This is a genomic window from Sulfitobacter sp. OXR-159, assembly GCF_034377145.1.
Lineage (GTDB): Bacteria > Pseudomonadota > Alphaproteobacteria > Rhodobacterales > Rhodobacteraceae > Sulfitobacter.
Genome location: NZ_CP139708.1, coordinates 115,344 through 230,686 on the forward strand (window position 1 = coordinate 115,344; position 115,343 = coordinate 230,686).

General features: G+C 61.2%; 103 protein-coding genes, 5 pseudogenes and 1 other annotated feature (1 of these 109 only partly in view). Of the genes and pseudogenes, 57 read left to right on the forward strand and 51 right to left on the reverse strand.

Annotated elements, in window-relative coordinates:
• Positions 1-18: 18 nt before the first annotated feature.
• Positions 19-1,464: a xylulokinase gene (gene xylB / locus T8A63_RS18480; RefSeq protein WP_322346083.1), complete on the forward strand. Its 1,446-nt coding sequence runs from the start codon at positions 19-21 to the stop codon at positions 1,462-1,464.
• A gap of 59 nt (positions 1,465-1,523) precedes the next feature.
• On the opposite strand, the gene T8A63_RS18485 is transcribed toward xylB, so the two are convergent.
• From T8A63_RS18485 to T8A63_RS18495, 3 genes are read right to left on the reverse strand one after another with little or no spacing between them, the layout of a single operon-like run.
• Complete coding sequence (locus tag T8A63_RS18485) at positions 1,524-3,713, reverse strand: xanthine dehydrogenase family protein molybdopterin-binding subunit (RefSeq protein WP_322346084.1); 2,190 nt, start codon at positions 3,711-3,713, stop codon at positions 1,524-1,526.
• Complete coding sequence (locus tag T8A63_RS18490) at positions 3,710-4,696, reverse strand: xanthine dehydrogenase family protein subunit M (protein ID WP_322345831.1); 987 nt, start codon at positions 4,694-4,696, stop codon at positions 3,710-3,712. Before T8A63_RS18490 ends, T8A63_RS18485 begins: the two co-directional genes overlap by 4 nt.
• Positions 4,693-5,199, reverse strand: coding sequence for a 2Fe-2S iron-sulfur cluster-binding protein (locus tag T8A63_RS18495; protein WP_120352391.1), 507 nt, complete (start codon positions 5,197-5,199; stop codon positions 4,693-4,695). Before T8A63_RS18495 ends, T8A63_RS18490 begins: the two co-directional genes overlap by 4 nt.
• Positions 5,200-5,437: 238 nt before the next feature.
• On the opposite strand from T8A63_RS18495, the gene T8A63_RS18500 reads away from it, so the two are divergent.
• The 14 genes and pseudogenes from T8A63_RS18500 to T8A63_RS18570 form a co-directional block, all read left to right on the forward strand.
• Complete coding sequence (locus T8A63_RS18500) at positions 5,438-5,722, forward strand: helix-turn-helix domain-containing protein (RefSeq protein WP_322345834.1); 285 nt, start codon at positions 5,438-5,440, stop codon at positions 5,720-5,722.
• A 224-nt stretch (positions 5,723-5,946) separates the two neighbouring features.
• Positions 5,947-6,873, forward strand: a complete 927-nt coding sequence (locus T8A63_RS18505) for a LysR family transcriptional regulator (RefSeq protein ID WP_322345836.1) — start codon at positions 5,947-5,949, stop codon at positions 6,871-6,873.
• Entirely contained in the window at positions 6,870-7,454 is a 585-nt protein-coding gene (locus T8A63_RS18510) for an ANTAR domain-containing response regulator (RefSeq protein WP_120352694.1), read from the forward strand. The genes T8A63_RS18505 and T8A63_RS18510 overlap by 4 nt, the downstream gene beginning before the upstream one ends.
• Positions 7,451-8,620 carry an ABC transporter substrate-binding protein gene (locus T8A63_RS18515; protein WP_322345838.1) on the forward strand — a complete coding sequence of 390 codons (1,170 nt, stop codon included), beginning with the start codon at positions 7,451-7,453 and terminating at the stop codon, positions 8,618-8,620. Before T8A63_RS18510 ends, T8A63_RS18515 begins: the two co-directional genes overlap by 4 nt.
• Before the next feature lie 262 nt (positions 8,621-8,882).
• Positions 8,883-10,250 carry a CmpA/NrtA family ABC transporter substrate-binding protein gene (locus T8A63_RS18520; RefSeq protein WP_322345840.1) on the forward strand — a complete coding sequence of 456 codons (1,368 nt, stop codon included), beginning with the start codon at positions 8,883-8,885 and terminating at the stop codon, positions 10,248-10,250.
• Positions 10,251-10,313: 63 nt separating this feature from the next.
• Positions 10,314-11,390 carry an ABC transporter permease gene (locus T8A63_RS18525; RefSeq protein ID WP_322345841.1) on the forward strand — a complete coding sequence of 359 codons (1,077 nt, stop codon included), beginning with the start codon at positions 10,314-10,316 and terminating at the stop codon, positions 11,388-11,390.
• A gap of 35 nt (positions 11,391-11,425) precedes the next feature.
• Complete coding sequence (locus T8A63_RS18530; RefSeq protein WP_322345843.1) at positions 11,426-13,105, forward strand: ABC transporter ATP-binding protein; 1,680 nt, start codon at positions 11,426-11,428, stop codon at positions 13,103-13,105.
• Between the two features lie 4 nt (positions 13,106-13,109).
• On the forward strand, positions 13,110-15,539 hold the full coding sequence (gene nirB, locus T8A63_RS18535; protein ID WP_322345845.1) for a nitrite reductase large subunit NirB: 2,430 nt from the start codon (positions 13,110-13,112) through the stop codon (positions 15,537-15,539).
• A complete protein-coding gene (nirD, locus tag T8A63_RS18540; RefSeq protein ID WP_322345847.1) occupies positions 15,536-15,865 on the forward strand; it encodes a nitrite reductase small subunit NirD in 330 nt (109 codons plus the stop codon). The genes nirB and nirD overlap by 4 nt, the downstream gene beginning before the upstream one ends.
• Entirely contained in the window at positions 15,865-18,495 is a 2,631-nt protein-coding gene (locus T8A63_RS18545) for a molybdopterin-dependent oxidoreductase (protein WP_322346092.1), read from the forward strand. Before nirD ends, T8A63_RS18545 begins: the two co-directional genes overlap by 1 nt.
• A complete protein-coding gene (locus tag T8A63_RS18550) occupies positions 18,492-19,394 on the forward strand; it encodes a glycosyl transferase family protein (RefSeq protein WP_322345849.1) in 903 nt (300 codons plus the stop codon). Before T8A63_RS18545 ends, T8A63_RS18550 begins: the two co-directional genes overlap by 4 nt.
• 12 nt (positions 19,395-19,406) lie before the next feature.
• On the forward strand, positions 19,407-20,831 hold the full coding sequence (gene cysG / locus T8A63_RS18555; RefSeq protein WP_322345850.1) for a siroheme synthase CysG: 1,425 nt from the start codon (positions 19,407-19,409) through the stop codon (positions 20,829-20,831).
• 58 nt (positions 20,832-20,889) lie between these two features.
• Positions 20,890-21,547: pseudogene (locus T8A63_RS22430) on the forward strand (transposase); the annotation flags it as partial.
• Positions 21,220-21,331, forward strand: a sequence feature (AL1L pseudoknot). (Overlaps the previous pseudogene by 112 nt.)
• A gap of 6 nt (positions 21,548-21,553) precedes the next feature.
• Positions 21,554-21,757: pseudogene (locus T8A63_RS18570) on the forward strand (IS66 family transposase); the annotation flags it as partial.
• 289 nt (positions 21,758-22,046) lie between these two features.
• Here T8A63_RS18570 and T8A63_RS18575 read toward each other — a convergent pair.
• Positions 22,047-23,168: an IS110 family transposase gene (locus T8A63_RS18575; protein ID WP_322343897.1), complete on the reverse strand. Its 1,122-nt coding sequence runs from the start codon at positions 23,166-23,168 to the stop codon at positions 22,047-22,049.
• Between the two features lie 63 nt (positions 23,169-23,231).
• On the opposite strand from T8A63_RS18575, the pseudogene T8A63_RS18580 reads away from it, so the two are divergent.
• Positions 23,232-23,438: pseudogene (locus tag T8A63_RS18580) on the forward strand (transposase domain-containing protein); the annotation flags it as partial.
• Positions 23,439-23,465: 27 nt separating this feature from the next.
• On the opposite strand, the pseudogene T8A63_RS18585 reads toward T8A63_RS18580, so the two are convergent.
• A pseudogene (locus T8A63_RS18585) lies at positions 23,466-24,045 on the reverse strand (transposase); the annotation flags it as partial.
• A 109-nt stretch (positions 24,046-24,154) separates the two neighbouring features.
• Positions 24,155-25,387 (reverse strand): urate hydroxylase PuuD, encoded by a 1,233-nt coding sequence (locus T8A63_RS18590; protein ID WP_269343438.1) that lies wholly within the window; start codon positions 25,385-25,387, stop codon positions 24,155-24,157.
• Between the two features lie 100 nt (positions 25,388-25,487).
• On the opposite strand from T8A63_RS18590, the gene T8A63_RS18595 reads away from it, so the two are divergent.
• Positions 25,488-26,387: a LysR family transcriptional regulator gene (locus T8A63_RS18595; RefSeq protein WP_322346095.1), complete on the forward strand. Its 900-nt coding sequence runs from the start codon at positions 25,488-25,490 to the stop codon at positions 26,385-26,387.
• A 24-nt stretch (positions 26,388-26,411) separates the two neighbouring features.
• Here the strand turns inward: T8A63_RS18595 and uraH are convergent, their stop codons facing one another.
• Positions 26,412-26,765: a hydroxyisourate hydrolase gene (gene uraH / locus T8A63_RS18600; protein WP_322345853.1), complete on the reverse strand. Its 354-nt coding sequence runs from the start codon at positions 26,763-26,765 to the stop codon at positions 26,412-26,414.
• A 149-nt stretch (positions 26,766-26,914) separates the two neighbouring features.
• On the opposite strand from uraH, the gene puuE reads away from it, so the two are divergent.
• The 3 genes from puuE to T8A63_RS18615 are packed head-to-tail and all read left to right on the forward strand — an operon-like array spanning position 26,915 to position 30,289.
• The gene (puuE, locus tag T8A63_RS18605; RefSeq protein ID WP_322345856.1) at positions 26,915-28,327 is read left to right on the forward strand and encodes an allantoinase PuuE; all 1,413 of its coding nucleotides are present in this window, start codon (positions 26,915-26,917) and stop codon (positions 28,325-28,327) included.
• A complete protein-coding gene (locus T8A63_RS18610; RefSeq protein WP_322345858.1) occupies positions 28,324-28,809 on the forward strand; it encodes an ureidoglycolate lyase in 486 nt (161 codons plus the stop codon). Before puuE ends, T8A63_RS18610 begins: the two co-directional genes overlap by 4 nt.
• Before the next feature lie 55 nt (positions 28,810-28,864).
• Positions 28,865-30,289, forward strand: coding sequence for a nucleobase:cation symporter-2 family protein (locus T8A63_RS18615; RefSeq protein ID WP_322345860.1), 1,425 nt, complete (start codon positions 28,865-28,867; stop codon positions 30,287-30,289).
• 373 nt (positions 30,290-30,662) lie between these two features.
• On the opposite strand, the gene T8A63_RS18620 is transcribed toward T8A63_RS18615, so the two are convergent.
• The 6 genes from T8A63_RS18620 to bhcA form a co-directional block, all read right to left on the reverse strand.
• Complete coding sequence (locus tag T8A63_RS18620; protein WP_322345862.1) at positions 30,663-31,664, reverse strand: type I glyceraldehyde-3-phosphate dehydrogenase; 1,002 nt, start codon at positions 31,662-31,664, stop codon at positions 30,663-30,665.
• 2 nt (positions 31,665-31,666) lie between these two features.
• A complete protein-coding gene (locus T8A63_RS18625) occupies positions 31,667-32,113 on the reverse strand; it encodes an AmiS/UreI family transporter (protein ID WP_322345863.1) in 447 nt (148 codons plus the stop codon).
• A gap of 126 nt (positions 32,114-32,239) precedes the next feature.
• Complete coding sequence (gene bhcD / locus T8A63_RS18630; protein WP_067937142.1) at positions 32,240-33,205, reverse strand: iminosuccinate reductase BhcD; 966 nt, start codon at positions 33,203-33,205, stop codon at positions 32,240-32,242.
• Positions 33,206-33,374: 169 nt separating this feature from the next.
• The gene (bhcC, locus tag T8A63_RS18635; RefSeq protein ID WP_322345865.1) at positions 33,375-34,538 is read right to left on the reverse strand and encodes a 3-hydroxy-D-aspartate aldolase BhcC; all 1,164 of its coding nucleotides are present in this window, start codon (positions 34,536-34,538) and stop codon (positions 33,375-33,377) included.
• Positions 34,539-34,574: 36 nt separating this feature from the next.
• Entirely contained in the window at positions 34,575-35,546 is a 972-nt protein-coding gene (bhcB, locus tag T8A63_RS18640; RefSeq protein ID WP_300056591.1) for a beta-hydroxyaspartate dehydratase BhcB, read from the reverse strand.
• Entirely contained in the window at positions 35,546-36,736 is a 1,191-nt protein-coding gene (gene bhcA, locus T8A63_RS18645) for an L-aspartate--glyoxylate aminotransferase BhcA (RefSeq protein ID WP_322345867.1), read from the reverse strand. Before bhcA ends, bhcB begins: the two co-directional genes overlap by 1 nt.
• A 169-nt stretch (positions 36,737-36,905) precedes the next feature.
• On the opposite strand from bhcA, the pseudogene T8A63_RS18650 reads away from it, so the two are divergent.
• The 3 genes and pseudogenes from T8A63_RS18650 to T8A63_RS18660 form a co-directional block, all read left to right on the forward strand.
• Positions 36,906-37,181, forward strand: a pseudogene (locus T8A63_RS18650) (helix-turn-helix domain-containing protein); the annotation flags it as partial.
• Positions 37,182-37,304: 123 nt separating this feature from the next.
• A complete protein-coding gene (locus T8A63_RS18655) occupies positions 37,305-38,660 on the forward strand; it encodes an IS1380-like element IS1247 family transposase (protein ID WP_006473457.1) in 1,356 nt (451 codons plus the stop codon).
• 221 nt (positions 38,661-38,881) lie between these two features.
• Positions 38,882-39,478 (forward strand): L,D-transpeptidase, encoded by a 597-nt coding sequence (locus tag T8A63_RS18660; protein ID WP_416153252.1) that lies wholly within the window; start codon positions 38,882-38,884, stop codon positions 39,476-39,478.
• A gap of 380 nt (positions 39,479-39,858) precedes the next feature.
• Here the strand turns inward: T8A63_RS18660 and T8A63_RS18665 are convergent, their stop codons facing one another.
• Positions 39,859-40,410: a recombinase family protein gene (locus T8A63_RS18665; protein ID WP_067629846.1), complete on the reverse strand. Its 552-nt coding sequence runs from the start codon at positions 40,408-40,410 to the stop codon at positions 39,859-39,861.
• 124 nt (positions 40,411-40,534) lie between these two features.
• Between T8A63_RS18665 and T8A63_RS18670 the strand changes: the two genes are divergently transcribed.
• Positions 40,535-43,435, forward strand: coding sequence for a Tn3 family transposase (locus tag T8A63_RS18670; protein WP_067629843.1), 2,901 nt, complete (start codon positions 40,535-40,537; stop codon positions 43,433-43,435).
• Between the two features lie 121 nt (positions 43,436-43,556).
• Positions 43,557-44,054 (forward strand): IclR family transcriptional regulator, encoded by a 498-nt coding sequence (locus T8A63_RS18675; protein WP_322345871.1) that lies wholly within the window; start codon positions 43,557-43,559, stop codon positions 44,052-44,054.
• Here the strand turns inward: T8A63_RS18675 and T8A63_RS18680 are convergent.
• Entirely contained in the window at positions 44,035-44,904 is an 870-nt protein-coding gene (locus tag T8A63_RS18680) for a bifunctional allantoicase/(S)-ureidoglycine aminohydrolase (protein WP_322345873.1), read from the reverse strand. The two genes, T8A63_RS18675 and T8A63_RS18680, sit on opposite strands and share 20 nt — an antisense overlap.
• Positions 44,905-45,585: 681 nt before the next feature.
• Between T8A63_RS18680 and T8A63_RS18685 the strand changes: the two genes are divergently transcribed.
• The 3 genes from T8A63_RS18685 (at position 45,586) to T8A63_RS18695 (ending at position 48,561) form a co-directional block, all read left to right on the forward strand.
• On the forward strand, positions 45,586-46,587 hold the full coding sequence (locus T8A63_RS18685) for an IS30 family transposase (RefSeq protein ID WP_322345875.1): 1,002 nt from the start codon (positions 45,586-45,588) through the stop codon (positions 46,585-46,587).
• 129 nt (positions 46,588-46,716) lie between these two features.
• Entirely contained in the window at positions 46,717-47,943 is a 1,227-nt protein-coding gene (locus T8A63_RS18690; RefSeq protein WP_322345877.1) for a glutathionylspermidine synthase family protein, read from the forward strand.
• Between the two features lie 39 nt (positions 47,944-47,982).
• Positions 47,983-48,561 (forward strand): DUF1190 domain-containing protein, encoded by a 579-nt coding sequence (locus T8A63_RS18695; RefSeq protein WP_067941094.1) that lies wholly within the window; start codon positions 47,983-47,985, stop codon positions 48,559-48,561.
• 23 nt (positions 48,562-48,584) lie between these two features.
• Here the strand turns inward: T8A63_RS18695 and T8A63_RS18700 are convergent, their stop codons facing one another.
• The 3 genes from T8A63_RS18700 to T8A63_RS18710 are packed head-to-tail and all read right to left on the reverse strand — an operon-like array spanning position 48,585 to position 50,500.
• Positions 48,585-48,743, reverse strand: a complete 159-nt coding sequence (locus T8A63_RS18700; RefSeq protein WP_067941096.1) for a peptidase M23 — start codon at positions 48,741-48,743, stop codon at positions 48,585-48,587.
• Positions 48,744-48,781: 38 nt separating this feature from the next.
• Positions 48,782-49,609, reverse strand: a complete 828-nt coding sequence (locus tag T8A63_RS18705; protein WP_322345881.1) for a 3-keto-5-aminohexanoate cleavage protein — start codon at positions 49,607-49,609, stop codon at positions 48,782-48,784.
• A gap of 27 nt (positions 49,610-49,636) precedes the next feature.
• Positions 49,637-50,500, reverse strand: coding sequence for a 3-hydroxyacyl-CoA dehydrogenase NAD-binding domain-containing protein (locus tag T8A63_RS18710; protein ID WP_322345883.1), 864 nt, complete (start codon positions 50,498-50,500; stop codon positions 49,637-49,639).
• Between the two features lie 84 nt (positions 50,501-50,584).
• Here T8A63_RS18710 and T8A63_RS18715 point away from each other — a divergent pair, with 84 nt between their 5' ends.
• A complete protein-coding gene (locus T8A63_RS18715; RefSeq protein ID WP_322345885.1) occupies positions 50,585-51,310 on the forward strand; it encodes an SDR family NAD(P)-dependent oxidoreductase in 726 nt (241 codons plus the stop codon).
• On the opposite strand, the gene T8A63_RS18720 is transcribed toward T8A63_RS18715, so the two are convergent.
• The 4 genes from T8A63_RS18720 to T8A63_RS18735 form a co-directional block, all read right to left on the reverse strand.
• Positions 51,311-52,219 carry a LysR family transcriptional regulator gene (locus T8A63_RS18720; protein WP_322345886.1) on the reverse strand — a complete coding sequence of 303 codons (909 nt, stop codon included), beginning with the start codon at positions 52,217-52,219 and terminating at the stop codon, positions 51,311-51,313.
• 78 nt (positions 52,220-52,297) lie between these two features.
• The gene (locus tag T8A63_RS18725; protein WP_322345887.1) at positions 52,298-53,479 is read right to left on the reverse strand and encodes a LarC family nickel insertion protein; all 1,182 of its coding nucleotides are present in this window, start codon (positions 53,477-53,479) and stop codon (positions 52,298-52,300) included.
• On the reverse strand, positions 53,479-54,792 hold the full coding sequence (locus tag T8A63_RS18730; protein WP_322345889.1) for a lactate racemase domain-containing protein: 1,314 nt from the start codon (positions 54,790-54,792) through the stop codon (positions 53,479-53,481). Before T8A63_RS18730 ends, T8A63_RS18725 begins: the two co-directional genes overlap by 1 nt.
• Positions 54,793-54,815: 23 nt before the next feature.
• A complete protein-coding gene (locus T8A63_RS18735; protein ID WP_322345891.1) occupies positions 54,816-56,363 on the reverse strand; it encodes an altronate dehydratase family protein in 1,548 nt (515 codons plus the stop codon).
• 89 nt (positions 56,364-56,452) lie between these two features.
• Between T8A63_RS18735 and T8A63_RS18740 the strand changes: the two genes are divergently transcribed.
• On the forward strand, positions 56,453-57,229 hold the full coding sequence (locus T8A63_RS18740; protein WP_082849367.1) for a GntR family transcriptional regulator: 777 nt from the start codon (positions 56,453-56,455) through the stop codon (positions 57,227-57,229).
• A 1-nt stretch (position 57,230) separates the two neighbouring features.
• On the opposite strand, the gene T8A63_RS18745 is transcribed toward T8A63_RS18740, so the two are convergent.
• From T8A63_RS18745 to araD, 4 genes are all read right to left on the reverse strand, one after another.
• Complete coding sequence (locus T8A63_RS18745; RefSeq protein WP_120352400.1) at positions 57,231-57,941, reverse strand: ribonuclease activity regulator RraA; 711 nt, start codon at positions 57,939-57,941, stop codon at positions 57,231-57,233.
• A gap of 154 nt (positions 57,942-58,095) precedes the next feature.
• Positions 58,096-59,322 carry an IS256 family transposase gene (locus T8A63_RS18750; protein ID WP_322345894.1) on the reverse strand — a complete coding sequence of 409 codons (1,227 nt, stop codon included), beginning with the start codon at positions 59,320-59,322 and terminating at the stop codon, positions 58,096-58,098.
• Between the two features lie 42 nt (positions 59,323-59,364).
• A complete protein-coding gene (locus T8A63_RS18755) occupies positions 59,365-60,249 on the reverse strand; it encodes a dihydrodipicolinate synthase family protein (protein ID WP_322345896.1) in 885 nt (294 codons plus the stop codon).
• 11 nt (positions 60,250-60,260) lie between these two features.
• Complete coding sequence (gene araD, locus T8A63_RS18760; protein ID WP_322345897.1) at positions 60,261-62,003, reverse strand: L-arabinonate dehydratase; 1,743 nt, start codon at positions 62,001-62,003, stop codon at positions 60,261-60,263.
• Between the two features lie 117 nt (positions 62,004-62,120).
• Here araD and T8A63_RS18765 point away from each other — a divergent pair, with 117 nt between their 5' ends.
• Genes T8A63_RS18765 through T8A63_RS18775 form a run of 3 tightly spaced genes read left to right on the forward strand, consistent with a single transcriptional unit; the run spans position 62,121 to position 65,424 of the window.
• Positions 62,121-62,921: an HpcH/HpaI aldolase/citrate lyase family protein gene (locus tag T8A63_RS18765; protein ID WP_322345899.1), complete on the forward strand. Its 801-nt coding sequence runs from the start codon at positions 62,121-62,123 to the stop codon at positions 62,919-62,921.
• Between the two features lie 2 nt (positions 62,922-62,923).
• A complete protein-coding gene (locus T8A63_RS18770) occupies positions 62,924-64,465 on the forward strand; it encodes an aldehyde dehydrogenase (NADP(+)) (protein ID WP_322345900.1) in 1,542 nt (513 codons plus the stop codon).
• Complete coding sequence (locus T8A63_RS18775) at positions 64,462-65,424, forward strand: 2-hydroxyacid dehydrogenase (RefSeq protein WP_322345902.1); 963 nt, start codon at positions 64,462-64,464, stop codon at positions 65,422-65,424. Before T8A63_RS18770 ends, T8A63_RS18775 begins: the two co-directional genes overlap by 4 nt.
• Before the next feature lie 39 nt (positions 65,425-65,463).
• Here T8A63_RS18775 and T8A63_RS18780 read toward each other — a convergent pair whose 3' ends face one another.
• The 5 genes from T8A63_RS18780 to T8A63_RS18800 are packed head-to-tail and all read right to left on the reverse strand — an operon-like array spanning position 65,464 to position 68,749.
• Positions 65,464-65,778 (reverse strand): NIPSNAP family protein, encoded by a 315-nt coding sequence (locus T8A63_RS18780; RefSeq protein WP_317389086.1) that lies wholly within the window; start codon positions 65,776-65,778, stop codon positions 65,464-65,466.
• 25 nt (positions 65,779-65,803) lie between these two features.
• Complete coding sequence (locus T8A63_RS18785; protein WP_067630745.1) at positions 65,804-66,520, reverse strand: FadR/GntR family transcriptional regulator; 717 nt, start codon at positions 66,518-66,520, stop codon at positions 65,804-65,806.
• Between the two features lie 3 nt (positions 66,521-66,523).
• Positions 66,524-67,225, reverse strand: coding sequence for a nickel pincer cofactor biosynthesis protein LarB (gene larB, locus T8A63_RS18790; protein WP_416153253.1), 702 nt, complete (start codon positions 67,223-67,225; stop codon positions 66,524-66,526).
• On the reverse strand, positions 67,212-67,997 hold the full coding sequence (locus tag T8A63_RS18795; RefSeq protein WP_322345906.1) for an adenine nucleotide alpha hydrolase: 786 nt from the start codon (positions 67,995-67,997) through the stop codon (positions 67,212-67,214). The genes larB and T8A63_RS18795 overlap by 14 nt, the downstream gene beginning before the upstream one ends.
• Positions 67,994-68,749, reverse strand: coding sequence for a FadR/GntR family transcriptional regulator (locus T8A63_RS18800; protein WP_067940831.1), 756 nt, complete (start codon positions 68,747-68,749; stop codon positions 67,994-67,996). Before T8A63_RS18800 ends, T8A63_RS18795 begins: the two co-directional genes overlap by 4 nt.
• Positions 68,750-69,003: 254 nt before the next feature.
• On the opposite strand from T8A63_RS18800, the gene T8A63_RS18805 reads away from it, so the two are divergent.
• The 4 genes from T8A63_RS18805 to T8A63_RS18820 all read left to right on the forward strand — a co-directional run bounded on the left by T8A63_RS18805 (position 69,004) and on the right by T8A63_RS18820 (position 75,169).
• Complete coding sequence (locus T8A63_RS18805; RefSeq protein ID WP_322345907.1) at positions 69,004-69,963, forward strand: TAXI family TRAP transporter solute-binding subunit; 960 nt, start codon at positions 69,004-69,006, stop codon at positions 69,961-69,963.
• Positions 69,964-70,095: 132 nt separating this feature from the next.
• A complete protein-coding gene (locus T8A63_RS18810; RefSeq protein WP_322345908.1) occupies positions 70,096-71,970 on the forward strand; it encodes a TRAP transporter permease in 1,875 nt (624 codons plus the stop codon).
• A gap of 31 nt (positions 71,971-72,001) precedes the next feature.
• Entirely contained in the window at positions 72,002-73,687 is a 1,686-nt protein-coding gene (locus tag T8A63_RS18815; protein ID WP_322345909.1) for a thiamine pyrophosphate-binding protein, read from the forward strand.
• A 33-nt stretch (positions 73,688-73,720) separates the two neighbouring features.
• Positions 73,721-75,169, forward strand: a complete 1,449-nt coding sequence (locus T8A63_RS18820; RefSeq protein ID WP_322345911.1) for an FAD-binding oxidoreductase — start codon at positions 73,721-73,723, stop codon at positions 75,167-75,169.
• 4 nt (positions 75,170-75,173) lie between these two features.
• On the opposite strand, the gene T8A63_RS18825 is transcribed toward T8A63_RS18820, so the two are convergent.
• Positions 75,174-75,920 (reverse strand): SDR family oxidoreductase, encoded by a 747-nt coding sequence (locus tag T8A63_RS18825; RefSeq protein ID WP_322345913.1) that lies wholly within the window; start codon positions 75,918-75,920, stop codon positions 75,174-75,176.
• A 169-nt stretch (positions 75,921-76,089) separates the two neighbouring features.
• On the opposite strand from T8A63_RS18825, the gene T8A63_RS18830 reads away from it, so the two are divergent.
• From T8A63_RS18830 to ureG, 10 genes are all read left to right on the forward strand, one after another.
• A complete protein-coding gene (locus T8A63_RS18830; protein ID WP_067940640.1) occupies positions 76,090-76,701 on the forward strand; it encodes a TetR/AcrR family transcriptional regulator in 612 nt (203 codons plus the stop codon).
• An 11-nt stretch (positions 76,702-76,712) separates the two neighbouring features.
• Complete coding sequence (locus T8A63_RS18835) at positions 76,713-77,693, forward strand: zinc-binding dehydrogenase (protein WP_322345915.1); 981 nt, start codon at positions 76,713-76,715, stop codon at positions 77,691-77,693.
• Between the two features lie 248 nt (positions 77,694-77,941).
• Positions 77,942-78,739 carry an urease accessory protein UreD gene (locus tag T8A63_RS18840; protein WP_416153254.1) on the forward strand — a complete coding sequence of 266 codons (798 nt, stop codon included), beginning with the start codon at positions 77,942-77,944 and terminating at the stop codon, positions 78,737-78,739.
• 1 nt (position 78,740) lies between these two features.
• Entirely contained in the window at positions 78,741-79,043 is a 303-nt protein-coding gene (locus tag T8A63_RS18845; protein WP_300053231.1) for an urease subunit gamma, read from the forward strand.
• A 9-nt stretch (positions 79,044-79,052) separates the two neighbouring features.
• Entirely contained in the window at positions 79,053-79,250 is a 198-nt protein-coding gene (locus tag T8A63_RS18850) for a hypothetical protein (RefSeq protein ID WP_067941446.1), read from the forward strand.
• Positions 79,247-79,552, forward strand: a complete 306-nt coding sequence (locus T8A63_RS18855) for an urease subunit beta (protein ID WP_067630724.1) — start codon at positions 79,247-79,249, stop codon at positions 79,550-79,552. Before T8A63_RS18850 ends, T8A63_RS18855 begins: the two co-directional genes overlap by 4 nt.
• Positions 79,552-81,288, forward strand: a complete 1,737-nt coding sequence (ureC, locus tag T8A63_RS18860) for an urease subunit alpha (protein ID WP_322345918.1) — start codon at positions 79,552-79,554, stop codon at positions 81,286-81,288. Before T8A63_RS18855 ends, ureC begins: the two co-directional genes overlap by 1 nt.
• 10 nt (positions 81,289-81,298) lie before the next feature.
• Positions 81,299-81,829, forward strand: a complete 531-nt coding sequence (gene ureE, locus T8A63_RS18865) for an urease accessory protein UreE (protein WP_322345920.1) — start codon at positions 81,299-81,301, stop codon at positions 81,827-81,829.
• Entirely contained in the window at positions 81,822-82,469 is a 648-nt protein-coding gene (locus tag T8A63_RS18870; protein WP_322346103.1) for an urease accessory protein UreF, read from the forward strand. The genes ureE and T8A63_RS18870 overlap by 8 nt, the downstream gene beginning before the upstream one ends.
• Complete coding sequence (gene ureG, locus T8A63_RS18875) at positions 82,466-83,110, forward strand: urease accessory protein UreG (RefSeq protein WP_322345921.1); 645 nt, start codon at positions 82,466-82,468, stop codon at positions 83,108-83,110. The genes T8A63_RS18870 and ureG overlap by 4 nt, the downstream gene beginning before the upstream one ends.
• A 107-nt stretch (positions 83,111-83,217) precedes the next feature.
• On the opposite strand, the gene T8A63_RS18880 is transcribed toward ureG, so the two are convergent.
• Positions 83,218-84,393 carry a nucleotide sugar dehydrogenase gene (locus T8A63_RS18880; RefSeq protein WP_322345923.1) on the reverse strand — a complete coding sequence of 392 codons (1,176 nt, stop codon included), beginning with the start codon at positions 84,391-84,393 and terminating at the stop codon, positions 83,218-83,220.
• Between the two features lie 247 nt (positions 84,394-84,640).
• Here T8A63_RS18880 and T8A63_RS18885 point away from each other — a divergent pair, with 247 nt between their 5' ends.
• On the forward strand, positions 84,641-85,975 hold the full coding sequence (locus tag T8A63_RS18885; RefSeq protein ID WP_322345925.1) for a DUF2793 domain-containing protein: 1,335 nt from the start codon (positions 84,641-84,643) through the stop codon (positions 85,973-85,975).
• Positions 85,976-86,023: 48 nt separating this feature from the next.
• On the opposite strand, the gene T8A63_RS18890 is transcribed toward T8A63_RS18885, so the two are convergent.
• From T8A63_RS18890 to T8A63_RS18905, 4 genes are all read right to left on the reverse strand, one after another.
• The gene (locus T8A63_RS18890; protein WP_322345926.1) at positions 86,024-86,986 is read right to left on the reverse strand and encodes a pyridoxal-phosphate dependent enzyme; all 963 of its coding nucleotides are present in this window, start codon (positions 86,984-86,986) and stop codon (positions 86,024-86,026) included.
• Positions 86,987-87,073: 87 nt separating this feature from the next.
• Positions 87,074-88,219 (reverse strand): aminotransferase, encoded by a 1,146-nt coding sequence (locus T8A63_RS18895; RefSeq protein WP_322345928.1) that lies wholly within the window; start codon positions 88,217-88,219, stop codon positions 87,074-87,076.
• A gap of 19 nt (positions 88,220-88,238) precedes the next feature.
• On the reverse strand, positions 88,239-89,312 hold the full coding sequence (locus T8A63_RS18900; protein ID WP_322345930.1) for a serine hydrolase: 1,074 nt from the start codon (positions 89,310-89,312) through the stop codon (positions 88,239-88,241).
• A 91-nt stretch (positions 89,313-89,403) separates the two neighbouring features.
• Positions 89,404-89,883 carry an Lrp/AsnC family transcriptional regulator gene (locus T8A63_RS18905; RefSeq protein ID WP_120352424.1) on the reverse strand — a complete coding sequence of 160 codons (480 nt, stop codon included), beginning with the start codon at positions 89,881-89,883 and terminating at the stop codon, positions 89,404-89,406.
• Between the two features lie 95 nt (positions 89,884-89,978).
• On the opposite strand from T8A63_RS18905, the gene T8A63_RS18910 reads away from it, so the two are divergent.
• The 5 genes from T8A63_RS18910 to T8A63_RS18930 all read left to right on the forward strand — a co-directional run bounded on the left by T8A63_RS18910 (position 89,979) and on the right by T8A63_RS18930 (position 96,705).
• Positions 89,979-91,181, forward strand: a complete 1,203-nt coding sequence (locus T8A63_RS18910; RefSeq protein ID WP_132445454.1) for a methionine gamma-lyase — start codon at positions 89,979-89,981, stop codon at positions 91,179-91,181.
• Between the two features lie 78 nt (positions 91,182-91,259).
• Complete coding sequence (locus tag T8A63_RS18915) at positions 91,260-93,644, forward strand: transketolase-like TK C-terminal-containing protein (RefSeq protein WP_322345931.1); 2,385 nt, start codon at positions 91,260-91,262, stop codon at positions 93,642-93,644.
• A gap of 27 nt (positions 93,645-93,671) precedes the next feature.
• Positions 93,672-94,592: an isoaspartyl peptidase/L-asparaginase gene (locus T8A63_RS18920; RefSeq protein WP_322345933.1), complete on the forward strand. Its 921-nt coding sequence runs from the start codon at positions 93,672-93,674 to the stop codon at positions 94,590-94,592.
• Positions 94,593-94,735: 143 nt separating this feature from the next.
• Positions 94,736-95,314: a TRAP transporter small permease subunit gene (locus T8A63_RS18925; protein ID WP_067622577.1), complete on the forward strand. Its 579-nt coding sequence runs from the start codon at positions 94,736-94,738 to the stop codon at positions 95,312-95,314.
• Complete coding sequence (locus T8A63_RS18930; RefSeq protein WP_067622574.1) at positions 95,314-96,705, forward strand: TRAP transporter large permease; 1,392 nt, start codon at positions 95,314-95,316, stop codon at positions 96,703-96,705. The genes T8A63_RS18925 and T8A63_RS18930 overlap by 1 nt, the downstream gene beginning before the upstream one ends.
• 284 nt (positions 96,706-96,989) lie before the next feature.
• On the opposite strand, the gene T8A63_RS18935 is transcribed toward T8A63_RS18930, so the two are convergent.
• Positions 96,990-98,084: a TRAP transporter substrate-binding protein gene (locus T8A63_RS18935; protein WP_067622572.1), complete on the reverse strand. Its 1,095-nt coding sequence runs from the start codon at positions 98,082-98,084 to the stop codon at positions 96,990-96,992.
• Positions 98,085-98,326: 242 nt separating this feature from the next.
• Here T8A63_RS18935 and T8A63_RS18940 point away from each other — a divergent pair, with 242 nt between their 5' ends.
• The 3 genes from T8A63_RS18940 to dctP are packed head-to-tail and all read left to right on the forward strand — an operon-like array spanning position 98,327 to position 101,249.
• The gene (locus T8A63_RS18940) at positions 98,327-98,827 is read left to right on the forward strand and encodes a TRAP transporter small permease subunit (RefSeq protein ID WP_067936149.1); all 501 of its coding nucleotides are present in this window, start codon (positions 98,327-98,329) and stop codon (positions 98,825-98,827) included.
• Complete coding sequence (locus T8A63_RS18945; protein ID WP_201722070.1) at positions 98,817-100,139, forward strand: TRAP transporter large permease; 1,323 nt, start codon at positions 98,817-98,819, stop codon at positions 100,137-100,139. Before T8A63_RS18940 ends, T8A63_RS18945 begins: the two co-directional genes overlap by 11 nt.
• A 21-nt stretch (positions 100,140-100,160) precedes the next feature.
• Complete coding sequence (dctP, locus tag T8A63_RS18950; RefSeq protein WP_067941242.1) at positions 100,161-101,249, forward strand: TRAP transporter substrate-binding protein DctP; 1,089 nt, start codon at positions 100,161-100,163, stop codon at positions 101,247-101,249.
• A 106-nt stretch (positions 101,250-101,355) separates the two neighbouring features.
• Here dctP and parA read toward each other — a convergent pair whose 3' ends face one another.
• From parA to T8A63_RS19015, 13 genes are all read right to left on the reverse strand, one after another.
• A complete protein-coding gene (gene parA / locus T8A63_RS18955; RefSeq protein ID WP_322345937.1) occupies positions 101,356-101,994 on the reverse strand; it encodes a ParA family partition ATPase in 639 nt (212 codons plus the stop codon).
• Positions 101,995-102,087: 93 nt separating this feature from the next.
• Positions 102,088-102,822, reverse strand: a complete 735-nt coding sequence (locus T8A63_RS18960; RefSeq protein ID WP_322345938.1) for an amino acid ABC transporter ATP-binding protein — start codon at positions 102,820-102,822, stop codon at positions 102,088-102,090.
• Positions 102,819-103,493 carry an amino acid ABC transporter permease gene (locus T8A63_RS18965; protein ID WP_067627432.1) on the reverse strand — a complete coding sequence of 225 codons (675 nt, stop codon included), beginning with the start codon at positions 103,491-103,493 and terminating at the stop codon, positions 102,819-102,821. Before T8A63_RS18965 ends, T8A63_RS18960 begins: the two co-directional genes overlap by 4 nt.
• A 3-nt stretch (positions 103,494-103,496) precedes the next feature.
• Positions 103,497-104,255: an amino acid ABC transporter substrate-binding protein gene (locus tag T8A63_RS18970; RefSeq protein WP_067627431.1), complete on the reverse strand. Its 759-nt coding sequence runs from the start codon at positions 104,253-104,255 to the stop codon at positions 103,497-103,499.
• Between the two features lie 244 nt (positions 104,256-104,499).
• Positions 104,500-105,855 carry a sigma-54 dependent transcriptional regulator gene (locus tag T8A63_RS18975; protein WP_322345942.1) on the reverse strand — a complete coding sequence of 452 codons (1,356 nt, stop codon included), beginning with the start codon at positions 105,853-105,855 and terminating at the stop codon, positions 104,500-104,502.
• Positions 105,856-105,872: 17 nt separating this feature from the next.
• Positions 105,873-105,998 (reverse strand): hypothetical protein, encoded by a 126-nt coding sequence (locus T8A63_RS18980; RefSeq protein WP_259950196.1) that lies wholly within the window; start codon positions 105,996-105,998, stop codon positions 105,873-105,875.
• A gap of 31 nt (positions 105,999-106,029) precedes the next feature.
• Complete coding sequence (locus tag T8A63_RS18985; protein WP_322345944.1) at positions 106,030-107,229, reverse strand: formate dehydrogenase subunit gamma; 1,200 nt, start codon at positions 107,227-107,229, stop codon at positions 106,030-106,032.
• Positions 107,230-107,295: 66 nt separating this feature from the next.
• A complete protein-coding gene (gene fdh3B / locus T8A63_RS18990) occupies positions 107,296-107,889 on the reverse strand; it encodes a formate dehydrogenase FDH3 subunit beta (protein WP_067266580.1) in 594 nt (197 codons plus the stop codon).
• Positions 107,890-107,901: 12 nt separating this feature from the next.
• Complete coding sequence (locus T8A63_RS18995; RefSeq protein WP_322345946.1) at positions 107,902-110,889, reverse strand: formate dehydrogenase subunit alpha; 2,988 nt, start codon at positions 110,887-110,889, stop codon at positions 107,902-107,904.
• Between the two features lie 102 nt (positions 110,890-110,991).
• Positions 110,992-111,204 (reverse strand): twin-arginine translocation pathway signal protein, encoded by a 213-nt coding sequence (locus tag T8A63_RS19000; RefSeq protein ID WP_067935401.1) that lies wholly within the window; start codon positions 111,202-111,204, stop codon positions 110,992-110,994.
• Between the two features lie 65 nt (positions 111,205-111,269).
• Complete coding sequence (locus T8A63_RS19005; protein WP_300053161.1) at positions 111,270-111,878, reverse strand: TorD/DmsD family molecular chaperone; 609 nt, start codon at positions 111,876-111,878, stop codon at positions 111,270-111,272.
• Positions 111,875-112,516 (reverse strand): DUF3306 domain-containing protein, encoded by a 642-nt coding sequence (locus T8A63_RS19010; RefSeq protein WP_067628695.1) that lies wholly within the window; start codon positions 112,514-112,516, stop codon positions 111,875-111,877. Before T8A63_RS19010 ends, T8A63_RS19005 begins: the two co-directional genes overlap by 4 nt.
• Entirely contained in the window at positions 112,513-113,052 is a 540-nt protein-coding gene (locus tag T8A63_RS19015) for a DUF3305 domain-containing protein (RefSeq protein ID WP_322345949.1), read from the reverse strand. Before T8A63_RS19015 ends, T8A63_RS19010 begins: the two co-directional genes overlap by 4 nt.
• Before the next feature lie 381 nt (positions 113,053-113,433).
• On the opposite strand from T8A63_RS19015, the gene T8A63_RS19020 reads away from it, so the two are divergent.
• Positions 113,434-115,343, forward strand: partial view of a 4Fe-4S binding protein gene (locus tag T8A63_RS19020; protein WP_322345951.1) — the 5' portion only. It continues 55 nt past the right edge of the window; the window shows 1,910 of its 1,965 coding nt (coding positions 1-1,910); its start codon is at positions 113,434-113,436; its stop codon lies beyond the right edge, outside the window.

Sequence of the window (115,343 nt, forward strand, 5' to 3'; positions counted from 1 at the left end):
TGAAGTAATGAGTACCGCATGACCTATCTCGGCTTGGACCTAGGCACCTCGGGCGTCAAAGCGCTTTTGATCGACGAAGGCCGAAAAGCCTTGGCCGAGGGTCATGCCCCGTTGGAGGTTCAGCGCCCGCACCCGATGTGGAGCGAGCAGGACCCTCAATCATGGATCACCGCCTGCGAGGCCGCGATTGCGCAGGTCCGCGCTGCGGCCCCTGTGCACTTTGCAGCGCTGCGCGGCATTGCCGTGTCGGGCCAGATGCACGGTGCCACGCTATTGGATGCCAACGACCGGCCCCTGCGCCCGGCGATCCTGTGGAACGACGGCCGCGCCCACGCCGAATGCGCGGAGTTGGAAGCGCGCGCCGATTTTCGCGGGCTAGGCGGCAATCTCGTCATGGCAGGTTTCACCGCGCCCAAGTTGCGGTGGGTGCAAAAGCATGAGCCTGAGGTTTTCGCACAGGTCCGCAAAGTTCTGTTGCCCAAGGATTATGTCGGCCTTTGGCTGACGGGTGAACACGTCTCGGAAATGTCCGACGCGGCGGGCACGCTTTGGCTGGATGTGGCCAAACGCGATTGGTCGGATGAATTGCTCGCCGCGACGGACTTGACCCGCGATCACATGCCTCGCTTGGTTGAGGGCAGTGCGCGCGCGGGTGGGCTGCGGGCCGCGCTTGCCGCCGACTGGGGCGTCAGCAACGTCGCCGTTGCGGGGGGCGCGGGCGACAACGCGGCCACCGCCGTCGGGCTGGGGCTGGTGCAACCGGGGCAGGGGTTTTTGTCACTCGGCACGTCGGGCGTGCTTTTCACCGTGACCGACCGTTTCGCCAGCAACACCGAAAGCGCGGTGCATAGTTTCTGCCACGCCGTGCCCGAGACATGGCATCAGATGGGCGTGATCTTATCTGCCACGGATGCTTTGGCATGGCTGGGGCAGATCACGGGACAAAGTCCCGCAGCCTTGGCGGGCATGGTTAGGGATGCGACCGAACCCTCTCCCATCACTTTCCTGCCCTATCTTTCTGGCGAACGCACGCCGCATAACGCGCCTGACGCCACCGGAGCCTTCCACGGGCTGCGCCGGGGGCATGGGCTGCCCGACATGGTGCAGGCCGTGATGGAGGGGGTCGGCTTTGCCTTTGCCGATTGCTGTCGCGCACTGGAGCAAAGTGGCTCCCTGCCAGAGCGTGTTTGCGTGGCGGGCGGGGGCAGCCAGTCAGAGACTTGGTTGCAGATGATCGCCGACATCACCGGGATGACCCTCGACGTGCCGGAAAGCGGTGCGCAGGGGGCGGCGCTTGGCGCGGCACGGCTGGCCATGCTGGGCTGCGGGGAGGCACGCCAGGCCGAGGTGATACACCCTCCAAAGATCCGCAAAAGCATCGCCCCGAACCCCTCGCTTGAAGGGGCCTATGCGCAAAGCTACGCGGCCTACCGACAGGCGTGGACGGGGCGCCAGACGCGCTAACCACCAGATCATAATGATAGACAGAGCAAGGGGCGACCAATGGGCCGCCCCGTCGCCGATCACATCCCCGCAATCACCTTGTCCAAGGTGGCGGGGTAGTCGCGCACCCGCACCCCGGTGGCGTTGTAGATCGCATTGGTGATCGCCGCAGCCGCGCCGCAGATGCCCAACTCACCGATCCCTTTCGCCTGCAGCGGGTTGGCCCAATCGTCCCGCTCTTCCAGCAGATCGACGGTCAACTGCGGCACGTCGGCGTTAACCGGAATGTGGTATTCCGCAAGGTTGTGGTTGGCCACATGCCCGTCGCGCGGGTCAAAGGCCAACTCCTCGGTCAGCGCGATGCCGATGCCAAAGGTCATCCCGCCCAGACATTGCGAGCGCGCCGTCTTGGCATTCAGGATCCGCCCTGCGGCGAAAGTGCCGTGCATCCGCCGCACCCGCGTCTCGCCCGAGGCGGCATGCACCGCGACTTCGGCGAAATAGGCACCGAATGTCGCCTGCCGCACCGCCTCGGAAGTGTCGCCGGGCAGCACATGGCCAAGCTTCGCGATCTCATCGCCGTTCAGGATCTCGCTCAGGCTTCGGGTCTGATTGTCGAATGTGGCCATTCCGTCTTTCAGCGTCAGGTCATTTTCGTCCACTTCCAGCCGCTCGGCCAATTGTTTGCGGATCGCCTCACAGGCCAGATAGACAGAGGTGCCGCTCGACGACGCGCCCCACGACCCGCCAGAGCCAGAGGCCGGAGGTAGGGTGGTATCGCCCAAGACCACATCCACGGCATCTCGCGGCAGGCCCATCATATCGCCCGCGATTTGCCCCAAGATCGCATAGGTGCCGGTGCCGATGTCGGTCATATCCGTCTCGACCCGCAGGCGGCCATCGGGCATCAGCGTCACGCGGGCTTGGCTCTCCATCAGCACGTTGATCCGCGCCGCCGAGGCCATGCCGTATCCGATCAGCCATTCGCCCTCACGCCGTTCCTTGATGCCGGGGCGGTCGGCCCAGCCAAAGGTCTCGGCCCCGCTGTCAAGCGCCTCACGGAAACGACGGGAAGAGAAGTCTTTGCCGCTTTCGGGGTCTTTTTCGGGGATGTTGCGGCGGCGCAGTTCGACCGGGTCCATGCCGATCTTGTCGGCCAGCTCATCCATCGCGCCCTCGAAAACGGTGACCCCCACCGCTTCGCCCGGCGCGCGGACAGAGCCTGCGCAGAGGCGGTGCACCCGTGCCAGATCCATCGACATCTTGCGGTTCGCCCCGGCATAGAGGAAATGCGAGGCTTGCAAAACCGGCTCGGCAAAGGTCTCTCCGGGCAGGTTGGACACGCGCGCGTCATGGCCCAGACCGGTCAACTTCCCCTCGGCATCGGCGGCAAGCCGCACACGCTGCGTGGTCTCTGACCTGCGCATCGTCGCCTCATAGACCTGTGGCCGTTGGAGGGCGACAGAAACCGGGCGGCCCACCTCTTTTGCCGCAATCGCCGCCGCGACCGCCTCGGGCGCGATCCCGAGTTTCGAGCCAAAGCCGCCGCCGACGTAAGGAGACAGGATGCGCAGCCGGTCGGGGTGAATGCCAAGCGCGTCCGACAGCTCATTGCGGTTGTATTTCAGCATCTGATAGCTGCCGCGCAGGGTCAGGTCATCGCCGTCCCACGACGCGATAGAGGCATGCGGCTCCATCGGGGAGCTGGAGTGCGACGGGGTGGTATAGGTCACATCGACCGAAAACGCGGCCTCCTGCATCGCCCCATCCAGATCGCCCTGATCCAGCGTTTTCGCCTCTTGCGGTTCAACCGCCGCCGTTGCGGGATCGACCGGCATGACCTCGCCGTTTTCAAGTTCCACCTTCAGCGACTGCGCCGCATGGCGGGCCTGTTCAAAGCCTTCGGCAACCACCACCGCGATCAACTGCCCTAGATAGGCGGCGTGATCCGGCCCCTGAATCGGGGCTTTGTTCGCGGTGCCTTGGGCGGGATTGCGCAGCAGGCGTTCGTCTTGGATCACGGCCAAGACGCCCGGCATCTTCGCCACGTCATCCCGGTTGGCCAAAACCACGCGGCCACTGTTGCCCGGGGCGCGGACCATCACGCCATGCACCATCCCCTCGACCTGCCATTCGTTGGCATAGGTCGCCGTGCCGGTGACTTTCAGCGGCCCCTCGGGGCGGTCTAGCGGCGCACCGACAAGACCCTGCGCCATTTCATCAAGCCTGCGTGCGGTGGCGGGCGCGTCCATTTTGAATTGCTCGGTCATTGCTGGGCCTCCGCGGTAAGTTCGCTTAGCACCGACACCAGCGTGCGGCGGGCGAGGGGGATTTTGAAATCATTCGCGCCATAGCCTTTGGCCTCGGCCAGCAGCAGATCGGCGGCTTTGTTGAACAGGTCTTCCGATGGCGTTTCACCGGTCAGCAGGTCCTCAACCTCAACATTGCGCCAAGGTTTCGGTGCCAGCCCGCCAAAGGCCAGATCGGCGCGGGTGATCCGCCCGTCCTGCACTTCGACGATCCCGGCCACAGAGACCAGCGCGAAGGCATAAGAGGCCCGATCCCGCACCTTGCGATAGGTCTGTTTGCCCTCCACGGGCGCGGGCAAAACCACTGCGGTGATCAACTCGCCCGCTTCAAGAACGGTCTCTTGATCGGGGCGGTCTTCCGGCAGAAGATAGAGGTCATCCAGCGTCAGGCGGCGGGTGCTCCCGTCTTCTTTCAGCGTTTCCACCTCGGCCCCGAGGGCGCGCATGGCCACGGCCATGTCGCTGGGATGGGTGGCGATGCAATGCTCCGACGTGCCCAGCACGGCGAGGATGCGGTTAAACCCGTCTTTCGCCGAACAGCCCGTGCCCGGCTCACGTTTGTTGCAGGGCATGGCGCGGTCGTAGAAATACAGACACCGCGTGCGTTGCAGCAGGTTGCCCCCCGTCGTCGCCTTGTTGCGCAGCTGCCCGCTGGCCCCGGCCAGCAGCGCGCGGCTCAGCACTGGCCAGCCTTCGCGCACGCGGGCGTCATTGGCCAGATCGCTGTTGGTCACCAAGGCCCCGACGCGCAGCCCGCCGTCGTCGGTCTCTTCGATCTCGGCAAGGTCCAGACGGTTGATGTCGATCAGCGCCTCGGGGGTCATGACCTCTAGTTTCATCAGGTCCAAAAGGTTGGTGCCCCCGGCGATGAAAGTGCCACCGCCCGCCGCTTGGCGCGCTGCGGCTTCTGTGTCTTCGGCGCGGGTATAGTCAAAAGGTCTCATGCGTTTTCTCCCGCGGCTTTGCGGATCGCCTCGACGATATTGGGATAGGCCGAGCAACGGCAGAGGTTGCCGCTCATCCGTTCCGAGATTTCTTCGGCCGTTAGGTCGGCCTTGCCGCTCAGATCATCGGTCACATGGCTGGGCCACCCGTTTGAGATTTCTTCAAGCATCGCGGTGGCCGAGCAGATCTGACCGGGGGTGCAATAGCCGCACTGAAACCCGTCTTCGCTGACAAAAGCCTCTTGCAGCGGGCTGAGGTTGCCGGGCTGGCCGATGCCTTCGATCGTGGTGACCTCATCACCGTCATGCATACAGGCCAGCGTCAGGCAGGCGTTGATCCGGCGTCCGTTCACCATCACCGTGCAGGCGCCGCATTGCCCGTGATCGCAGCCTTTTTTGCTGCCGGTCAGTCCAAGGTGGTGGCGCAGGGCATCCAAAAGCGTTGTGCGGGGATCAAGATCCAGCCGCTGCTCGGTGCCATTAATGGTCAATTTCGTTTCCACGGCAAATTCCTTTGGCTAAATGGAGGCGGAGGGCAAAACCCTCCAGCTATCGGCTGCTTCGGGACGTAGGGCGGCGAAGTTGGGCGGCAAGCGGTTGAGGACGGTGGAAGCGGAAGCCTCGGTCCGCGCGGCTTGTGAATATATAATGATGAATCCAAGTGGGTAATCTGCCGATAGGGCACTTTCCATTTTAGATCGCATCATTGGATGCTTCCTTTATGCAGATCAGGAGGATGTGATGAGAAGACCCTACCGAAAACTGAACTTGGACGAACGCAAAATCTTAGTGACGATGCTTCAGGCGAAAGCCACAAAGACCAAGATCGCTGAAACGCTTGGTCGAGACCGCTCAACGATCATCCGTTGGTCGCCAGAGCAGATCGCCGGACGGCTGAAGATCGAACCGCGCGCGACGTACCGGATTTGCCATGGGACGATCCATCAGAGCGTCAGAGGAAGAGGAAACCGCGCTACGCCCGCAACACGTCGTCTCATCCTGGTGCGCTTTCGTTCGAGTTTGTGACCCTCCAGTGTCGTGCAATCGCATATCCGATGAAAGAATAGGCGCATGGCCATAAAACCGGTCATCCAGCCAATCTGCCCATGGAAATCGCACTCCATATCGCTCGATTGATTGCTGCAGTGCAGTATCGTGGGGCATCACGAAAACGAGCATCTCCCAACCCTTCGCAGTTTGTCCCTCGCGCGGTGGCACAGCGCCAAACTGGAACATACGAGTGAATTGACATGGATTTATCAGCGCAAATGCTGATCTTCGCCACCGTGGTCGAGCGAGGGAGCATTTCCGCGGCGGCGCGGTCCATGGGTCAAACCCCATCCGCAGTCAGCAAGCAGATCAGTCTTTTGGAGGATCACGCGCACTTTCGTCTGCTCAACCGCACGCGGACTGGCGTTTTGCCGACCCCGGAAGGTCAGGAATTCTATCTCAAATGTCAGGCCATGGCAGAGAAGTTCAAGGACGCTGAAGCGCATATATCTAACCTTGATGATGTGCCACGCGGCAAATTGCGGATCGCCTCGACGGTGGCTTTTGGCAAATCACAGTTGATCCCGGCCTTGCCTGTGTTTCTGGAGATGAACCCAGAGATTAAGGTATCTCTTGAACTAACGGATCGCGAGATTGACCTGCAGACAGAGGGTTTCGACGCGGCGGTAAGTTTTGCCGAGCAGCATAAGAACCCCGATGTCGTCGTGCGCCGGATAATGCATAGCCACCGCGTTCTCTGCGCGGCGCCGCACTACATCGAGCGACGCGGGACACCAACCAGCTTCGCCGATCTGTCAGAGCACAACTGCCTGAGGATCGCCGGAAATAGCCGTCGGAACGCATGGAGCGATGTCGAGGCGGGTGAGGCGCAGCCGTTCGACGCGGATGGGGATTTCGAAGGCAACAGTACAGATGTGATCTTTCACGCCGCCCTTGCTGGCATCGGTATCGCGCGGCTGCCAAGCTATCTGGTGGACGCGAAACTGCAGTCGGGTGAGTTGCTGCGGATCTTGCCCGGTTATGCGCCTGCCAGCACCGATATCGTCGTGCAGTTCGCGGGGCGGCGAAATCTCCCCCCGAAGACCCGCGCCTTCATTGATTTCTTGGTGTCGGAGTTTCGCCCCGATACAGCGCCTCCAGTTCAGAAGGTGGCGGGGCACCCATGACCAAGACCCTAAGCATCGTTGTTGTCGAAGAAGATCAAGAGCGCGCGATTGCGATCGTGGACGCGCTGAAAGAGGCCTGCGTTTGTGACGTTTTCGTTGTCGGCAATTCCAGTGGCCTCGCCCGCAAGATCGCCGCCCATGTGCCCGATATTGTGCTGATCGACGCAGGCAACCCGACACGCGACGTGATGGAGGAACTGACGCTGGCCTCTGGCCCGTTGGAGCGTCCTGTGGCGATGTTCGTATCGGGTGCGGCTGGCGGGCTGGCACAGGCGGCGATTGAGGCGGGGCTTTCGGCCTATGTTGTCGATGGGCTCGCGCCGGGCCGACTAAAGCCGGTGATGGACACTGCGATTGCGCGTTTTGCGATGGTACGCCAGATGCGCAGTGAATTGGCCGAGACACGCCGCGCCTTGGAAGAACGCAAGGTGATAGACCGTGCAAAGGGGCTGTTGATGAAGGCCAAGGGTCTTGATGAGGAAGCCGCTTATGCCCTGCTGCGGAAGGCCGCGATGGACCAAGGGCGGCGGGTGGCTGACGTGGCCGAAGCACTGGTGACCGCGTCGGGGCTGCTCGGATGAAGACGACGACTATCCCTGTTGCTTACGTCCCCTTGGTGGATGCCGCGCCCTTGATCGTGGCGCATGAGTTGGGCTTTGCCGAAGCTGAGGGCATTGCGCTGGACCTGACCGCCGCGCCGTCGTGGTCGTCACTCCGAGACATGTTGGCCTTTGGCCGTGTCGACGCTGCGCATATGCTGTCGCCGCTGCCGGTTGCAATGGCGATGGGGTTGGGCGGGGTCGCGACCGCACTGTCGGCGGTGTCGATCCTGTCGGTCAACGGCACTGTCATAGGGGTTGGCAAACCGCTCGAAGACCGGCTGCGCGCTTTGGGCTATGACTTCGACTTTGTTGATCCTTTCAAGGCGGCAGAAGCACTTGCACAGGTCCGCCACGGACCGATCGTATTTGGGGTGCCATTCCCGTTTTCGATGCATGTCGAACTGTTGCGCTACTGGAGCCGGGCATCAGCACTCGGACCGGACGGGATCGTAATCCGCACCGTGCCGCCTGCGCTTATGGCAAGCGCACTGGCAGCGGGGGAGGTGGACGCCTTTTGCGTAGGCGAGCCTTGGGGGTCGGTTGCGGTTGAACGTGGCGTCGGTGCATTGCTCCTGCCGGGCAAGGCGATCTGGAGTTTTGCACCTGAAAAGGTTTTGGCCGTGCGCACCAACTGGGCAGAGGCCGAGCCTGATCTGCTTGCCCGTCTGTTGCGCGCGACATGGAAGGCGGGCCGGTGGTTGGCCGACCCGAATGTTCATGCGGCCGCCAGCGATCTGTTGTCGCGCAAAGCCTATCTGGATGTGCCCTCTGAACTTATTAACCGAGCCTTGTCGGGGCATTTGATCGTCTCGCCCCGCGGGGCGCACCGCCAGATTGATGGATTTCTCGAGTTTCACCGTGGCGCTGCTACCTTTCCGTGGCGCAGCCAATCACGGTGGATCGCGCAACATTTGTGTCAGTCGTACGGCAGTGGCAATCCCACTGCGGATACGATTGCGAATGTGTTCCGCTCAGATCTACATCGTTTGCATCTTAGCATGCTGGACCCTGATTTGCCCGGCGCATCGGAAAAGGTCGAAGGGGCGATTCCACGCGCTACGCCGGTGGCTTCAGCTGGGGGGCGGCTGACGTTGTTGCCGAATGAGTTTTTCGACGGCCAAATTTTCGATCCTTCCGCGCTGTAGGCGACTATTTTTTGCGCAACGGCAAAACGCCTCCGACTTTTTTGCTGCATAATGACATCATAGGGTTGAGAACGCGCTGCATTGCGGCATGATCGAAGGTGCATCCACAATGGCGTGGCTTGCACCGAATTCCTCCCGATGACTGGGATACGTTGAGCAGGGCCGCTCGCTTTCCATCGTTTGCAACGATGGTTAGTGAGCGGCCTTTTTTATTTGCCCGATCCACCTCCGCCCGGCGCGGACGCCCTCAAAAGGACCAACCATGAAACACCTTATCCTTGGCCTTGCGGCCTCGACCGTGATGACCAGCGCCGCTTTCGCTGAACTGCTTGACCTTGAAAAGGACGTGCTGACCTTCGGTTTTATCAAGCTGACAGACATGGCCCCGCTCGCCATTGCCTATGAGCAGGGCTACTTCCTTGATGAGGGGCTTTTTGTCACCCTCGAAGCCCAGGCCAACTGGAAAGTGCTGTTGGATGGGGTGATCGACGGCCAGTTGGACGGCGCGCATATGCTGGCCGGGCAGCCCTTGGCGGCGACCATTGGCTACGGGACTGAGGCGCATATCATCACGCCCTTTTCGATGGACCTGAACGGCAACGGGATCACCGTCTCCAACGAGGTTTGGGAAAAGATGCTGCCCAACATTCCCAAGATGGCCGATGGACGGCCCGAGCATCCGATTTCAGCCGAGGCGCTGGTGCCGGTGATCGAAGAGTTCAATGCCAATGGCGAGGCCTTCAACATGGGGATGGTGTTCCCTGTCTCGACCCATAACTACGAGCTGCGCTATTGGCTCGCGGCAGGCGGGATCAACCCCGGATACTACAGCCCCGATAACATCTCGGGCCAGATCGGGGCGGATGTCTTTTTGTCGGTGACGCCGCCGCCGCAGATGCCTGCCACGTTGGAAGCCGGGACGATCCACGGTTATTGCGTGGGCGAACCTTGGAACCAGCAGGCGGTGTTCAAAGGCATCGGCGTGCCGGTCATCACCGACTATCAACTGTGGAAGAACAACCCCGAAAAGGTATTCGGCATCACCGATGCTTTCGCTGAGGAGAACCCCAACACCACCAAGGCGGTTGTCCGGGCGCTCATTCGCGCGGCCATGTGGCTGGATGAAAACAATAATGCCAACCGCCCCGAAGCCGTCGAGATACTCAGCCGCCCTGAATATGTCGGCGCCGATTACGAGGTGATTGCCAATTCAATGACCGGCTTTTTCGAGTTCGAGAAAGGCGACAAACGCGACATCCCCGATTTCAACGTCTTCTTCCGGCATAACGCGACCTACCCCTATTATTCGGACGCGATTTGGTACCTGACCCAGATGCGCCGCTGGGGTCAGATTGCTGAGCCAAAATCCGACGCATGGTTCAAGGACGTTGCCGCCAGCGTCTACCGCCCGGAGATCTATCTGGAGGCCGCCCGGTCGCTGGTCGACGACGGCTTGGCGAAGGAGGAAGACTTCCCCTGGGAGGCCAACGGCTTCAAAGCACCGACACCTGCGGCTGACATCATCGACGGCATTCCCTTCGATGGTCGCGCCCCCAACGCCTACCTCGACAGTCTGCCAATCGGGCTGAAAGGCGATCAAACCGTGGTCGGCGACGAAGTTCAGGGCTGAGGCCCGGCGGCACTGGCGCGCCGTCTCGCCCGTGCCTTTCCCATTCCTGCAGGAGACAGTTCGATGAGCACCGCAGACCCGAATTTTACCGCTGATCCGGCACGCACGGCGCGCCGCGAAAGGCGCTTCACCCGGATCAACACCGCCGATAAGTGGTTTCAGGTTATTGGGCTGGCATGGCTGACCCCGATCCTGAAAGCCGTCGCTGGTGATAACCCTAAGGCGCAAGTTGCCGAGATCTGGCGTCTGTTGGGGGTGCCATTGCTTGCGATTGTCGGGTTCCTTGCGCTTTGGGCGGCATTGGCCCCGACAGTGCAAACCTCGCTCGGCGCGATCCCCGGCCCGGCACAGGTATGGTCTGAGGCGGTCACCCTGCATGAGGACGCGCAGGCCAAGGCCGAGAGCCGTGCCAAATTCGAAGCGCAGGTCGCGGTTTTGAATGAACGCCGCGTCGAACAGGGCATGCCCTCTGTTGAGCGCGCCTATACCGGTGCGCCGACGTATTACCAACAAATCTGGACCTCAATTCAAACCGTATTCTTCGGCTTTCTGATCGCGAGTGCGGTGGCAATCCCGCTTGGGATCGCGGCGGGCCTCTCACCCACGGCCAACGCCGCGTTGAACCCGATCATTCAGATTTTCAAACCGGTCTCCCCGCTGGCTTGGCTGCCGATCGTGACGATGGTGGTCTCCGCCGTTGCGGCCTCGAATGATGGTCTGCTGTCCAAATCCTTCTTGGTCTCGGCCATTACCGTGACGCTTTGCTCGCTTTGGCCGACGCTGATCAACACTGCACTGGGCGTGGCGAGCATCGACAAGGATCTGGTGAATGTCTCGAAGGTGCTGAAGATGAACACCTGGACCAAGATCACCAAACTGGTCCTGCCCTCCGCCCTGCCGCTGATCTTTACCGGGCTGCGGCTGTCGCTCGGGGTGGGCTGGATGGTCCTGATCGCTGCGGAAATGCTGGCGCAGAATCCGGGACTTGGCAAATTCGTCTGGGACGAGTTTCAGAACGGGTCTTCCAGTTCGCTCGCCCGGATCATGGTCGCTGTGCTGACCATCGGCATCATCGGTTTCCTGCTGGACCGGGTGATGTACGCCCTGCAGTCGCTCTTTACCTTCACGAACAACCGCTGAGCTGTGCTGCGGCGATAGCGGAAAGGAACACTCACATGAGCATTCTGAAACTCGATCATGTCAGCCAGAGCTTTGGCTCGGGCACCCATGCGACCCATGTGCTGAAGGACATCAACCTGGATGTGCGTGAGGGGGAGTTCCTCGTGCTGCTCGGCTTTTCCGGCAGCGGCAAGACGACCCTCATTAACCTGATGGCGGGGCTTGAGCAGCCGTCCAAGGGAAAGGTCAGCTTCAAGGGCCAGCCCGTCACCGGGCCGGGGCCGGAACGCGCGATGATCTTTCAAAGCTATTCGCTGATGCCTTGGCTGACGGTCAGCGGCAATGTCGGCCTCGCGGTGGATACGGTCTTTCCCGGTCTGTCCAAGGCAGAGCGCGCCGAGAAGGTCGCGCATTACGTCAAGATGGTGGGCCTTGGCCATGCCGCCACACGCCGCCCGGCGGAGCTTTCGGGCGGGATGCGGCAGCGGGTCAATGTGGCCCGCGCGCTGGCGATGAACCCTGAAGTGCTTTTGCTGGATGAGCCATTGTCGGCGCTCGACGCGCTGACCCGCGCCAATCTCGCTGATGAGATTGAGCACATTTGGGAGGCCGACAAGAAGACCTGTGTGCTGATCACCAACGATGTGGACGAGGCGATCATCCTTGCTGACCGGATCATCGCCCTGAACCCGGATGGCACGTTGGGCAAGGAGTTCCCCGTCAAGATCCCGCGCCCTCGGGATCGGGGACGCATGAACACCAATGAAACCTTCAGAAGCTTGCGCGCGGATGTGACCAAATACCTGATGGATGTTGGGATTGAGGCCAAGGTCGAGGGTACCCGACTTTTGCCGAACGTGACCCCGATCCACGGCCTCCCCGCCGCTCTGGCCGAAGCAGAGAAGAGCACAGTGCGCAGCCGTTATCTGGATTTCAGCCAGCTTCACAAAGTTTACCCCACGCCCAAAGGCCCGCTGACGGTGGTCGAGAATTTCGATCTCAAGATCGAGAAGGGAGAGTTCATTTCGTTGATCGGCCATTCAGGCTGCGGCAAGTCGACAGTTTTGACCATGGCTGCGGGGCTGAACGACATATCGAAGGGCTCCATCGTGTTGGACGGCACCCATGTGGAGGGCGCCGACCCTGAGCGCGCCGTGGTGTTTCAATCGCCCAACCTGTTCCCCTGGCTCAGCGCCAAAGAGAATGTGGCGATCGGTGTCGACAAGGTCTACCCCCGCGCCTCGCAGGCCGAGCGTCAGGATGTGGTGGAGTATTATCTGGAGCGGGTCGGGCTGGGCGATGCGATGGACAAGCGAGCGAGCGATATGTCCAACGGTATGCAGCAGCGTGTCGGTATCGCGCGCGCCTTTGCGCTCAGCCCCAAGTTGCTGTTGCTTGATGAGCCGTTTGGCATGCTCGACAGCCTGACGCGTTGGGAGCTGCAAGAGGTGCTGATGGAGGTCTGGTCGCGCACCAAGGTCACGGCGATTTGCGTCACCCATGATGTGGACGAGGCGATCTTGCTGGCTGACCGTGTGGTCATGATGACCAACGGGCCGCAGGCCACCATTGGTAAGATCACACAGGTCGATCTGCCCCGGCCCAGAACGCGCAAGATGCTTCTGCAGCATCCTGACTACTACGGCTACAGGCAAGAGGTGCTCGATTTCCTTGAGGAATATGAGCACGGCGCAAAGCCCAAGCCCAAAACCCCTGAAACAATGGCGGCGGAGTGAACCCATGAAACAAAGACTGGTCATCATCGGCGCTGGAATGGCATCGGGCCGCGTCATCGAACATCTGGTTGAGACCGATCCAGATGCCTTTGACATCACCCTGTTCAACGCGGAGGCGCGTGGGAATTACAATCGCATCATGCTGAGCCCGGTGCTGTCGGGCGAAAAGACCTATGAGGAAATTGTCACCCATGACAGCGATTGGTATGCCGCACAGGGAGTGACCTGTCGCTTTGGCGAGCCTGTGTCGGGCATAGATCCGACGATGAAGGTGGTTTCCGGTCAGAACGGCCATCTCCCATATGACAAGCTGATCATCGCCACCGGCTCTGCGCCCTTCATCATTCCGGTTCCCGGTAAAGACCTGCCGGGCGTCGTCACCTATCGTGATTTGGACGATACCAATGCGATGATAAGCGCAGCCGGGAAGGGCGGCAAAGCCGTGGTCATCGGCGGTGGGCTTTTAGGGTTGGAGGCCGCAGCCGGTCTTGCCGAACGTGGCATGGAGGTCACGGTGGTGCATCTGATGGGCCACCTCATGGAACGGCAATTAGATGAGGCGGCAGGTTATCTGTTGCGCAAGGACCTAGAGGGGCGCGGCATCAGCATCCGCACGCAGGCCTCAACCAAGGCGATCATCGGGGCGGAACGGGCCGAGGCCGTCGTGCTGGAAGACGGCGAAACCCTGCCAGCCGATCTGGTGGTCATGGCCGTTGGCATCCGGCCCGAAACCCGGCTCGCGACCGACGCGGGGCTGACGGTTGCGCGGGGCATCGAGGTGAATGCGCAGATGCAGACGTCGGACCCGGATATCTTTGCCGTGGGCGAATGCGTGGAGTTTGACGGGCAGCTTTTCGGGCTCGTGGCGCCGCTTTATGATCAGGCCAAGGTTCTGGCGCGGAGCCTGCTGGAGGGGGTCGACGCTTTCATCGCGAAGGATACTGCCACCAAGCTGAAAGTAACCGGCTGCGATCTGTTCAGCGCGGGTGACTTTGCTGAAGGGGAAGGGCGCGAAGACATCGTACTGCGTGACCCTGCACGGGGCATCTACAAGCGGCTGGTGATTGAAGGAGACCGATTGATTGGCGCGGTGATGTACGGCGACACGGCAGATGGCAATTGGTTCTTCCAGTTGATCAAAGACGGCACCGATATCGACGAAATGCGTGAGACGCTCATCTTCGGTCCGGCATTTCAGGGGGGCGATACCTCGGACCCGCTCTCAGCCGTTGCAGCATTGCCGCGTGACGCGGAAATTTGCGGCTGCAACGGCATTTGCAAAGGCACCATCACCGATGCCATCGCAGGCGGTGCGACGGATTTGGCCGCGATCAAGGCTGCGACCAAGGCCAGTGCGTCCTGCGGGACCTGCACAGGGCTGGTCGAACAGGTTTTGCAGGTCACACTGGGCGATGACTTCGTCATGCCGACTGCCCAGCCCATCTGCCCCTGCTGTGACCTGACCCATGAGGACATCCGCCTGCTGATCCAGTCGCAGGAGTTGAAGTCCAAAGAGGCCGTTTGGCAGGAGTTGGGCTGGAAAACCCGCAACGGCTGTCACATTTGCCGCCCTGCAGTGAACTTCTATCTGCTGGCCGATTGGCCGCTAGAGTATCAAGACGATCCGCAGAGCCGTTTTGTGAACGAACGCAAACACGCGAATATTCAAAAAGACGGCACTTTCAGCGTCGTGCCGCGCATGTGGGGCGGGATCACCAACCCGGCCGAATTGCGCGCCATTGCCGACGCCGCCGACAAATACGATGTGCCGACGGTCAAGGTCACAGGCGGTCAGCGCATTGATCTGTTGGGCGTGAAGGGCGAAGACCTGCCCTATATCTGGGCCGATCTGAACAAGGCGGGGCTCGTTTCGGGCCATGCTTATTCAAAAGGGCTGCGCACGGTGAAAACCTGTGTCGGCACCGACCACTGCCGTTTTGGCACGCAGGACAGCACCGGCCTCGGCATCAAGCTGGAACAGGCGCTCTGGGGGTCATGGACGCCGCACAAAGTCAAGCTGGGTGTCTCTGGCTGCCCGCGCAACTGTGCCGAAGCTACCTGCAAGGACGTTGGGATCATCTGCGTCGACAGCGGCTATCAGGTGAGCGTCGCCGGCGCAGCGGGGATGGATGTCAAAGAGACCGAGCGCCTTTGTGATGTCGGCACCGAGCAAGAGGCGATTGATGTGACGATTGCCTTTGTCCAACTCTACCGTGAGCACGCCAAATACCTCGACCGCCCCTATAAATGGGTCGCCAAGGTTGGGCTCGGTTGGGTGCAGGCCCGCATCGCCGACCCCGAGGAACGCGCACGGCTGATCGCGGCATTCGAGCTCAGCCAATCCATCTATCGCAAAGACCCCTGGGCCGAGCACGCCAAAACGGCAGAGCGGTACCAGCCCCTCGCCAATCTGACACTGGAGGCCGCGGAATGAACTGGATCGACATCGGCGCGATAGACGACATTCCCCTGCGTGGCGCACGCAAGATCAAGACGGCACTTGGCTGCGTGGCCCTTTTCCGCACTGGCGAGGCGGAGGTTTTCGCCACCACCGATAGCTGCCCGCACAAGGGCGGACCGCTGTCTGAAGGGATCGTTCATGGTCAATCCGTCACTTGCCCGCTGCACAACTGGGTGTTCGACCTGAACACCGGGCAGGCGCAGGGCGAAGAGGGGGTCATCTCTACATATCCTGCGCGGGTAGAGGCTGGGCGCATCCTGATCGATGCGACCAAGCTTGCAAGTCGGAGTGCCGCGTGATGGACGGCTCCGCCATGCCAGTGGTGCGCTCGACCTGTCCCTATTGCGGCGTGGGCTGTGGCGTGCTGCTGCGCGCGGATGGGGCAGGCGGTTTGGATGTGCGCGGCGATCCTGATCACCCGGCGAACCGTGGGCGGCTCTGCTCCAAAGGGGCGGCACTGGGGGAGACCGTGGGTCTGGAAAACCGCCTGCTGACCCCCCGCGTGGACGGGCAGGAGGCGGGCTGGGACCGGGCGTTGCAGCATGTCGCCGACCGGTTCTCGCAGACCATCGCGCAGCACGGCCCAGATAGCGTCGCTTTCTATGTTTCCGGCCAGATGCTGACAGAGGATTACTACGTCGCCAACAAGCTGATGAAAGGCTTCATCGGGTCGGCCAATATCGACACGAACTCCCGGCTCTGCATGGCCTCTTCGGTCGCCGGTCACAAGCGCGCCTTTGGCAGCGACACCGTGCCCGGGACCTATGAAGACATCGACGAGGCCGATCTTGTTGTACTTGTGGGATCGAACCTCGCTTGGTGTCATCCCGTGCTGTATCAACGTCTGTTGGGGGCACGCGCAGCCCGCGGGACCAAGATTGTGTTGATCGACCCCCGCCGGACCGCGAGCTGTGATGGCGCCGATATGCATCTGGCCTTGGAGCCCGGCTCAGATGTGGCGCTATTCAACAGGCTTTTTAGCGAGATCTACGATGGCGGTGCCTGTGATGCGGATTTTCTGCGCCATACCAGCGGCTATGATGAAACCCTGCATACGGCACGTATCGAAAGCGGGGCCGCAACCGGGCTGAGCGAAGCGGAAATCACCGCTTTCTGCCGCCTCTGGATGCAGCATGAGAAGGTCGTGACGATCTACTCGCAGGGCGTGAACCAGTCGACCAGCGGCTCCGACAAGGTCAATGCGATCCTGAATTGCCACCTCGCCACCGGTCGGATCGGCAAGCCCGGTTGCGGCCCATTCTCGGTGACCGGACAGCCCAATGCGATGGGCGGGCGCGAGGTTGGTGGGCTGGCCAATATGTTGGCCTGTCATCTGGAACTGGAGAATGCCGATCACAGTGCTGCCGTGCGTGATTTCTGGGGCGTGCCCTCCCTACCCGATAAGCCGGGGCTCAAAGCGGTCGACATGTTTCAAGCGGTGGGCGACGGGCGGATCAAAGCGCTGTGGATCATTCACACCAATCCCGCCGTCTCCATGCCCGAAGCCGATGCTGTGCGTGATGCAATTTCCGAATGCCCCTTCGTCGTTGTCAGCGACATTACCGATCAGACCGACACGGCGCGGCTGGCCGACGTGCTTTTGCCCGCCACTGCATGGGCTGAAAAGGACGGCACCGTTACCAATTCCGACCGTACCATCAGCCGCCAGCGCAGCGTGCTGCCCGCACCCGGCCAAACCCGCCCGGATTGGCATATTCTGACCGAGGTGGGGCGGCGGATGGGGTTCGAAACGGGATTTCAGTTTGCCAGCGTGGCAGAGATTTTTCGCGAACATGCAGCCCTTTCAGCCATTGCGGGACGGTTCGGACGGGATTTTGATATCTCGGGTTTGGCCCGGATCACGGACCAGCAATATGATGATTTCGCCCCGCAGCGCTGGCCGGTCACCGCGGCGCGCGAGGGCGGGCGGTTCTTTGCGGATGGGCAGTTCTTTCACCCAGATGGCAAGGCGCGTTTGTTGCCCGTATCGTGGCGGCCGCCAGCGGCCCGGACGACGCGACGCTATCCGTTTCGTTTGAACACAGGCCGCGTGCGGGACCAATGGCACACGATGACCCGCACGGGCCAAAGCCCGCGATTGTCGGCCCATCTGGCGGAACCCTTTCTCGAAATTCACCCCGAAGATTCCACGGCATTGGGCATTCACCCCTCCGATTTAGTCGAGGTCTCCAGCCCAACGGGTGTCAGTATCCTGCGCGCGCGGATCACCGATGCTGTGCAAAAAGGGCAGGTCTTTGCCCCAATGCACTGGACAGCAGAGACAGCCCCCTCTGCCCGGATCGACGCGCTGATCGCGGCGGCCTGCGATCCCGTTTCCGGCCAGCCCGAAAGCAAGGCGGGCGTTGTTGACCTGCGCCGGTTCGATGCAGGCTGGTACGGCTTTACCATCGCACAAAAACCGATGCACCTGACCGCCGACTACTGGGCCTTGGCGCGGACATCGCACGGGTTTCGCGCCGAGTTGGCTGGCCGCCTGCATCCTGACGATTGGGAGGTCGAGGCAAGGCGGCTCTTTGACGCGCCGACTGCTGTGCTGACCACGATCATAGATGCGCGCCGCGGCTCTGCGCGGATCGCGGCTCACGCCGACGGGGTGCTTTTGGGCGCGCTCTTTGTGTCGCCAACCCCTGTCGCGATCATGCGCGATTACCTCGTGGCATTGCCCGGCACCCGTGCGGCTGGCGCATTAACGGGACGCCCTGCAGCCGACGCCCCGAACCCCGGACCAACCTTGTGTTCCTGCTTTGGCGTGGGGATCAACACCATCCTTGAAGCGATCGAAACGCGCGGCCTGATGTCAGTCGAAAGTATCGGCGAAGCACTGGGGGCTGGGACCAACTGCGGTTCTTGCCGCCCGGAAATCGCGGAGCTGTTGAACAATCTCTTAACCCGCGAGGCCGCAGAATGAGCTTGTCAGCCCATGTTCGCACGCTGGGGCGCGGGCCCGGGCGGTCACGGTCCTTAACGCTGGAGGAAGCCTTCGATGCCATGTCCTCCATGTTGCGGGGGGATGCAGATGCCGAGGCCGTGGGCGCGCTTTTGATGCTTTTGCGTATGAAAGGCGAAACTGCGCCAGAGATTGCCGGGTTTGCCGCCGCGGCGCAGGCGCATATGCCCGCCTTGCCGCCCGTCGATCTGGATTGGCCCAGCTATGCCGCCGGCCGCACACGCGGTGCGCCGTGGTTCCTGCTGTCGGCGAAGGAGGTCGCGCAGGCGGGCCACCGCGTCTTGTTGCATGGCTGGAATGGCGTGGATGCGCAGGTGCGGGACGGCTTAGCCGTTGCGGGGATCGGGGTTGGAGACTGCGCTGATGAAATTGCACGCCTGCTTGATCGCGACGGTATCGCCTATCTGCCGCTGGAACGTGCACATCCCGCTCTTTTCCGGCTGCTGGATTTGCGGCGGGTTTTTGGATTGCGGTCCTGCGTCAACACCGTCTGCCGCATGCTGAACCCGGGCGCTGCGTCGGCCAGTGTGCAGGGTGTGTTTCACCCGTCCTATCGCCTCTTGCAGGCCGACGCGGCAGCGCTTTTGGGGCTGAATGGCCTGACCGTGATCAAGGGTGGCGGCGGGGAGTTCGAACGCCACCCTTCAAAAGAGATCGCGGCCTTCGGATTGCGGCAGGGGCGTAGCTGGGAAGCGACCTTTCCCGCGCTTTGTGATGAAACCCGCCGTCTGTCTTCCGATACAGCCCGGACGTGGGCGCACCAAACGCCGACCGCATTCGAGGCTGAGATCATCACCGGCACCAAAGCACTTGCGCTTGATACGCTGGGTATTCCCGACACCGCCGAGCAGGCCGCCTGACAGGAGATTGCCATGAAATCTTTTCCAATGTTCATTCGTACGACGGGCCGCCGGGTTGTTATCGTCGGCGGCGGAGAGCAGGCGGCACAGAAGGCGCGGTTGCTCCTGAAAACCGACGCTGAACTGGTTCTGGTGGCCCCGGCGCTTGATGCGGAACTGGCTGATCTGGTGGACAGCGGGCGGGCAGGGCAGATCTCAGATCTATCGCCGGCGGTGTTTGAGGACGCGGTCATGGCCTTTGTCGGCACCGGCTGCCCCGCGCTGGATGCGGCGGCGCATGCGCTCGCCAAGGCGGCAGGCTGCCCGGTGAATGTGGTCGACCAGCCCGACCTTTGCGACATGACCACGCCCGCCATCGTGGATCGCGACCCCATCGTCGTAGCGATCGGGAGCGAAGGCACCGCACCTGTATTAACGCGCGAGATTAAGACCAAGATTGAGCGATTTCTGCCGCAGAACATTGGTGGCCTCGCTGCCTTTGCCGGGCGGCTCAGACCCAGTGTCGCAGGCAATATTCCCTTGGCACAGCGCCGCGCCTTCTGGGCGTGGGTCTTCAAAGGGACCCCCCGCAGGCAGTGGGTGCGCGGCGCCGAACGCGACGCCTTGCGTGACATCAAAACCGCCATTGCCAGCGGCGGCACCATCGGGGAGAGTATCGGCCAGATCACCTTGGTCGGCGCTGGCCCCGGCGCGCGCGACCTGTTGACCCTGCGTGCGGTCGAAAGGCTTCAGGAAGCGGATGTGATCTTTTACGACAGGTTGGTCGATGAAGAGGTTCTGGAACTGGCCCGCCGCGACGCTGAGCGCGTGTTCGTCGGCAAACACGTCGGCGCCCATCGCTGGCCGCAGGATCGGATCAACAGCATGGTCGTCTCCGAGGCGAAGAAGGGCCGTCGCGTTGTGCGGTTGAAATCCGGAGATCCCGGGGTGTTTGGACGCGCTGCCGAGGAAGTGGATGCCGCGCGTGACGCCGGTATTCCAATCGAAATCGTGCCCGGTGTGACTGCTGCCTGTGCCGCCGCCGCCGGGCTTACCCGCAGCCTGACAGAGCGGGGTGTCGCCAATACCCTTGTGCTGGCGACAGGCACCGGCAGTGCCGAAGACCCAATGCCCGACAGCATCCGCCTGTCCGGTCCCGGCACCACCACCGCGCTTTATATGTCGGTCTCTCAGGCCAGCCGTCTGTCCGGCCTGTGGATGCAACAAGGGATGCCGCCGGACTGCTCGGTGGATATTTGTGTTGAGGTAACCAAACAAGGCCAACGGTATTTAGAAGCAACTGTCGCTACGATGGCGACTGTTTTACGGGAACATCGCGTGACAGGCAGTGCGATCCTCCTCGTCACGTGGCCTTCGGCAGATGAAGTCACGTCAGCGGTGCCGAAATTCGAAACGGGAGTGGGCCTTCAAAGTGAGACCGTGGTGAAAAGAGCTTGATGTGAGCGATTGTCCCACCGCTTTTTTGCCGGAGACCCAGAAGTAAGGATACTGGGTTGTGGAAAAAAACAAATGTGGAAACAGATATTCACCTGCAGTGCGCGAACGTGCTTTGCGGATGGTGTTCGAACATCAGGGTGAATTTGACAGCCAGTCTGCAGCGATCAAATCGATTGCACCTAAGATTGGTTGTGGGCCGGATACGCTACGTGCGTGGGTTAGGCGAGCTGAAACGGACAGCGGTCGACGCGATGGTGTGACGACTTCCGAACGGGATCGGATCAGAGCACTTGAGCGCGAAAACCGTCAGCTCCGGCAGGCCAACGAGATCCTGAAGAAAGCATCTGCGTATTTTGCGCGCGCTCTCATCGCCGCAAGCGGCGACTGCCGCGCAGCGGGACGGAGCTCGTCCGCCCGTTTCGGAAATGATTGCGTTTATCAAAGAGCACCGGGAAGTGTGTGGGGTCGAGCCGATCTGCCGTGTTTTGCAAATTGCCCTCTCGACGTTCTACGCTCATCTAGCCGTGGAGAATGACCCTGGCAAAGCGTCAGATCGGGCCAAACGGGACGCGGAACTACGCCCAGAAATGAAGCGTGTCTGGGAGGAAAACCTTGAGGTGTATGGCACACGTAAGCTGTGCCGCGCAATGAAGCGAAAGAGGTTTGATGTCGCCCGCTGCACTGTTGAACGTCTATTGCGCGACATCGGTATTAAAAGGCTGAGCCAACCAAGGGTGGAGGCCTTCTTTGATTGGTCCGAACAACAGCTCATGCGTATTCCCGGCAAGCGCGATCTGGCCAAGGCCTTCCGCTATGGCCTCAGTCGAAGGGATACCTCCAGCCTGTTCCTGTCCGATGGTCGGGTTGCAATCGACAACAACCCAGCAGAGCGGGCTCTGCGCCCTATTGGTATTGGGCGAAAGAACTCTCATGACCGTTGTCAAGATTTTAGGCGCATTTTACCGATCGCCGGTACGACGTTTGTGGACTTCTGGCTGATGGGCTGGTGCAGAGCGCTGAGTTCAACGCGACGGTTGCTCAAACTCTCATTCGGGGATCCTGTTCGGCCCCATATTGATGGTACGGCGTAAAGGGCTGCCTTAATCTAGCTGCGGAGATCCGGTTTGCCGGCTCCAAATTCTTGCCCAAGGATTCCCTTAACCGGTCTCAACGTTCTGCATACAGACCACCAGATTTGTTCGGCCCGGGATTGCTCTATCGTACGGCCATTTCGCCTTCTGCATTGCGAGCAATCGCCCAGATAAATCCAACCAGTTCACGCGCGACAGCTGTCACAGCCACCTGACTGCGTTTGTGGCGTATCTGCGTGAGACGTTGATATCGGCCATACAATCGCAACTGCGCTTTCCAGGCGATATCCTTCGCCGCCTGAGACAGGTCTTTTTGTCGAACCAGCGACCATTGACCCACCTTTGGCTTCAGCCGGTAGAGCCAGGCAGCCTCGAACAAGAGCGCGCGAACGTCCGAGGATCCTGCCTTAGTGATCCCGCGCGGGCGTATGCTGGACCCACTTGAGAATTCCCCCGGCACCAGGCCAAAGTAGCTCATCAGACGACGTGGGTTTTCAAACCGAGCAAAATCGCCGACTTCGGCGACAACCGCTGCGGCTATCACTATGTCAAGACCGCGAAGGGCTGTGAGTTCTCGCACGATCGGGGCCAAAACCCAGTCTGACATCAGGTTTTCAATCTGTCCGTCAATCTGGGCCCGTCGATCAACAGCTTGCTCTTCTTCATTGAGATAGCTCTGCAAAGCGAATTGCGTTGCAACATGACCGAATTGAAGATCCGCCAGCCAGACCCGATGTCGATGTCCCCATTTCTTCCGTTCATAGCGCCGGCCGTGCTTCAGCAAGAAGCAGCTGATGCGCTGGCGTGCCTTACGAACTTGATGAGAGGATATGCGCCGCGCCTTGACCAGGTCCTGCATCGCCTCGTGGGTCGCATCCGGTGTCCAGATATAGGTGAGTTCACCGGCCCGGTGCAATCGGGCCAGATTCAGCGCGTCGATCGTATCGTTCTTCATGCGCCGCTTTCCCGGCTGAACAGGGGTTCTGGAGGGTGCAACGACGTCGCAGACATGTCCGAGTCCGATAAGATGGCGGTGCAGGCCATAGCCGCACGGACCTGCTTCATAGGCAAAAGATATCGCTTCAAACCTGACCGCCAATTTCTTGACCATTCGATTGATGGCGGTCGTCTCGTTCGGGATTGAACCCAAAGAGCAAACCTCGCCGGATCGTTCGCCTTCAGCAAAAGCCACAGCGATTGTATCCTTGTGTACATCGAGACCCACATAGGCATCAAAATTATCCATAACAGTTCTCCTTTCCTCGCCGCACGATTATGCACTGCAGTCACGGAAAACGGTCATCTCATCTGGCTCTATGCAGGGGCCGACACAGGTGCGGAAACTTTGGCTCGCGCCATGACCATCATCGAAACAGCCAAGCTAAACGACCTCCATCAACAGGCCTATCTCGCGGACGTTCCCGACCGCATCCACGACCACAAGATCAACCAGCTGGATGAGCTGCTGCCGTGGAACTGGAAATCGTTAAAGCCAGAAGCAAGCAGTCAGGCCGCAAAAACCGCGGTACCAATGACTTGGTTACGTATTGTCAGCAACGACAGCGGGCTTCCCTCCGTCACGACCAGGGCGACTTTATAACCAATCTGTGCTGCGATACCTGCAAGGCTGGCCAAGCGTGCTACACGGTTCTCTGAACAAGTCTCGCCAGCATCGCGCAGGTCGCCGGTCAGCTTGCGATATCCATAGACTTTTCCGCTATCAGCCCATGCGTGGTGGATCAGATCTGTCTGCGCGCATCTTCAAGCGCACGCTGGCTTAACGGTTCTTTAAGCCATGCGTAGAAGCCACTGAAACGCACAGCCAGAACACGGCACATCGAGCGCACAGAAAACGCCGCACGGTGAGCTTCAATGAACGCGTAGTTCACTGAGACTCGCGCGCAAAGTACGCGGTCGCATTTTTTTAGAATAGTGCGTTCCTCGGTCACCCGGGCCAGATCTCGCTTCAGCCGCTTGATCTCAGCGGCCTGTTCCGCAACCTCAGATCGGGCGCGTGGTGGCTTCGCAAACTGAGCCTTCCATGTGTACAGCGATTTCGTGCTGATCCCCAATCGCTCAGCAACCTCGCTGACCGCGTAACCACGCTCGACAACCTGAGCCACAGCGTCCTATTTGAACTCGTCCGTAAACCGTATTCCCTTGTTCATAACCGTCTCTCCTTGGTTCCAAAAATTACCAAGCAAAGCGTCTACAAATCTGGGGCAACTCACGTTACTGGCTACGCACTTCGCGCACCCAAGCGACAATATTGCGTCGCGCTTCCTCGTCCATTTGTACGGCATTTGGCGGGGGCATGGCGTGGCTCACGCCCGCTTGGAGATAGATCTGGTCCGCATGACGCGCGACGTCGCCGGGGGTCTCAAGGTAGACCCCCTTTGGCGCCCACTGCATGTTGCCCCAGACCGGCTCACGGGCATGGCACATTGAGCAGTTGCCAATGACGGAGTCGTAGGCGCTCTCAAACCCCTCAGCAGAGGCATAGGCCTGCTCATATGCCGTCAGATCTCGGGCTTCTGCGTCCTCCCATGTCTCCCCCGTTCTGATGGTGGAAAGCCATGCGATCAAAACCATAAGCAGCACGGTCACCGCCCAAGTCCAATGCGGACCGGAACCGGTTTTGTGCATCGTGTTGAAGTAGTGGCGAATGGTGACACCGGTCAAAAAGATCAGGCTGGCAATGATCCAGCTGAACTCTGTTCCAAATGCCAGCGGGTAATGGTTCGACAGCATCAGGAACACCACCGGCAAGGTAAGGTAGTTGTTGTGGGTCGAGCGCACCTTGGCGATCTTGCCGTATTTCGCGTCAGGTGTGCGACCGGCCTTAAGGTCTTCGACAACGACCCGTTGGTTGGGCATGATCTGAAAAAACACATTGGCGGTCATGATCGTCGCCGTGAAAGCGCCGAGATGCAGCAACGCCGCCCTGCCGGTGAAAATTTGGTTGTATCCCCATGACATGATCACAAGGATTACGAACAAAAGCAGCATCAGAACTGTGGGGTGGTCGGCCAATTTGGATTTGCACATTGCATCATAGAGCAACCAGCCAATCGTCAGGGAGCCGCCGGAGATCAGGATGCCCTGAAACAGCGAAATATCGGCTTTGGTGGGGTCGAGCAGAAACAATTCACCGCCGACCCAGTAGATGATCATCAAGAGCGCCGCCCCTGACAACCAAGTGCTGTAGCTTTGCCATTTGTGCCATGTCAGGTGCTCTGGCATCCGGGCGGGCGCGACCAGATATTTGACTGTGTGATAGAACCCCCCGCCATGTACTTCCCATTCTTCGCCGTAGGCGCCGTCGGGCAGGGCGTCGTTTGGTTTAAGCATTAGATCGAGCGCGATAAAATAGAACGACGCACCGATCCACGCCATTGCAGTGATCACGTGTAGCCAGCGGACGCTGAACGCGATCCAGTCCCACAGAATTGCCAAATCGTACATGGCTGGTCTCCTTAGATTCGAATTTTCTAACACCCTAGGCGAGACAGGTTTGTTCTGGTATCGCCGTAAAGGACCAAGCAGCATCAAAAAAGACAGAATAATGTCCTACTTCGATAACATCCGCACTTTTGTGCGCGTCTATGAACTGGGCAGCATGTCTGCCGCGGGGCGGGATTTGCGGATATCTCCAGCTGTTACGTCGTCACGGATTTCGCAATTAGAAGAACGGCTTGGCGTGAGGCTGTTTCAACGGACGACACGCAGTCTATCCCCGACCGAGCAGGGCAAGTCGTTCTACCGCGGCGCGACTGAAATACTCGAAGCCGTCGAAAGCGCCGAGGCGCAGATCGTCAACATCACCGAGAACCTGAAAGGATCGCTCTATGTTGCGGCGCCTTTAGGTGTCGGTCGTAGGTTAATCGCCCCGCAAGTCCCCGGTTTCTTAAAGAACTATCCCGAAGTCAGCGTGAGGTTGCGTTTGTCCGACCGGAAAGTGGACTTGACCACAGAGGGTCTGGATTTGGCATTCTTTCTGGGGCAGCCCGAAGATAGCAATCTGCGCATCCGGAAAATCGCAGACGTGGAGCGGGTGCTCTGCGCATCGCCGGACTATATTGCGCGCCGTGGCATGCCCGACAGCGGAAGCGCGCTGGTGGCGGAGGGGCATGAATGCCTGAGCCTTCGCTTCCCGGGGGCGACCGAATTTCAATGGCGGCTAACGACACCGGATGGCCCCAAGCGATTTCGTGTCTTGGGGCGCTATGAGTCAGATGACGGGGACGTGCTCACCGATTGGGCACTTGCCGGTCATGGCGTCGCAATGAAGCCCGTTTTCGAAATTGCAGAACACTTGCGGACCGGCGCTTTGGTGCCTGTCGCCGAAAAGACGCCTCCCGAGCCGATCCAGATGGCGTGCCTATTCACGCATCGCCGTAGACAGGATCCGAAAACGCGCCTTTTCATGGAGTTCATGATAGATCGCATCGCTGCGACAATCTAGCGAAGCAATCAGTAGGCCGAAGCCTCAGCTTCCGCGATATGTTGAGTATCCGAAAGGAGAAAGCAACAAGGGCACGTGGTAGTGCGATTGCTCGGACATCCCAAAGCGGATCGGTATGACGCCTAGAAACCGGGGGTCTTCAGGCGGCGTGCCGCTTGCATCCAGATAAGGGCCTGCGTGGAACACCAGTTCATATTCGCCCACTTCGAACTCTGCTTCAGGCAGGATTTGTTCGTCAGTGCGCCCGTCGTTGTTCGTCATAAGCGTTTTCAACAGATGCCGTTCAACACCGCTGATGCGAAACAATTCAATTTTCAGCCCTTCGGCGGGACACCCAAGGGCGGTGTCGAGGACATGAGTTGTAAGATAGCCGGCCATTTTTAACTTCTCCTGAAACGCTGTCTGTTTCTAGGCTGAATGCCTTTAAGTGACAAATCTCCACTAACAGAAGGCTCCTTTAAATTTTTTTTGAAAAACAGATCCATTTTTCCTGTTTAGGTTGGGTTTTGAAGAAAAGGAATATTTGCGTGAAACGTTACCCAAGAGATATGACCGGCTATGGTGGCGCTGTACCAGCGGCGCAATGGCCGAATGGCGCAAAAATCGCCGTTCAGATCGTGCTGAACTATGAAGAAGGTGGGGAAAACAATATTCTCCACGGTGATGCTGCGTCTGAAGCGTTCCTATCAGAGATAACCGGGGCCGCACCCTGGCAGGGTCAACGCCATTGGAACATGGAATCGATCTATGAATACGGCAGCCGCGCCGGGTTCTGGCGTGTTCACAAACTGCTCAAAAACACGCCAATTACTGTTTATGGTGTAGCAACCGCTCTTATGCGGGCGCCCCAGCAGCTCAAGGCGATGAAGGAGGCGGGCTGGGAGATTGCCAGCCATGGTCTGAAATGGATCGAACACAAGGATATGGAGCCGCAGGAAGAGCGCGCCCAGATCCGCGAGGCAATCCGCCTGCATACCGAAGTGGTGGGGGAGGCCCCGCGCGGCTGGTACACCGGACGCTGCTCTATGAACACTGTGGACCTTGCCGCCGAGGAGGGCGATTTCGCCTATATCGCCGACAGCTATGCTGATGATTTGCCCTACTGGGTGCGGGCTGGCGGTAAGAACCAGTTGATCGTGCCTTACACGATGGACTGCAACGACATGCGCTTTGCGATTCAAGCGGGATACACGAACGGTGATCAGTTTGAGAGCTATCTCAAGGATAGTTTTGACATGCTCTATGCCGAGGGTGCCGAAGGTGCGCCCAAGATGCTTTCGATCGGCTTGCACTGTCGTCTTATCGGGCGTCCGGGGCGCGCAATGGCGTTGAAACGCGCCTTGGAACATTTCGCGAAACACGACGGGGTCTGGTTCGCCACACGGGAACAGATCGCCGATCACTGGGCAAGCCTGCACCCGCCTGCCGAGGGGACCGCGCCATCTGATATGGACAGGGGAACCTTTGTCGCGGAATTTGGTGGCATGTTCGAACACAGCCCTTGGATTGCCGAGGGTGCCTTTGATCTTGAACTCGGCGCGACCCATGACAATGCAGCAGGCATTCACAACGCACTGGCGCGTGTGTTCCGTGACGCATCCGAAGAACAGCGGCTGGGTGTGCTGACCGCCCACCCTGACTTGGCGGGAAAACTGGCGGCAGCCGGGCGCCTCACAAAGGAAAGCACTGCCGAACAGGCGGGTGCCGGACTGGATTTGCTGACCGACGAAGAACGGGAGACCTTCCAGAACCTCAACGCTGAATACGTTGAGCGGCACGGCTTTCCTTTCATCATCGCCGTGAAGGACAACACCAAATCGAGCATTCTCGAAGCGTTTCACCGCCGTATCAAAAATAACCGCGATACCGAGTTCTCCGAAGCCTGCCGACAGGTTGAGCGCATTGCAGAACTGCGCCTGATTGAGAGGTTTGCATCATGAACAACGTTTTGACGGCAACCACAATTAATTCCGATGCCATTGCCGGGCTAGCAGAACTGATCGATGCATCAGACACGCCCGACAAGCTCATAAACCAAGGGCGTTGCGGACGTTTTCATGATCGGGCGACCCTCGACGTTGATGGTCGCGTAGGGGTCAGCGTCTTTCAATCCACATCGTTCTCCCTGCCTTTCAAAATGGAAATGATGGAGCGTCACCCTTTGGGCAGCCAAGCTTTTCTGCCGATGCAGGAAGGCGAATATCTGGTCGTGCTAGCCGAAGATAAAGACGGTGCTCCGGTTGCGCCACGGGCCTTTATTGCTGGGCCGGGGCAGGGCGTGAACATCGGGCGCAACGTCTGGCACGGGGTTTTGTGTCCGCTGTCCGATCCGGGGCTTTTCATGGTTGTCGACCGCGTCGGCGAGGGGCCAAATCTGGAGGAACATTGGTTCGATGAGCCATTCATCATCGAGCGACAATAAATAACTCGGCAAAAAAAAACGCCGGCTCACGCATCCATAGGGAGGGACAATTATAATGTCTGATGCATCCATCGGAACGCCGGACCAACTCCGCGATCCAAATTACACCCCGCCGCTCACAAAAGCGGTGCCGCTGGGGATCCAGCACGTGCTGGCGATGTTCGTATCGAACGTCACTCCGGCGATCATCGTGTGCGGCGCTGCAGGTTTCGGCTTTGGCTCAAACAGCCCTGATTTCCCGCAAATGATCTACATGATACAGATGTCCATGTTCTTTGCCGGGGTCGCGACGCTGTTTCAGTCGGTCGGCGTAGGTCCGATTGGCGCGCGCTTGCCGATCGTGCAGGGCACATCGTTTGCCTTTATTCCAATTATGATCCCGCTTGTCGCCGGGAAGGGCGTGGACGCGATTGCGGTCCTGATGGGGGGTATCGTCGCCGGTGGCCTGTTCCACGCCTTTTTGGGGCTATTCATCGGCAAGCTTCGTTTTGCACTGCCGCCGCTGGTCACTGGCTTGGTCGTGACCATGATTGGTCTGGCTCTGGTCAAGGTCGGTGTTCAATATGCGGCAGGGGGTGTGCCTGCAATCGGCACCGAAGAATACGGCTCCGGGCTCAACTGGTTCATGGCAGGTACCGTGATTTTGGTGACCCTCGGCCTGAAGTTCTTCACACGCGGCATGCTTTCTGTGTCGGCCGTTCTGATCGGTCTTTTGGTTGGCTATGTCGTCGCCTTTGCGCTTGGTCAGGTCAATCTTGGCAGCGTAGGTCAAGCGGCAAGCTTTGCGCTGCCGAACCCGCTACACTTTGGCATCGAATTCTCGGCCGCCGCGGTTATCGGCTTTTGTGCCATGTCTTTCGTCTCGGCCATCGAAACTGTTGGCGATGTTTCCGGGATCACCAAAGGGGGCGCAGGCCGTGAGGCGAGCGACCGCGAAATCCAAGGGGCGACCTATGCAGATGGGATCGGCACGGCCATCTCGGGCATGTTCGGCGCGCTGCCCAATACGTCGTTCAGTCAGAACGTAGGTCTCATCGCCATGACGGGTGTGATGAGCCGGATGGTCGTTACAATCGGAGCGATTTTTCTGATCATATGCGGTCTTGTTCCCAAAATCGGTGCGGTGATCTCTTCGATCCCGATCGAAGTGCTGGGCGGTGGTGTCATCGTGATGTTCGGCATGGTGGTCGCGGCTGGTATCTCGATGCTGTCCGATGTGAACTGGAACCGTCGCAACATGGTAATTTTTGCCATCGCGCTGTCGCTTGGTCTGGGCCTGCAGCTTGAGCCGGATGCGCTTCAGTATCTGCCGGGCACGCTGAAAGTCCTAGGGACTTCGGGCATTCTGCCCGCGGCCCTCATCGCCATCGTTCTTAATCTTGTGCTGCCCGAGGAGCTTTCGGGTGAAGCCACCGAGGAAGTCTCTGGTGGTATGGCAGGACAGGGGAGCGGATCACTCGCGCAGAGTGACCGCGTCTGATGCCACATTCGCGGTAAGATGATTGCTGCGAAATAGGAAAAGCACATGCGGCGCAGGTTTCTGTGCCGCATTTTTTTCGTGGGTAACTGCTAGGGCTGGAAGAAGTACCTGCCGGGATCGCCGGGTTTATCTCGGGACTTGGCCAGCCTAGCGGAAAGCAGCGTCAAAGGGGACGGCTCAAACCGATAAAGGATACATGGGGGTTTCAAAACACTAGGCGATGCCACGTCCAAAGGCCGCAACGATCGCTGCACCTGTGCCAACGTGCAGCTCGCCAGCGCTGGTTTGCCCAAGGTTCAGACATCGCTCACAGAGCGCGGCCCTCTTCTGGAATATATCTTTAACCTTTCAGAGGTGCGTCATTCCCGGCAGATCACCGGCTTCTCGCCGCGAGGCGTTCCGCCATTTCAAGCATGCGTGCAGAGAAGCCCCATTCGTTGTCGTACCAGCCAAAGACGCGCAGCTGGCGCTGTTCGATTGATTGCGTTTCGGGAAGGGCGATCACCAGAGATTCAGGGCGGCTCCGAAAATCGGTCGAAACACAGGGGTCTTCTGTCAGACCAATGAGGGTCGAGTCTGCAAAGGCTTCGCGCAAGAACTCGACAAATGAACCTTCGGGCTTTTCCAAGATTTGCAGCGTCGCGTCGATTGCGGATACTGAGATGCAGGGAACCCGGACGGCGCTGACACTGAGGCGTCCGTGAAATTCTGGCAATACGTTAAAGATCTGATTAAGCGCGCTGGTTGTTGTCGGAACCATTGAGACAGCAGCAGCACGGCTTCTTTCAAGACTGGCACCGGGCTGGTCAACAGTCGGTTGGCTCCCGGTGTAGCAATGAATGGTCGTGATATGTGCTCTGGAAATTCCGAGCCCTAGATCAATCGTGCGGAGGAGGGGGGCGATCGCATTGGTCGTACAAGACGCATTGGACACGATCCGCGCATCGCCAAGTTCTTGTTCATTGGCGCCCAAGACAACCGTCTGGTCGGCGACCTCGGACGGGCCGGAAATCAGAATATTCGATGCCCCAGCCTCGATGCCTGCTTCTGCAAAGTCTCTATCCTTGACCCTTCCGGTGCATTCCAAAACAACATCCACACCGCGTAAATCCAAGGCCCGCAGGTCCGGTTCGCAGGTAAATGGGATGGGGCGACCGCCAATTGTTATCTGGCGATCTCCCGTTTCCACTTGGAGGGGCAAAGGGCCGAAAACACTGTCGTAGCGCAGCAGGTACGCGCAAGTTTCGAGTGGCGCGATATCGTTGATGCCAACGACTTTGACGGCGGACTGGCTTTCATTTTGTAAAATCTGGCGCAGCAAAGTCCTGCCGATGCGCCCAAAACCGTTGATAAAGACACTTAGCTGGCGGGTCACGTTCAAGCTCCGTACATCAGGAAAAGGGCGGGCAGCCAGGCAGTCAGCACGCCGCTTAGGAGTGTGGCAACTGCTGTTTGGTCTTGAACCGGTTTCTTCATCGTCAAAGTGGCGAAATACATGAACCAAAGACCCGACCAAGTAAGCCAGCAAATGCCCAGCCAGATATCAATGAATTTCGCCGCAGAGGCGAGGGCTAAAAAGGCCTGAGGCAACACGGAAAGAGAGACAAACAGGCTGAACCATCCCAGACCGCGGCCATCAGCTCCATTCAACCGGTTAACCGCCACCCAAAGGTAGGTCGCGCTGAACAGCAGCGTCAGGGCAACAGAGCGGATTTCATCCCCGGTCGTGGCGCGCACGAGTGACACAGCGGCGACTGTGGCGGTAATTGCCGCTGTGGCAAAGTTGACGACAACAATCTCTCGATCCGAGATGCGCCCAGACATCCAAAGACCATTCAACACAAGAACCGCCCCCACAAACAGCAGGGATATTGGCAAAAACATGAAACCTACCGTTTGTGCGCTGAAAGAAAGTCTTTCGGTTTCTGGGCCAGTTCAATGTGCCTTGGCCTAGAAGTCCACGTCGATTGCGACGCCCTGTTCAACGGCCAAATCAACGACTTTGGCTGCCACCGCGAGGTCCTGAAGGCCCACGCCGGTCCCGTCGAACAGTGTGATTTGATGATCCGACGTGCGGCCCGGATTGGTCCCATTGATGACCGCGCCAAGTTGGGCAACATCCGTGTCCTTGATAAGCCCTTCAGCAATGGCATGTTGCGCCTCGCCGATGCTCACGGACTGGGCGACCTCATCGGTGAACACCGAGGCCCGTGCCAGCAAGGCCGCTTCGACCTCCTGTTTGCCTTTGGTGTCGGTGCCCATACATGCGATATGGGTTCCGGGGCTGACGTGATCGGCCATCAAAGACGGTGAAAAGGCGGAGGTGATCGAGATGATGACGTCGGCTTCGGTCATGCCGGGCAGATCGACGGCTTCAAAGGGAACCCCAGCCTCATGCGCGACTTTCTCGATATTGGGCAGCATCTCTGGGTGGTAGTTCCAGCCGATCACCTTCTCGAACTTTCGCTGCTCCAATGCGGCCCGTAGCTGGAAGGTGGCTTGGTGGCCTGCGCCTACCATGCCGATGACGGTCGCGTTTTCACGTGCCAAGTGTTTGATTGAAACCGACGAAGCCGCCGCCGTACGCAACGCTGTCAGCAAATTGCCACCGACCATCGCTTTGACCTTGCCGGTGTCAGGATCAAATAGGAAAACAGTGGACTGGTGGTTGATCAGGTTGCGTTTTTCAAGATTGTTCGGCCAGTATCCACCGGCCTTCAACCCCAAGCTCAACCCGGCGCGATCAAATCCGCCTTTGAACCCGTAAAGCGCCTCTTCGTGCCCAATCGCTTCGCGTACGACAGGGAAGTTGTAGGCGTCGCCGGAGGCCATTGCGGCAAAGACTTTCTCGATAGCATCAAAAGCTGCCTCGCGGGTCATTAGGTTGGCGATCTCACGTTCAGGTACGATCAGCATGTTTCTCTCCAAATATTTCGTTTCAGAAGACTCCGAGAGGTTCGCCAATGGCTTGAGAACGTCGCGCCGCAGGTTGGGGCGGAAAAGAGTATTCTGACACGCTTCAAATCAGTTCGCCCATGTGCCCGCCGGAAGCAGACACATGGGGCAGTTGTCTTACATCGCTAGATCAGTAGGCGTGACCGCGTGCCGAAACTGGCCAGAGGCATTCAACCTTGCCGTTGCGAACACCGACATACCAATCATGGACGTTGGCGGTCGGATCGCAGTGACCCGGAACCAGCTTCAGCTTGTCGTTGACCTTCAACGCGCCGTTTGGGTCCATCACCACCCCATGCTCGTCCGAACACTTGATATATTCGACATCATCGCGCCCGTAGATCACTGGCAATCCGCTATCAACGGATTGAGCCTTGAGGCCAGCGTCGACGATCGCCTTGTCCGCCTTTGCATGGCTCATGACGCTTGTGAGGATGAAAAAGGCATTCTCCCATTCCCCTTGGTCGATGCGTTTGCCGTCTTTGTCGAGGATGCGTCCATAGTCCGCGTCCATGAAGGCATAGGAGCCGCACTGCAGTTCGTTATACACACCCGAGTTGGACTCGAAGTAGTAGGAGCCAGTGCCGCCACCGCCGACGATGTCACAGTCCAAACCTTCGGCCTTCAACGTATCGACCGCATCTTTGACCATCGCCACGGCGATATCGATTTTCGCCTTGCGTTCGTCATAGCTGTCGAGGTGCTGCATTGCGCCTTGATAGGCTTGCAGGCCGGAGAACTTGAGCCCCTCGGCACCGTCGATGGCCTTGGCAATCGCCACCACGTCAGACGTGGTGGTCACACCGCAGCGCCCCGCGCCACAATCGATTTCGACAAGACATTCGATCTCGGTGCCATGTTTTTGCGCCGCCGATGACAGATCAGCCACATTGGCAAGGTCGTCAACGCAACAGATCGTGCGGGCGCCAAGCTTGGGCAGACGGGCGAGGCGGTCGATCTTGGCAGGATCGCGCACTTGGTTCGAGACGAGGATATCTTTGATGCCGCCCCGCGCAAAGACTTCGGCCTCTGAGACTTTTTGGCAGCAGACACCGCATGCACCGCCGAGCTTTTCTTGAAGCCTTTGGACATCGACCGACTTGTGCATCTTGCCGTGGGTCCGGTGGCGCATGCCATGCGCCTTGGCGTAGTCTCCCATTTTCTTGATGTTGCGCTCCAGCGCGTCAAGATCAAGCACAAGGCTCGGTGTTTGGATGTCGGCCTCATCCATGCCCGGTTTTGCCGGGATATCGTAGCCCACTTCGAATTCGTCGAGATTGGTCATATCTTTCATGTCCGTGCTCCTTCGTTTTTCAGTCGATATTTGAGATCAGGCGGCGTTCAGCCACGGCAGCTTGTCGAGGTCGACATTGCCGCCCGTGATGATCAGGCCGACGCGCTTGCCCCTAAAGGCTTCGGGGTTCTTGAGAACTGTCGCGAGCGGCACAGCAGAGGATGGCTCCATGACCACGCGCAGATGCTTCCAGGTCAGCTTCATCGCCTCAATGATCTCTTGCTCTGACGCCGTGTAGATTTCGGACACGTGGTTTGAGACAAAATGCCAAGTCAGGTCCTTGAGCGGGACCAGAAGCCCGTCGGCAATGGTCTTGGGGGCATCGTCGGCGATAATATGGCCCGCCTTGAAGCTGCGGTAAGCGTCGTCTGCCTGTTCGGGCTCGGCCGCGATGATATGAGTTTCGGGCGCGAGGGTCGCGAGGGTGAGGCAGGTGCCCGATATCATGCCACCACCACCAATTGGTGCTACCACAGCGTCAAGACCATCTGTCTGCTCAATGAATTCTTTCGAACATGTGCCCTGTCCGGCGATCACTCGGGGATCGTTGTAGGGGTGTACGAAATCGCCCCCTGTCGCAGCTTGCACCTCGGCAAAGGTCGCCTCACGGGAACTGGTCGACGGCTCGCATTCGGTAATGACACCGCCAAAACGGCGCACCGTATCCTTCTTTGCCTGAGGGGCTGTGCGGGGCATCACCACGTTGCATGGAATGCCGCGCTTCATAGCGGCATAAGACAGGCAGGATGCATGATTGCCCGAGGAATGTGTTGCGACGCCTTTGGCCGCCTGCTCCTCGCTAAGCCCGAACACCGCGTTCGAGGCGCCCCTCACCTTAAAGGCACCGGGCTCCTGAAAGTTCTCGCATTTGAAGAACAGTTCGCAACCGGCCAGTTCGTTGAGGTAGTCCGAGGTGCGGACAGGCGTGCGGCGAATATAGGGGCTGATCCGCGCGTGGGCGTCCAACATGTCCTCGTAAGTCGGGATGTACATCTGGTAATCCTTCATCACGCCGCGTCTTTTTGCGCTGCCGCGGTATGGCCGCGATAGTATTCTTGGGCCGCCGCGACCCCGGAGCCGAGTTTGATGTCCAATCCAAGATCGACCATGCACATTTCTGCGGTCGCGATGCCAGAGAGTGCCATGACATCCGTCAGGCTGCCGAGGTGGCCAATCCGGAAGACCTTGCCCGCGACCTCACCGAGCCCCACGCCAAAGGCCACGCCATACTTGTTGGCAGCATGTGTCACGATATCGGTGGCGTTGAAGTCTTCGGGCGTCCGAATGGCGCTGACAGTGTCAGAGTAAACCGAAGGGTCCGTGGCGCAAAGTTCAAGGCCCCAAGCGCCCACCGCCGCGCGCACACCCTCCGCAATCCGGAAGTGCCGGGCAAACACGTTCTCCAGACCTTCGGTCAGCAGCATGTTGCAGGCTTGGTTCAGACCGTTCAGCAGTCCCACAGCAGGCGTATAGGGATAGGCGTTGTTCGCGTAGCCTTTGGCCATGTCGTGTACGTCGAAAAACGTGCGGGGCAGAGTGGCGGTTTTGGTGGCCTCCATCGCCTTGGGTGAGAAGCCAACAATGGCGAGGCCAGCGGGCAGCATGAAGCCTTTTTGTGACCCGGTCACGGCAACATCCACGCCCCATTCGTCGAAACGGAAATCCATTGAGGCAATTGACGAAACACCATCCACCAACAGCATCGCTGGATGGCCCGATGCGTCCAGCGCACGGCGCACGGCCGCAATGTCTGATTTCACGCCGGTGGCTGTTTCATTATGCGTGGCAAGAACGGCCTTGATCTCATGGCTTTTGTCAGCGGTCAGGATCTCTTCGTAGCGATCCGCCGGGATCCCTGCGCCCCATGCGGTTTCGACTGTCTGCACAGCAAGACCATGACGCTGGCACATATCGATCCAACGATGGCTGAACATACCGTTGCGTGCCGCAAGCACTTTGTCACCCGATGAGAGCGTGTTGGTCAGCGCAGTTTCCCACCCCCCCGTGCCGGTGGACGGAAAAATGAAGATTTCTGCGTTGTCGCTTTTGAGGATCTTACGAACACTTGCGCGAGCGGGATGTAGAATTTGCCCAAACAGCGGTGACCGGTGGTCGATCGTAGGCATGTCGCAAGCCTTGCGCAGGCTCTCGGGAATGTTGGTCGGGCCCGGGATGAAAACGGGATTTTGAAAGCTCATGGACGGTCTCCTTCCGTTGTTGGCTTCACAATAGACCGGACCAGGGCGAACCGATATTTTTTTGAAATAGGGTTTCAGTTTTTGGGTTAATGCGTAAAGATGAGTGTTGTCAGTGCGTTATATTTTTCACATGGTGATTTCGTCTTTCACATAGAAACGAAGGGTTCTTATGGAATCTCGAGACAATGGTTCAGGAACTGGTCGGAAAGCACGCGGAAGGCCCCGTGGCTGGACGGACAAGACCGCGCAGAACACGATCAAATCGCTCGACCGGGCCATGGAGGTGTTCGAGTATCTCAGCGAAGCGCAGGGCAAGCCGCTCTCTAAGTTGGCAGATGAGATGCGCCAATCGCCAGCGACCGTCTACCGTATCCTTGTAACCCTTGAGGGCAGGGGGCTGGTCGAATTCGATCACGAAGAGCAGGTTTGGTACATTGGGGGTCGAGTGGGGCTGAGTGCAGAAAACCCCTTTAACCCACATTTCCCAAGTAAGGCGCTGATTTCGCTGTCCTGACCATTATATTTCCTATATAAAACATGGTGTTGAAGGCTGCGAGGGGCGCGTTTCATGGATCACCCAGAGGGTGCGGGCTTGCAACGGGCAGATCGGGTGGATTTCGACCCTCGCGTGCGGCTGGAATTTCGCGGCACGCAGCTCAGTTCCGACGGCGGCCTTCTGGTGATGCGCGAGCTTGATGACGCGCTCGGGTTGTCCGATTTGGCGTCAGCGGCGCTGCGCGATACTCGCTCTGGCAAGAACACGGTCCATCGGCTCGACGGCCTGTTCCGGCAATCAGTCTTTGGGCGGCTGGCCGGATACGAGGATGTCAACGACGCCAACCGTCTCGCCTGCGATCCGGTCATGCGCCAAGTTGTCGGCGGCAGAGCGGTCGATGCACAAGCGGCCTCGGCATCGCAGATGGGACGGTTCGAGACCGAGACGCTGGCTCTGGCCGGGAACCGTGCCGCGCTGGCCGACCTGAACGGGCAATGGATCGACCGGTTCCATGACCGTAACGGGCTGAAGTACATCGTTCTGGACATGGACAGCTCGGTCAGCCCGACCCATGGCGACCAGGAAGGGTCCGCCTGGAATGGCCATTTCGACTGTAGCTGCTATCACCCCAACTTTCTGTTCAACCAGTTCGGGATGCTGGAACGCTGCGCCCTGCGCCATGGCAACGTCCACAGCGCCGATGGCTGGCGTGATGTTCTCGACCCCGTCATTGCGCGCTACGCGGAGCGCGACCTTGGTGGCAGGTTCTTCCGGGCCGATGCTGCCTACGCGATCCCGGCGATCTATGAGCGATTGGAAGAAGCGCGGTTCTTCTACGCCATCCGGCTGCCCGCAAACGCGGTCCTCAAGGACAAGATCGCGCATCGGCTAACGCGCCCTGTCGGGCGGCCGTCACTGACCAAGGTCAAGCGGTTCTTCGAGGAATTCGAGTATCAGGCGGCGTCCTGGGACAAGGAACGCCGGGTGATCGCCAAGATCGAATGGCATCCGGGCGAACTGTTCCCGCGTGTCGGCTTCATCGTCACCAACCTGCCGATGGAGCCGGACTGGGTGGTGCGGTTCTACAACCAGCGCGGCACCGCCGAGCAGCACATCAAAGAGGGCAAATACGCCTTTCGCTGGACGCGGCTGTCGTGCCGGAAGTTCCGCGACAATGAGGTGCGGCTGCAACTGCACGCCCTGGCGTACAACCTGGCCACCTTCTTGCGCTGCATCGAGCTGCCCGAAGCCATGGCCGACTGGTCGTTGACCAGCCTGCAACTGAAGCTGATCAAGATCGGGGCACGTGTGGTCCGTCACGCCCGCACCATCACCTTCCAGCTGGCCGAGGTCGCTGTCACCGGCACGATGGTACGCGCCATCCTCGCCGCTATCCGCCGATTGCGAGCGCCACCGCTATGCGCATGATCGCGATCCACGCTCAAACTGAACGAAAGCGGCTGGACAGATCTGTCCGCTGCGCTGAAAAACGCCGCCCCTGGGCAAGGAAACAGCGGCTTCGCGGTCTGATCCGTCCAGATCCAGCAGTCTGCGCGACCGCAGGTGCCGCTTGCGGCAGAAAATCCTTGTCTAGCGATCGGATACAGGCGATCTTCACCTCAAACGACACGCCACCTGGGGAATGCAGGATGAAGAGAAGACATTTCATGACCGGCGTAGCAGCCAGCGGCGCCGCTTTGACGAGCGGCATTGCCACCGCTGCGCTTGCGCATCCGCCGAAGGAAATGCCGAGCTACGACATGCCTGAAGACATGATGCCGCAGATGGTACCTATCGCAAAGGGCGCCACACCCTATGAGATCCACGTCGATCCCGACAACTTCGCGCTTTACTGGACGCTGCCGGACGATATGGCGATGCGCTATACTGTTGGCGTCGGCCGTCCGGGCCTCTATGAGGCGGGCGAGTTCTACATCGGCGCAAAGAAAGAATGGCCAAGCTGGACGCCCACGCCCGGCATGTTGGAACGCGAACCAGAGAAATACGGCAAATACCGTGACGGGATGCCCGGCGGCCTAGATAACCCGCTCGGCTCGCGAGCCTTGTACCTCTTTACCCCCGAAAAGGGCGACACGTTCCTGCGCATCCACGGCACCGACGATCCGAGCACTTTGGGCAAACGGGTGTCGAACGGCTGTGCGCGTCTGGTGAACGACCAGATGGCAGAGCTTTACGAAAAAGTCCCGATGGACACGCGGGTGGTCCTTTACGAACCGCTAACCTGATTTGATGATCTGCCGAATACAATGGCCCGGAACGGAGATGATCCGTTCCGGGCTTTGTTCGTCCAACGACTGAAACAATCGGTCACGGGTCGGGTAGCCGACCCCGGACACGGCCCGTTCACCTTTGCGCGACCCCCATCTTTTCGATTTCTGGTGATGAGAAAAGCATCACTTGGGCGGCTAAAGAACTGCGGTAACCGCCTATTTCTACGTTAAAATTCAGATTGTTACCGTCACTACACAACCGGTCTCACTCCGACACAGAGCGGTGAGCCGAGTTGCTTTGTCTCAGCACCCTATCCCTCGGTAATATAAAGCTATCCAACGCGGTATCCCCGTTTAAGGTTTCTGTTGGGTTGTTTGCGCGTTGAGACTGACGCTCACGGTTCGTTCGCTCCGAGATACCGATAGATTGTCGCTTTTGAGAGGCTGTAGTGTGCCATCAGATCTTTGATCAGCATTCCAGCGGTACGCTTTTTGCGTAGCTCAACGATCTGATCTTCTGAAAGCGCGGGTCGTTTGCCGAACTGTACGCCGCGATCTTTGGCCTTCTTGATCCCATCCATCTGTCGCTCGGCGCGGATTTCGGTTTCGAACTGGCCAATGGCTCCGAGCATGTTGAACAGCAGCCGCCCGGTTGCGTCGGACGTGTCGATATTCTGATCGAGCACGACCAGATCGACACCTTTCTGTTTCAGTGTTTCAGCGATCTGGCAAAGGTGCAGTGTGGATCGCGCCAATCGGTCGATACGTGTGACAATCAGCTGGTCACCGTCGCGGACGTAATTCAGGCATTCTTTCAGCTGAGGGCGGGCGTCCGTCGTACCACTGCGCTTCTCTTCGAAAAGCTTGTCGCAGCCATCCAGCTTTTCGCGCTGCACGTCCAGAGATTGTCCGACTGAGCTGACGCGGGCGTATCCGACTTTGGCCATAGTGTCTCGAATAAATTCAGAGGTCTTGCGACTGTCATATTGAGACATTGAAAAAGACATGGCAAGCGAATGGTCTCAATTTCTACAGTTTTGAAGACCCTCTCCGTATAGAAAGACGACCCTCATGGCACACCGAGCGGTTCTGACCGCGCGACAGCGCGCGGCCCTTTTCCACCTTCCAACGGATGAGGCGTTGATCCTTCGGCATTACGCCCTGTCCGATGAAGACATCGATTTTATCCGCACCCGCCGCCGCCCTGAGAACCTGATCGGATTTGCGCTGCAGCTTTGTGCCCTTCGATATCCGGGACGGCTGCTGAGGCCCGGAGAGATCATCCCCAAAGAAATGTCTGACTTCATCGCCGCCCAGCTCGGCGTCAAACCCGATGACCTTCTACATTATGCCGAGCGAGAGAACACACGGCACGAGCACCTGGAAGTACTGCGCAAGATTTATAGGTACGAGATGTTCAAGGGCAAGCGGGTCAAACAGATGCGTGCGTGGCTTGATCAGAATGCCGAAGGTGCGCAATCGAGCGAAGGTCTGGTGAGGGCCTTTGTGCAAGAATGTCGTGGGCGGCATATCATCCTGCCGGGAACGACTGTCATGGAACGGATGTGCGCCGACGCGCTTGTTGCTGCCGAACGCCGGATCGAAACTCGGATAACGGCGCGCCTTGACCGCGCGATGCGCGCTCGTCTCGATGGCTTATTGAATGAGGAAGAGGAGGGCCAAACCACCACGTTCGTGTGGTTGCGCCAGTTTGAGCCAGGCAAGAACTCCGCAGATATCAACCGCCTGCTTGATCGGCTGGAGTTTCTGAAGGCGATTGCCTTGGCACCAGAAATTATGGACGACATCCCAGCACATCGGGTCACGCGGCTGCGCCGTCAGGGAGAACGCTACTTTGCGAAAGGACTACGTGACATCACCAGTGACCGCCGCCTTGCCATCCTGGCCGTCTGCGTCGTGGAATGGAGCGCTGCCATCGCAGATACCGTTGTGGAAACACATGACAGGATTGTAGGCAGCGTCTGGCGGGATGCGAAACGGATCTGCGACGCGCGGGTCACGGAAGCTCAGGCGGACGTCGCAAAGACCCTGGCTGGATTTGAGACCCTGGGATCAAACCTATTGATGGCCAAAGGCGACGATGCCGCCCTCGCCAATGCCGTCGATAGTTCTTGCGGCTGGAGCGGCCTTGAAAGTCTGGTCGCGCAAGCAACACAGCTTCAGGCAACGGTGAAAGCAGATACTCTGGCCCATGTGTCCAAGGGCTTCCACCGGTTCAAACGCTATGCTCGGCGCATGTTGAATGCTCTGGATATGACATGCGCCAGTGTGGCCCAGCCATTGATCACGGCAGCGCAGATTATCCGTGACAAACAGGATATCCCGGCCACATCGCTGACCTTTTTACAACCACGTTCGAAATGGCGACCGCAATTCCGCGCGCCCGATATTGATCAAGAGCGGCTGTGGGTTGTCGCCGTCCTGTGCCACCTGCGCGATGCGTTCCGTTCTGGCGATATCTGGCTTCCGCATTCGCGGCGTCATGCCGACATGAAGCAAGCCCTTGTGTCCATCGATGCCGCCCGCGCCATGGGGCTTTCAATGCCACTGGAACCAGAGATCTGGATGGCTGATCGAAAGCGCCGCTTGGAAGAGGGGCTGAAACGGCTGGCCAAGGCGGTGCGCTCCAAAACCTTGCCGAGTGGAGTCATTGAAGACGGCGTTTTGCGCGTGAGCCGTCTTGACGCCGATGTGCCGGAGGAGGCCGGTGATCTCGTCCTCGATCTTTACCGTCGTCTGCCGGAGACGCGGATCACCGATATTCTCACAGAGGTCGACAAAGACACCGGCTTCACCGAAGCCTTCACGCATCTGCACACCGGTGCCCCATGCCGTGACAAGATTGGCTTGCTGAACGTGCTCCTGGCGGAGGGTCTCAATCTAGGCCTGAGTAAAATGGCAAATGCCACCAACACTCATGACTTCATACAGCTTTCCCGTTTGTCACGGTGGCATGTCGAAAGCGAGGGAATGGCCCGCGCCCTGGCCATGGTGATTGATGCGCAGACCCACCTGCCAATGACCAAATTCTGGGGTGTAGGGAAAACGGCTTCCAGTGATGGGCAGTTTTTCCCAACGACGCGGCAGGGCGAGGCAATGAACCTCATCAACGCAAAATACGGCAACGAGCCGGGCATAAAGGCCTACACCCACGTCTCTGACCAGTATGCGCCATTCGCCACTCAGGTCATTCCCGCCACGGTGAGCGAGGCACCTTATATCCTCGACGGCTTGCTGATGAACGAGGCGGGACGGAAGATAAAAGAGCAGTATGCCGACACCGGCGGCTTCACCGATCTCGTCTTCGCCGCCACGTCCCTGCTCGGGTACCACTTCCATCCCCGCATTCGTGACCTGTCCTCCAAGAGGTTGCATGTGTTTGACCTCCGCGCTGTTCCCAAAGAGCTGAAAGGGTTAACCGGGGACAAAATTCGGGAAGCGAAGATCGTCGAAAACTGGCCGGATGTTTTGCGCTGTATCGCAACAATGCTGTCGGGCCGGATGCAGCCAAGTCACCTCCTCAAGAAATTGGCCGCGCGCCCGAGGCAACATGATCTGGCGTTGGCCTTGCGGGAGATCGGCCGGGTCGAACGCACATTGTTCATCATCGAATGGCTGCTCGACACCGACATGCAGCGCCGCGCCCATATCGGCTTGAACAAGGGAGAGGCACATCACGCCCTGAAAGGTGCTCTTCGGATCGGGCGTCAGGGAGAAATCCGCGACCGTACCACGGAAGGACAACACTTCCGCATCGCTGGCCTCAATCTGCTGACCGCCATCATCATTTATTGGAATTCCAAACAGCTCGGAAACGCTGTGGCAAGGCGACAGCGGGCAGGATTGGATTGCCCACCCGAACTCCTCGCCCACATATCGCCGCTTGGGTGGGCCCATATCATCCTAACAGGCGAATATCGTTGGCGGAAAATAGAAGCGCAAAATCCTTAAAGGGGTTTTCTGCACTCAGCCCCACTCGACCCCCATTGGTCCGCGCGCGTTTGTGATCGGCGCGCGTTTCCTTCGGCGCACAAGTCTTGTCGATCGAGCGCGACCCATCATGCGAAAGCTGATGGAAACGACCGGTGAAACAGCTAATATCGGCGTCGGAAAAGAAGAGGCGGTCCTGTTTCTGAGCCAAGTGGAGACACATGCGAACATCCGCGCCTTTTTCCCGCCCGGCAGCCTTTCTCCGATGCATGCATCCGGCATTGGCAAGGCGTTGCTCGCATATATGGATCCTGAGCGTTTGGACAAACTACTCTCGAAGGGGCAGATGACGCGGTTTACCGCACATACGATCATCGATCCGACGGCCCTGCGCCAGAATCTCGAAGCCATTCGGGAAAGCGGCTTTTCAGTTGATAATGAAGAGAGGAACGAAGGCATGCGCTGTATCGCGGCGCCGGTATTCGACATGAATGGCGAAGCTGTCGCGGGAATCTCGATATCCGGGCCAACCAGCAGGGTCGGCGCGTCTGAGGTCGAAGAATTGAGCCGCCCCGTCATCAAGGCGGCTCACCAATTGAGCTTCGCAATCGGGGGCAGCGTTACTCGGCCGCAGCCTTGATGCGCTGATGTTGAGGGTATGACGCGGCGCCGGGACGGAGCGCCATATGGCGATTTACGTCCTTGTAAAGCAGGTAACGAAACCGCCCCGGGCCACCCGCATAGCATGCCTGGGGGCAAAAAGCGCGGAGCCACATGTAATCGCCGGCCTCGACTTCGACCCAATCATTGTTTAGATTGTAAACGGCTTTGCCCTCCAACACATAGAGCCCGTGCTCCATCACATGTGTCTCAAGAAAGGGAATGACGCCGCCCGGTTCGAATGTCACAATCGTGACATGCATGTCGTGGCGCAGGTCGGATGGGTCGACAAAGCGGGTCGTCGACCATTTGCCATCTGTGCCCGGCATGGGCGTCGGTTCGATGTCGTTTTCGTTCAGGACCAACACATCGGGCATATCCAACCCTTCGACGGCCTCATATGCCTTGCGCACCCAATGGAAGCGCAAGACTTCCTCGCCTTCGTTTCGCAGGGTCCAGGCGCTCGACGGGGGCAGGTATGCGTAACCGCCCGGGCTCAGCTCGTAAGTCTCGCCCGCGACACGCAAAGTGGCCGCGCCTTCCACAACGAATAATACGCCCTCGGCTTCCGGATCCAATTCAGCCTTTTCAGACCCGCCTCCGGGCTGTACCTCCATGATGTATTGCGAAAATGTCTCGGCGAAGCCGCTCATCGGGCGCGCGATGACCCACAGGCGCGTATCCTCCCAAAAAGGCAAAAAGCTGGTGACGATATCCCGCATCGTACCTTTTGGGATGACCGCATAGGCATCCTTGAAAACTGCGCGATCAGTGAGAAGCTGCTCTTGCCCGGGATGTCCCCCGTGTGGCGCGAAATATTTGGTGCTCATGGATGCTCCGGAAGAAAAAGACTGTTTATGCGAGGGTATTCGATGCGGCTAGGGGGCGACCACCAGCAAAGTGACGACAACTCTATTCGGTGAGATTTGAAAATAGGCGAGATATTCGGCTGGGTTCCGATTTTAGCTTGACGCTGCGGCCACCTGATAACCTCGGTTCCGTAATCGAAAGTGGGGGATCGAGCGGCGGCAAAGTCTATGTCGCTGCGTCCCATTGAAGATTTAAGGGTTAATCTATCAGCCTATGCGAAGGGTCATACCACGCCCAATGGGCATCGGTTCGGAAGTTAGGCTAATCATCAGCACTAAGACCGGCCTGCATTGGCAACGATCTAAAGCGGGAAACGGTGGCCTTTGAAGGCACCGGAATGTTTGGCTTTTGTTATCACGGTCCGAGCGAATTCAGATCATGCCCTGCAAGTTGACGATGCCTAAGCCGCTGATGGGCTCGGCGTACAACGAGTGAACACTGTTTCGTCTACTGAGTAGCGGTAAAAGCGATGGTAAAAGCTTAGAGATCGCCCACGTACGCTACGACTTTTAAGAGCCCCAGCTTTAGGAAAAATCTAACATAATTAACCCTATAAGCGATCTTTCTGTAGAAGGGCGCGCGCTACCCTCAAGTGCGACTCTTGTTAGAAAACAGTAGTTTATCTAATGAGAGGAATCGGTATGGGAGCCGTTTACGAGCAACTAAGTATCACAGAACGACGCAAGATAGAACGCTGGAGACACGCGAAGGTCCCAGTTGACGAGATGGCGCGCGTTCTGAAGCGCTGCAGATCAACGATATTTCGCGAGCTAAAGCGTAACCATTTCTCGGACGAAAACATGCCTGGATGCGATGGCTATTACGGTGCCGCCGCGCACCTGATGCAAGCGGAACGGCGTTCTCGAGAGCGCAAACTGATCAAACATCCTGAGCTGTGTAAACGCGTGATTGAGCGCATCAAGAACGGTTGGACACCCGAGCAGATCAGTAACCGCATGATCCACGAGGGTGCTCCGCTTAGGGTCTGCCAAGAAACCATATACCGATACATCTATTCCAAAGAAGGTCAGCGCGATGACTTGTGGTGGTATCTGCCGACGCACCGTATCGCTCGACGTCCCCGCCGCACCCGAAGACGCAGAGAACCCAAGTTCCACCGCGATGTCAGCATCTTATTTCGCCCGGATGATGTGGCTCATCGCCGTCAATTTGGCCACTGGGAAGCTGATTTGATGCTGTTCAAACAGAAGCTTGGCCAGACCAACGTCACCTCACTGGTTGAGCGCGTCAGCCGCTTCACCGTGATCCTGAAAAACCCGAACAAGCGCACCAAGCCAGTCATGGAAAAGATCATGAGCGCCATCAAAGAACTCCCCCTCATCGCCCGCCGGTCCATCACTTTTGACCGCGGAACCGAGTTTGTCAGTTGGCCGCATCTCCAAGCCGAGATCGGAACCCAGACGTGGTTTTGCGACCCCTCCAGCCCTTGGCAGAAAGGCACAGTCGAGAACACTAACCGACGCCTTCGAAGGTGGCTGCCCCGCAAACGCGACATCCGGCAATGCACCGATCACGATATGAAGGTGATCTGTGATCGCCTCAACAACACGCCGCGCAAGTGCCTTGGATGGAAAACGCCAGCCGAGGTCTTTCGCGAAAAGATATTGGAGGAAATGCGATGACACCCCTACCCTGAGTTCGGCAAGAGTCGCGGTTCAGGTATCGCTCACACCGCGTTAAACCGTCCCGCCTCTGGCCGCTTGGGCCAAAGCCGATTAGAAGCGGTGGCGAAACCCGGGGGGAGCGAACCGTTGCAAAAGACCACATTGCCCGAAAGACCCGATTGGCGCGCCCATGCCGAAGAGGTCGGCTTTACCTTCGCCGATATGCATGGTGAGCCCTATTGGGACGAAACCTCGGCCTATGCGCTGTCGCTTGAGCAGATCGAGAACGACATCGAAGACCCCTCGACCGAGTTGCACGCCATGTGCCGCGAGGCCGTGGCAGAGATCATTGCCAGCGAAGAATTGATGGCGCAGCTTGCCATTCCAGAAGCGCATCGCGACCTCGTGGCCGAAAGCTGGCGGCGCGGCGACCCTGAGATCTACGGGCGTTTCGATCTGGCCTATGACGGCGCGCGCCCAGCCAAGCTGCTGGAGTATAACGCCGACACGCCCACCTCGCTCTACGAAAGCGCGGCCTTTCAATGGCAGTGGCTTGAGGATCAGTTGAAGGCGGGCGTTTTGCCCGAAGGCACGGATCAGTTCAACGGCATCCATGAGGCATTGGTCGCCCGATTTGCCGAGGTTTTTGAGCCCGACAGTGACCTGCATTTCACCGCCGTGGCGGACAACCCCGAAGATTACGGCACCGTCGAAGCCATGGGCTGGGCCGCGCGCGAAGCGGGGCTTGGCGCGCATTACTGCGACCTCGACAAGATCGCGCTGAGCGAGGACGGTCAATTCCTCGACGATCAGGATCGCCGCATTGCGGTGCTGTTCAAGCTTTACCCGTGGGAAGACCTGCTGCGGGACGACTACGCGTCACATATCGCTGGGTCAGGCTGCCTGTTTCTGGAGCCTGCGTGGAAAGCGCTTCTGTCCAACAAAGGGCTGCTGCCCGTGCTTTGGCAGATGTTCGAAGGCCACCCCAATCTGCTGCCCGCGTTTTTTGAGGCGGATGTGGCAGACGCGCTCGCCGGGCGCGGCCCCGCCGCCCCCGCCTGCGCCGAGGCCTTTGACCGTGCCGCCGCGGATCTGGCAGCAGCGCATGTGCGCAAGCCAATCCTCTCGCGCGAAGGGGCGTCGGTCTCGATCCACCAATCCGGCAAGGTGATCGAACAGTCGAAAAACCTAGACTACGCCGAACATCCGCGCATCGTTCAAACCTATGCCCCCCTGCCCGAATTTGACGGATTTCGCCCGGTCATTGGGTCTTGGATTGTGGGCGAAAGTTGCGCGGGCATCGGTATCCGCGAAGACCGCTCGCGCATCACGCAGGATTTGTCCCGCTTCAAACCGCACTATATTCTCGCATAACGCTATGCCCCGCCGCCCCTTGGCAGAAAGACGACCATCATGACCAAACGCTCGAAACGGGTTTCCATCGCCATCGTCGGTGCCGCCGCCTTTACCCTCGCCGGATGCGAGGAGGAAAAGGTCGATGCCGCTGCCTTTCCCGACCTGCAAAGCTGTCTGGCGGATGCCTCAAGCGGCGGGATGTACACCCAGCAACAATGCGAAACCGCCTTTGACGCGGCCCAGACCCTCCATGTGGAATCCGCACCGCGCTATGACAGCCTAGAGGTCTGCGAAGAGCAGCATGGCGCAGACGCCTGCGGCTCGGAACAGACGGCAACCCAAAGTGGATCGGGCGGGATTTTCATGCCCCTGCTGGCGGGCTACCTGATCGGCAATATGATGAGCAATCGCGCAGGGATGGCGGCGGCACAGCCGCTGTATAAAACGAAGGATGGCCGCTTTACCAATGCGGCACGCTCCAGCACCTATTCAACCAATCGCGGCGCCGCCAAGCTCGGCACGTCGCAATTCACCCGGCCCAGCACCACGATCGGCAAAACCCCGATGACCCGCGCCACTGCCGCATCGCGTGGCGGTTTTGGCCGTTCGGGTGGATCGCGCGGTTTTGGTGGCTGACGGGCACTAGGGCAGTCCCACGCCTACCTGCGGCGCATCACCGCCGCCGCAAGGATCGCAACCGCCAGCGCCAGCACCGCCACGGCCCAAAAGGGATCGTGGCCATGGGGATGCACATGCACGCCCTCATGCGCCGCCAATGGGCCTGCGAAAGTGGTGAGGGCGAATGTCAGTCTCTTCATCTCAATATCCTTAATCTATTGCGTTGGCCCTTGTGGCCTCAACCCAGCCCCAAAATCTCACGCGCCTGCTGCGGCGTGGCGACAGGGCGACCCGCCTCGGAGCAGATCTCTGCCGCGCGGGCGACGAGGGCGGCATTGGAGGGCGCAAGGGTCTGTTTGTCCATCCGAATATTATCCTCCAGCCCGGTGCGCAGATGCCCTCCTGCGGCGGCACACCATGCGTTAAGTTCGGCCTGATGCCGCCCGATCCCGGCCGCGCACCACGGGATGTCGCCGAAAAGCCGTTTGACCGTTTGGATATAGAAATCAAAAACGTCTCGATCCGCAGGCATGGCGTTTTTCACCCCCATGACGAACTGGATATAGGGCCGCGCCGGGATCTTGCCCGCCTCGGCCATCGCCTTGGCCTGTAGGATGTGGCTCAGGTCGAAGACCTCGATCTCGGGCAGCACGCTGTAGGTCATCATCTCTTCCGCCAGCCAGTCGACAAGCTCAGGCGGGTTTTCATAAACGCGGTTGGGAAAGTTGTTCGACCCCACGGAAAGCGAGGCCATATCGGGCCGCAGCGGCAGCATCCCGCCCCGGTTTCGCCCCGCGCCCGAGCGCCCCCCAGTTGAGAATTGCACGATCATGCCGGGGCAGTGCTGCCGCAGCCCCTCTTGCAGCCGTGCGAAACGGTCAGGGTCTGCCGTGGGGGTGCCATCGGCGGTGCGCACATGGGCATGGCAGATCGTCGCCCCGGCCTCAAAGGCGGCTTGGGTGCTTTCGATCTGTTCGGTGATGTCGATCGGCACCGCCGGGTTGTCGGCCTTGGTGGGAAGCGATCCGGTGATGGCCACGCAGATGATGGCTGGAGTATCGGTCATGGGGGTCCTCGGCTGTCTGAAAATCGGTTAATCGGCGCTGTCGCGGGCAAGGGCGATGACACGGCGCAGCGCCTGCTCCGCGACCCTCGCATCCTCCCCGTCGGGCCAGTCGTAAAACCCCTTGCCGCTGCGTTTGCCCAGATGCCCCCGCCCCACCAGATCGGCGAGGGTCGGCGATGGGTCATGGCGATCACACAGATCGGGATAGAGGTATTCGGCAATGCTCAGATGGGTGCCCAGCCCATTTAAATCGCGCTGCCGGAACGGGCCGGAAAGCGCCATGCGGACACCGACGGACCATTGCACGATCTCATCGATCTCCGCCGGGCTGGCGACACCTTGATCCACCAGATGCAGGCATTCGCGCATGATGGCATGTTGGATGCGATTGGCCACGAAACCGGGCGGCGCGTGGTCCAAACGCACGGGCCGCCGCTCCAACCCGCGCAGCAGGGTCATGACCTCTTCACATAGCCCTTCGGGCGCATCCTTGGCCGCGACCACTTCGACGGCAGGGATCACATCGCCGGGGTTGAAGAAATGCGTGATCACGGCGCGCTCAGGCCGGGCCATGTCCGCCGACATTTCTTCGAGTGTCAGGCCAGAGGTGTTCGACAAGATCGGCGCCCCCTCTGGCACCACCCCCTCCAAGGCGGCCAGCACCTTCCGCTTGAGCGCAAGGTTCTCCGGCACGCATTCCAGCGCGACATCCGCCTGCCCTGCGTCCTCCAACGCAGCAGTGGCGCTTGATCCCGGCACCGTCGCCAGAAACCCATCGCGCGCGGCCTCGGTCGGGTCGACCGCCTGTACCGTCCAGCCATGCTGGCCAAAGAGCCTGCCGATGGATTGCCCCATCGTGCCAGCCCCCACGATGATGATGCGTTTGGCCATGTTATCCCCTCCCGGATATCAGTTATTTACTTATCACTAGATGATGGTGATAAGTAAACAGCGAATAGAGAAAAGGAGCCCCCCGTGGCCCAAAACCCCTCCCCGCGCCATGCGGTCGTCACTGGCGGCGCGCGCAACATCGGCCTTGGTATTGCCCGCAGGCTGAGAGAGGACGGCTGGCGGGTCTTCGTGCTCGATATCGCGGAACCGGAGGATCCTGCCCTGCGCGGGGATGCGCAGCAGGTCGATCTGTCAGACCCCGAGGCAACCACCGCCGCCTTGCGAAACATCCTCAAAGAGGGGCCGGTCACCTGTCTGGTCAATAACGTCGGCATCGTGAAACCCGCGCCCTTCGACGCGGTAGAGATTGATGACTTCGACGGCATCATGCACCTGAACCTCCGCCCCAGCATCTTGGCGGCGAAACTGCTGGTGCCGGCCATGCGCGCGGCAGGGGGAGGGCGGATCGTGATGAACACCAGCCGCGTGACAAAGGGCAAGATCGACCGGACGCTATATTCCGCCAGCAAGGGGGCGATCCAGTCGATGGCGCGGACATGGGCGCTGGAACTGGCGCGCGACGGGATCACCGTGAACTGCGTCGCCCCCGGCCCCATCGCCACGACCGCCTTTTGGGAGAACAACCCCGAAGATGCACCAGAAACCCGCGCCATCGTCGATGCGGTGCCGATGGGCCGCATGGGCACGCCCGAGGATGTGGCGCAGGCGGTGGCCTTTTTCGCCGATGCCCGCAGCGGTTTCATCACCGGGCAAACGGTCTTTGTCTGTGGTGGCACGGCGGTCGGGTAATCAGCCCTCGGTCCCCAATCCGTCAAGCAGCCTGCGCAGGACCGGATTGCTTGGGTCGCGCAGATAGGCCAGCCCGATCCGGCTTTGAACCTTTGCATCGCGGATCGGCAGAAAGGCCACGCCCGCATCCTTCATCCGCGCGGCAGAGGCGGGGACAAAGGCCACGCCCAGACCCGCCGAGACGAAATTCACGATCGCAGTAAACTGCGGCGCGCGGTGCGCGACGCGGGGCGCGAAACCAGCATCAGCACAGAGTTGATAGGCGCAGGCCGCGAAACCCATATCAGGGCCGAGGTGGCTGAAAATGAAACTCTCCTCGCGCAGCGTTGCCATGGAAACCGAAGGCACCCCGGCAAGCCGGTGGTCGGGCGGCACGGCCAGCAGAATATCCTCGGTATGGACGGTGCGCGTGACCAAAGTCTCGGGCACGCCCGAGAGCGGCAGGCGCACGAACCCCGCATCGAGCCTGCCCGCCACGATCTCGGCGATTTGTAAGTCCATGTCCAACTCGCGCAGGATCAGGTCCACATCCGCAGCGCCAGCGCGCAACTCTCGCAAAAGCCGCCCCAGAATGCCCGCGTAAGAGGCCGAGCCGACATAGGCCAGTTCAATCCGCCCGCGCTGGCCGTTGCGCGCCGCTTCGGCCAGCGCTTCCACCCGCCGGGCCTGTTGCAGCAGGGCGCGGGCCTCGGGCAGGAGTGACTTGCCGAAGTCCGTCAGCATCACCCGGCGGCGGTTGCGGTCGAAGAGAAGCTCACCGCCAAAGACGGTCTCAAGGTGTTTCAGTTGCTGCGTCAGTGCGGGCTGCGCCACGCCAAGATTGGCCGCCGCTTGGCCAAAATGCAGCGTTTCGGCAATGGCGACAAAGACCTCATACTGGCGCAGCGTTGCGCTGAGTTGCTTTTCCATGCGGTCCTCTGAATTGGCATCAGAGGATTTTCACACGCCGCCCGGTGATAAGCAAGTTAGATCACCGGGCGGCGGCACCTAGCCTTCGGAGGCACGGGCGCGTTTGCGACGGTCGTGCAGGGTCTCGGCATCGGCCAGATCATCACTCTCGACCTTGACCGTCTCATGCCCGCCGGGGCGCGTCGCGCGTTTGCGCCGAAGCGGGCCGCTGTCATCGCTCTCCCGTGCGAGGATGAAACGATCCACCAAGCTGCGGCGAAGCCCCAGCGTTGACGTCAGATCAAACACCTGCGCCGCGACCGCGTCGGCCTCTTGCGGCTGCACCAACAATTCCAGCCGCGTTACCGGGCGGGATTTCTTGCCCTGCCCGTTCAGCATCAGCAAATCGATCACGCCGTCCATCGCGCGCAGCCGGTCCACCGCCGCGCCCAGTTCCTCGCCCGTCATATCGTCGATATCGCAAGCGAATTGCACCAGACTGTCCTGCGCGATGCCCCCCGAGGCGGTATCGAAGACGCTGACCCGCAGGATATTCGGCAGCCCCTTCATCACCCGCATCCCCGCGCCCGACCCGGTACAGCGCAGCCGCCCCGGTGGACGGCTGGCGATGGGGCTGCCGCCGGTAAGATGGGCAAGGATCGCGGCGCCTGTGGGCGTCACCCGCTCGCCCGGCACGCCGTCGTCATGCCAATCATAGCCTTGCAAGATCAGCGCCGTGGCGGGCGCGGGCACCGGCAGTTTGCCATGCGCCGTTTCCACCAGCCCGCCGCCCAGAGGCAGTGGGGCGAGCGAGACGGTCGCCCCCGACAGCGCGGCGCAAATGCTACCTGCGGCGGTCACATCCATCAGCGCGTCCCAATCCGCGATCTCGTGAAAATGCACCCGGTCGATGGGGATGTCGTGCACCTGTGCTTCGGCCTCGGCAATCCGGTGAAGGATCGCGCAGGCGGCCTGAGCCGTGCCCTCGGACAGCGGTGCGTTTTCCAAAAGTTCGCGCATCGCGCGGTAGGTCGTCTCGGCCCCGTGGCGCCTGCCTGCGTCGGGTGCGGCCAGCACCAATTCGAACCGCCGCGCGGTGATGCCCGAAGCCACATGTTCGCTTAGTTCCGCATGGCCCACCTCCGCCGGGAGCACGGCGGCGACATCGGCCAGTGCGCGTTCGGCCAGTTCGGGGAAAGCATGCAGCATCGCCGCGATGAACATATCACCCGCCGCCCCGCCGACGGGGTCGAGGTGCAGATGAAGCCCTTGCCCCTGCATCAATGCGCATCCGGCCAAGGGTTGTGCAGCTGACCCGCGTCAAACTGCATCTCCTGCAGATCGCCGACCACCTCCAGCCCCGGGCGGTCGCGCAGCTCTGGCAGCATCGCCTCGGAGGCATAGAGATACTCAAGCTTCAGCGTGTTGGGGATACGCAGCAGCCGGACCTTGGTGATATCCTCGGCCCCGCAGGTCTTGACCGCCGTCTGGATCGCCGTGCGGTCGCAGGGCATGACCATCGGAATTTTCGACTGTTTTAACACCTGCGAGGTGATCGCATTGGCATAGACCGCCTCGCGGTCGAAATCCTGCTCCAACCGCTGCGTGATCACATCCGCCCGCGCCGCACCATTGCCGTTGCCGTTGCTGCGTGGCGACAGGCCAAGCGCCACCAGTCGCGAGATATGCAGATGGACCTGCATCTTTTCGCTTGAGAAACGATGCGTGATGTTCGGGTCCATCCCAGTGCCGGAAAATTCTTTGCCGATCTCATCGACCACCAGCACATCCAGATCGCCCGAAGCTGATGGTGCGTCCAGCGGCCCCAGCGGCAGGCGCGGCATGTTGCGCATCGCCTCTTGCAGATAGGGCGCTTCGGCCTCCAACATCCCGTCGCTGTCGAGCGCCACCACCTGCGAAAGCTCGTCATAAGCATTCTCAATCGTGCCAATGCCAAACAGCACCTTGCAACGCTCAAGCTTCATCCGCGCCATTTTGGCGACAAAGATGCCGACGTTATCAATGCCCCGCGAATGGCAAGTCTCGGCCCCCGATTGCTTGCCCAACCCGATGGAGAGCATCTTGGCCAGCCCGCTTTCGTTCGGCGCGCGGAAGGAGGTATGCGGCTTGATCCGGTTGAACAGGATGATCCCATCGGCGGCATTGGCGTGGCGGTCCATCCGCACCGACATGCCGTTGTCGAGCACGCCGATCTCGTCAGTCTCCATCGACGAGCGGATCTCGCAACCGAGGCTCTCTTCGGTCACGCCCAGTTTCGCCAGCAGCGCGGTTTGCCCCTCTGCCGTGGCGCCGCCGTGGCTGCCCATGGCGGGCACCACAAAGGGCTGCGCCCCGCGCGCGCGGACCTCGGCCACGATGGCGGCCAGCAGTTCCGGCAGGTTTGCCAGACCCCGGCTGCCTGCGGTGATAGCGATGGACATGCCCGGCTTGATCTTGTCCGCGCAACCGGCCTGCATCGCCTCCGCAACGGCAGCGCGCGGATCATCGACTTGCGTCGCGGCAAAGGTCTGACGGCAGAGCGCCATGCGCGGTAGCGGCGTATCCTCGACCAGTTTTACATAGTTCGGTTTCATCTGCGCTCTCCCGTCTGACATCTTTACCCCGTGACCCCAATCGGCCAAGGCGCGAATTCCTCTTCACCCACGCCAAGCGCTTCGGATTTGCTCTGCTCGCCCGAGGCGATGGCGAGGATGCGTTCAAAGATCGCTTGGCCCAATTCCTCAAGGCTCAATTCGCCGTCGATCACGGTGCCGCAGTTGATGTCCATATCGTCCCGCATCTTGGTGAACATCGGTGTGTTGGAGGCCAGTTTGATCGTTGGCGAGGGATAGGAGCCAAAGCAAGACCCGCGCCCGGTGGTAAAGCAAATCAGGTTCGCACCCCCCGCGATCTGCCCGGTGGCAGAGACGGGATCGAAGCCGGGCGTGTCCATAAAAACCAGCCCCTTTTGCGTCACCGCTTCGGCATAGCGGTAAACCTCCATCAACCCGGTGCTGCCGCTTTTCTTGGCCCCGCCGAGCGATTTTTCCAACACATTCGCCAGACCGCCCGCCTGATTGCCGGGGCTGACCACGCCGTTGATCTGAGTATCGCGGCCCTTGGTATGCTCCAGCCACCAGTCCATGCGTTCGACCAGTTTGCGGCCCACCTCTTCGCTGCGGGCGCGGCGGGTCAGGAGGTGTTCGACGCCGAAAATCTCGGGCGTCTCCGACAGGATCGCCGTGCCGCCGTTGCGCACGAGGATATCCGCCGCAGCCCCAAGCCCGGGGTTGGCCGACAGACCCGAAAGCCCGTCCGACCCGCCGCATTGCATTCCGATGGTGATATGCTCTGCCGAACAGGGTTCGCGCCGCACGGCATTGGCCTGATCCAACATCTCGCGCACGGCGTCCTTGCCATCGGCAATCGCGCGGGCCGTGCCGCCGACGTGCTGCATGGTGATGGTGCGCAGCATCTTGCCCTCGGCCAGTCCTTCCTCCTCAAAGAACTGCGCCAAATTGTTGCGCTCGCACCCCAGCGACAGGACCACGGCCCCGGCCAGATTGGGGTGGCGGATATAGCCCGAAAGCGTGCGGCGCAGCAGGTCCATCGGCTCGCCCGTGAGCTCCATTCCGCAGCCGGATTCGTGGATGAAGGGGATCACCCCGTCGACATTCTCCCATGCCTCCATCCGCTCTTCGTCGAAGTAGTTGGCAATCTTGCGCGCCACAGTGGCTGAGCAGTTCACGGTGACGAAAAGCCCGATGTAATTGCGCGTGCCCACGCGGCCATTCGCGCGGCGGATGCCCATGAACTGGGCGCGCTCTTGCGGTGGCAGCAGCTTGGTCGGGGTATAGTCGCGGGCAAAGGCATAGTCTTTGTCAACCGCATCGAATTTGATGTTATGGCTGTGCAGCCAATCGCCTGCGGCAATATCCTCTGCCGCGTAGCCGATCACCGTGTCGAATTTCAGGATCGGGGCACCGCGTTGGATCGGGCGGATCGCAATCTTGTGACCTTGGGGCGTATCGTGGTTGGCACGCAGCCCGTCTTGCGGCAATACCGCGCCTTGGGGCACCGCCGAGGTCGCCACGACCACGTTATCCGTCGGTGACAGCAGCATCACCTTTGCGCGTCTGTCCTCTTGCATGGTCTGGCTGTCCATCGGATGCTCCCCCCAGGGTGTCGAAAAAACCGCTTCGGTAAGATGTCATTAACTGATATATTAGATTTAATAGCTATGGAAGAGCCCACATGACCTTATCGAACAAACCTTCAGCACAGAGTGCGCAGACCCTCGCCAAAAGCATTTTGGGCGGCGGGGCCGATCAGGGTCTCTTCGAGGGTGGGCCGACGGGGCGCGGGGTTTATGCCACGTTGCGTGATCAGATTGTCCGGCTCGACCTACCGCCCGGCACCCCGCTTTTGCGTGCCGAATTGGCCGAAACCCATGGGGTGAGCCTGACCCCCTTGCGCGATGCGCTGCAGCAGCTTGCCAAAGAGGGGTTGGTCAAAATCTACCCGCAATCGCGCACGTTGGTGACGCCAATCGACATGTCCGCGATCCGCGAAGCGCAGTTCATGCGCATCGCGCTAGAGACCGAAGTCGTGCGCCGTTTGGCCGCCGAGATCGCGCCCGAAGCCCTGACCCGTCTGCGCAGCATCGTCGCCCTGCAAAGCAGCATCTCGGACCAACCCGGCGACGTGCCGACTTTTCAGGAGTTGGACGAAGTATTCCACCAGACCCTCTTTGTGGCAGCAGGCCACGTGCAAAGCCAGCGCATCATGCGCAGCCACGCGGGCCATCTGGAACGACTGCGCCGCCTGCATCTGGATGACATTGATGAGGCGGGGCGCATCCTGAACAACAAGGACGTGATCGGCGGCCACAGCCGGATCCTTGATGGGATCGAAGCGGGCGATGCGCCTGCGGCGATGGAGGCGCTGCGCCAACACCTGCAACGCACTGTTGACCGCATGACCGAGAAACGGGCGGCTTTCCCGGAGTATTTCACTCCGGAAAAGCCTTGATTCAGCGGTTGTTGGCCTTGCGCCATTCCGCGAACCTATCGAGGTTTTCCTGCTTGGTGCCCGGATAAAGCCCGATGATCCCCGCGCCGCCTTTGACCTCCTCAACGACGAAATCCTCATAGGCCGTCATCTCTACCGCCTCATCCGCGACCTCTTCGGCGATATCTGCGGGGATGATGATCACGCAGTCGTCGTCGCCCACCACGATATCACCGGGAAAGACCGGCGCATCGCCGCAGCCGACGGGGCAGTTGATCTCTATCGCCTCATGGAGGGTCAGGTTCGTGGGGCTTGAGGGCCGCGCGTGGTAGGCAGGCATCTCGAGCGCGCCAATGGTCGCGGCATCACGCAGCCCGCCATCTGTCACCACCCCCGCCGCGCCGCGCATCATCAGACGGGTGATGAGGATATCCCCAGCACTCGCGGCACGCGCATCCTTACGGCTGTCCATCACCAGCACATGGCCCTCGGGGCAGGTCTCAATCGCGACGCGCTGCGGGTGCTCGGGGTTGCGAAATTCGACCAGTTGATTGCGATCCTCACGGGCGGGCATATAGCGCAGCGTGAACGCCGGGCCGACCATATTCTGCCCCTTTGCCGCGACCGGGCCGACCCCCTGCACCACCTGATTGCGCAGCCCGCGTTTATACAGCGCCGTGGCCAGCGTCGCGACCGAGACCGCCTTGAGTTTCTCGCGTAGTTCGGGGGTCATGCCCTCTCTCCCTTTAGTCCGTTGTCTGTTATGAATTGGTCCAGCACCGCCTGCTGCTGCTCCGTCAGCGGCCATGCGGAGGGCGGGCGGTGGTGTCTCGAATCTGGTGGAAATTCTCCGGCGGCGTTCTCCGAGCATGGGGATTTGGGCCTGATCAAGCCGCGAGGTCAAGGCTGATTGGAGCGATGGGCTGAGCCAAGGTTTCCCAACCGTCCACTTTCCGCATCTGGATCTGGCCCGATGCCATCAGCGCCCAAAGGAGCATCGGCACGGTTTCGGCGCAGGGCAGCACGGTCTGGGTCTTGATGCGGCGGCGGAACTCCTCGTTCAGGCGCTCAATGGCGTTTGTCGTCCGGGCCGATTTCCACTGCGATGGGTCCAGCCGCGTGAAGGTGAATAGCCGGTCACCGGCCTCTTCCAGGCTGTCCGCCACCGCGCGGCACTTCAGCCGCCATTTGCGCAGGAACGCCTTACGACGTTTGTCGATTTCGCCCGCATCGTCAGCATAGATCATGTCGCGGTAATCCTCGGTCAACTCGTCCTGCATGCGTTTCGGGGCGTGGCCGAGAAGATTGCGGTGCTTGTGAACGGTGCAGCGCTGGATCGGCAGGTCCTCGCCCCAGAGCGCGACGAGGGCGGCCTCAAGCCCTGGCGCGCCGTCGACAATGACAAATTCCGGTCGCTTCAGGCCACGCGCATCGAGATCGCCGAGAAACTCGGCCCAGGCAGCCTTGCTTTCACCGCCCATATTCATGATCGAAAGCAGCACCTTCTGCCCGTCCCGGCGTATGCCAATGGCCGCCAGCACCGAGATGTTCGTGGCGCGTCTGCCGATGCGTGTCTTGATCACCGTGCCGTCGAGGATCAGCCGGACGATGTCCTCATTGGCCAGATCGCGCGCGACCCAGGCGTCCCAGTCGACCTTCACCTTGCGCCAGGCCCGGCTGACCACGTCCTTGCTTACCGCGCCCTGAAACAGTCCATACAGTGCCCGCTTCACCCGTCGTGTGTTGGTGCCGGCCAGATAGACCGAAGCGATGAGGGCTTCAGCCTTCTTGGTCAGCCGCTGGTAGCGCGGCAGCGCCTTCGAGCGCCATTCCGTGGTCTTGCCAGCCTCATCGACGGCGCGGGCGCGCGGCACACTTATCGTCTCGGTCCCAAATGTGCCGATCAGCTGACGCTCCCGGTGGCCGTGCCGGTAGCCCGTGAGTTTGCCGGGGCGGCGATCATAACGGCAGCGCCCCAGAAACGCCTCCAGCTCCTCTTCGAAAACCGCCTCGATCGTAGCGCGGATATTCTCCCGCAAGCGATCCTCGATCGGATCATGGCCCGCTTCATTGGACAGTAGCGAAAGCGCGGCAGTGTCGGTATCGTTCTTCATGGCGTGATCTCCCTGGCGGTTGCTGCCGCCGGTTGGGTGGGTTCAAGTCACCCGGAGATTACGCCACCTTCGAATTTCCACCACCTTCGCGACACGACCGGGCGGGCGCGTGGGGCCGCAATCCTGTCCGATGGCCATCAGCGCCGCTTTGACGCCGGTGACATTGGTGCCGTTATGCTCTTCGGCGCGGATGTCCTCAAAGGCGCGCATGCTTGCGATGAGGCGGTTCGCCTCTGCGTAATTGCCTGCATCCAGTGCCGCGTGAATGGCGACCGACCGCTCGGGCCAGACGTTGATAAGGCCCGAGGTGAACCCCCGCGCCCCCACCGCATAGAGCGGCGGTGCCCAGACCTCGGCCAGCCCGCCGACCCAGACGATATCATCCGGCGCCGCCTCAATCGCGCGGGCAAGGTTCAAAGGGTTCGGCGTGGCCCATTTGACCCCCTTCACCCCCTCGACTTCGCACAACCGCGCGATGCCCTCAGGCCCCATCGCATCATTGCGCAGGTAAAGCATCACCGGCAGCCCGCCAGACGCATCCCGCACCGCGCGCACGTAGTCGACAGTGCCACGGGGGGAGACGAAGGGATCAGGCGGTTGGTGGATCATCAGCGCATCCGCGCCCGCCTTGGCACTTGCCTTGGCCAGTGCGCAGGCATCCCGAATGCCGCGCCCGACACCCGCAAGCAGCGGCGCGCGCCCGTCGACCAACTGCGCCACCTCCCGCACCATGGTGCAGGCCTCATCATTGGTCAGCGCGTAATATTCGCCGGTGTTGCCGTTCACGACCGGGATATGCACCCCGGCGGCGAGGGCGCGGTCGATGATCGGGGCCAGTTTGCGCGGCGCGATCTCTCCACCCGCGTCATAGGGCGTCACTAGGATGCCCGAGATGCCGGTGAGCGCTTTTGATAGATCATGTGTCATTGACGTACCCCTCAGAAAATATCCGGCTCACCCGCCGCTTGGCCGAAGGCCGCGGTGAGATAGTCAAAGTCGCAGCCCTGATCGGCCTGCCCCACATGGCGCTGGAACATATAGCCCCAGCCCCGCTCGAACCGTGGTTCGGGCGCTTTCCACGCGGCGCGGCGGGCGGCGAGTTCGTCCTCATCCACCAGCATGTCGAGGGTCCGCGCCTCAAGATCCATGCGCACGATGTCCCCCGTCTTCAGCAGCGCCAGCGGCCCACCCACGAAAGACTCCGGCGCGACATGCAGGATGCAAGCGCCATAAGAGGTGCCCGACATCCGCGCGTCTGAGATCCGCAGCATGTCGCGGTGGCCCTGTTTCAACAGCGCTTTCGGCATCGGCAACATCCCCCATTCCGGCATCCCCGGCCCGCCCTGTGGCCCTGCGTTACGCAGCACCAACACATGGTCCGGCGTTACGTCGAGGTTTTCGTCGTCAATCGCGGCCTTCATCTCCGGGTAGCTGTCAAAGACCAGCGCCAGGCCTTCGTGGTGGTGAAACTTCGGATCGCAGGCCGCCGGTTTGATCACCGCGCCATTGGGGCAAAGGTTGCCTTTGAGCACGGCCAGCGAGCCTTCCTTATAGACCGGGTTCGACAGGGGCCGGATCACGTCGTCATTATAGACAGGCGCATTCGCAATCCCCTCCTCCAGCGGTTTACCGGTGCAGGTGATGGCCGACCGGTCAAGCTTATCGCCCAGTTGATCCATCAGCGCCCGCAGACCGCCCGCGAAATAGAAATCCTCCATCAGGTATTCGCTGCTGCCTAAGGGGCGGATATTGGCGATGAGCGGCGTGGTGCGGCCCAGAGCATCAAGGTCGCTCAACTCCAGCGCCACCCCGGCGCGGCGTGCCATGGCCAGCAGGTGCACCACCGCATTGGTCGAACAGCCCGTCGCCATCGCCACCGTCGCTGCGTTTTGCACGGCGGCGGGGGTGATGATCTTGTCCGGCGTCAGGTCTTCCCAAACCATATCGACAATGCGCCGCCCGCAAGAGGCGCTCATCCGTTTGTGGCCCGCATCCGCGGCGGGGATCGAGGTCGCCCCCGGCAGGGTCAGCCCCATCGCCTCGGCAATCGCGGTCATGGTGGAGGCGGTGCCCATCGTCATGCAATGCCCATAAGACCGCGCAATGCCGCCCTCGACACCGACCCACTCCTCGGCCGAGATCGTGCCCGCGCGGCGCTCATCCCAGAACTTCCACGCATCCGAGCCCGAGCCGAGCGCACGGCCCGCGTAATTGCCGCGCAGCATCGGGCCGGCGGGCAGGAAGATAAACGGCACGCCCGCGCTGATCGCGCCCATGGTCAGCCCCGGCGTGGATTTGTCACAGCCGCCCATCAGCACCACACCGTCAAGCGGATGCGAGCGGATCGTCTCTTCGGTCTCCATCGCGATCATATTGCGATAGAGCATCGAGGTCGGCTTGGTGAAACTTTCGTCAATCGAGATCGTGGGGATCTCCAACCCCAACCCGCCGGCCTGCGCGATTCCCTTTTTCACGTCCTCCGCGCGGTCGCGGAAATGGAGGTGGCAGGGGTTCATCTCGGACCAAGTGTTCAGGATGCCGATCACAGGGCGGCCTTCCCAATCTTCGGGGCCCAGACCCATCTGCATCATGCGCGACCGATGTCCAAAGCTGCGCAGATCATCGGGGGCAAACCAGCGCGCGCTGCGCAGCTGATCGGCGTTTTTCTTGGTCTCGGTCATGGAATCCTCGCCAGCTAAAACATCATCGCAAAACGGGTGGAAAACACATCTTGCTCGAACTGATATATTACCGTATCACCCCAATTGTCGATACCATTTGAGGGGCGCGTTGCGAAAATGTCGGGAAAAACACTGAAACAAACGCTCCGGCCCGGCAGTCGTCTGTCGGGGTTTTGGCTCTCGCTCTGCTCTCCTACGGTGACAGAAATCGCCGCGGGCAGCGGGATCGATTGGCTGTTGCTGGACATGGAACATGCGCCGAATGACCTAAGCCAGATCACCGATCATCTGCGCGCCGCTACGAGTGCGGCACCCGATGCGCAGATGGTCGTGCGAATGCCCTCATCCGACCAGACCATGACCAAGCGGCTGCTGGATATCGGCGTGCAAAATCTGATGTTCCCGATGATCCAAAACGCCGAAGACGCCCGCCGCGCCGTGACATGGACCCGCTACCCTCCCGAAGGGCTGCGCGGCATCTCGGCTACGATTCGCGCCAATAACTACGCGCGGCAGACGGATTACCTGACCACATATACAGACGCGCAATGCGTCATCGTGCAGGTCGAAACCCCCGAAGCGGTCGACCAGATCCCCGCCATCGCCGCTGTGCCCGGCGTGGACGCGATCTTTATCGGGCCGGGCGATTTGTCGTCGGCGATGGGCCATACCGGCAACCCCATGCACCCCGATGTCCAAGACAAGATCCGCGAAGCGGTCGATGCCATTCACGCCGCCGGGCTGCCTGCGGGCATCCTTGGTTACGGCGCCGATCTGGCGCGCCGCTACTTTGACAACGGTATCGAATTCGTCGCCATCGCGGGCGACGCCTGGCTGCTCACGCGGCAGATGGATGCGCTGGTGCAAACCATGGCGCAGCCCTCCCCCACTTTGACACAGCAAACCGACAAGGATTGATCATGAGCGCTGACAGCAAGACATTTCACCCCCACGGCAAGCACTTGATCGCAGGCGAATGGATCGGCGGCGGGGAAACCTTCGCCAATTCCCCCGCCACCGGCGAAAGCGACCAATTCCAAAGCGGCACCCCGGCCCATGTGGACCGCGCTTGCGAAGCCGCCGAGGATGCCTTTTGGTCCTACGCCTCTTCCAGCCGCGAGAGCCGCGCCGATTTCCTTGATGCCATCGCAGATGAGATGGAGGCCCGCGCCGAGATCATCACCGAAGTCGGCGCGCGGGAATCCGGCCTGCCCACCGCCCGCCTTCAGGGCGAACGGGGGCGGACAACCGGGCAACTCCGCCTCTTTGCCGATCACATCCGTAAAGGCGCGCATCTGGACCGTCGTGTCGACGGTGCCCTCCCAGACCGCCAGCCTATGCCCCGGCCCGACATCCGCATGATCCAACGCCCCATCGGCCCGGTTGCGGTATTCGGCGCGTCGAACTTCCCGCTGGCCTTTTCCACCGCGGGCGGCGACACCGCCGCGGCGCTGGCGGCGGGCTGCCCGGTCGTTGTGAAAGGCCACTCCGCCCATCCCGGCACGGGGGAGATTGTAGCCGAAGCGATCCACGCTGCGATCAAGAAATGCGGCGTTCACCCCGGTGTCTTTTCCCTCATCCATGCCAACAGCCGTGAGGTGGGCCAGACGCTGGTGCAGCATCCGCTGATCAAAGCCGTCGGCTTCACCGGCTCCCTCGGCGGCGGCCGCGCGCTGTTTGATCTCTGCGCGCAACGCCCCGAGCCGATCCCGTTCTTCGGCGAGTTGGGCTCGGTCAACCCGATGTTCGTTCTGGCCGAGGCCACTCGAAACCGCGGCGCGGAAATCGGCGCAGGATGGGCCGGGTCGCTGACCATGGGCGCGGGGCAGTTCTGCACCAACCCCGGCATCGCGGTCGTGGCCAAGGGCGTGGAGGGCGATGCCTTCGTCGCTGCCGCAAAAGAGGCGCTGGAACAGGTCGGCCCGCAGGTCATGCTGACCGATGGCATCGCCAAAGCCTACCGCGATGGCAAGGAACGTTTCACCGGGCGCAACGCCGTGCGCGCGCTGCTGAGCAATGACAGCGAAGGCCGCAGCGCCCAGCCGAACCTCTTTGAAACCGACGCAGAGACCTACCTGCAAGATCACGCCCTTGGGGAAGAGGTTTTCGGCCCCTTGGGTCTGGTGCTGCGGGTGTCTTCGGGTGATGAGATGCAAGAACTCGCCAAGGGTTTTGAGGGCCAGTTAACCGCGACGCTCCAGATGGACGACGGTGATACCGAAGCCGCCAAGGCGCTGATGCCAATCCTTGAACGGAAGGCGGGCCGGGTGCTGGTGAACGGCTTCCCTACCGGGGTCGAGGTCTGTGACGCCATGGTGCACGGCGGCCCCTACCCGGCCTCCACCAACTTCGGCGCGACCTCCGTCGGCACCATGGCGATCCGCCGCTTCCTGCGGCCCGTGTCCTACCAAAACCTGCCCGATGCGCTGCTGCCCGAAGACCTGCGCGGGGCTTCGGCATGAGCGGCGATCTGATCGGCCCCGTCGCCGTGCTCGACGCGATGCCGGAGGATATGCAGAACAAAGTGCGCGGCTATGCCGATGGGCTCGACCTGCGCTTTGCGGCGTCCTATTCCGAAGAGGATTTTGCCGAGACGGTGAAAGGTGCCGCCTATATCGTTCCGCGCGGGCGGGGGCTTCCTGCCTCGGTTCTGCGCGGGGCCGATAGCGTGCGCCTCGTGCATCAATGGGGCACCGGGTATGACAAGATCCCGGTGGATCTGGCGAAAGAAATGGGCGTGACCGTGGCGCGCAGCCCCGGCGTTAACGCCCCCACCATTGCGGATCTCACCATCGGCATGATGATCGCCGCCCTGCGCCGCATTCCGCTGCACTATAACAACACCCGCGCGGGCAAGTGGATCGTGCCAGAAATCGTCCCCGGCGCGCGGGACCTCAGCAGTCAAAAGGTCGGGCTGATCGGTTTTGGTGCCATCGGGCAACTCGTGGCGAAACGGCTGACGGGCTTTGACTGCGAGGTGCTCTACTACCGCCGCTCAGGGGAGGCTGAAGGCACCAGCGCGCGCTATGCCGAGCGCGATGAAATCCTTGAGACCTGCGATATCGTCAGCCTGCACATGCCGCTGACGGAGGCGTCGCACCACACCATCGGCACGCCGGAACTGGCACGAATGAAATCCGACGCCCTACTGGTCAACACCGGGCGCGGCGGGCTGATTGATGAGGCGGCCCTAATCGACACGCTCACCCACAAACGTATCGCCGGAGCGGCCTTGGATGTCTTCACCGAAGAGCCCGTCGAGCCAGACAACCCGCTTCTGCGGCTCGATAACGTCCTGCCCCTGCCCCACATCGGCGGCCACAGCGAGGATAACCTCAAACGTATGGTCGGCCATTGGGCCAGCAACATCCGCGCTTTTCACGAAGGGCGCGGGATCGATGAAAGCTACCTTGTGACCTGAACAACGCCCCGGCCTGACCTGTCGGGCCGGGACCGCCGCTTAGCCTTCGAGCGGGATGGGCATCAGGATCTTATTGGTCTGGCGCACCAGATATCCCGCCTCGGCGCTTTTCTTGAGGTAAGTCTGCCACTCAGGGTCCGCCGCCATCTGCGCGCGGCGCGCCGCCCGGTCGGCGGCATCCTGATAGGCCCAGATATGCACGAAGGAATTCACGTCGCCCGTCTCGACCTGCGCATAGATCACTGGCGCGCCGAGGATGCGTTTCTGTGCGGGGAAGCCGAACTCCGCATAGAGGGCGAGGTGTTTCTTGATCGTGCCGGGGCGGCAGCAATAGGTGCGGTGGTCGTAGATCATAAAGGGGCCTTTCGGGGTGTTGGCGTCATGCGATACCGGCGTGGTCGGTGATCCGGGCCCGCGCCTGCAACAGGTGATAGGCCATCGATACGCCCGCGGCTTCGCTGTCGCCCGCACGGATCGCTTCAAGGATTTGGCGGTGCTCATTGATCACCACGTCGATCCGCGCTTGCGAGCCTTGGCGGGTCAGTTTTTGCGCCACGTCGATCCCCTGTTCGATGGATCCGCGGGCGCAGTCGAGCATTTGCACGAAGACCTCATTGCCCGAGGCCGCCGCGATGGCGCGGTGGAATTGGTAATCGGCGTCAAAAGACGGATCGCGCGCCTGCATGGATGCCTCCAGCGCCTGCAAGGCTGCCTCGATCCGGGCGATATCCTTGGGGCCGGCCCGTTGCGCGGCCATATGCGCGGTGGCCTTTTCGATCGTGATCCGCGCCTCCATCGCGCGCATCAGCCCGGCAACCGACCCCGCCGTGGCATATTCAATCAGCTTTTCCGAAGGCCGCCGCCGCACGAAAGTACCCACGCCGCGCCGCGCCTCGACCAGCCCGTCCTCTTGCAACTTACGCAGCGCCTCACGCACCACGGGGCGGGACACGCCGAAGGCCGTGGCGATCTGGTTTTCCGACGGCAGCTTTTCGCCTTGGGCGAGTTTGTTCGACACGATCTGTTCAAGCACCTGCCCGTAAAGCTGGTCGGCCAATGTCTGGCGTTTCTTGATCTTTAGTTTCGGTGTTGTCACCGGCTACCCTCCCGCCGCGGCGCGGCGCATCATATTGGCCAGTCGCAACGCCGAAGTCGCAGCCCCATAGCCGTTGTCGATGTTCACCACCGTGACCCCCGGCGCACAGCTGGCGAGTATCGAATCGAGCGCGACCCTCCCGCCGCGGGCCACACCATAGCCCACGGAGGTCGGCACACCAATCACCACCCCCGGCACAAGCCCGGCTACGACCGACGGCAGGGCCGCGTCCATCCCGGCAAAGACAATCACGACATCCATTTCACGCAGCATTTCTTCCCGCGCGAGCAGCCGCCACAGCCCGGCCACGCCTACATCCGACACTTCGGTCGCGTCCATGCCGCCATAGGCCAGCGTGCGCCGCGCTTCGGCCATGGGCGCGTAATCAGAGGTGCCTGCACTGACGAGGGCGATGCGGGGATCGCGGGCCAAAGGCCCGATCTCTCCTAGAATGGCGGTGCGCGAGGCGGTGCAGTAATCGACCGATTGGGCCAGATTGTCCGGCAAGTCGTCAAACTGTTCTGCCGTCAGCCGGCTCAGCAACAGCCTCCGGCCCTCCGCTGCCGCATCGCCGATGATCGCGGCAATCTGCGCCACCGCTTTATGCTCGCACAGCACGGCCTCTTCGATGCCGATGCGCCCGCCGCGGCCCCGGTCAAAGGTCACGTCTGGATGCCCGTCGGGGCCTTTCTCATTGATGGACAAATGCACTTCCTCTTGAATAGGCCCGCAGATCCACCGCACGCCCGTCATCCGTGGCCCGCCGGACCTGCGTCAAAATCGCCGCGCGCTTTTGCGCGGAAAGACCTTCATAGAGAGGCGGATCAAGCTCCACCACCCAGCCCCCGCGCAAGCGCCGGCAGCGCAGGGTGATATTGCCCAACTCCGCGCGCAGCAAGGTTTCGACCCGGTCGATCACCGCCAAGTCCACAGGCTCCACCCGCAGGCCGGTCTCAATCCGGCTGGCCAAACAAGGGGCCGCGGGCAGTTCGGCCAGTTCCCCCAGCCCGAGCGCGCGGGCCAAGGCGCGCACATCGGCTTTTGACATCTGCGCATCGACGAACGGGTGCAGCACGCCATGCTCCGCCGCAGCCTGCAAACCGGGGCGGTAGTCTGACAGATCGTCGGTATTGGTGCCCGCCGCCACCAACGGCCCCATCCGCGCCAATGTGCCATAGAGGTTGGACTTGCAAAAATAGCAGCGGTTCACCGGGTTGGCGCGGTAGGACGGATCGGCGAATTCGCCCGCATCCACCAGTTTCAGCGGCAGGCCCCAAGCGGCTGCAAAGTCTTTCACCCGCGCCGTCGCCGCCGAAGGGACCGCAGCCGAAACCGCGTGGCAAAGCGTAACCCCCTCCGTCCCCCGCACCTTGGCCGCGGCGGCAGAGAGGGTAAGGCTATCGATCCCCCCGCTAAGCGCGATGGTCAACGATGCGGGCCGCGCGAGGGCGGCTTGGAGCGCGGCAGGAACCGTCACTCGCCCAATCCATTCTCTGTCTTGAGCTGCGCCAAGAGACGCCCGCTCGACATTTGAAGGTGGTCGCGCATCCGCTGGCGCGCCCGTTCGGCATCGCCCTGAGCAATAGAGGCCGCAATGTCATAGTGCTCCTGAATGGCGTCCCGGCTTTCGCCGCCGCGTTTCAATGCTTGCAAACGCCCGGCCAGCATCGTCTCGCGCAGGCTGGCGACAAGGTAGTTGAAAAGGCTGAGATAATAGCTGTTCCCGGTCGCCTCACAAACCGCGCGGTGAAAGGCGAGGTCGGCGCTGACCCCACTCGCAACCGCGGGGCCGCCGATTTTGTTGCTTTGGTCATAGGCGGCGGCGGCGCGCTGGATCTCCTGGCAGGCTTCGGGCGTTGCACGGGCGGCGGCGATGGCGGCGGCTTCGATCTCAAGCCCCATGCGCAACTCTAGGATCTGCTCAAGCTTACGCTGGCTTTCCATATCCCGCTCAGGAATCGCAAAGCCCTGCCGGGGCCGATCACTGGCCACAAATGCCCCACGGCCCTGGCGGCTGGAAAGCATGCCTTCCGCCTTGAGCCGCGAGACAGCCTCCCGGATCACGGTGCGACTGACATCGAAATCGCTGGCCAAGGTGGTTTCCGACGGCAGCACATCCCCCACGCCCCAAATGCCGTTCACGACATTATGGCGCAGGACTTCCGTCACTTGATCGCTGAGCGTCGCACCATCGACGAGGGGCGCAGTCGCCTGAAGATTTCCAGTCATAATAACAACATCCTTTCGCCGATTGGAGCACCTGTATGACAAGCTGTCAATAATCAGTAACTAAGGCCATTCGCTGCATTACAAGCAGAATACAACATTACAAGCGAGAGGAAATCCCCCTAAATTTGTATTTTTAATTGACAGGTTGACGATTCCCCCGCAGTCTGCGGTCCTACGGCAAGAGGATGTCAGGGGGGAGCCCGGAACCCATCCAGTTACTGCCGATACACAGTTAAAACTCGGGAGGAGTTTCTATGTCACCAATGTTGAAATCACTGCGCCGCACCGCTGCGGCCACCATCCTTTTCACCGTCGCCGGCGTTGCCGCACATGCGCAGAGCTTTGTCATGGCCACCGGCCAGCAGGGCGGGTCGTGGTATCCCGTGGGCGGCGCGATCAAGGCGATTGTTGAGCGTGAGAACCCCGATATGGACATCACCGTCACGCCAGGCGCGGGCGTGTCGAACGTGGTCGGCGTGGACGCGGGCCGCTTTGGCATCGCATTCGCCAACTCGATCTCAACCGTGGACAGCCTGTCGGGCAAAGAGCCTTTCCGCAAGGCGACCACCAATGTCTGCAACCTTGGCATTCTCTATCCGCAGTATTTCCAGATCGTCGCGCTTGAGGATTCCGGCATCAAGACCATCGCCGACATGAAGGGCAAACGCCTGACCACGCAACAGCTTGGTAACACCGGCGAATTCCTGACGCGCGAGCTTTTGTCGACTGCTGACATGACGTTCGATGATCTTGATAGCGTGGCCAACACGTCCTATTCCGACTCTGCTTCGCAGATGAAAGACGGTCAGGCTGATTTCTTCACCCTTGGCTCGTCGCTGCCGACCGGTTCGGTCATGGATCTGGCATCCTCGCGCAAAATCCGTCTGATCGACGTGGACGAAGAGACCTTTGCCTATTTCAAAGACAAGAACGCCGCCTTCCAGCGTCGCGAAGTCAAAGCGGGCGCCTATCCCGGTTTCGATGAGACCGTGCACGCGATCAGCTACGACACCCATATGGTCGCGCCCTGCGACTATGACGGTGAGATCATCAAATCGGTGCTCGGCGCGATTGCTGACAACAACGACAGCTTTGCCGCGATCAGCAAATCCATGGCTGACCTGACGGTTGAGGAAATGGCCACCGACATCGGTGTGCCGTTCCACCCCGCCGCGAAAGAGTTCTACGCCGAGCGTGGCATCTCGGGGATGTAATCCACCCCTGACGAAAAACGGGTCGGTCGGGGCAGCGCGCTCCGCCCGGCCCGACCTCATACTGGCCCCCGCCGCGCGCGCTCAGCGCAGCTGCGCTTCCGGCTGCTTTCCACTCTAGACGCGAGAACCCCCATGCAACTGTCGATCTTACTGGACAAGATGCCCCTGATTACCCGTATAGCAAGGCTGATCCTGGTCGGTATGGCTGTGTGGCATCTCTACGTCGCCTTCGTTGGCCCGCCCAACCCTTATATCATGCGGGGCGTGCACGTCGCTCTCGCGCTTTTGCTGATCTTCCTTACTGTCGACCGCAAAGGTCTGCGCAACGATGTGCCAAGTTGGTATGACGTGGTGATCGGTATCGTGGCTGCGGGCGCTGCACTTTATCCGTCATTCAACCTTAATTACATCACGCAACGGTTTCTCTACGTTGACCCGCTGATGCCGATGGATATCGTGGTGGGGATCACGCTGGTTGTTCTCTTGTTGGAGGGCACGCGCCGGATGCTTGGGCCGATGCTGCCCATCACCGCTCTTTTGTTTCTCGGCTACGGTCTGGCCTTCACCTCGACGCTGCCTTCGGTGATCCTTGAGCAGTTGTTCATGACGCCCGAAGGCATCTTCGGTATCCCGATTGCGGTATCGGCGACCTATATGGTGCTGTTCATCTTGTTCGGCTCTCTGGTAGAGCGGATGGGCGTGGGCCAACTCTTTATGGATTTCGCTGTGGCGCTTACCGGGCGTCAGGTTGGCGGCCCGGCCAAGGTGGCCTGCGTGACCTCCGGCCTCTTCGGCTCGGTTTCCGGCTCTGCCGTGGCCAATGTGATGACGACCGGCACCTTCTCTATCCCGCTGATGAAACGCATGGGGTTCAAACCCGCCTTCGCGGGCGCGGTAGAGGCCGTGGCGTCGACGGGCGGTCAGATCATGCCCCCCGTGATGGGGGCTGCGGCCTTTGTCATGGCGGAATATCTCGGCGTGGGATACCTGACGGTCGCGAAATATGCGCTGGCCCCCGCGGTTCTGTTCTATGTCGCGCTCTTCGCGGCGGTCCATTTTGAGGCCAAGCGCAAGGGCATCGGCTCGGTCCCGAAAGAGGATCAAGTGCCGCTGAAAATCGTGCTGCTTGAACGCGGCCACCTGTTCTTGCCGTTGGCGATTATCGTGGGCGTGCTGATGATGGGCTACTCTGCACCCTATGCAGCACTTTGCGGTATCATCTCGGTCGTGCCGGTCGCGGCCCTGCGCAAGACGACACGGCATTACGTCACCATCGACAACATCCTCGAAGCGCTTGAGGGCGGCGCGCGCAACGTGCTGGCGATTGCCGCGGCCTGTGCCTGTGCGGGCATCGTGGTGGGCGTGATCGACATTACCGGCCTTGGCCTCACCTTCTCGAACTTCGTGATCGAAGCGGCCCAAGACACGCTGGTCATCGCGCTGTTCCTGTCGATGATCGCGGGCATCATCCTTGGTATGGGGATGCCGACAACACCCGCCTATATCGTGCAGGTCGCCCTGCTGGTTCCGGCGCTGGTGAAGCTGGGCGTACAGGTCGGAGCGGCGCACCTTTTCGTGTTCTACTTCGCCATCCTGTCGGCCATCACACCCCCCGTCGCCATGGCGGTCTATGCAGCCAACACCCTATCGCACGCCAAGATCGTCGAGGCGAGTTGGGCTGCGGTGAAACTCGGTGCCACCGGCTTTATCGTGCCCTTCATGTTCGTCTATGAACCGGCGATCCTGATGCAGGGTTCGGTCACCCAGATCACGCTGGTCCTGTTGCAGGCCACCATTGGCGTCATCCTGCTGGCCGCCGCCTTGCAGCGCTACTACTTTGGCAGACTGTCCAACATGCTGTCGGTGGTGCTGTTCGGGGCGTCCTTGCTGCTGATTTATCCCGATCTGCGGCTCACCGCCTCGGGGTTTGTCATCGCGGGCGTTATCCTGGCCTTCCAAAAGGCCAGGAACCCCAGCCCGAAAAGCCAAGCCGCCACACATACTTAAATCTTAGAACGAACGAAACGGAGCCTTCTCCATGCTGCAAAAAACTTCCCTCAAGGCGCGGACCGGCGGACAGGTCCTTGTGGATCAACTGCTGATCCACGGTGCCGACACCGCCTATTGCGTGCCCGGCGAAAGCTATCTTGAGGTACTCGATGCGCTGCATGATGTGCAAGACAAGTTCAGCCTGATCAATGCGCGGCACGAGGCCGGGGCCGCCAACATGGCTGAGACCTATGGTAAACTAACCGGCACCCCCGGCATCTGCATGGTCACCCGCGGCCCCGGCGCCTGCCACGCGGCCATCGGCGTGCATATCGCGCAACAAGACAGCACGCCGATGATCCTCCTGGTGGGGCAGATCGCCCGCGACACGACCGACCGCGAGGCGTTTCAAGAAGTCGATTACCGTGCGATGTTTGGCCCCATCGCCAAATGGGCCACCCAGATCGACGACCCGGCGCGGGTGCCGGAATATATGGCCCGCGCCTTCCGCGTGGCGACCTCGGGCCGCCCCGGTCCGGTGGTGATCTCCCTGCCCGAAGACATGCTAACCGAGGTGGTTTCCGTCGCCGACGCGCGGCCCTATACGGCGACCCATGCTGGGCTGTCGCCTGACAATCTCGACATGCTCAAAACCGAGATCGCGCAGGCCGAACGGCCCCTGCTGCTGCTCGGCGGCTCTGGCTGGTCGGATGAAAGTGCCGCGGCCATCACGCGCTTTGCCGAGGCCAACAAGATCCCCGTCACCACCTCTTTCCGGCGGCAGGACATCGTGAACAACCTCTCGCCGGTCTATGCAGGCGATTTCGGCACCTCCACCGCGCCCAGCCTCTACGCGCATCAACGCGACGCGGATCTGCTCGTGGTGATCGGCGCGCGTTTGGGGGAGATGACGACCAAGACCTACACCACCATGCAATCGCCCAACCCCGAGACGCGGCTGGTGCATCTCTACCCCGACGCGGATGAGATCGGGCGCGTCTATTCGCCAGATCTGGGCATCGCTGCAGCACCCGTTTCTGTCGCTGCCGCCTTGGACGGTGTCGATCTGGGCCGCGCTGAGGCATGGGACGCATGGTGCGAGAAACTCCACGCCGATTACCTCACCGATACCGAAGCGCCCAATGGCGGCGACTGGGATCTCGACATGGGGGTGGCACTTGCGCAGCTGCGCGACGAGCTGCCCGATGATGTGGTGGTCACGCTCGACGCGGGCAACCACACCGGCTGGGCGCAACGGTTCCTGCGCTTTGGCCGTCCGGGCCGGATTGTCGGCTCGACCTGTGGTGCGATGGGCTATTCCGTGCCCGCCGCCGTCGCGGCCTCGATTGCCGAGCCGGAGCGCCTGACGCTCTCCTTCGTCGGCGATGGCGGCTTTATGATGAGCGGTAGTGAACTTGCCACCGCCGCGCAATATGGCGGGCGGCCCATCGTCCTGCTGTTCAACAACGGCATCTACGGCACCATCCGCATGCACCAAGAACGCGACCACCCCGAACGGATCTCGGGCACTACTTTGCAGAACCAAGATTTCGTCAAAATGGCCGAGGGGCTGGGCGCTCATGCTGAACGGGTGACCAAGACCGAGGATTTCGCCGCCGCCTTCACCCGCGCCCGCGAAAGCGGCCGCCCGGCCCTGATCGAGCTTGTAACCGACCCCGAGCAAATCTCGACCCGCACCACGATCAGCAAGCTGCGCGCGGCGGCCCAGAAATAAGTCGACGCCGACCAGCGCTAAAGGATGACCCAGATGACCACTCTGACCGCGCCGCGCCGCGCGCCCGAAACCGACGGGCAAGACCATAGCGCCCTGCTCGACGATCTGCGCCAAGCCATCGGTGCCGCCCATGTCGTGACCGACGCCAAGGATTTTGACGCGCGGCTGATCGAAGATCGCGGGCTGCAGCGCGGCACCGCGCTGGCGCTGATCCGCCCCGGCTCCACCGAGGAGGTCGCCGCCTGCATGCGCCTGTGCCATACAGCCGAGGTGCCGGTCACGCCGCAGGGCGGCAACACCGGTCTGGCGGGGGGCGGCGTGCCGGACGGCGGGATCATCCTCACGACTGACCGGCTGAACCGCATTCGGGGGGTCGATCCGACCAACGCCACCATGACGGTCGAGGCGGGTTGTATCCTCGCCAATATCCAAGCGGCGGCGGATGAGGTCGATGCGCTCTTCCCGCTGTCGCTCGCCTCCGAAGGGTCCTGCCAGATCGGCGGCAACCTTTCGACCAACGCGGGCGGCACGGCGGTGCTGCGCTATGGCAATACCCGCGATCTGGTGCTGGGGATTGAAGCGGTGCTGCCCGATGGCCGGGTGCTGAATGATCTGGGCGGGCTGCGGAAAAACAACACCGGTTTCGACCTTAAACACCTCTTTATCGGGGCCGAAGGAACGCTTGGCATCATCACGGCAGCGGTGATCAAGCTTTTCCCCAAGCCCACCGCCCGCGCCACGGCGCTGGTGGCCTGCACCGGCCCCGACCTGGCGCTGGCGCTCTATGCCCGGATGCGTGGGCAAACGGCGGACACGCTCTCGACTTTTGAGTATATCGACCGGCTTGGCCTGCAAATGGTGATCGACCACGCGCCCGGCTGTAGCGACCCGATGGCAGAGGCGCATCCGGCCTATTGCCTGCTCGAACTCACCGGCAATGGCGCGCAGGCCGACCTTGATGCCCGGCTGGAGGCGGCGTTGGAATCAGCGTTTGAGGCGGAAGAAATCATCGACGCCGTGATCGGCGCATCGGAAGCGCAGAAGGACGCGCTTTGGGCGCTGCGGGAAAACCTCTCAGAAGCGCAAAAGCCCGAGGGCGCGTCGATTAAGCATGACGTATCCGTGCCGGTCTCGCGCGTGGCTGATTTCATCCGCGAGGCGACTCAAGCATGCATGGAACATATGCCCGGACTGCGCCCCTGCCCCTTTGGCCATTTCGGCGACGGCAACCTGCATTTCAACCTGTCGCGCCCCGTCGATATGGCCGATGCCGATTTCCTTGCAGAATACAGCACGTTCAACCGCATCGTGCATGATATCGTGCACCAGATGGGCGGCTCATTCTCGGCGGAACATGGCATCGGCACGTTCAAACGGGCCGAACTGCGCCGCTATAAAGACCCGGTCGCGCTGGAGTTGATGGAGGAGATCAAAGCCGCCCTCGACCCGGGCCAATTGATGAACCCGGGCAAGGTGCTTTGACGGCTTAGCCGCGCCCGACAAATGGCATTTTGGTGGCCATCACGGTGACAAACATGGCGTTGGAGTCGAGCGACAGCTTCGCCATGTATGACAGCGTTTCGGCCACGTCGTTCACATCCATGCGTGGCTCGGACATGCGGCTGCCGTTCGGTTGCAGGATGCCGTCTTTCATCCGCTCCGTCATCTCGCTGGCCGCATTGCCGATGTCGATCTGCCCGCAAGCGATGTCATGCGCGCGCCCATCGAGCGACAGCGCGCGGGTGAGCCCGGTGATCGCGTGTTTCGTCGCCGTATAGGGCACCGAGAGCGGGCGCGGCACATGGGCGCTGATTGAGCCGTTGTTGATGATTCGCCCACCCTTTGGGCTCTGCCGTTTCATCAGGGCAAAGGCCGCACGGGCGCAGAGGAATGACCCGGTCAGATTGGTCGCGACGATGTCGCTCCACTCCGCGACGCGGAGCGCGTCCAGCTCGACCGCCGGACCATTGCGCCCGGCATTGTTGAACAGCAGGTCCAGCCGCCCGAAGGTCGCCTCCACTCTGTCGAAAAGCGCGTCGACATCGGCCTCAACCCCCACGTCCGCAGCCACGGCGATATGCCCCTGCCCGTCAAGCGTAGCACAGGCGGCGTCGATCTTATCCTGCTGCCGCCCGGTGAGAACGAGAGTGAAACCGTCTTTCGCCAACCGCTGCGCGCAGGCGAGGCCGACGCCGCTCCCAGCCCCTGTGATCAGAGCAATCTTTTGGTTCATTCTACTATTCCATTCCTTATCGTTGCGCGTCGGGCCGCTACAGAGAATCTAATATATAAGATCGCACAGGGATAGGTTTTTTCACCGCTTTCCAGTCATCACGGGGTCCGTGCCTCACATTCGCGCGAGTGCACTAGACGACCGGTCTATTATTTCATAGATGCCACTCATGACAGAGGCAAAGAAATCAGATCAGACGCGGCAACGCATCTTGGACACCGGACGTAGCCTCGTGCTGCGGCACGGGTTCTCTGGCGTTGGCCTGTCGCGGATCCTGAGCGAAAGCGGCGTGCCCAAAGGCTCGTTCTACTATTACTTCGCGTCGAAAGAGGCTTTCGGCACCGCGATGTTGGCCGACTACGTCGAGGCCTATCTCGACCGCGTCGATGCGCTGATTGCAGCCCCGGGAACGGCGGGCGACAAGCTCGACAGTTTTTGGGATGCATGGCTCAGCCAATCCAGTGCTCCGGGGATCGCCAGCGCTTGTTTGGTGGTGAAACTCGGCTCCGAAGTGGCTGACCTGTCGGATTCCATGCGCGAGACGCTGGACCAGGGTGTCGACGCATTGGTCGCCCGGATTGCCCAATTGCTGCGCCAAGGCGCAGAGGATGGGACCGTTCGTGCGTTGTCTGACCCCGAAACCACCGCCCGCATGCTCTATGCCAAATGGCTCGGCGCGGCGGTGCTGGCCAAACTGGCACGCAGCGATGCGGCCCTGCGCATGGCCCGCGCTGAAACCTCTGCCCAACTCTCCCCCACTGGGGGCCAATTCCCAACCTGAAAGGAAACAGCATGTTCGCTGCCATCCACGACACATTCGGCGAGCCCGCCGAGGTTCTGACCACCCGCGAAACCGACAAGCCCGCGCCCGCCGCTGGCGAAGCGCTGCTGCGCATGGTGCTCTCGCCCATTCACAACCACGACCTTTGGACCGTGCGCGGCAATTATGGCTACAAGCCCGAACTGCCCGGTGCCATCGGCGGCTCCGAAGCGCTCGGCATCGTCGAGGCTGTGGGCGAAGGCGTTGACGAAGCGCTGATCGGCAAACGGGTCACGGCGGCCGGGTTCCACGGCGCATGGGCTGAGTATTTCACCGCCCCCGCCGCTGGTCTGCTGCCCCTGCCCGAGGCGATCTCGGACGAGGCCGGAGCGCAGTTGATCGCCATGCCCTTCAGCGCCCTGTCCCTGCTGGAGACCCTGAAGGTCGGCGAAGGCGAGTGGTTGATCCAAACCGCCGCCAACGGCGCGGTGGGCAAGATCATGGTTGGTCTGGCCAAGGCACGCGGTATCAAGCTGCTGAACCTCGTCCGCCGCGAAGGTGCCGCCGAAGAAATGCGCGATACCGGCGCGGAGCATGTCCTGTCCACCGAAGATGCGGATTGGCAAAGCAAAGCGCGCGAGTTGATCGGCAACGCGGGCGCGGTTTCGGCCATCGATTCCGTCGGCGGCGAATTGGGCGGCCAACTTGTCGAGCTTCTGGGCAAGGATGGCGAATTGATCGTCTTCGGCACGGCGACGGGCCAGCCGCTTTCCATGTCCTCGGGCGAATTGATCATGAAGCACATCACCGTCAAAGGCTTCTGGGGCTCGCGCGTCAGTGGTGACATGGCGGCTGAGACGCGGGGCCGTCTGATTGGTGAACTGGTGCAACTCGCCGCGAAGGGGCAGCTTCCCCTCGACACGGGCGGCATCTACCCGCTGGCCGAGGTGACCGAGGCGATGAAGGCCGCACTGACCACGGGCCGTGGCGGCAAGGTCATGCTGCGCCCTTGATCGGGATTTGACGACAGCGGCGGCCCTCAACGCGGGGCCGCCGCGCCATTCTTGCACCGCCCAAGATTACGACACATCCGCGAATTTCCGCCCTTTATTTGGGCAAACGCAGCGCACTGGCGGCCCTGCACCGCCTCGGCGATGACTCTCCCCCGTCTCTATGGTGATTAAAAAATCATCATACATTTCCGGGCGGAGCCATTCTCATTCTCGTCGACACCAGCATAAACAACCCCCAAGCGACCCCCGTGCAGCCGCGCGCGATCGGTGCGGCGATGGTCTCGGCCAAGGCCGCGCGGGGTGGCTCGACGCTGGGGGATTTGCGGCAATCGGGCGCGATGAAGCTGCTCTTTCCGCGCCCCGACCCCGCGATGCTGCAAGCGATCGTTATCAATTCCGCAGGTGGCATCACGGGCGGCGATAGTTTTGCCCTGACCGCCCGGGCAGAGGCAAAGGCCGCGCTCAGCCTCACCACGCAGGCCGCCGAACGCGCCTATCGCGCGCAACCGGGACAAGTGGCAAACCTGCGCAACACCCTCGCCGTAGACTCCGGCGCGACGCTGCATTGGCTGCCGCAAGAGACGATCCTTTATGACGGATGCGCGCTGCGGCGGCGGCTGTCGGTCGATCTGGCGCAAGATGCCTCCCTCCTGCTGGTTGAGCCGCTGGTCTTTGGCCGCGCCGCCATGGGTGAAACCCTTCGACAGGCCCATTTCCGCGACCGGATCGAGGTCAGCCGCGCGGGCCGCCCGCTGTTTCACGACGCGATGACGCTTAGCGGCGATGTCACCGCCCATCTGGCGGCCCCTCATATCGCGGCGGGCGCGGGCGCCCTCGCCACGATTATCTATGTCGCGCCCGATGCCGAAGCGCGGCTTGCCCGGCTCCGCAGCCAATTGCCCGCCAACGCCGGGGCCAGTCTGATCGGCCCTGACCTGCTGGTCGCGCGGATCCTCGCGGCAGACAGTTTCGACCTTCGCCAATCGCTCGTCCCGATCTTGGGCGAACTGAGCGGTGACACCCTCCCCCGATCATGGATGACCTGACGTGCAACTGACCCCGCGAGAAAAAGACAAATTGCTGATCTCCATGGCCGCCGAAGTCGCCCGCAAGCGCCTTGCGCGGGGGGTCAAGCTGAACCATCCCGAAGCCATCGCGCTGATCACCGACACCGTGGTCGAAGGCGCGCGGGACGGGCGCAGCGTGGCCGATATGATGCAGGCCGGTGCCCATGTCATCACCCGCGACGACTGTATGGAGGGGGTGTCTGAGATGATCCCCGAGGTGCAGGTCGAAGCAACTTTCCCCGACGGGACCAAATTGGTCACCGTGCACAACCCCATCAGATAAGGACATTTCATGCCGCGTTTTGCCCCCCTTCTTGCCCTGCCGCTCATGTCGCTTGCCATGGCGGCCTTTGCTCATACAGCGCCTCTCCCCCATGGCCATGGCGCAGAGAGTGACGGATCGCTGGCGGTCTATATTGTCGCCGGGCTGGCCTTTGTGCTGTCGGGCCTGATCCTTGCCATGCGCCACCTGAAAACAGCCAAAGCATGATCCCCGGAGAGATCTTTCCGGCGGCGGGCCTGCTGACCCTGAATGCCGACAGCGAGGCGATCACGCTCATGGTGGCCAATACCGGTGACCGCCCGGTGCAGGTGGGCAGCCACTACCATTTCGCCGAGAGCAACCCCGCGCTTGAGTTTGACCGCGCGGCGGCACGGGGGCACCGGCTTGATATCGCAGCGGGGACCGCTGTGCGGTTCGAGCCCGGCCAACGGCGTGAGGTATCGCTGATCCCGATCCGCGGGGCGCGGCGGATCTTTGGCTTTAACAGCGCGGTGATGGGAGACCTCTGATGCCTGCACAGATCAAACGCGGTGACTATGCAGCCATGTTCGGCCCCACGGTGGGCGACCGGGTGCGGCTGGCTGACACGGACCTCATCATCGAAGTTGAGCGCGACCTGACCACCGAACGCAGCGGCCAAAACGCCCCCGCCTATGGCGAAGAGGTCAAATTCGGCGGCGGCAAGGTGATCCGCGACGGCATGGGCCAGTCGCAGGTAACCCGCGCAGGCGGGGCCGTGGATACAGTCATCACCAACGTGCTGATCGTCGACCATACCGGCATCTACAAAGCCGATGTGGGGCTGAAAGACGGGCGCATCGCCAAGATCGGCAAGGCAGGCAACCCCGACACGCAACCGGGGGTCGATGTCATCATCGGGCCGGGGACCGAGGTGATCGCGGGCGAGGGGCGCATCCTGACCGCAGGCGGGTTTGACAGCCACATCCACTTTATCTGCCCGCAACAGATCGAAGACGCGCTGCATTCGGGGCTGACCACCATGCTCGGCGGCGGCACCGGCCCCGCGCATGGCACATTGGCCACCACCTGCACGCCCGGCGGCTGGCATATCGGGCGCATGATGCAGGCGGCAGATGCCTTTCCGATGAACCTCGCTTTCGCGGGCAAGGGCAACGCCAGCCAGCCCGCCGCCCTTGAGGAACAGATCAACGCGGGCGCTTGTGCGCTGAAACTGCATGAGGATTGGGGCACCACCCCGGCTGCCATCGACTGCTGCCTGAACGTCGCCGACGCGATGGATGTGCAGGTGATGATCCACACCGACACGCTGAACGAAAGCGGCTTTGTCGAACATACCGTAAAGGCCATGAAAGGCCGCACGATCCACGCTTTCCACACCGAAGGTGCAGGCGGCGGCCATGCGCCGGATATCATCAGGATCTGCGGCGAAGAGCATGTGCTGCCCTCCTCGACCAACCCCACGCGGCCCTTCACGGTCAACACGTTGGAAGAGCATCTGGATATGCTCATGGTCTGTCACCACCTTGATAAATCCATCCCCGAGGACGTGGCCTTTGCCGAAAGCCGCATCCGGAGAGAGACCATCGCCGCCGAAGATATCCTGCATGACATGGGGGCCTTTTCCATCATCGCCAGCGACAGTCAGGCCATGGGCCGGGTCGGAGAAGTCTTGATCCGCACATGGCAGACCGCCGACAAGATGAAAAAGCAGCGCGGGCGGCTGGCCGAGGAGACGGGCGAGAACGACAACTTCCGCGTCCGCCGCTACATTGCGAAATACACCATTAACCCCGCCATCGCGCATGGCATCTCGACCCATATCGGCAGCATCGAAGAGGGTAAGCGCGCCGATCTGGTGCTGTGGAACCCCGCCTTTTTCGGAGTGAAGCCCGAGATGGTGCTTTTGGGGGGCAGCATCGTCTGCGCGCAAATGGGCGACCCAAACGCCTCTATCCCGACCCCGCAGCCGGTCTATTCGCGGCCCATGTTCGGGGCCTATGGCCGCGCGGTGGAAAACTCTGCCGTGGTCTTTGTCAGCGAAGCGGCAGAGGCGGCGGGCGTGGGCGGCAAGCTTGGCCTTGCCAAACAAACCCTCGCCGTGCGCAACACCCGCGAGATCGGCAAGCGCGATCTAAAGCTGAACGATGCGCTGCCCAAGGTCGAGGTGAACCCCGAAACCTATGAAGTCCGCGCCGACGGTGAGTTGCTGACCTGTGAACCTGCCTCTGTGCTGCCCATGGCGCAGCGCTATTTCCTGTTTTGAAGAGAGCCAAATGACCCCCATCCTTTGCCAAGACATGCGCCGCGCCGAAGCGTGGTCCGATGCCAGTGACCGGGTAGAACTGACCTATGACGGGCGTTTTCTGCGCCGCAAGGTGCTGACCACGGCGGGCGGGCTGCCGTTTCTGGTCGATCTGGCGCAGACCACCTCGCTTGACCACGGCGACGCTTTTGTTCTGGCCGACGGGCGCGTGGTTGAGGTGGTGGCCGCCGACGAAGCCCTGCTGGAAGTGACCGGCCCCGACCTGCCGCGCATCGCGTGGCACATCGGCAACCGCCATACCCCCTGCCAGATCGATGCCGACCGGCTTGTGATCCAGCGCGACCATGTGATCGCCAAGATGCTTGGCCAGATCGGTGCCGCCACGCGAGAGATCACCGCGCCCTTTCGCCCCGAAGGCGGCGCCTATGGCCATGGGCGCACCCATGGGCACGACCACGGCCATGTTCACCACGCCGTTCATGATCACGACCACGCGCATGATCACGACCCCGCCCAGCACCACAACCACGCGCATGGCTGAAACCCTGCAGGCCGATGCGCTTTTGACCCTGGTGCAGATGCTTTCCCCCTCCTATCCGGTGGGGGCATTTGCCTATAGCCACGGGCTGGAATGGGCGGTGCTGGACGGGGCGGTGGCGGATCAAGATGCTTTGGCCGACTGGCTGTCCAGCGTGCTGCGGCACGGCGCGGGTCAGGCCGATGCGCTTTTCCTCGCGGCGGCCTATCGCGCGGATGACCCGGCAGAGATCGACGCGCAGGCCCGCGCCTTTGCCGCCTCTGCCGAACGGTTGAAAGAGACCGTGCTGCAAGGCGAAGCCTTTGCCCGCGCAAGTGCCGCGATCTGGCAGGTCGACCTGCCGCCGCTTTGCTATCCGGTTGCCGTAGGACGCGCGGCGCGTCTGCAAGGGCTGCCCCTGCGCCAAACGCTAGAGATGTTCCTGCACGCCTTTGCCGCCAATCTTGCCACCGCAGGCATGCGCCTTATCCCCTTGGGGCAGACCGAGGGGCAGATCGTCATCCGCGCGCTCGCGCCGGTCTGTCTCGAAGTTGCCGAGGCAGCGGCGGCAGGCACGCTCGACGATCTCTCCTCCACCGCCTTTCTAGGTGACATTGCCGCCATGAAACACGAAACCCAGTATTCGAGGATTTTCCGCACATGAAACGCAACAATGGCCCTTTGCGGGTCGGCATCGGCGGCCCCGTGGGCGCGGGCAAAACCACCCTGACGGCAGCGCTTTGCCGCGCCCTGCGTGACCGGCTGTCAATCGGCGTGATCACCAATGACATCTACACCCAAGAGGATGCCGAAGCGCTGATGCGGATGCAGGTGTTGCCCCAAGACCGGATCATCGGGGTCGAGACCGGCGGCTGCCCGCATACGGCAATCCGCGAAGATGCCTCGATCAACCTTGCCGCCGTGGCAGAGATGGTCGCGCGCCATCCTGAGGTGGACGTGGTCTTGATCGAAAGCGGCGGCGACAATCTGTCGGCCACCTTCAGCCCTGAATTGGCGGATGTGACGCTTTATGTGATCGACGTGGCAGCGGGTGAGGAAATCCCCCGCAAAGGCGGTCCGGCGATTACCAAGTCCGACATTCTGGTGATCAACAAGACCGATCTCGCGCCCCATGTCGGGGCCTCGCTTGAGGTCATGCAGCGTGACAGCGCGCGGATGCGCCCAGACCTGCCGACGGTCTTTTGCGCATTGAAGTCCGGCAAAGGGGTCGACGCCCTGCTGGAGCATCTGGCGCAGGTGGGCGGCTTGGACCTTGCGCCTATGGCCACGGCAACCGCGTATTAGGCGGTGGTGAGACCCGCCTTCCGGTCGCGGAAGGCGGGCAACGGCTGCTATCCTCGTCCCGCTGCGGCCCACCATTCCAAAGCGCGTTGAGGAGTGCCGCCCGTCCGTTAATCCGCGCCAAAAAGGTCGCGGGTAAAGACCTTGTCCGGGACATCCGCCAGATCGGGGTGATTGCGGTTTGCCACGATCACATCCGCGCGCGCCTTGAAGGCTTCCAGATCGCGGGTGACCTCCGAACCGAAGAACCGGTCCTCCTGCAACACAGGTTCATAGACGATCACTTCGATGCCCTTGGCCTTGAGCCGTTTCATGATCCCTTGGACCGAGCTTTGGCGGAAGTTGTCTGATCCCGTCTTCATCACCAGCCGGTAGATGCCCACCCGCTGCGGGCCAAGTGCCATGATCTGCTCTGACACAAAATCCTTGCGGGTGCGGTTCGCCTCGACCACGGCGTTGATCAAGTTCTGCGGCACATCCGAATAGTTCGCCAGCAACTGCTTGGAATCCTTGGGCAAACAATAGCCGCCATACCCGAAAGATGGGTTGTTGTAATGCCCGCCCACGCGCGGGTCGAGGCAGACACCGTCGATAATCTGGCGCGTGTCTAACCCATTGGTCAGCGCATAGCTGTCCAATTCATTGAAATACGCCACCCGCATGGCGAGGAAAGTATTGGCGAAGAGTTTGACCGCTTCCGCCTCGGAGGCACCGGTAAGGAGCATGGGAATATCATCGTCGATTGCCCCCTCGGCCAGCAGTTGCGCAAAGCGCCGCGCACGGGGGCTGTCTTCGCCGACGACGATCCGCGAGGGGTGCAGATTGTCATAAAGCGCGCGGCCTTCGCGCAGGAATTCCGGGCTGAAGATCACTTGATCGGTGTCCAACGCGGCAGACAGATCTGCGGTATAGCCCACCGGCACCGTGGATTTAATAACGATGGTGGCCGTTTTCGTAACCGCCAGAACATCCCGCACCACGGCCTCGACACTGGAGGTGTCGAAAACATTGGTGCGCGGGTCATAGTTCGTCGGCGTGGCGATCAGCACATAATCGGCCTCGCGGTATGCCGCCTCCGGCTCGGTGCTGGCCTTGAGGGTAAGCGGTTTTTGGGCGAGGTATTGCTCGATCTCGGGGTCCACGATCGGCGCGTGGCGCGCATTCACCTGCGCCACCCTGTCCGCGTTCAGATCCACCGCCGTCACGTCATTGTGCTGCGCCAGAAGCACCGCGTTCGACAGCCCGACATAGCCGATGCCAACAACGGCGATCTTGGTCATAGACATAAGCGTGGGCCTTTCCTGCGTGCCGGTGGCGAGATGTTAGACTGCGGCTTTCGGATTGAAAAGGTGCCGCCTGACAGGGAGTTAGGGCGGATTGGCGAATGTGAAAGCGGCCCGGTTCAGCAATTTGCGCGCGGGGCGCGGCGGGGCAGCCCCCCCGCGCCGTTGCGCCCCGCCCGAGCGGTGGGTTGTCAGGCTGGAAAGACTTCTTTCACACAGTCTCAGGCGACCCATAACCCGGAGAGCCCCGATGCCCGACACCTCAGAGCGCCTGTCCCTTCCCTATCTGATGCCGGCACAGGCGCAGAAACATGTGACCCACAACGAAGCGCTGCAACGGCTGGACCTTCTGGTGCAGCTTGCGGTCGAAGGTTTCGACGCCAACACGCCGCCCGCCCTGCCGCAGGCGGGGGAGGTTCATGCCCTCGGCACCGCCCCCACGGCGGCTTGGGCGGGTCATGTCGGCGAACTGGCCGTCTGGATTGGAGAGACCTGGCAGTTCAGCGCGCCACAGGACGGCTGGCTTGCCTTGGATAAATCCACCGGGATCCTGCGCCGATGGGTGGCGGGCGCATGGGCCGAGGTGTCGCCCCCCGATCTGGCGCACCTGTCTGGAGTGGGGATCAACACGGCTCACGACAGCGGCAATCGCTTGGCGGTTTCTTCCCCGGCGAGCCTGTTCACCCACGAAGGCGCGGGGCATCAGGTGAAGCTCAACAAAGCCAGCGCCGCCGATACCGCGAGCCTGCTGTTCCAGACCGATTTCTCCGGACGGGCCGAGATGGGCACGGCGGGGCAGGATGATTTCGCCATCAAGGTCAGCGCCGATGGCAGCAGTTGGACCACCGCGCTGGCCTTTGACGCCGCCAGCGGCATGGCCTCGGGCGCGGCGCTGACGCAGAGCGTGGGTGACGCGACGGTGGGACGGCTGCTGCGCGTGGGGGATTTCGGTATCGGTGCGGATGCGGGGCCGCTTGTGGCGCATCTTGACGCGCATGCGCTTTCGGGCAGTTTCTCAGCCTATGGCGGCGCCCATGCACAGGCACCCGCCGGGGCCAATCCCTTTCCGGCGCTGGATGGGGTCTTTGGCCTGCTTTGCGGCAACAGCACCTTAGGCGGGCCGAGCGCGAACTTGTGGCAGATCGCAGTGGGGATCGACACGCCGGGTCTGGCCTTTCGCGTGCGGGCAACCGGGGCATGGGGCGCTTGGCAAGCCCTGTGGTCCGGGGCGAACACGACTGTAGATGCCAATGGCTTCATCAAAGAAGCGAGCCCGATTGTCCGGCTGTTCCACGACAGCAGCGAAGAGCCCGCGGTGCCCCTGGCGGCGCGGTTCGAACGAATTGGGCTGGGCCACTATAGATTGAGGGATGTCCCGCCGCTTGCGTCCAAAGGGTGGCAGATCGAAGTGCCGCAGGATGCGAATGGCAACCGGTTGGTCTATGTGCATTGCAGCTATGACGCGGGGATGGCGGCGCTTGATGTGCGCACCCGCGAGGTGATCTGGCAGGAAGGCTGGGCCGGGGGTGCGCCCTGTGACATCCCCGTGGGCCGTTGGGTTGATCTGCGGTTCGACATGCCCTGAGGCATAGACGGCCCCGGCCCGCTGACGCTATAGCGGGTCGGATTGAATTCAGATGATGCCGCGCAACTGATCGACCTCGTAGTTGCCCCCGCAAAGCAAGACGGCAGAGGTTTGGCCTGCGTATTTCTGCGGTTCCGCCAGATAGGCCGCCAGCGCCAAGGCGGCGGCCCCTTCGACCAACATATTCTCTTCCCATGCCAGCACCTTTAGCGCGGCGGCGATTTGTTCTTCGTTGCAATATACGATCTCGTCGATCACCGCGCTTGCCATCGGCAGGGTGAGCGACCCCTCATCGACCCCGCCCGCCACGCCATCGGCCAGCGTGTCAAGATGGTCCGTCTCGACGATCTTGCCCGCCTTGATCGACGCCGCCAGAGCGCAGCTGTTGGCAGCACTCACGCCGATCACACGGGTTTGCGGCGAGAACTCTTTGATCACCGACCCCATGCCCGAGATCAACCCGCCCCCGCCCATCGAGATAAAGACAGTGTCGATCCCTTCGATCTGGTCAAGCAGTTCCAGCGCGGCGGTGCCTTGGCCCGCGATCACCTCGGCGTCGTTGTAGGGTGAGATATAGGTGTAGCCTTCGGCCTCGGCCAAGGCCTGCGCATGCCGTTCCGAAAACGACGCATCCGACCCATGGATCACGACCTTGGTGCCAAAACCTTCGATGGTTTTGCGTTTCTTGGCGACGACCGTCTCGGGCAGCACGACGATCAAATCATGCCCCGTGGTCTGGGCGGCACGTGAACAGGCGATGCCGTGGTTGCCGGAGGATGCGGTGATGACCGGTCGGTCCAGCGGCACCGTGGTCAGTTTGGCACTTGCCCCGCGCAGCTTGAACGACCCGGTGTGTTGAAAGTTCTCGGTTTTGTAGAAAAGCCGCGTGCCCTCTGCCATCGGCAGGCGCGAGGCGATCACCGGGGTGCGTGAAATCGCGCCTGCGATCTTGCGGTGAACCACGCAGGAACGCGCGGCGGATTGGGCGATCAGATCAGAGACTGGCGGCATGATAGGCTCCATCAGGTTGGCTGAGATGCGCCGCAGCGGCATATGGGTCCGTCAGAACCGATGACCACGGCGGAGGGCGGTCATCGGTTAAGGCTGCGTGGTGGTCTGGGCCGCGCTCTGCCGCGCGAGGAAGGTCGAGACAAGTGCCAGCCCGGCCTGCAAGTCGGCGGTCGAATTGGCGAAACCGATGCGCAGCCAACCCTCCATATCCATGGCGCTGCCGGGGGTGAAAAGCACGCCCTCTTCCTCCAGCAACTGGGTGCAGAACTCGCGGCTGCGCAGCGGTAGGTCGTATTTCACCAGCGCCGTTGTGCCCGACTGGGGTTTCACCCATGAGATCAGCGGCTCCGCCTCAACCCAATCTGCCAAAATTTCGAGGTTCCCCCGGGTGATCCGATGTGCGCGGTCAAGGATCTGCGCACGGCTCTCAAGCGCGAGAGCCGAGAAATACTCGTCGATCCCCCCGACGGAAATCGTATTGTAGTCACGGTGGATCATGATCTTCTCAAGCAGCGCCTGCGGCCCCGCCACCCAGCCCACGCGCAGCCCGGCCAGCGAATAGGCCTTGGACATGCCCGCCGTGCTGATGCCGCGGTCGGAGAGATCGCAGATCGAGGCGGTATAGCCATCACCCGTCTGATCGGTGCCGCGATAGACCTCATCGCAGAGCACCCAAGCCTCGCTGCCGCGCGCGATCTCGGCGATCTCTGCCAGCATCGCGCGGTCCATCAGCGCGCCGGTCGGGTTGTTGGGATTGTTGGTGGCGATCATCCGCGTGTCAGGGCGCATCATGGCGCGCAATTCGTTCAGATCGGGCAGAAACCCGTTCTCGGGGCGCAGGTGCAGCAGTTCGACCTCTGCGCCGATGCTCTCGGGGATGGAATAGTGCTGCTGGTAGGTCGGCACGATGGCGATGACATGGTCGCCGCGCGAGATCAGAGTCTGATGTACCAAGGCATTGGCCCCGATGGTGCCATGGGTGGTCAGGATGTTCTCGCGGCTTTGAGTCTCATAAAGCCCCGCCACTGCGTCGCGCAGACGGTCCGAGCCTTCGATCGCGCCGTAGCCCATGCGCATCCCGCGCAATTCGCCCAGCACCGAATTGTCGACGCCCGCCATGTCGATCAACTCTCCCAATGTGATCGAATCGACGCAGGTCTCGGCGAGGTTGTAGCGGCAGTGGTTTTCGAACTCGTTCATCCACATTTCGACGCCGAAGGTCGCGATCTTCATGGGGTTTTCCTTTCGTATCTCAGTGGTCTGCCAGCGCGGCAAAAAGCTGGCGCAGAAAGTGGGGCGTGGCGGTTGGGGCGAGCCAGCGCATCACCGCCACGATGTCATGCTTCGGCGCGATCCAGATCGTGTGCCCACCCGCGCCCTGCGCGCTAAAGGCGGTTTCGGGCAGCTTGGGGTCAGCCTCCGCCCCGCGGTTCAGCCACCACAGGAAGCCGTATTTATCCAGTGTCGGCGTGGGCGTCAGCGCTTGCTGCATCCAACCTTCGGGCAAGATCTGCGCGCCGTTCCACTGGCCGTTTTGGCAGATGAACTGGCCGAAGCGCGCGTGATCGTCGGCGCCGATGAACAGCCCGCCGCCCCAATGGCCACCGCCGGTGACCGATTGAACGCGCCTGCCCGCCATCTCGATCCACGACGTTGAATAGCCCTCCCACCGCCAGTCGTCTGAGGCGCCAATCGGGTCCATGATCCGCTCGCGCAGCACCTCTGGCAGCGGGCGGCCAAAGCGCATCAACAGCGCATAGGCCAGCGCATTTACCCGCACGTCATTGTATTCGTAATGGCTTCCCGGTGGGCCGACTTTGCGCAATTGTCCCTTGCGGCTGTTGTCTGCCCCCGGCCCGATCTGGCGGTAATGGTCGACCTGATCGTCCTTGCCGAAAATCTCGCCGCGCCATTCGCTGTTCATCTGCAACATATGCCGCCAAGTGATGCGCCCGTTGTGGTCGCCCGCAAAATGCGGCCCCGGCACGCTGTCGCCCACGGGCGCGTCGAGGTCGGTGATCAGCCCATCCTTCACCGCCAGCCCCGCCAGCACCGACAGGTAGCTCTTGGCGATGGAAAAGGTCATGTCGGTCCGCGTCGTATCGCCCCAATCGGCGACCCGCTGCCCCCGGTGCAGGATCACCCCTGCCGGGCCGCCGCGCGGCTTTACCGGGCCCACGATCTCGGTCCAAGGGCCGCTTTCGTTCCACTCGCGGTTGCCAACATAGGCCCCATCGGGGTGATACATCGAGCGGGGCCAGTCAGTCTCATGCGCCAGCGCGTGATCGACGACGGCTTGCAGGGCGGGGGTGGCGGCGAATGTCATGGGGACTCCTCGGGGCTTGGGGCGAACCTTTCCCAAGGGGGGCGGAATTGTAAACCGGTTAAATGGTTTCGGCGTCCTCAATCGCGCCCGCTCAGCCCCCGATATCAGGATAGACCTGAGAGCGTTTGACCACCCCGTAGACAAAACTGGTGTCGATTGACCCGATGCCGCCGATGGGGTGCAGCCGGGCGCGCACGAAACGCTCGTAGTCTTCCAGATCACCCACCACCACGCGCAGCAGGTAGTCTGACAATCCGCTCATCACGAAACACTCCAGCACCTCCGGGATCGCGCGAATCTTATTTTCAAAACGTTTCACCGTGCCCTCGTCATGGCCATCGAGCGTCACCCGCACCATGACCGTAACCGGCAGGCCGTAGGCCTTGGCGTCGACCTCCACACTATAGCCACGGATCGCGCCGTTTTTCTCAAGCGCGCGCAGGCGGCGGAGACAGGGGGAAGGCGACAGGCCAACTTCCTCGGCCAGATCAAGGTTCGTCATCCGGCCATTGCGCTGTAGCGCGCGGATGATGCGGCGGTCAGTCGCGTCCAATCGGGGTGTTTGGGGCATGATATGCCAAATCCTCTGCAATCTGCGCATATATTAGCAACCAAACGCCTCTTGCGCCATCGGATCATGCCCTAAAATTCAGACAGGGGCCTGACATGACCGAGAACCAGAAATCCTTTTCCACCCGCGCCATCCACCACGGGTATGACGCGCAAAGCGAACAGGGCGCGCTGAACCCGCCGATCTACATGAGCTCGACCTTCACCTTCGAGACCGCCGAGGCCGGTGGCGACATGTTCGCGGGCGAACGCGCGGGGCATTTCTATACCCGCATTTCCAATCCGACGCTGGACCATCTGGAAAAGCGCATCGCCAATCTTGAGGGGGCCGAAGCGGGCCTCGCCACCGCCTCGGGCATGGGGGCGATCACCTCCACGCTCTGGACATTCCTGCAGGCGGGCGATGAGATCATCATCGACAAGACGCTTTACGGCTGCACCTTCGCCTTCATGACCCACGGTCTGCCGCGCTTTGGCGTCAAGGTGACGCTGGTCGATATGACCGAGCCTGAAAACCTCTCCGAGGTAATCAGCGCCCAGACCAAGATCGTCTATTTCGAGACGCCCGCGAACCCGAACAACCGTCTGGTGGACATCGCCGCGATCTCGGCCATCGCGCATCGCGCCGGGGCCAAGGTGGTGGTCGACAACACCTATGCCACGCCGGTGATCACCCGCCCCATCGAACATGGCGCGGATATCGTGCTGCATTCGGCGACGAAATTCCTCTCGGGCCACGGTGATGTGGTCGCGGGTCTTGTCGTTGGCAGTGCCGAGGACATGACGCAGGTGCGGCTTGTCGGGCTCAAAGACATGACCGGTGCCGTGATGTCGCCCCTGACCGCCATGCTGCTCTTGCGCGGGATTAAAACGCTGGAACTGCGGATGGAACGGCACTGCGCCACCGCGGCCAAGGTGGCCGAGGCGCTCGAAGCGCATCCGGCGGTGCTGCATGTCGCCTATCCGGGGCTGGAGAGCTTTCCGCAGGCCGAACTGGCGCGGCGGCAGATGGGCAATTTCGGCGGCATGATCCCCTTTGAGGTCAAGGGCGGCAAACCGGGCGGCATCGCCTTTATGAACCGTCTACACCTCATTCAGCGCGCGGTGAGCCTTGGCGATGCGGAAAGCCTGATCCAGCATCCGGCGAGCATGACCCATTCCACCTATTCCCCCGAGGAACGCGCCGAGCATGGCATCGCCGAAGGGCTGGTGCGGCTCTCGGTTGGGCTGGAATCTGCGGAAGACATCATTGATGACCTTTACGCCGCGCTTGGCGCGCATAACATGCAAGCGGCCTGATCCGGCAAAGACCGGACCAGTCGCGGGCGGTGTCGAGGAGGGCACCGCCCGAGGGATCCTCAAGATGAAAGACCTGCCATGACCGCTCTCGCCCCTGCCCAGCTCAAAACCATCGAACAACGTCTGCTGTGGCTGTCGCATTGGATGATCCACAACGCCAACCACATCCGGCCCAAGGTGGACGGGATCAAAGTGGGCGGGCATCAGGCGTCTTCGGCCTCCATGGTGTCGATCATGACGGCGCTTTATTTCAGCGCCCTGCGGCCTGAGGACCGGGTTGCGGTCAAACCCCATGCTTCGCCGATCTTCCACGCGATGCAATATCTGATGGGCAATCAGACCCGCGAGAAGATGGAAAACTTCCGCGGATTTCAGGGCGTGCAGAGCTACCCCAGCCGGACCAAGGACATCGACGATGTGGACTTCTCCACCGGCTCGGTCGGCCTTGGCGTGGCGGTGACTTCCTTCGCCTCATTGGTGCAGGATTACATCACCGCGAAGGCTTGGGGCGCGGATGTCGATCTGGGCCGCATGGTGGCGCTGGTGGGCGATGCGGAACTCGACGAGGGCAATATTTATGAGGCCCTGCAGGAGGGCTGGAAGAACGATCTGCGCAACACATGGTGGATCATCGACTACAACCGCCAATCGCTCGACGGGGTGGTGCGCGAGGGGCTGTTCAAACGGATCGAGCAGATTTTCGACGCCTTCGGCTGGGATGTGGTCAAGGTGAAATACGGCGCCCTGCAACGTGCGGCTTTCGACGAGCCGGGCGGCGACAAGCTGCGCGACTGGATCGACAATTGCCCCAACCAACTTTACTCGGCGCTGACCTATCAGGGCGGCGCGGTCTGGCGCGAGCGGCTGATGGAGGCGCTTGGCGATCAGGGCGATGTCACAGCACTAATCGACGCGCGCAGTGATGACGAACTGGCCGATCTGATGGAGAACCTCGGCGGCAACTGCGTGCAGACCATGGCCGAGACCTTTGCCGCCATCGACCACGACCGCCCGGTCTGTTTTCTGGCCTACACGATCAAGGGCTGGGGCACGCCGATCGCGGGGCACAAGGACAACCACGGCGGGCTGATGACCAAAAGTCAGATGGCCGATTGGCAGAAACACATGGGCGTGAATGAGGGCGCGGAATGGGAGAAATTCGCCACCGTCGACGACCCCGATGCCCTGCAAACCGCGCTCGACCGCGTGCCGTTTTTTGCCAAGGGCCGCCGCCGCTACGGTGACGCAGCCCTGCCGGTGCCGCAGATCGAACTTTCCAGCGACCGCGAGATTTCCACGCAGATGGCCTTTGGCAAGATCCTCGACGATCTGTCGAAAGGCGACAGCGATCTGGCCGCGCGTATCGTCACCATGTCCCCCGATGTGACCGGCACCACGAACCTCGGCCCGTGGGTGAACCGGCGCAAGCTGTTTGCGCGCAGCGAACAGGCCGACACCTTCATCAACGAGAAGATCCCCTCCACCGCGAAATGGGAGTTCACCCCCGAGGGCCAGCATATCGAGCTTGGCATCGCCGAGATGAATCTCTTTCTGCTCTTGGGTGCGGCGGGTCTGTCGCATTCGCTCTTTGGAAAACGGGTCATTCCCATCGGCACGGTCTACGACCCCTTTGTCGCCCGCGGCTTGGATGCGCTGAACTATGCCTGCTATCAAGATGCGCGCTTTATGATTGTCGGCACGCCATCGGGCGTGACGCTCGCCCCCGAGGGCGGCGCGCATCAATCCATCGGCACGCCGCTGATTGGGATGAGCCAAGACGGGTTGGCGAGCTTCGAGCCCGCCTTTGCCGATGAGTTGGCCGTCATCATGCAGTGGGCTTTCGATTATCTGCAAAAGGATGGCGAAGGCGACCCGGACGAGCGCACGTGGCTGCGCGATGAGACCGGCGGCTCGGTCTATCTCCGGCTCACCACCAATCCCATCGAACAGCCCGGCAAGCGGGTCGACGAGGACTTCCGCCAAGGCGCCATCGACGGGGCCTATTGGCTGCGCAAGCCGGGGCCGAACTGCGACGTGGTGATTGCCTATCAAGGTGCGGTGGCGCCCGAAGCGATCAAAGCGGCGGGCAACATCGCCGAAGGCCGCCGCGATGTCGGCGTACTGGCGGTGACCTCTGCCGACCGTCTGAACGCGGGCTGGACCGCCGCGCAACGCGCCCGCGCGCGCGGCTACCACGCGGCGCAAAGCCATATCGAGACGCTGCTGGGGCAGCTCCCGCGCAACTGCAAACTGGTCACGGTGATCGACGGGCATCCGGCGACGCTTTCGTGGCTGGGCTCGGTCGTTGGGCACCAGACGGTGCCGCTTGGGGTTGAGCACTTCGGCCAGACCGGCACCATTGCCGACCTTTATCGCCACTTCGGGATCGACGCGCGGTCGATCGTGGAAAAGGTGCAGGGGCTGACCCCGGGCCGCCAAATGCTTCACCGGGTAGCGGGCTAGACGCCCCCCCGGATCGAAAGGACCGACATGACCTATTCCCTTGCCATCCACGGCGGTGCCGGAACCCTCCTGAAGGAAAACATCACCCCCGAGCAGGAGGCCGCCTATCACGACGCCCTCGCCCGCGCGCTGGAGGCGGGCGAAGCCATCCTGCGCGAAGGGGGCAGCGCGATGGACGCGGTCGAAGCGGCGGTCTGCGCGCTGGAGGATGAGCCCCTGTTCAACGCAGGGCGCGGCGCGGTCTATACCTCGGAAGGCGCGCAGGAGATGGACGCCGCCGTGATGGACGGGCGCGACCGCAGGGCGGGATCGGTCGCCGGTGTCTTTGGCCCGAAGAACCCGGTGAAACTGGCCCGCGCAGTGATGGAGCGGACCGAGCATGTCACGCTCATTGGCCCCAACGCACTCGAGATCGCGCGGCAAGCGGGGCTTGAATTCGGCGACCGCGACTACTTTTTCACCCAGTCCCGCTGGGACGCGCTGCAAGAGACGCTTGCGATGCGGGCGCGCGGCGAAGTCTCGGACGATCCGGCGCGGCGGCATGGCACCGTGGGGGCCGTGGCGCGCGATGTTGGAGGAAATATAGCTGCCGCCACCTCAACAGGGGGCATGACCGCCAAGGCCCCGGGCCGCGTGGGCGACACGCCGATGATCGGCGCGGGCACATTCGCCGATAACGCGACCTGCGCGGTCTCGGCCACCGGACATGGAGAGGTCTTTATCCGCTGGAACGCCGCCGGAGAGATCGCCGCACGCATGCGCCACGCGGGCGAAGACCTTGCCACCGCCGCCGATCATGTGGTGCTGCAGGATCTGGCCCCCAACGACGGGTCGGGCGGGGTCATCGCCGTGGACGGCGCGGGCAATATCGCCATGCCGTTCAATTCCCAAGGGATGTACCGCGGCTCGGTGCGGCAAGGCAGCGCCCCCGAAACCAACATCTACTGAGCGGCCCCGCCCTTCGGTTGCCCTCCTGCAACTGCGGGCGGGACAAATGCGGCCCGTTGAGGGCCACCCGCCATCTAAATCTTGACATTTAGCCCCCTCCCTTTGATTGACGGTCAAACGAACTTGACGGGAGAGGGGACAAGGTGCGTTTCTTAGCAGCAATTGCCAGAGTTATCTGCGCGGTGAACTTATTCATCGGCAATCTCTTCTCATGGCTCGCACTCGGCATCGTGTTGGTCTGTTTCACCGTGGTCGTGCAGCGCTATCTTTTCGCGATCAGCTTCGTTTGGATGCAAGACCTTTATATTTGGCTAAACGGCGCGATGTTCACCGCCGTTGCGGGCTTTGCCCTGCTGCGCGACGACCATGTGCGGGTCGATATCTTTTACCGCCCCGCCACGATGGCACGCCGCGCGCTGATCGACCTGATCGGCGTGGTCGTTTTTTTGCTGCCCTTCTGCTGGATCGTTTACACCTATTCGATGCCCTTCGTGACACGCGCATGGGGTTATCAAGAAGGGTCCGCCAATGTGGGCGGCATGCCGGGGCTTTATATTCTCAAGGCCTTCATCATCGGCTTTGCATTTCTACTCGCAATTCAAGGGATTGCATGGATCATCCGCTCCATCCTCGTGCTCAGCGGCAATGCTGAGCTGGTGCCCAAATCCATGCAATACAGCCGGGACCAAATCCCCGCAGACCATCCGCAGGGAGCCGTTTGATGGATCCGATTTTGATTGGCGAGATGCTCGCCGCGCTTATGTTCTTTGGCGTGATCGGCTTTTTGCTATTGGGCTTCCCGGTCGCCTTTACCCTCGCTGGCGTATCACTGCTTTTCGGGGCCGTGGGCATTGGCTTCGGCGTTTTTGACCCATCGAACTTCGGCTCGCTGCCGAACCGCTACATCGGCTTTATGACCAACGAAGTGCTGGTCGCGGTGCCACTTTTCATCTTCATGGGGGTGATGCTGGAACGCAGCCAGATCGCCGAGCAATTGCTGCTGACCATGGGCAAACTCTTTGGCAATATGCGCGGTGGTCTTGGGATTTCCGTGGTGCTGGTGGGCGCGATGCTTGCGGCCTCTACCGGGGTTGTGGGGGCCACGGTGGTCACCATGGGGCTGATCTCACTGCCTGCGATGCTGCGGGCGGGCTATGACCCGAAACTTGCCACCGGGGTGATCTGTGCCAGCGGGACATTGGGTCAGATCATTCCGCCGTCCACCGTGCTGATCTTCATGGGCGACATGCTGTCGGGCATCAACTCTCAGGTGCAGATGGCCAAGGGCAACTTTGCCCCGACGCCGGTCTCGGTGGGGGACCTTTTTGCCGGGGCCCTGCTGCCGGGCATTTTGCTGGTCTCGCTTTACCTCAGCTATGTCTTGTTCAAGGCCGCGACCGCGCCGGCCTCTTGCCCCGCGACGCCGGTTCCTGCGGATGAGAAAAGCCAGTTGGTGCGGGATTTCTTTGTGGCGCTGGTGCCGCCGCTTTTGCTGATCCTCGCCGTGCTGGGCTCGATTCTCGGGGGCATTGCCACCCCGACCGAGGCGGCCTCTGTCGGGGCGGTGGGGGCGATGGTGCTGGCGGCCCTGCGTTGGCGCCTGTCCTTCCGCATCCTGCGGGAGACGATGATCGCCACGGCCACGATCACCAGTATGGTCTTCATCATTCTGCTGGGCGCCTCGGTCTTTTCCATCGTGTTCCGCATGATGGGCGGCGACAATCTGGTGCATGAGTTCCTGAGCAACCTGCCCGGCGGCCCCTTGGCGGCGGTGGCGGTGGTGATGATCATCATGTTCTTCCTCGGGTTCATCCTTGATACCTTTGAGATCATCTTCATCGTGATCCCGATCACCGCGCCCGTGCTTTTGATGCTGGACATTGATCCGATCTGGCTGGGCGTACTGGTGGGGGTGAACTTGCAGACCTCCTTCCTGACGCCGCCCTTCGGCTTTGCGCTGTTCTATCTGCGCGGGGTGGCTCCGGCGGATCTGCCGACCAGTGCGATTTACAAGGGCATCCTGCCGTTTGTGATGTTGCAGGTGGTGGCGATTGCGATCCTTTTCGCCTTCCCGCAGATCGTGACGTGGTTGCCGAAGTTGATCGCCGGGTAAGACGGCGTTTTTTCAGAGCAAAGGCCCGGTGGAAACGCCGGGCCTTTTGCTATGAAGAAGAGGTGTCAGAACTGTCTCGCCCGGTGGCACACCGGGCATCGCCCTCCCTCCCCCCGGAGGGCGATTTTGCAACCTCTCGCCACCCGGATGGGTGAAGACTGTCGCACCGCACAGGCCACTTTCGAAGGTTCCTATCGCCCCCCAGGGAGGGCGATGCCCTTCGCGTATAAACGCGAAAGGCCCGGTGTCTCCACCGGGCCTTTCCACATTCCTGAACGCGAAGCTTAGTACTTCAAGAACTTCTGACGCGCCTGAACATAGGGGCTGTCGATGTTCTCGGTCCGGGTGCGGACGAGGTTCAGCGCTTCGACAAAGCTGTCGGCGGTCTTCTTGACCAGCGGATCGTCGCTGTTGCGCAGCTCTTCGACCACTTCGACCGAGGCTTTGGCACCGGCTTCCATGATGTCGTCGGGGAAGTTGCGCACGGTCACGCCATGCTCTTCCTGCAGCGTCTTCAGCGCACGGGGATCATTTGCGTAGAAGTCGGCGGCGACTTGGTCGTATTCCGCTTGGCTTACATCGCGAATGATCGCCTGCAGGTTCTCGGGCAGTTCCTGATACTTCTTCTTGTCGACGACAAGCTCGGTCGCCAGACCCGATTCCACGAAGGACGGCATGTAGTAGTTCTTGGCCACCTGATGGAAGCCGAGCGCCAGATCGTTATAGGGGCCGACAAATTCTGCGGCATCGAGTGTGCCCGACTGCAGCGCTTGGAAGATCTCGCCCGCGGCCATGTTGGTCACGGTCGCGCCCAGCTTCTCCCACACGCGGCCACCAAGGCCCGGCGTCCGGAAACGCACGCCTTTGACATCATCGAGGCTTTTCAGCTCATCGCGGAACCAACCACCCGTCTGGGTGCCGGTGTTGCCGGACAGGAAGCCCTGAACGCCGAACTGGTCATAGATCTCGTCCCAGATTTCCTGACCGCCCATGTAACGCATCCAAGCGGTCAGCTCGGGCGTGGTCATGCCGTAAGGAACGCCGGTAAAGAAGGACAGTGCCGGCGATTTGTTCTGCCAGTAGTAGGCGGCACCGTGGCTCATCTCGGCGGTGCCGTCGATCACGGCGTCGAGCGATTGCAGCGGCGGCACCATTTCACCGGCGGAGAAGACCTGAATGGTCAGCTCGCCACCCGAGGCGGCGGTGATCCGGTCGGCCAGACGCTGCGCGCCGACACCCAGACCGGGGAAGTTCTTGGGCCAAGTGGTGACCATGCGCCACGTGATGTTGCCCTGCGCAATAGCGGGCGCGGCAAGTGTCGTGGCGGCGGCACCTGCCCCCATCACACCAGCTTTGCGGATAAATGAACGACGATCCATGTTTTTCCTCCCAAACGGATATTTGCTAAGCCTCCCCCGACGTCGATGCGGAGGGCTCTGCGCAGCAGATAATCGTCGCTTTTCGAAAATGTCCATGGCTTAGGCAAATTGAAACCTCTCCTTCTGGACAAACTCTCCCCACGCCGCATACGTAGTGCTACTTAAAGCAGCATTATTATTGGTCTTTTGCCTTGTTTTCGGCAGAAAGCCCAATAATGTGCGAGCTGCCAGGGAGGGCTCAGATCTTGATAAAATTCATCGACCAGATGAACGAATTCGTCGGGCGTATCGTGTCGGTCGTCGCCGTCATTTTCGCCGCAATCATCATCTATGACGTTTTCATGCGCTATGCGCTGAATGACCCGACTCGCTGGGCTTTTGACGTTACGAAACAGTTATATGGCTTCTATTTCGTGATGCTGGGCGGCTATGCGCTGCGTCATCAGGCCCATGTGCGGGTCGATCTGATCACCGAAACCCTTGCCCCCACCTTGCGACGCTGGGTCGAAGCGGCGGGCTATGTGATCTTTTTCTTCCCCTTCGCGTGGATCTTCACCACCCGCTCTTATGAATTCGCCATGCGCTCTTATGCTCAGGGCGAGACGACCTATGGCTCGGTGCAGCTGCCGGTCTATCCGCTGAAAATGGCCATGGCGCTCGCCGCTGGTTTGCTGTTGCTGCAAGGTGTGGCGGAATTTTTGAAACTCGTACTTAACCGTCAGGAACTGCCCCGTGACGCCTGAACTCATTGCACTCACCATGTTTGGCCTGCTGTTGCTGGGCCTTTTCATGGGCCACCCGCTGGCCTTCGTTCTGGGCGGCACCGCCGTTTTGGGCGCTGTCATCGCTGGCAAGCCCATGGTGCTGGGCATCGTCATCAACCGGATTTTCGGCGATGTGCTCGACAACTTCACGCTGATCGCGATTCCGCTGTTCATCTTGATGGCGCGGTTCCTGTCCGATTCGGGCGTGACGGATAAGATGTTCGAATCGCTTCGGCTTTTGATGTCCAACATCCGCGGCGGTCTGGCGCTGGCGGTGGTCTTCATCTCGATCCTGCTGGCCGCCACCACAGGCATCATCGGTGCGTCGATCACCGTGATGGGCGTGATGGCCCTGCGCCCGATGCTGCAATATGGCTACAGCCCGACACTGACCACCGGCGTCATCGCGGCCTCCGGCTGTCTGGGCATTCTGATCCCGCCGTCGATCATGTTGATCCTTATGGCCTCCTATTCGCCCCTGTCGGTGGGCGAGCTTTTCGCCGGTGCGATGGTGCCCGGCGTGGTGCTGGGGCTGCTCTATGCGGTGTGGGTCTTTATCGTGGCCGTGGTACGCCCGGATATGGCTCCCGCGGTTGAGCCTGATGAGAAGATCTCCAAACCCGCGCTGGTGCGGATGCTGCTGATCGAAGCCGTGCCGCCGCTGGTGCTGATCCTCGGTATCCTTGGCTCCCTGCTTGCGGGGATTGCCACCGCAACCGAGGCCTCGGCCATCGGTGCTGCGCTGGCTCTGCTTATCGTGATCATGCGCCGCAAGTTCACATGGGCGAGCTTCTATGGTGCGATGTTGGAGACGGGCCGGACCTCTGCGATGATTCTCTTTATCGTCATTGGTGCGACGGCCTTTACCGGGGTGTTCAACATCACCGGGGGTCTGCGCGCCACGCAAGAGATCATCCGCAACCTTGATATGGCCCCTTGGATGCTGATCGCGATGATGATGTTCATCGTCTTCATTCTTGGTGCTTTCCTCGATTGGACCGGCATCGTGCTGCTGTCCTTCCCGATCTTCCTGCCCATCGTGCAGGAGATGGACGTGAGCCTGTTGTGGTTCGTCGTCCTAATGTCGGTGGTCTTGCAGACGTCCTTCCTCACCCCGCCCTTTGGATATGCGCTGTTCTACCTGCGCGCCATCGCCCCGCGGGAGGTCAAGACGTCGCATATCATCATTGGTGTGCTGCCGTTCATCGGGCTGATCCTGATGATGTGCGTGGCCATCGCCCTGTTCCCGCAGCTTGTCACTTGGCTGCCGGAAACGCTCTATACAAAATAAATCAACGGAGGAGAGAATATTATGAAATTGAAATCAACACTTGCCGGTCTGGCACTCTGCGCAGGCTTTGGCACGCAAGCCGCGGCCCAAGACAACTGGACCATGACCACCACATGGCCCACTTCGCTGGAACTGATCGAGATCGACAAGCATTTCGTTGATCTGGCCAATAAGCTGACCGGCGAAGACCTGACCATTGAATTCTTCGAAGGCGGCTCCCTCGTGCCCGCAGGCGAAGTTTTCGGCGCGGTTGAATCCAACACGGTGCAGGCTGGCGCCGACTGGCCCGGTTACTGGGCTGGCCGCAACTCTGCCTTCTCGCCGCTGGCGACCACGGCGAGCCTGTTCAACGCGGTTGATTACGTCAACTGGATCGAGCAGTGGGGCGGCAAAGAGCTCTACAACGAGATCTACGGCAAGTTCGGCATGGTCTACCTGCCCTACGGCGTGACCAACAACGAATCCGGTTTCCGCACCAACGAGCAGATCGTCACGCTGGAAGACCTCAAGGGCAAGCGTCTGCGTCTGTCGGGTCTGGAGCAGGGCCGTCTGTTGGAAAAACTGGGCGGCTCTCAGGTCTCCATGGCTGGTGGCGAAATCTACCAGTCGCTTGAGCGCGGCGTGATTGATGGCGCGGAATTCTCGACCCCCAACGTCGACTTCTCGGGCGGTTTCCAGCAGGTCACCAAATACTGGGCGACACCGGGCTGGCACCAGTCGGCGTCGATCTTCGGTGTGATGATCAACAAAGGCGCGTGGGACGCGCTGTCGGACGAAACCCGCGAAGCGCTTGAAATCGCGGCACAGGCCAACCTCGTCTGGTCGCTCTCCTTCACCGAGAAGCGCGCGACCGAAGCCTATCAGCAGTTCCTCGATGCGGGCATCGAGATCAACCGCTACGACGATGAAACGCTGGCCACCGTTCAGGAAATGGCCAACGAAACCATCGAAGAAACCGCCTGTGAGAACCCCGATTCCGCAAAGGTTTACCTGAGCCAGTTGGAGTATCTGAACGACTACGCCAAATGGCGTGATGCATCGGCCCCCTTCAACTTGGGCCGCACGCCCAACGGGCCGGACATCGAAAAAATCCGCGCCTGCGCGGAGTGATTTGAACCTATCGGTTCTAACGGAAAGGCCCGCCAAATGGCGGGCCTTTCTACGTTAGCAGGGGCTTGCTTTGTACCGCGACAGAGTTAGCCCCGCTCAGCCGGGACTACAGTTCAAGAATGCCTGCGACCTCTTGCGCCAGCGCACGAACTTCATCCGCGGCAGGGCCGGACTTTTTCGCCTCGACCACACCCAGACCCCGGCCGAGGGCATCGGCGTAGATCACTCTGTTGGCCAGCGAAGCGTCAAGCCGCTCGGCCCCAAGCTCGGACACCGATTTAGCCACGTCATCGCCGACCCGCGTGCCGGCGCGGGTGCGGTTCATCACGATATGCGTCGGTTTCTGCGCCCGCTCGGCCAAATCCAATACGTCATGGGTCGCCCAAACATCGGCCTGACTGGCCGATACCGGCACCAACACCAGATCCGAGTCGCGCAGGACCCAACGCACATCGCTATCCGCCTTTGGGGGCGTATCGATGAGAATGACATCAGCCTCGTTGCCGACCGTCCGGATGGCGCGGGATATCCCATAGGGAGTCGCCGTTGCGAACTTCAGCTTTGGATCAAGCCCAAGCATCTCTTCGCGAACGTCGAGCCACTTGCCGAGGCTGCCTTGAGGGTCCGTATCCAACAGGCCCACGCTTTTGCCCGCTGCTAAATAGGCAATCGCCAAGTTCGAAACGAGGGTGGTCTTGCCTGCCCCACCCTTTTGTTGGGCTACACAGATAATCCGGGCGCTCATTTGCCAAGCCTTCAATAGGTTCTCTGCACCGCAGCATAGCGGGCCAAGCCGGTAAAAGCGACAAATACCTCGCGACAGGCGCGCGGCACCCGCCTAGCCCTCGACACGCTTGAGAAACTTTTGCAATCGCGCATCCTTGGGCGCGCTGAAAATCTCAGATGGCGGGCCGCTCTCAACAATCTTGCCGCCGTCCATAAAGATCACCCGATCCGCGATCTCACGGGCGAACTGCATCTCATGGGTCACGATCAGCATGGTTTGCTTGCGCTCTGCCACCGCGCGCATCAGGTCCAGCACCTCACCGACCCATTCAGGATCAAGCGCGGATGTCGGCTCATCGAACAGCATCAACTCGGCCCCAAGCGCCATCGCCCGGCCGATGCCGACACGTTGCTGTTGCCCGCCGGACAGCGCCGCGGGGAAACTGTCGGCCTTGTCGGCCAATCCGGTCTCGGCCAAGACCGAAAGCGCGCGCTGCTCCGCCTCATCCTTGGGGCGCTTTTGCACGGTGACAAGCGCCTCCATGATGTTCTCTTTCGCCGTCTTGTTGGCGAACAAGGCGTAGTTCTGAAACACCATCGCGGTCCGACGGCGCAGCGCCAGAATGTCGGCCTTGCGCGCCTTTGCGGCGTCAACCGTCACATCACCGATGCGAATGGTCCCCGCCTGCGGCACGTCGAGGAAGTTGAGACAGCGCAGCAGGGTCGATTTGCCCGTGCCGGAGGGGCCGATGACAACCACGCGCTCGCCTTCGGCAATCTGCAAATCAATGCCATTGAGGACCGGCGCGCCGCCGAAATGTTTGGTCAGGCCAGTGATATCGATCATCGGACGAACGCCTTGTTTAGATAGGTTTCAAGCCGCTTTTGCATCTGGCTAAGCGCTTCGACAATGACCCAATAGATCATCGCCACAACGAGATAGGCCTCGAAGTAAAGGAAGCTGCCCGCCGCCTCTTTCTGGGCTGCGCCCATCATTTCGGTCACGCCAAGAGTAAAGGCCAGCGAGGTGCCTTTGATCATGTCGATGAAATAGTTGACCAATGTGGGCGCGGCGATCCGGGCGGCCTGTGGCAGGATGATACGCCGCATCATCTGGCCTTGGGTCATGCCGATGGATTGCGCGGCCTCCCATTGGCTGCGGTCGACCCCCATGATCGCGGCGCGGATGCTCTCGGCCATATAGGCCGAGAAATGCAAGGTCAGCCCCATGATGGCGGCGGTCACACCGTTGATATCCGACAGGAATGACAGCACCTGCGGCAGGCCAAAGTAGAACAGAAACAACTGCACCAGCAGCGGCGTGCCGCGGAAAAAGCTGATGAAGACGATCACGAACCAGTCGAGAACAGGCACTTTGGCCACCCGTTCGACAGCCAAAAGCGAGGCGAGGATCAGTGCGAACACCATCCCCGCCACCGCCATGAACAAAGTTAACGGTACATAGCCCAATATGACGGGCACCAGCCCCAGCATGTAGTCAAGGTCTAGCGCCCGCATGGGTTACTCCGCTTTGGTGATGTCAGTGCCGAACCATTTGTCCGAGATTTCCGTCAGTGTACCGTCTTCGCGCAGGGACTCCAGTGCGGTGTCGACACGGTCCCGCAGGGCGCGGCCTTCGTCATTGTCTTGGAACGGCAGCGCGTTGCGGATTTCGGAGAACGGCTTGCCTGCCAGTTGCAGCGGCAGGGGGCTTTCCTGAATCAGCTGGGCTGAGGAAACCCGGTCCATCACGAATGCATCCACCCGGCCAAGCGCGGTGTCTTGGGCGATGTTGGACTCATAGGTCTTGATCTCGATCTCATCTGCAAAGTCGAGTTCGTTCAAAAGCTGCTCGAAGTTCGAGCCGAGGTTGACCGCAACGGTTTTACCGCGCAGGTCTTCGACGCCACCGATCTCTTCGTTGCCCTCTTTGGTCACGACCTGCGCGCCATCAAATACGTAAGGCGCGGTAAAGGCGAACTTTTCTTCACGCTCTGGCGTGATGGTGATCTGGTTGGCGATCGTGTCGATGCGGCCTGCGTCCAGCGCGCCGATCAGACCGGAAAAGGCCATGGTTTCGAACTCAACCTCAAAGCCCGCCTCTTCGCCGACAGCATTCATCACGTCGACTTCGAACCCCTGAAGCACGTCCTGCTTAACGAAGGTGAAGGGGAAATAGCCGCCCGACATGCCCACGCGGAGCGTTTCGTTGTCTTGGGCGAAGGCTGCGGTGCCAGAAACCGCGGCGAGCGCGGTGGCGGTAACGATCTGTTTCAGCATTGAATTTACTCCTGTAACGCTTGAGCATCAGATGTCACCGGGCGCCGCCCGCTTCAACACCATTGCTGAAACAGGAACGTTTGACGGGCGGGATCGGTTCAGAAGGAATGGGAGCTATGGCCATCGGGTGTGCGCGGGTCGAATTTCCTACTGTGGGCCCAGAGACAGAACAGAATTCCCGAAAGGAACGATGGATTCCGCGCCCGCGGAACGGATATGCGCAAATCACATAGCTTTGCTCCCCTCAAAGGGCGTCGATATCCAGCCCCTCAGCGGCCCAAGCGGCAAGCTTGCGGTCAACGGTTTTACGAGAGACGCCCAAGCGCCGCGCGGCCTCGGCCCGGTTGCCGCCCGAAAGATCAAGAATGTGCAGCATGTGGCGCTGTGTGACCAGTTCGAGATCCTCGATTGCCCTTAGCCCATCGACGGTGCCATGGCCCGCAAAGGCTTCGGGCAGGCTGCCGAGGATGACCGACCGTTCGATCAGATTTCGCAATTCTCGCACATTGCCCGGCCAATCGTAGCGCCGCAGCTTGAGCAATGTCTCGGCATCCAACCGCAGCGCGGGCATGCCAAGCGCGGTCGAGAATTGCTGCATGAACATCGCCGCCAGTTCGACGATATCATCCGAGCGGTCCTTGAGCGGCGGCATTGCGACTTCGACAACATTCATGCGGTGATAAAGGTCTGCGCGGAAACGCCCCTCCTCCACCGCTTTGGGCAGATCGGCATTTGTGGCGAAAAGGAACCGCAGGTTCAGCGGAATTTCCCGCTCGGCCCCTTCGGGCCGGATGCGTTGATCTTCCAGTACTCGCAACAAAGCCGCCTGCAACTGCTCCGGCATCTGCGCCACTTCATCAAGGAACAGCGTGCCGCCATCGGCCAAAAGGAACAGCCCCGGCTGTAGGGTTTCGTTCCCCTCCACCGCACCGAAGAGTTCAGGCACGATCCGATCCGGCGTGATGGCGGCGCAGTTGACCGCAACGAAAGGATGGTCGGCGCGGTCAGACATCTGGTGCAGTTGCCGCGCGGCCAACTCCTTGCCCGTGCCGCTGGCCCCGGTAAAAAGCACTGGCGTCGGGACCGGGGCTAGGCGGTTCAGCATCCCGCGCACCTTCGACAGGGCCTCGGACTTGCCAAGCATCTGCACCGCTGCCCCGCCCTGCAATTCACGCCGCAGCAGTGTGTTGTCGCGGCGGAGGTTCTTGCGGTCGAGCGTGCGGGAAACGGCGCCGAGGATTTGGTTCGCCCGGAAGGGTTTCAGCACGAAATCACTGACGCCCGCGCGCAGCGCGGCGATGGCGGTTTCCAGATCGGCATAGGCGGTGATCAGAACCGTGTCGGCGTAAAACCCTTTGCGGCGCTGCTCGACTACCCATTCCAGCCCGGTTTTGCCGGGCATGACATTGTCCAGAACGACCACATCGAAATGCGCCTCGTCCAAGAGTTTGGTGGCCTCTGCAGGCGACGCGGCCTGCGCCACGCGCTTGGCACGCGGCTCCAAAATCTTGGTCAGGAAATGGCGCATCCCCGGTTCGTCGTCGATCACAAGGATCGACGCGCCCTCGAGCGTGCCGCCGTATTCATCGCCTGCCGCCATGATATGCCTCTTCGGTGTCAGTCCAACCGGACGTTTTCACCTGAATAGACCTCAGCCGAGGAAAAGCCTATCTCATGCAGTCCGAAATAGGCCACAACGCCGATCACCGCGACGCCCAGAAACCCTGCCAGCATGGCTTTCATTGCGCGTATCCTTTTACCTGAACGCCGCCCATCATTCTGCGGGGGTCCGCTTGTCATCTTTGACCTCATCAAGCCAGAGCGAATGGTGCTGCTCGGCCCAACGTTCATCAACCTCGCCGTTGCCCATGGCGTCAAAGGCGCCTTCCATACCGAGTGTCCCGATATAGATGTGCCCCAAGATCACCGCCATCATCAGAAAGCCGATGATCGCGTGCCACAGTTGGGCATATTGCATTTCCGCATGGGGCGTCAGATCGCCCTGAAGCGGACCAAAGCCTGCGGCCTCGGCCATGCCGATGTCATTGATAAGGTTGAAGGTATGCCCGAAAAGCTGGATCTCGAAGGGAAACAGCAGCGACAGCCCCGAGAGCGAGACCGAGAAGCCCAGCAGGATCACGGCCCAGAAAACGATCTTTTGCCCGAAGTTAAACTTTTTCGCGGGCGGGTGTTTGTCGCCGATGAACCCGCCGCCTTGCTTGATCCAAACCCAATCGGTCTTGTTCGGGATATTGTGCCAAATCCACATCACAAAGACCATGACGAGCGCGATCATAAAGGCCCATGACACGTTGTTGTGGATGAACTTGGACCCGGTCAGCAGGACCGAGTTGAACTCATGCCCTAAGAGCGGAATGACCACCTTACGGCCAAAGAGCGTGGCCAAGCCTGTCAGGGCAAGCAGGATGAAAGACCCGGCCAGCATCCAATGGGCAAACCGTTCGATCGCTTTGAAGCGGGTGACGGTACGCCCGACCTTGCCGCCTTCGATGCGGATCCGGCCTCGCAGAAGGTAAAAGAGCAGCAGCACGGCCAGCGTCCCGGCAAGAAGCCAAGCGCCGTAGGTTGCCAGAGGCCCTTCGCGGAACTGCTGCCACCACATCCCGTTGTCCTGTACGAGGACGCGGCCCGTCTTGTTCATCGTGCTCACGCGCACGGGCAATTCGTTATAGCGGATGCCACGCCACAGGTCCGGATCTGACCGCCCGCCAAGCGGGCCAAGCCCCGGCACCGTTGCGGCATCACCACCCAAATTGTTGCGCCGGAACCCGTCGTCAATCTCGGCCCCGTTTTGGCGGCGTTCGATGTCGGCCAGGTTCTGCGCGCCGCCGGTGTTGGCGCGGTCAATGGCCGAGGGGGTCGCGTTCTCGGGCAGGCGCACGTCCTGCGCCGTGGCGCTGACCGGCAGCGCGGCCAAGGCGAGAATGAAAAGAGCCATCAGGTGGCGCAGCATGGGAAATCCCCCGGCTAGACAGATATGGAGTAAAGGGGCGACCCGGTCAGGCCGCCCCGAAAGCCGTTACTGGCCTTTTTGCTCGTAAGCCGTGCCCCAGCCCCAAGCGCCGGAGCCAAAGCCGCGCGCGACGACACGCTCGCGGTAGATGTCGGAGACCATGTCCCCGTCACCCGCCAGCAATGCCTTGGTCGAACACATCTCGGCGCAGATTGGCAGTTTGCCTTCCGCGATCCGGTTGCGGCCGTACTTCTGAAATTCGGCTTGGCTGTGGTTTTCCTCGGGGCCACCGGCGCAGAAGGTACATTTGTCCATCTTGCCGCGGCTGCCGAAGTTGCCAGCCTGCGGATACTGCGGCGCGCCGAAGGGGCAGGCGTAGAAGCAGTAACCGCAACCAATGCAGAGGTCCTTTGAGTGCAGGACGATGCCATCGTCGGTCTGGTAGAAACAATCCACCGGGCAGACCGCCATACAGGGCGCGTCCGAGCAGTGCATACAAGCGACCGAGATCGAGCGTTCGCCCGGTTGGCCGTCTTGAATGGTCACCACGCGGCGGCGGTTGATGCCCCAAGGGACTTCGTGTTCGTTCTTACAAGCCGTGACACATGCGTTGCATTCAATGCAGCGCTCGGCATCGCAGAGAAACTTTGCTCTTGCCATTCTCTTATCTCCTTACGCTGGCATAATCTTGCAGAGAGTCGCTTTGGTCTCCTGCATTTGCGTCACTGAATCGTAGCCGTAGGTCTGAACCGTGTTGGTGCTTTCGCCCAGAACGATCGGATCGGCCCCATCGGGGTATTTGTCCCGCAGGCTGACACCTTCCATGTGCCCGCCGAAGTGGAAGGGCATGAAGGCCACGCCCTCGCCCACCCGTTCGGTGACCATGGCCATCACTTTGATCTTGCCGCCCTCGGGCCCTTCGACCCAAACGTCGGACCCGTCGCGCACGCCAAGGTTGTTGGCGTCACGGGTGTTGATCTCGATGAACATGTTCTGTTGCAACTCGGCCAACCATGGGTTCGACCGGGTCTCGTCCCCGCCGCCCTCATATTCGACCAAGCGGCCAGAAGTGAGGATGATCGGGAATTCCTGCGAGAAGTCGTTCTTTTGGATCGAGGCATAAAGCGTCGGCACCCGCCAGAAGGTCTTGTCTTCGTAGGTTGGGTAATCCGCGACCAGATCGCGCCGGTTTGAATAAAGCGGCTCGCGGTGTTTTGGCACCGGATCGGGGAAGGTCCAGACCACACAGCGGGCCTTGGCGTTACCGAAGGGGGCGCAGCCATGTTCAATCGCGACCCGCTGGATGCCGCCCGAAAGGTCGGTCTTCCAGTTGATGCCACCGACTTGGGCCACGTAATCCGATTCCATCTCGCCTTGATGCGAGGTTTCACCGACCTCTTCTTGGCCATCGTCCGCATTTTCAGGCTTCTCGTAACCTGCGACCGCTTCGATGATGGCGCGTTCCTCCGCTGTGAGATCGCCGTCCCAGCCCAAATCCGTCAGCATCTGCATGGTGAATTCAGGATAGCCGTCTTTGATCTCGGAGCCTTTGGAATAGACACCTTCAGCCAGCAGGTTTTCACCGTCACGTTCAACGCCGAAACGGGCGCGGAAGGTCAGGCCGCCTTCGGCCACTGGCAGCGACAGATCGTAAAGGTTCGCCGTGCCGGGGTGGTTCATCTCGGGCGTGCCCCAGCAGGGCCATGGCATGCCGTAGTAATCGCCATCCGCCGGGCCGCCGTTGGCACGCAGAGTGGTTTTGTCGAAGGTGTGCTGGTTCTGCATGTGCATTTTCATCCGCTCGGGCGACTGCCCGGTATAGCCGATGGTCCACATGCCTTTGTTGAACTCGCGCGTCAGGTCTTCGATGAGCGGCTCTTCACCGTTCACTTCGATGTTGCGGAACATGCGATCATCAAAGCCGAACTTCTTGGCGAACTTATAGAGGATCGTGTGGTCCGGCAGGCTTTCAAACAGCGGCTCGACGACCTTTTCGCGCCACTGGAGCGAGCGGTTCGATGCGGTCACGGAACCGGAGGTTTCGAACTGCGTACAGGCCGGGAGCAGGTAGGTGTTGTCGGTCCGATCGTGGAGAACGGCAGAGACGGTTGGGTATGGGTCGACCACAACCAGCAGGTCGAGCTTTTCCATCGCCGTTTTCATCTCACCCTGACGGGTCTGCGAGTTCGGCGCGTGGCCCCAGAGCACCATGGCTTTGGTGTTGTCGGGCTGCTCAAGGTTCTCACGGTCCTCAAGCACACCATCGATCCAACGCGACACCGGGATGCCGATGAGGTTGATCATCTTTTGCTCTTCGCCCGCGCCATCGGTCCACGAGGCGAAGCGGCTCTGGATCCATTCCAGATCCTCACCCCAGACCCGCGCCCAATGCGCCCAAGAGCCATCGGACAGGCCGTAGTAGCCCGGCAGCGTATCGGCCAGAACGCCAAGGTCGGTCGCGCCTTGCACGTTGTCGTGGCCGCGGAAGATGTTGGTGCCGCCACCGGCGGTGCCCATGTTGCCCAAGGCCAGCTGCAGAATGCAGTAAGCGCGGGTGTTGTTGTTGCCGTTGGTGTGCTGCGTGCCACCCATGCACCAGATCACGGTGCCGGGGCGGTGGTTGGCCAGTGTCCGCGCGACGCGCTGAAGCTGTTCGCCGGGCACGCCGGTGACGCGCTCAACCTCATCGGGGGTCCAGTTGGCGACTTCCTGACGGATTTCATCCATGCCCCAGACGCGGGTGCGGATGAATTCCTCATCCTCCCAACCGTTCTCGAAGATGTGGTAGAGGATGCCCCAAACCAGCGCCACGTCCGACCCCGGACGGAAGCGTACATATTCGTCGGCATGGGCCGCGGTACGGGTGAAACGCGGATCGCAGACGATCAGCGGCGCGTTGTTCTCTTCCTTGGCTTTCAGCACGTGCTGCAGCGACACCGGGTGCGCCTCGGCGGGGTTGCCGCCGATGATGAAGATTGCGCGCGACTTGTGGATGTCGTTGTAGCTGTTGGTCATGGCGCCGTAGCCCCATGTGTTCGCCACGCCCGCCACGGTGGTGGAGTGACAAATCCGCGCTTGGTGGTCGACGTTGTTGGTGCCCCAATAGGCGGCGAACTTGCGGAACAGATAGGCTTGTTCGTTGGAGTGTTTCGCCGAGCCGAGCCAATAGACCGAATCCGGGCCAGAGGTGTCGCGGATCGACAGCATCTGATCGCCGATCTCGTTGATCGCCTGCTCCCAAGAAATCCGCTGCCATTCGCCGCCGACTTTCTTCATCGGATACTTCAGGCGGCGCTCGCCATGGGCGTGCTCACGGACCGAGGCGCCCTTGGCGCAATGCGCGCCGAGGTTGAAGGGGCTGTCCCAACCGGGTTCTTGACCGAGCCAAACACCGTCCGACACTTCGGCGATGACGGTACAACCGACCGAGCAATGGGTGCAGACGGATTTCTTGACTTCCATCTTTCCGCTGACGGCTGCGGTGGCGGCTGATGCCTGTTGCACGCTGCCCGCGGTGCCTGCGATTGCCGCAAGCCCGCCGATGGCAAGGCCCGAGCCGCGCAGGAACGCGCGCCGGTCAATACCGCTGCGCGCCACATCGGACATGATGCCTGTCCGCTGCGCAGACCGCGCGACCCCATTGGTCTTTTTCCTCAACATATCTTCACTCCCTATGCGCGGGCTGGTCCCCGCCTGAGGTGGCTATTGAACGGCGGGCGTTTTCGCCCTGCCAAGTTTCGGGGCCGCGCCCCTGTTATCTGGTCAGAACCGCGCGGCGGCGTAATAGGCGCGCGTGTGTTCGGTGTCTTGGATACGGTCCGACGACAGGTCGGGGGCTTGGGCCGCTTCGGCCTCGGTCCCTGTGGTGGCCACGGCAACGGCGGCCAAGGGGGCGGCGGAGCCCGCGAATTTCAGGAAGTCGCGCCGGTCCTTGCGAACGGGTGCGTCGGTGGTACCCTCTGGCTTGCGTGTCATCTTCTCTCTCCTGTTACGTCTCTTGTTCAGGGGCGCGTGGCCCCGCCTGTCTCATCGCGGTGGGTCTAGTCGTCTTTGCTGAGCCGGAAGGCTTCGGCTTCAATCTGCATGAAGGCACGGCCAATTTTGCCTACAGGGGCATAGAAGACCGAGTTTTTCGCCCCTTCGAGGTCGGCAAAGAAGTGCCCAGCCCAAGGGGCGATATGCCGGTTAAAGAATGTCTTTTGCTGCGCCAGCGTCGCGGGGGACGCAAAACGGCCCGCGATCATCGCGCCCATCATCTCCATCAGCGACGCGATGTTGTCTTCGGGCTCAAACACATTCGCCGCCCGTTCAAGCCCGCGTGCAACCATATCCTGACGCAGGGCGGCCAGCGGTTTTTCGTTGAGAAAACCGGTGAGGTAAAAGCTCGCATAGGGCAAAAGCTCGCCCCGGCCCAGCCCGATGAAAAGCCGGTTGAACTCACTCTCGGCACCCGAGGGTTTGGTCTTGGCGGCGAGTTTCGACAGCGTCTTGAATCCCTGCCCCAACTCGCTGTCATCCCCCGACAGACCCGCGCATTGATCCAGCAGCATCTGATCCGGGGGACCGGCAAGGATTAGGCCCATGAAGTTGTAAAGGTCCGCGCGCAGGCGGTCTTCTTCGGGCAGGGGCGTCGCGGCCAATTGGGTCATGCGCTGCTACCTTCCATGTCCTGTGCCAGATCACTGGCGAAGTGAAACCGCATGCGGCGGTGGGTCGGCGCGGGCTGCGCTTCGGATTCTTCTTCCGGGGCGGCATGATGCACCTCAAGAGGCGCATCTGGGGCCAGCGCCGTTTCGGTCCGGCGGGGGCCGGGCACGACGACATCATGGGTCGAGGCCAGAACGGGCGCGTCATTGTTGGCGCTCTCAACCGTCTCTTCGGGCGCGTCGGCCTCTGCGGTCAGCACCTCTTCGACCTTCGAGACCATGCCGCGGCCCACTTGGTAGATCGTGTTAACCGGTTTCCCAGCTGTCGCCGCCGCTGTGTAATCGTCGTCGTAATCGTTCAACCCGTCAAGGCAGGCCAGCACCGGGTTGGTTTTCCAAAAGCTGCGCAGCGCGCGGGTCTTGAGCCGTTGGGGCAGTTGCGCCTTGAGAAAGGCACGCAACTGTTCGCCGCTCACCAGATCCTCCGGCGCGGGCAGATCGAACTCGGCCAGCAGGTCATCATCGCTGCGCTCGGCCAGTGCGGCTTCTTCAGCCTCTGCCACCTGCGCTGCGTGAACGCGCACTTCGGCCTCTGCCTCAGCCGCGACGGCGGCGCGGCGTTTCTGCCAAAAACCGCTCATGCCAGACGCTTTCGTTTCAGCGCGGGCGAGGCGTAAATGTCCGCAGGTTTTTCAATGCGAGGATCGCCGATCCCGTCTTGTTTAATATCAGTGCGCAGACGATCCCGGCGGCGTTTGACGAAGGCTTCCTCCTGGTGGAACTCTTCGACGAACTCTTGCACCCATGCCAACAGACCCGGCGTCATCGCGACCTTTTCCACCACCTCTTCGGCGCTGTCGCAATAATCCTGCGCCTCATAGGGCGATGCTGTGACCAGCGCGAGTTTGAAGGGGCGGTCGGTTGCACCGGGAATGGGGCGCATCACAACATAGACACAAGGCACATCCGCGCCGAGCCCGTGGACATAGGCTTCGGTCTCGGCTCCGTGGAGGTCCAGCTTGAGCGTGGCGGCGTGGTACTCGACGATCTCACCGTCGCGGCGCAGCTCGCGCCAATCGGCCTCCCCGGCACCGGGCAGCACGGCGGTCGCTTTCCAGCTCCACTTGGCCCAACGGGTCACCCCCGGCGCGCGCCGCAGTACGATGCCCAAGGGCATTGTCCGATACATTGTCGGGTTGTGAATCAAATTGCTCCTCCGTTTCAATGACCTTCGCCGCAAAGGCCGGTCCGGGGGAAGCGCAAATCCGCGCCAAAGCCCGAAAAACCCGGCTTTCGAGACAAGATGGCCCATCGGCTTGGCCCGTCAATGGCGCCTCGGCCTAATTGTCTAACTTGAGTATTTCGCTCGGAAAATGAGGGAATCGCAAAATTCGAATCACTGCCCCCGCAGACTGCTGTTTCTGCCTGCTTCACCGTCCAAGAGCAGCACCGCCGCGCCGCGAATTTCGGTTGTAGGGGGTGGCAAATCCCGTCTAGCTTGGGGCCTCTGCCCTGCCCAGATGGGCTGCGGAATGTCGTGCGAATTGAGGGAAAATTCATGGCCAAGACATTGATAACATGCGATTGCGCAGGGTCGCAGCGTATCGATTCCGATGCATTGGCCGAGCGCAGCGGTTCGGCGGTCGCGCCCCCCTGTTCGGCCCTCTGCACCACCCAGATCGACCGGGCGGCCAAGGCCCTGACCGCCGGGGACGCAATTTTATGCTGCACCCAAGAAGAGCGGGTCTTTACCGAATTGGCCGAGGAACTGGGCCTGCCCCCTGCCCCCCTCTTGGACCTGCGCGACCGGGCCGGATGGTCGGATGACCCCCGTGACAAACTACCCAAAATGTCCGCCCTTGCAGCCGAGGCGCTTTTGGACGCCCCGGCAGAGAAAACCATCGATGTCGGGTCCGAAGGGCTTTGCCTGATCGTGGGGCGCGGCCCGGCAGCGCTGGAGGCGGCGGCGCAGCTCAAAGACCACCTGAGCGTCACGCTGTTGATGGACGACGCGGTGACAAAGGCCGAGGACAATCTGCCCGAGGTGCGCGATTTTGACCTCATTTCCGGCAAGCTGCGCCGTGCCAAGGGCGCGCTTGGACAGTTCGAAGTGGTGATCGACGCGCTGCGGCAGGTCGACCCGCGTGGCCGGGGACCGCTCAATTGGACCGCGCCGCGCGACGGCGCGCGCAGCCAATGTGACATCATCATCGACCTGCGCGGCGAGACGCCGCTGTTCCCGGCGCATGAAAAACGCGAAGGCTACCTGCGCGCCGATCCCGGCCACCCGCCTGCCGTGGCCGCCGCCGTGCTGGCTGCCTCGCATCTCACCGGCACATTTGAGCAGCCGCTCTATGTGCGGACCGAGCCGCTGCTCTGCGCCCATTCCCGCGCGGCGCAAACCGGCTGCACCAATTGTCTGGACCTTTGCCCCACTGGCGCGATCACGCCCGACGGCGATCATGTTGCGATCGATCCAATGATCTGCGCGGGCTGCGGTGCCTGTTCCTCGGCCTGCCCCTCGGGTGCGATCAGCTATGACGCGCCGCCCGTCGATTTCACCATGCGCCGGGTGCAGACGCTGGCGCGTGCCTATCTCGAAGCGGGCGGCGAAGCGCCGCGCCTGATGGTGCATGACGCCCATGGCGCCGAGATGATCCGCCTTGCCGCACGCCACGGGCGCGGGTTGCCTGCCGATGTGGTGCCGATGGAACTCGATGCGCTCGCCGCCTTTGGCCATGCTGAGGCGCTGGCCGCGTTGGCCGCCGGGTTCGCCCATGTCTCGCTTCTGCTTGGCCCCAAGGCCGACCGCGACGCGATTGAGACGCAGACCGCGCTGGTCCGCGCCATTGCGGGGGACGCGCGGATGTCGCTGATCGACACCCCCGACCCCGAGGCGCTGACCGACATTCTTTATGACGGCGAGGCCCCTGCCCCCGTCGCCCAGCCGGTGCGCCCGATGGGCAGCCGCCGCCAGATCGCCCGGCAGGCAGCGCGGGCGCTCAACCCCGAGGCCGAGGTGTTGGACCTGCCCGAGGGTGCGCCCTACGGTGCCGTTCTGGTCGACAAAGATGCCTGCACGCTGTGTCTGTCCTGCGTGTCGCTCTGCCCTTCGGGCGCGCTTGGCGACAACCCGGACCTGCCGCAACTGCGTTTTCAGGAAGACGCCTGTTTGCAATGCGGACTCTGCGCCAACGTCTGCCCCGAGGATGCCATCACCCTCGCGCCGCGCCTCGACCTGACCGAAGCCGCGCTGAGCCAGCGCGTGCTGAACGAGGAAGAGCCTTTTGCCTGCGTCGAATGCGGCAGCCTCTTTGGCGTGAAATCCACCGTAGAGAAAATCACCGACAAGCTGCGCAGCCATTCGATGTTTGCCGATGAGGCAAAACTGCGGATGATCCAGATGTGCGATGACTGCCGGATCAATGCGCAGTATCACAGCACCAACAACCCGATGACCGGCAACGA

Coding starts and splice junctions, on each gene's coding strand:
- T8A63_RS18670 (WP_067629843.1), top strand. CDS start 40,535: ATGGCACACCGAGCGGTTCTGACCGCGCGACAGCGCGCGGCCCTTTTC.
- T8A63_RS18520 (WP_322345840.1), top strand. CDS start 8,883: ATGAAACACCTTATCCTTGGCCTTGCGGCCTCGACCGTGATGACCAGC.
- ureC (WP_322345918.1), top strand. CDS start 79,552: ATGCCTGCACAGATCAAACGCGGTGACTATGCAGCCATGTTCGGCCCC.
- ureE (WP_322345920.1), top strand. CDS start 81,299: ATGACCCCCATCCTTTGCCAAGACATGCGCCGCGCCGAAGCGTGGTCC.
- T8A63_RS18725 (WP_322345887.1), bottom strand. CDS start 53,479: ATGCAGGGGCAAGGGCTTCATCTGCACCTCGACCCCGTCGGCGGGGCG.
- T8A63_RS18800 (WP_067940831.1), bottom strand. CDS start 68,749: ATGACTGGAAATCTTCAGGCGACTGCGCCCCTCGTCGATGGTGCGACG.
- T8A63_RS18830 (WP_067940640.1), top strand. CDS start 76,090: ATGACAGAGGCAAAGAAATCAGATCAGACGCGGCAACGCATCTTGGAC.
- T8A63_RS18680 (WP_322345873.1), bottom strand. CDS start 44,904: ATGAGCACCAAATATTTCGCGCCACACGGGGGACATCCCGGGCAAGAG.
- T8A63_RS18915 (WP_322345931.1), top strand. CDS start 91,260: ATGACCGCTCTCGCCCCTGCCCAGCTCAAAACCATCGAACAACGTCTG.
- parA (WP_322345937.1), bottom strand. CDS start 101,994: ATGAGCGCCCGGATTATCTGTGTAGCCCAACAAAAGGGTGGGGCAGGC.
- T8A63_RS18750 (WP_322345894.1), bottom strand. CDS start 59,322: ATGAAGAACGATACCGACACTGCCGCGCTTTCGCTACTGTCCAATGAA.
- cysG (WP_322345850.1), top strand. CDS start 19,407: ATGAAATCTTTTCCAATGTTCATTCGTACGACGGGCCGCCGGGTTGTT.
- T8A63_RS18965 (WP_067627432.1), bottom strand. CDS start 103,493: ATGCGGGCGCTAGACCTTGACTACATGCTGGGGCTGGTGCCCGTCATA.
- T8A63_RS18595 (WP_322346095.1), top strand. CDS start 25,488: ATGTCCTACTTCGATAACATCCGCACTTTTGTGCGCGTCTATGAACTG.
- T8A63_RS18660 (WP_416153252.1), top strand. CDS start 38,882: ATGAAGAGAAGACATTTCATGACCGGCGTAGCAGCCAGCGGCGCCGCT.
- T8A63_RS18815 (WP_322345909.1), top strand. CDS start 72,002: ATGCTGCAAAAAACTTCCCTCAAGGCGCGGACCGGCGGACAGGTCCTT.
- T8A63_RS19000 (WP_067935401.1), bottom strand. CDS start 111,204: ATGACACGCAAGCCAGAGGGTACCACCGACGCACCCGTTCGCAAGGAC.
- T8A63_RS18985 (WP_322345944.1), bottom strand. CDS start 107,229: ATGCTGCGCCACCTGATGGCTCTTTTCATTCTCGCCTTGGCCGCGCTG.
- T8A63_RS18500 (WP_322345834.1), top strand. CDS start 5,438: ATGAGAAGACCCTACCGAAAACTGAACTTGGACGAACGCAAAATCTTA.
- nirB (WP_322345845.1), top strand. CDS start 13,110: ATGAAACAAAGACTGGTCATCATCGGCGCTGGAATGGCATCGGGCCGC.
- ureG (WP_322345921.1), top strand. CDS start 82,466: ATGAAACGCAACAATGGCCCTTTGCGGGTCGGCATCGGCGGCCCCGTG.
- T8A63_RS18870 (WP_322346103.1), top strand. CDS start 81,822: ATGGCTGAAACCCTGCAGGCCGATGCGCTTTTGACCCTGGTGCAGATG.
- T8A63_RS18885 (WP_322345925.1), top strand. CDS start 84,641: ATGCCCGACACCTCAGAGCGCCTGTCCCTTCCCTATCTGATGCCGGCA.
- T8A63_RS18765 (WP_322345899.1), top strand. CDS start 62,121: ATGTCGGGAAAAACACTGAAACAAACGCTCCGGCCCGGCAGTCGTCTG.
- T8A63_RS18920 (WP_322345933.1), top strand. CDS start 93,672: ATGACCTATTCCCTTGCCATCCACGGCGGTGCCGGAACCCTCCTGAAG.
- T8A63_RS19015 (WP_322345949.1), bottom strand. CDS start 113,052: ATGCCCTTGGGCATCGTACTGCGGCGCGCGCCGGGGGTGACCCGTTGG.
- T8A63_RS18665 (WP_067629846.1), bottom strand. CDS start 40,410: ATGGCCAAAGTCGGATACGCCCGCGTCAGCTCAGTCGGACAATCTCTG.
- T8A63_RS18685 (WP_322345875.1), top strand. CDS start 45,586: ATGGGAGCCGTTTACGAGCAACTAAGTATCACAGAACGACGCAAGATA.
- T8A63_RS19005 (WP_300053161.1), bottom strand. CDS start 111,878: ATGACCCAATTGGCCGCGACGCCCCTGCCCGAAGAAGACCGCCTGCGC.
- T8A63_RS18910 (WP_132445454.1), top strand. CDS start 89,979: ATGACCGAGAACCAGAAATCCTTTTCCACCCGCGCCATCCACCACGGG.
- T8A63_RS18720 (WP_322345886.1), bottom strand. CDS start 52,219: ATGGAAAAGCAACTCAGCGCAACGCTGCGCCAGTATGAGGTCTTTGTC.
- T8A63_RS18850 (WP_067941446.1), top strand. CDS start 79,053: ATGCCGCGTTTTGCCCCCCTTCTTGCCCTGCCGCTCATGTCGCTTGCC.
- T8A63_RS18895 (WP_322345928.1), bottom strand. CDS start 88,219: ATGAAGATCGCGACCTTCGGCGTCGAAATGTGGATGAACGAGTTCGAA.
- T8A63_RS18485 (WP_322346084.1), bottom strand. CDS start 3,713: ATGACCGAGCAATTCAAAATGGACGCGCCCGCCACCGCACGCAGGCTT.
- xylB (WP_322346083.1), top strand. CDS start 19: ATGACCTATCTCGGCTTGGACCTAGGCACCTCGGGCGTCAAAGCGCTT.
- T8A63_RS18530 (WP_322345843.1), top strand. CDS start 11,426: ATGAGCATTCTGAAACTCGATCATGTCAGCCAGAGCTTTGGCTCGGGC.
- T8A63_RS18730 (WP_322345889.1), bottom strand. CDS start 54,792: ATGAAACCGAACTATGTAAAACTGGTCGAGGATACGCCGCTACCGCGC.
- T8A63_RS18550 (WP_322345849.1), top strand. CDS start 18,492: ATGAGCTTGTCAGCCCATGTTCGCACGCTGGGGCGCGGGCCCGGGCGG.
- T8A63_RS18575 (WP_322343897.1), bottom strand. CDS start 23,168: ATGGATAATTTTGATGCCTATGTGGGTCTCGATGTACACAAGGATACA.
- T8A63_RS18905 (WP_120352424.1), bottom strand. CDS start 89,883: ATGCCCCAAACACCCCGATTGGACGCGACTGACCGCCGCATCATCCGC.
- nirD (WP_322345847.1), top strand. CDS start 15,536: ATGAACTGGATCGACATCGGCGCGATAGACGACATTCCCCTGCGTGGC.
- T8A63_RS18995 (WP_322345946.1), bottom strand. CDS start 110,889: ATGTTGAGGAAAAAGACCAATGGGGTCGCGCGGTCTGCGCAGCGGACA.
- T8A63_RS18705 (WP_322345881.1), bottom strand. CDS start 49,609: ATGACCGATACTCCAGCCATCATCTGCGTGGCCATCACCGGATCGCTT.
- T8A63_RS18700 (WP_067941096.1), bottom strand. CDS start 48,743: ATGAAGAGACTGACATTCGCCCTCACCACTTTCGCAGGCCCATTGGCG.
- T8A63_RS18745 (WP_120352400.1), bottom strand. CDS start 57,941: ATGACCCCCGAACTACGCGAGAAACTCAAGGCGGTCTCGGTCGCGACG.
- T8A63_RS18900 (WP_322345930.1), bottom strand. CDS start 89,312: ATGACATTCGCCGCCACCCCCGCCCTGCAAGCCGTCGTCGATCACGCG.
- T8A63_RS18510 (WP_120352694.1), top strand. CDS start 6,870: ATGACCAAGACCCTAAGCATCGTTGTTGTCGAAGAAGATCAAGAGCGC.
- T8A63_RS18835 (WP_322345915.1), top strand. CDS start 76,713: ATGTTCGCTGCCATCCACGACACATTCGGCGAGCCCGCCGAGGTTCTG.
- T8A63_RS18970 (WP_067627431.1), bottom strand. CDS start 104,255: ATGCTGAAACAGATCGTTACCGCCACCGCGCTCGCCGCGGTTTCTGGC.
- T8A63_RS18710 (WP_322345883.1), bottom strand. CDS start 50,500: ATGGCCAAACGCATCATCATCGTGGGGGCTGGCACGATGGGGCAATCC.
- fdh3B (WP_067266580.1), bottom strand. CDS start 107,889: ATGGCAAGAGCAAAGTTTCTCTGCGATGCCGAGCGCTGCATTGAATGC.
- uraH (WP_322345853.1), bottom strand. CDS start 26,765: ATGGCCGGCTATCTTACAACTCATGTCCTCGACACCGCCCTTGGGTGT.
- T8A63_RS18675 (WP_322345871.1), top strand. CDS start 43,557: ATGGAAACGACCGGTGAAACAGCTAATATCGGCGTCGGAAAAGAAGAG.
- bhcA (WP_322345867.1), bottom strand. CDS start 36,736: ATGAGCTTTCAAAATCCCGTTTTCATCCCGGGCCCGACCAACATTCCC.
- T8A63_RS18975 (WP_322345942.1), bottom strand. CDS start 105,855: ATGGCGGCAGGCGATGAATACGGCGGCACGCTCGAGGGCGCGTCGATC.
- araD (WP_322345897.1), bottom strand. CDS start 62,003: ATGACCGAGACCAAGAAAAACGCCGATCAGCTGCGCAGCGCGCGCTGG.
- bhcC (WP_322345865.1), bottom strand. CDS start 34,538: ATGAAAGATATGACCAATCTCGACGAATTCGAAGTGGGCTACGATATC.
- T8A63_RS18825 (WP_322345913.1), bottom strand. CDS start 75,920: ATGAACCAAAAGATTGCTCTGATCACAGGGGCTGGGAGCGGCGTCGGC.
- T8A63_RS18930 (WP_067622574.1), top strand. CDS start 95,314: ATGGATCCGATTTTGATTGGCGAGATGCTCGCCGCGCTTATGTTCTTT.
- T8A63_RS19010 (WP_067628695.1), bottom strand. CDS start 112,516: ATGAGCGGTTTTTGGCAGAAACGCCGCGCCGCCGTCGCGGCTGAGGCA.
- T8A63_RS18545 (WP_322346092.1), top strand. CDS start 15,865: ATGGACGGCTCCGCCATGCCAGTGGTGCGCTCGACCTGTCCCTATTGC.
- T8A63_RS18775 (WP_322345902.1), top strand. CDS start 64,462: ATGAGCGGCGATCTGATCGGCCCCGTCGCCGTGCTCGACGCGATGCCG.
- T8A63_RS18770 (WP_322345900.1), top strand. CDS start 62,924: ATGAGCGCTGACAGCAAGACATTTCACCCCCACGGCAAGCACTTGATC.
- T8A63_RS18755 (WP_322345896.1), bottom strand. CDS start 60,249: ATGACACATGATCTATCAAAAGCGCTCACCGGCATCTCGGGCATCCTA.
- T8A63_RS18490 (WP_322345831.1), bottom strand. CDS start 4,696: ATGAGACCTTTTGACTATACCCGCGCCGAAGACACAGAAGCCGCAGCG.
- T8A63_RS18590 (WP_269343438.1), bottom strand. CDS start 25,387: ATGTACGATTTGGCAATTCTGTGGGACTGGATCGCGTTCAGCGTCCGC.
- T8A63_RS18855 (WP_067630724.1), top strand. CDS start 79,247: ATGATCCCCGGAGAGATCTTTCCGGCGGCGGGCCTGCTGACCCTGAAT.
- T8A63_RS18525 (WP_322345841.1), top strand. CDS start 10,314: ATGAGCACCGCAGACCCGAATTTTACCGCTGATCCGGCACGCACGGCG.
- dctP (WP_067941242.1), top strand. CDS start 100,161: ATGAAATTGAAATCAACACTTGCCGGTCTGGCACTCTGCGCAGGCTTT.
- T8A63_RS18655 (WP_006473457.1), top strand. CDS start 37,305: ATGGATCACCCAGAGGGTGCGGGCTTGCAACGGGCAGATCGGGTGGAT.
- T8A63_RS18505 (WP_322345836.1), top strand. CDS start 5,947: ATGGATTTATCAGCGCAAATGCTGATCTTCGCCACCGTGGTCGAGCGA.
- T8A63_RS18935 (WP_067622572.1), bottom strand. CDS start 98,084: ATGGATCGTCGTTCATTTATCCGCAAAGCTGGTGTGATGGGGGCAGGT.
- T8A63_RS18695 (WP_067941094.1), top strand. CDS start 47,983: ATGACCAAACGCTCGAAACGGGTTTCCATCGCCATCGTCGGTGCCGCC.
- T8A63_RS18515 (WP_322345838.1), top strand. CDS start 7,451: ATGAAGACGACGACTATCCCTGTTGCTTACGTCCCCTTGGTGGATGCC.
- T8A63_RS18625 (WP_322345863.1), bottom strand. CDS start 32,113: ATGTCTGGGCGCATCTCGGATCGAGAGATTGTTGTCGTCAACTTTGCC.
- bhcD (WP_067937142.1), bottom strand. CDS start 33,205: ATGCTGATCGTACCTGAACGTGAGATCGCCAACCTAATGACCCGCGAG.
- T8A63_RS18610 (WP_322345858.1), top strand. CDS start 28,324: ATGAACAACGTTTTGACGGCAACCACAATTAATTCCGATGCCATTGCC.
- T8A63_RS18805 (WP_322345907.1), top strand. CDS start 69,004: ATGTCACCAATGTTGAAATCACTGCGCCGCACCGCTGCGGCCACCATC.
- T8A63_RS18980 (WP_259950196.1), bottom strand. CDS start 105,998: ATGAAAGCCATGCTGGCAGGGTTTCTGGGCGTCGCGGTGATCGGCGTT.
- T8A63_RS18615 (WP_322345860.1), top strand. CDS start 28,865: ATGTCTGATGCATCCATCGGAACGCCGGACCAACTCCGCGATCCAAAT.
- T8A63_RS18780 (WP_317389086.1), bottom strand. CDS start 65,778: ATGATCTACGACCACCGCACCTATTGCTGCCGCCCCGGCACGATCAAG.
- T8A63_RS18890 (WP_322345926.1), bottom strand. CDS start 86,986: ATGCCGCCAGTCTCTGATCTGATCGCCCAATCCGCCGCGCGTTCCTGC.
- T8A63_RS18735 (WP_322345891.1), bottom strand. CDS start 56,363: ATGGACAGCCAGACCATGCAAGAGGACAGACGCGCAAAGGTGATGCTG.
- T8A63_RS18810 (WP_322345908.1), top strand. CDS start 70,096: ATGCAACTGTCGATCTTACTGGACAAGATGCCCCTGATTACCCGTATA.
- T8A63_RS18880 (WP_322345923.1), bottom strand. CDS start 84,393: ATGTCTATGACCAAGATCGCCGTTGTTGGCATCGGCTATGTCGGGCTG.
- bhcB (WP_300056591.1), bottom strand. CDS start 35,546: ATGAAGGATTACCAGATGTACATCCCGACTTACGAGGACATGTTGGAC.
- T8A63_RS18960 (WP_322345938.1), bottom strand. CDS start 102,822: ATGATCGATATCACTGGCCTGACCAAACATTTCGGCGGCGCGCCGGTC.
- T8A63_RS18740 (WP_082849367.1), top strand. CDS start 56,453: ATGACCTTATCGAACAAACCTTCAGCACAGAGTGCGCAGACCCTCGCC.
- T8A63_RS18820 (WP_322345911.1), top strand. CDS start 73,721: ATGACCACTCTGACCGCGCCGCGCCGCGCGCCCGAAACCGACGGGCAA.